The sequence below is a fragment of the Geobacter argillaceus genome (genome assembly GCF_007830735.1).
Taxonomy (GTDB): Bacteria; Desulfobacterota; Desulfuromonadia; order Geobacterales; family DSM-12255; genus Geomobilibacter; species Geomobilibacter argillaceus.
This window is the reverse complement of the sequence record NZ_VLLN01000008.1, coordinates 57,672-166,866: the sequence shown is the minus strand read 5'-3', so window position 1 is coordinate 166,866 and position 109,195 is coordinate 57,672. Positions and strand designations below refer to the sequence as shown.

101 protein-coding genes, 1 tRNA gene and 1 pseudogene (1 of these 103 running past the window's edge) are annotated in these 109,195 nt (G+C 60.3%); 50 read left to right on the top strand and 53 right to left on the bottom strand.

Going from position 1 to position 109,195, the window contains the following annotated elements:
* From JN12_RS08690 to JN12_RS08640, 12 genes and pseudogenes are all read right to left on the bottom strand, one after another.
* Nucleotides 1–190: pseudogene (locus tag JN12_RS08690) on the bottom strand (IS1380 family transposase); the annotation flags it as partial.
* Between the two features lie 112 nt (nt 191–302).
* On the bottom strand, nt 303–437 hold the full coding sequence (locus tag JN12_RS21000) for a hypothetical protein (protein ID WP_281287726.1): 135 nt from the start codon (nt 435–437) through the stop codon (nt 303–305).
* Nucleotides 438–494: 57 nt separating this feature from the next.
* Entirely contained in the window at nt 495–1,751 is a 1,257-nt protein-coding gene (locus JN12_RS08685) for a tyrosine-type recombinase/integrase (protein WP_145021241.1), read from the bottom strand.
* 179 nt (nt 1,752–1,930) lie between these two features.
* Nucleotides 1,931–2,018: transfer RNA gene (locus JN12_RS08680), tRNA-Ser, on the bottom strand.
* A gap of 335 nt (nt 2,019–2,353) precedes the next feature.
* The gene (locus JN12_RS08675) at nt 2,354–2,920 is read right to left on the bottom strand and encodes a flavodoxin family protein (protein ID WP_145021238.1); all 567 of its coding nucleotides are present in this window, start codon (nt 2,918–2,920) and stop codon (nt 2,354–2,356) included.
* A 118-nt stretch (nt 2,921–3,038) separates the two neighbouring features.
* Complete coding sequence (locus tag JN12_RS08670) at nt 3,039–3,884, bottom strand: FAD/NAD(P)-binding protein (RefSeq protein WP_145021235.1); 846 nt, start codon at nt 3,882–3,884, stop codon at nt 3,039–3,041.
* A 130-nt stretch (nt 3,885–4,014) separates the two neighbouring features.
* Nucleotides 4,015–5,019, bottom strand: coding sequence for a 4Fe-4S dicluster domain-containing protein (locus JN12_RS08665; protein WP_145021232.1), 1,005 nt, complete (start codon nt 5,017–5,019; stop codon nt 4,015–4,017).
* Nucleotides 5,020–5,080: 61 nt separating this feature from the next.
* Nucleotides 5,081–6,028, bottom strand: coding sequence for a 4Fe-4S dicluster domain-containing protein (locus JN12_RS08660; protein WP_145021229.1), 948 nt, complete (start codon nt 6,026–6,028; stop codon nt 5,081–5,083).
* Between the two features lie 114 nt (nt 6,029–6,142).
* Complete coding sequence (locus JN12_RS08655; RefSeq protein WP_145021225.1) at nt 6,143–6,628, bottom strand: hydrogenase iron-sulfur subunit; 486 nt, start codon at nt 6,626–6,628, stop codon at nt 6,143–6,145.
* 64 nt (nt 6,629–6,692) lie between these two features.
* Entirely contained in the window at nt 6,693–8,690 is a 1,998-nt protein-coding gene (locus tag JN12_RS08650) for a CoB--CoM heterodisulfide reductase iron-sulfur subunit A family protein (protein ID WP_145021222.1), read from the bottom strand.
* 77 nt (nt 8,691–8,767) lie between these two features.
* Nucleotides 8,768–9,649, bottom strand: a complete 882-nt coding sequence (locus JN12_RS08645; protein WP_145021219.1) for a CoB--CoM heterodisulfide reductase iron-sulfur subunit B family protein — start codon at nt 9,647–9,649, stop codon at nt 8,768–8,770.
* 33 nt (nt 9,650–9,682) lie between these two features.
* Nucleotides 9,683–10,267 carry a 4Fe-4S dicluster domain-containing protein gene (locus JN12_RS08640; RefSeq protein WP_145021217.1) on the bottom strand — a complete coding sequence of 195 codons (585 nt, stop codon included), beginning with the start codon at nt 10,265–10,267 and terminating at the stop codon, nt 9,683–9,685.
* A 515-nt stretch (nt 10,268–10,782) separates the two neighbouring features.
* Between JN12_RS08640 and JN12_RS08635 the strand changes: the two genes are divergently transcribed.
* From JN12_RS08635 to JN12_RS08625, 3 genes are read left to right on the top strand one after another with little or no spacing between them, the layout of a single operon-like run.
* Nucleotides 10,783–12,492, top strand: coding sequence for an ABC transporter ATP-binding protein (locus JN12_RS08635; protein ID WP_145021285.1), 1,710 nt, complete (start codon nt 10,783–10,785; stop codon nt 12,490–12,492).
* Nucleotides 12,493–14,271 carry an ABC transporter ATP-binding protein gene (locus tag JN12_RS08630; RefSeq protein WP_145021214.1) on the top strand — a complete coding sequence of 593 codons (1,779 nt, stop codon included), beginning with the start codon at nt 12,493–12,495 and terminating at the stop codon, nt 14,269–14,271.
* A 37-nt stretch (nt 14,272–14,308) separates the two neighbouring features.
* Complete coding sequence (locus tag JN12_RS08625) at nt 14,309–15,106, top strand: DnaJ domain-containing protein (RefSeq protein WP_145021211.1); 798 nt, start codon at nt 14,309–14,311, stop codon at nt 15,104–15,106.
* 23 nt (nt 15,107–15,129) lie between these two features.
* Here the strand turns inward: JN12_RS08625 and JN12_RS08620 are convergent, their stop codons facing one another.
* From JN12_RS08620 to JN12_RS08605, 4 genes are all read right to left on the bottom strand, one after another.
* Entirely contained in the window at nt 15,130–16,368 is a 1,239-nt protein-coding gene (locus tag JN12_RS08620; RefSeq protein WP_145021208.1) for a BamA/TamA family outer membrane protein, read from the bottom strand.
* A gap of 65 nt (nt 16,369–16,433) precedes the next feature.
* Nucleotides 16,434–18,995, bottom strand: coding sequence for a glycosyltransferase family 1 protein (locus JN12_RS08615; RefSeq protein ID WP_145021205.1), 2,562 nt, complete (start codon nt 18,993–18,995; stop codon nt 16,434–16,436).
* 79 nt (nt 18,996–19,074) lie between these two features.
* The gene (locus tag JN12_RS08610; RefSeq protein WP_145021201.1) at nt 19,075–20,439 is read right to left on the bottom strand and encodes a sigma-54-dependent transcriptional regulator; all 1,365 of its coding nucleotides are present in this window, start codon (nt 20,437–20,439) and stop codon (nt 19,075–19,077) included.
* Entirely contained in the window at nt 20,439–21,881 is a 1,443-nt protein-coding gene (locus tag JN12_RS08605) for a sensor histidine kinase (RefSeq protein ID WP_145021196.1), read from the bottom strand. Before JN12_RS08605 ends, JN12_RS08610 begins: the two co-directional genes overlap by 1 nt.
* 152 nt (nt 21,882–22,033) lie before the next feature.
* Here JN12_RS08605 and hypA point away from each other — a divergent pair, with 152 nt between their 5' ends.
* From hypA to hypD, 5 genes are all read left to right on the top strand, one after another.
* Nucleotides 22,034–22,366 carry a hydrogenase maturation nickel metallochaperone HypA gene (gene hypA, locus JN12_RS08600; protein ID WP_145021193.1) on the top strand — a complete coding sequence of 111 codons (333 nt, stop codon included), beginning with the start codon at nt 22,034–22,036 and terminating at the stop codon, nt 22,364–22,366.
* Nucleotides 22,367–22,368: 2 nt separating this feature from the next.
* A complete protein-coding gene (gene hypB / locus JN12_RS08595; RefSeq protein WP_145021190.1) occupies nt 22,369–23,160 on the top strand; it encodes a hydrogenase nickel incorporation protein HypB in 792 nt (263 codons plus the stop codon).
* Nucleotides 23,161–23,198: 38 nt separating this feature from the next.
* On the top strand, nt 23,199–25,496 hold the full coding sequence (gene hypF, locus JN12_RS08590; RefSeq protein WP_145021186.1) for a carbamoyltransferase HypF: 2,298 nt from the start codon (nt 23,199–23,201) through the stop codon (nt 25,494–25,496).
* A complete protein-coding gene (locus JN12_RS08585; RefSeq protein WP_145021182.1) occupies nt 25,487–25,717 on the top strand; it encodes a HypC/HybG/HupF family hydrogenase formation chaperone in 231 nt (76 codons plus the stop codon). Before hypF ends, JN12_RS08585 begins: the two co-directional genes overlap by 10 nt.
* 67 nt (nt 25,718–25,784) lie before the next feature.
* Entirely contained in the window at nt 25,785–26,876 is a 1,092-nt protein-coding gene (hypD, locus tag JN12_RS08580; RefSeq protein WP_145021179.1) for a hydrogenase formation protein HypD, read from the top strand.
* A gap of 82 nt (nt 26,877–26,958) precedes the next feature.
* Here the strand turns inward: hypD and JN12_RS08575 are convergent, their stop codons facing one another.
* A complete protein-coding gene (locus JN12_RS08575; protein ID WP_145021176.1) occupies nt 26,959–27,243 on the bottom strand; it encodes an HU family DNA-binding protein in 285 nt (94 codons plus the stop codon).
* A 113-nt stretch (nt 27,244–27,356) separates the two neighbouring features.
* Nucleotides 27,357–29,813: a penicillin-binding protein 1A gene (locus JN12_RS08570; protein ID WP_145021173.1), complete on the bottom strand. Its 2,457-nt coding sequence runs from the start codon at nt 29,811–29,813 to the stop codon at nt 27,357–27,359.
* Nucleotides 29,814–30,111: 298 nt separating this feature from the next.
* Here JN12_RS08570 and JN12_RS08565 point away from each other — a divergent pair, with 298 nt between their 5' ends.
* The 8 genes from JN12_RS08565 to JN12_RS08530 all read left to right on the top strand — a co-directional run bounded on the left by JN12_RS08565 (nt 30,112) and on the right by JN12_RS08530 (nt 38,290).
* Nucleotides 30,112–30,984 (top strand): 4-hydroxybenzoate octaprenyltransferase, encoded by an 873-nt coding sequence (locus JN12_RS08565; protein WP_145021170.1) that lies wholly within the window; start codon nt 30,112–30,114, stop codon nt 30,982–30,984.
* Nucleotides 30,981–31,616: a UbiX family flavin prenyltransferase gene (locus tag JN12_RS08560; RefSeq protein WP_145021167.1), complete on the top strand. Its 636-nt coding sequence runs from the start codon at nt 30,981–30,983 to the stop codon at nt 31,614–31,616. The genes JN12_RS08565 and JN12_RS08560 overlap by 4 nt, the downstream gene beginning before the upstream one ends.
* 52 nt (nt 31,617–31,668) lie before the next feature.
* Complete coding sequence (locus tag JN12_RS08555) at nt 31,669–33,201, top strand: AAA family ATPase (protein ID WP_145021162.1); 1,533 nt, start codon at nt 31,669–31,671, stop codon at nt 33,199–33,201.
* On the top strand, nt 33,198–33,839 hold the full coding sequence (locus tag JN12_RS08550) for a DUF4276 family protein (protein ID WP_145021159.1): 642 nt from the start codon (nt 33,198–33,200) through the stop codon (nt 33,837–33,839). The genes JN12_RS08555 and JN12_RS08550 overlap by 4 nt, the downstream gene beginning before the upstream one ends.
* Nucleotides 33,840–34,262: 423 nt before the next feature.
* Nucleotides 34,263–35,342: an aminofutalosine synthase MqnE gene (gene mqnE, locus JN12_RS08545; protein WP_170241873.1), complete on the top strand. Its 1,080-nt coding sequence runs from the start codon at nt 34,263–34,265 to the stop codon at nt 35,340–35,342.
* Nucleotides 35,343–35,354: 12 nt separating this feature from the next.
* Nucleotides 35,355–35,993 carry a LysE family translocator gene (locus JN12_RS08540; RefSeq protein WP_145021153.1) on the top strand — a complete coding sequence of 213 codons (639 nt, stop codon included), beginning with the start codon at nt 35,355–35,357 and terminating at the stop codon, nt 35,991–35,993.
* Nucleotides 35,994–35,998: 5 nt separating this feature from the next.
* Nucleotides 35,999–37,078, top strand: a complete 1,080-nt coding sequence (gene mqnC / locus JN12_RS08535) for a cyclic dehypoxanthinyl futalosine synthase (RefSeq protein WP_145021150.1) — start codon at nt 35,999–36,001, stop codon at nt 37,076–37,078.
* Between the two features lie 78 nt (nt 37,079–37,156).
* Nucleotides 37,157–38,290: a ribonuclease D gene (locus JN12_RS08530; RefSeq protein ID WP_246125804.1), complete on the top strand. Its 1,134-nt coding sequence runs from the start codon at nt 37,157–37,159 to the stop codon at nt 38,288–38,290.
* Nucleotides 38,291–38,368: 78 nt separating this feature from the next.
* Here JN12_RS08530 and JN12_RS08525 read toward each other — a convergent pair whose 3' ends face one another.
* From JN12_RS08525 to prmA, 3 genes are read right to left on the bottom strand one after another with little or no spacing between them, the layout of a single operon-like run.
* On the bottom strand, nt 38,369–38,911 hold the full coding sequence (locus tag JN12_RS08525) for a hypothetical protein (protein ID WP_145021147.1): 543 nt from the start codon (nt 38,909–38,911) through the stop codon (nt 38,369–38,371).
* A 42-nt stretch (nt 38,912–38,953) separates the two neighbouring features.
* The gene (locus JN12_RS08520; protein WP_145021144.1) at nt 38,954–39,697 is read right to left on the bottom strand and encodes a 16S rRNA (uracil(1498)-N(3))-methyltransferase; all 744 of its coding nucleotides are present in this window, start codon (nt 39,695–39,697) and stop codon (nt 38,954–38,956) included.
* Nucleotides 39,694–40,599: a 50S ribosomal protein L11 methyltransferase gene (gene prmA, locus JN12_RS08515; RefSeq protein WP_145021141.1), complete on the bottom strand. Its 906-nt coding sequence runs from the start codon at nt 40,597–40,599 to the stop codon at nt 39,694–39,696. The genes JN12_RS08520 and prmA overlap by 4 nt, the downstream gene beginning before the upstream one ends.
* A gap of 123 nt (nt 40,600–40,722) precedes the next feature.
* Here prmA and JN12_RS08510 point away from each other — a divergent pair, with 123 nt between their 5' ends.
* From JN12_RS08510 to JN12_RS08490, 5 genes are all read left to right on the top strand, one after another.
* A complete protein-coding gene (locus JN12_RS08510; protein WP_246125803.1) occupies nt 40,723–41,895 on the top strand; it encodes a M20 family metallopeptidase in 1,173 nt (390 codons plus the stop codon).
* A gap of 74 nt (nt 41,896–41,969) precedes the next feature.
* Nucleotides 41,970–42,785, top strand: coding sequence for a pyruvate, water dikinase regulatory protein (locus JN12_RS08505; RefSeq protein ID WP_145021138.1), 816 nt, complete (start codon nt 41,970–41,972; stop codon nt 42,783–42,785).
* A gap of 59 nt (nt 42,786–42,844) precedes the next feature.
* Nucleotides 42,845–43,519, top strand: coding sequence for a response regulator transcription factor (locus tag JN12_RS08500; protein WP_145021135.1), 675 nt, complete (start codon nt 42,845–42,847; stop codon nt 43,517–43,519).
* A gap of 132 nt (nt 43,520–43,651) precedes the next feature.
* Complete coding sequence (locus tag JN12_RS08495) at nt 43,652–45,046, top strand: DegQ family serine endoprotease (RefSeq protein ID WP_145021132.1); 1,395 nt, start codon at nt 43,652–43,654, stop codon at nt 45,044–45,046.
* 128 nt (nt 45,047–45,174) lie between these two features.
* Nucleotides 45,175–46,671, top strand: coding sequence for a leucyl aminopeptidase (locus tag JN12_RS08490; RefSeq protein ID WP_145021129.1), 1,497 nt, complete (start codon nt 45,175–45,177; stop codon nt 46,669–46,671).
* Between the two features lie 171 nt (nt 46,672–46,842).
* Here the strand turns inward: JN12_RS08490 and JN12_RS08485 are convergent, their stop codons facing one another.
* Nucleotides 46,843–47,382: a DUF2284 domain-containing protein gene (locus JN12_RS08485; protein WP_145021126.1), complete on the bottom strand. Its 540-nt coding sequence runs from the start codon at nt 47,380–47,382 to the stop codon at nt 46,843–46,845.
* Nucleotides 47,383–47,584: 202 nt separating this feature from the next.
* On the opposite strand from JN12_RS08485, the gene JN12_RS08480 reads away from it, so the two are divergent.
* Nucleotides 47,585–47,851, top strand: coding sequence for a hypothetical protein (locus tag JN12_RS08480; protein WP_145021123.1), 267 nt, complete (start codon nt 47,585–47,587; stop codon nt 47,849–47,851).
* Nucleotides 47,852–48,021: 170 nt separating this feature from the next.
* Entirely contained in the window at nt 48,022–48,378 is a 357-nt protein-coding gene (locus tag JN12_RS08475) for a hypothetical protein (protein WP_145021121.1), read from the top strand.
* A gap of 140 nt (nt 48,379–48,518) precedes the next feature.
* Here JN12_RS08475 and JN12_RS08470 read toward each other — a convergent pair whose 3' ends face one another.
* Nucleotides 48,519–49,016, bottom strand: coding sequence for a TlpA family protein disulfide reductase (locus JN12_RS08470; protein ID WP_145021276.1), 498 nt, complete (start codon nt 49,014–49,016; stop codon nt 48,519–48,521).
* Nucleotides 49,017–49,036: 20 nt separating this feature from the next.
* Nucleotides 49,037–49,366, bottom strand: a complete 330-nt coding sequence (gene trxA, locus JN12_RS08465) for a thioredoxin (protein WP_145021119.1) — start codon at nt 49,364–49,366, stop codon at nt 49,037–49,039.
* Between the two features lie 130 nt (nt 49,367–49,496).
* On the opposite strand from trxA, the gene JN12_RS08460 reads away from it, so the two are divergent.
* From JN12_RS08460 to hemB, 6 genes are all read left to right on the top strand, one after another.
* Nucleotides 49,497–50,171 carry a precorrin-2 dehydrogenase/sirohydrochlorin ferrochelatase family protein gene (locus tag JN12_RS08460; RefSeq protein ID WP_145021116.1) on the top strand — a complete coding sequence of 225 codons (675 nt, stop codon included), beginning with the start codon at nt 49,497–49,499 and terminating at the stop codon, nt 50,169–50,171.
* On the top strand, nt 50,168–50,983 hold the full coding sequence (gene ccsB, locus JN12_RS08455) for a c-type cytochrome biogenesis protein CcsB (protein WP_145021113.1): 816 nt from the start codon (nt 50,168–50,170) through the stop codon (nt 50,981–50,983). Before JN12_RS08460 ends, ccsB begins: the two co-directional genes overlap by 4 nt.
* Nucleotides 50,984–51,001: 18 nt before the next feature.
* Nucleotides 51,002–52,306 carry a glutamyl-tRNA reductase gene (hemA, locus tag JN12_RS08450; RefSeq protein ID WP_145021110.1) on the top strand — a complete coding sequence of 435 codons (1,305 nt, stop codon included), beginning with the start codon at nt 51,002–51,004 and terminating at the stop codon, nt 52,304–52,306.
* Between the two features lie 86 nt (nt 52,307–52,392).
* On the top strand, nt 52,393–53,346 hold the full coding sequence (gene hemC, locus JN12_RS08445) for a hydroxymethylbilane synthase (protein WP_145021107.1): 954 nt from the start codon (nt 52,393–52,395) through the stop codon (nt 53,344–53,346).
* A 173-nt stretch (nt 53,347–53,519) separates the two neighbouring features.
* Nucleotides 53,520–55,046 (top strand): uroporphyrinogen-III C-methyltransferase, encoded by a 1,527-nt coding sequence (gene cobA, locus JN12_RS08440; protein WP_145021104.1) that lies wholly within the window; start codon nt 53,520–53,522, stop codon nt 55,044–55,046.
* A gap of 90 nt (nt 55,047–55,136) precedes the next feature.
* Complete coding sequence (gene hemB, locus JN12_RS08435; RefSeq protein WP_145021101.1) at nt 55,137–56,120, top strand: porphobilinogen synthase; 984 nt, start codon at nt 55,137–55,139, stop codon at nt 56,118–56,120.
* A gap of 98 nt (nt 56,121–56,218) precedes the next feature.
* On the opposite strand, the gene JN12_RS08430 is transcribed toward hemB, so the two are convergent.
* From JN12_RS08430 to JN12_RS08415, 4 genes are read right to left on the bottom strand one after another with little or no spacing between them, the layout of a single operon-like run.
* The gene (locus JN12_RS08430) at nt 56,219–58,228 is read right to left on the bottom strand and encodes a proton-conducting transporter transmembrane domain-containing protein (RefSeq protein ID WP_246125802.1); all 2,010 of its coding nucleotides are present in this window, start codon (nt 58,226–58,228) and stop codon (nt 56,219–56,221) included.
* Nucleotides 58,225–58,908, bottom strand: coding sequence for a PTS sugar transporter subunit IIA (locus JN12_RS08425; RefSeq protein ID WP_145021097.1), 684 nt, complete (start codon nt 58,906–58,908; stop codon nt 58,225–58,227). Before JN12_RS08425 ends, JN12_RS08430 begins: the two co-directional genes overlap by 4 nt.
* Before the next feature lie 5 nt (nt 58,909–58,913).
* A complete protein-coding gene (locus JN12_RS08420; RefSeq protein ID WP_145021094.1) occupies nt 58,914–59,297 on the bottom strand; it encodes a type II toxin-antitoxin system PemK/MazF family toxin in 384 nt (127 codons plus the stop codon).
* Complete coding sequence (locus JN12_RS08415; protein WP_145021090.1) at nt 59,290–59,526, bottom strand: antitoxin; 237 nt, start codon at nt 59,524–59,526, stop codon at nt 59,290–59,292. Before JN12_RS08415 ends, JN12_RS08420 begins: the two co-directional genes overlap by 8 nt.
* A 186-nt stretch (nt 59,527–59,712) precedes the next feature.
* Between JN12_RS08415 and JN12_RS08410 the strand changes: the two genes are divergently transcribed.
* From JN12_RS08410 to JN12_RS08380, 7 genes are read left to right on the top strand one after another with little or no spacing between them, the layout of a single operon-like run.
* On the top strand, nt 59,713–61,698 hold the full coding sequence (locus JN12_RS08410) for a proton-conducting transporter transmembrane domain-containing protein (protein ID WP_246125801.1): 1,986 nt from the start codon (nt 59,713–59,715) through the stop codon (nt 61,696–61,698).
* Between the two features lie 44 nt (nt 61,699–61,742).
* Complete coding sequence (locus JN12_RS08405) at nt 61,743–62,651, top strand: respiratory chain complex I subunit 1 family protein (RefSeq protein ID WP_145021087.1); 909 nt, start codon at nt 61,743–61,745, stop codon at nt 62,649–62,651.
* 4 nt (nt 62,652–62,655) lie between these two features.
* The gene (locus tag JN12_RS08400) at nt 62,656–63,297 is read left to right on the top strand and encodes a hydrogenase (protein WP_145021084.1); all 642 of its coding nucleotides are present in this window, start codon (nt 62,656–62,658) and stop codon (nt 63,295–63,297) included.
* A 4-nt stretch (nt 63,298–63,301) separates the two neighbouring features.
* Nucleotides 63,302–64,738, top strand: coding sequence for a proton-conducting transporter transmembrane domain-containing protein (locus JN12_RS08395; RefSeq protein WP_145021081.1), 1,437 nt, complete (start codon nt 63,302–63,304; stop codon nt 64,736–64,738).
* The gene (locus JN12_RS08390; RefSeq protein WP_145021078.1) at nt 64,735–66,255 is read left to right on the top strand and encodes a hydrogenase large subunit; all 1,521 of its coding nucleotides are present in this window, start codon (nt 64,735–64,737) and stop codon (nt 66,253–66,255) included. The genes JN12_RS08395 and JN12_RS08390 overlap by 4 nt, the downstream gene beginning before the upstream one ends.
* An 18-nt stretch (nt 66,256–66,273) precedes the next feature.
* Nucleotides 66,274–67,131: an IclR family transcriptional regulator gene (locus JN12_RS08385; protein WP_145021075.1), complete on the top strand. Its 858-nt coding sequence runs from the start codon at nt 66,274–66,276 to the stop codon at nt 67,129–67,131.
* 7 nt (nt 67,132–67,138) lie between these two features.
* Nucleotides 67,139–67,885 (top strand): NADH-quinone oxidoreductase subunit B family protein, encoded by a 747-nt coding sequence (locus JN12_RS08380; RefSeq protein WP_145021072.1) that lies wholly within the window; start codon nt 67,139–67,141, stop codon nt 67,883–67,885.
* 124 nt (nt 67,886–68,009) lie between these two features.
* Here JN12_RS08380 and JN12_RS08375 read toward each other — a convergent pair whose 3' ends face one another.
* From JN12_RS08375 to JN12_RS08365, 3 genes are all read right to left on the bottom strand, one after another.
* Complete coding sequence (locus JN12_RS08375) at nt 68,010–68,492, bottom strand: GreA/GreB family elongation factor (RefSeq protein ID WP_145021070.1); 483 nt, start codon at nt 68,490–68,492, stop codon at nt 68,010–68,012.
* A gap of 79 nt (nt 68,493–68,571) precedes the next feature.
* Nucleotides 68,572–68,799 (bottom strand): DUF1653 domain-containing protein, encoded by a 228-nt coding sequence (locus JN12_RS08370; protein ID WP_145021067.1) that lies wholly within the window; start codon nt 68,797–68,799, stop codon nt 68,572–68,574.
* Nucleotide 68,800: 1 nt separating this feature from the next.
* Nucleotides 68,801–70,060, bottom strand: coding sequence for a GGDEF domain-containing protein (locus JN12_RS08365; protein ID WP_145021064.1), 1,260 nt, complete (start codon nt 70,058–70,060; stop codon nt 68,801–68,803).
* Nucleotides 70,061–70,254: 194 nt separating this feature from the next.
* On the opposite strand from JN12_RS08365, the gene JN12_RS08360 reads away from it, so the two are divergent.
* Nucleotides 70,255–70,566: a hypothetical protein gene (locus JN12_RS08360; protein ID WP_145021061.1), complete on the top strand. Its 312-nt coding sequence runs from the start codon at nt 70,255–70,257 to the stop codon at nt 70,564–70,566.
* 40 nt (nt 70,567–70,606) lie between these two features.
* Here JN12_RS08360 and JN12_RS08355 read toward each other — a convergent pair whose 3' ends face one another.
* From JN12_RS08355 to tadA, 13 genes are all read right to left on the bottom strand, one after another.
* Complete coding sequence (locus JN12_RS08355; protein ID WP_145021058.1) at nt 70,607–71,389, bottom strand: 3-hydroxybutyrate dehydrogenase; 783 nt, start codon at nt 71,387–71,389, stop codon at nt 70,607–70,609.
* An 18-nt stretch (nt 71,390–71,407) separates the two neighbouring features.
* Nucleotides 71,408–72,586, bottom strand: a complete 1,179-nt coding sequence (locus tag JN12_RS08350; RefSeq protein ID WP_145021055.1) for an acetyl-CoA C-acetyltransferase — start codon at nt 72,584–72,586, stop codon at nt 71,408–71,410.
* Between the two features lie 9 nt (nt 72,587–72,595).
* On the bottom strand, nt 72,596–73,240 hold the full coding sequence (locus JN12_RS08345; RefSeq protein WP_145021052.1) for a CoA transferase subunit B: 645 nt from the start codon (nt 73,238–73,240) through the stop codon (nt 72,596–72,598).
* Nucleotides 73,241–73,253: 13 nt separating this feature from the next.
* The gene (locus tag JN12_RS08340) at nt 73,254–73,946 is read right to left on the bottom strand and encodes a CoA transferase subunit A (RefSeq protein ID WP_145021049.1); all 693 of its coding nucleotides are present in this window, start codon (nt 73,944–73,946) and stop codon (nt 73,254–73,256) included.
* Nucleotides 73,947–74,078: 132 nt separating this feature from the next.
* Entirely contained in the window at nt 74,079–75,020 is a 942-nt protein-coding gene (locus tag JN12_RS08335) for a branched-chain amino acid ABC transporter permease (RefSeq protein ID WP_145021047.1), read from the bottom strand.
* A gap of 55 nt (nt 75,021–75,075) precedes the next feature.
* Nucleotides 75,076–75,981 carry a branched-chain amino acid ABC transporter permease gene (locus JN12_RS08330; RefSeq protein WP_145021044.1) on the bottom strand — a complete coding sequence of 302 codons (906 nt, stop codon included), beginning with the start codon at nt 75,979–75,981 and terminating at the stop codon, nt 75,076–75,078.
* An 84-nt stretch (nt 75,982–76,065) separates the two neighbouring features.
* Nucleotides 76,066–77,292: an ABC transporter substrate-binding protein gene (locus tag JN12_RS08325; protein ID WP_246125800.1), complete on the bottom strand. Its 1,227-nt coding sequence runs from the start codon at nt 77,290–77,292 to the stop codon at nt 76,066–76,068.
* A 41-nt stretch (nt 77,293–77,333) separates the two neighbouring features.
* A complete protein-coding gene (locus tag JN12_RS08320; protein ID WP_145021041.1) occupies nt 77,334–78,050 on the bottom strand; it encodes an ABC transporter ATP-binding protein in 717 nt (238 codons plus the stop codon).
* The gene (locus JN12_RS08315) at nt 78,043–78,795 is read right to left on the bottom strand and encodes an ABC transporter ATP-binding protein (protein WP_145021038.1); all 753 of its coding nucleotides are present in this window, start codon (nt 78,793–78,795) and stop codon (nt 78,043–78,045) included. The genes JN12_RS08320 and JN12_RS08315 overlap by 8 nt, the downstream gene beginning before the upstream one ends.
* 18 nt (nt 78,796–78,813) lie before the next feature.
* Nucleotides 78,814–79,620, bottom strand: a complete 807-nt coding sequence (locus tag JN12_RS08310) for a universal stress protein (RefSeq protein ID WP_145021035.1) — start codon at nt 79,618–79,620, stop codon at nt 78,814–78,816.
* Nucleotides 79,621–80,030: 410 nt separating this feature from the next.
* A complete protein-coding gene (locus JN12_RS08305) occupies nt 80,031–81,461 on the bottom strand; it encodes a sigma-54 interaction domain-containing protein (protein WP_211360519.1) in 1,431 nt (476 codons plus the stop codon).
* A gap of 92 nt (nt 81,462–81,553) precedes the next feature.
* Nucleotides 81,554–82,555, bottom strand: a complete 1,002-nt coding sequence (locus tag JN12_RS08300; RefSeq protein ID WP_145021032.1) for a methyltransferase — start codon at nt 82,553–82,555, stop codon at nt 81,554–81,556.
* Nucleotides 82,556–82,573: 18 nt separating this feature from the next.
* Entirely contained in the window at nt 82,574–83,080 is a 507-nt protein-coding gene (gene tadA / locus JN12_RS08295) for a tRNA adenosine(34) deaminase TadA (RefSeq protein WP_145021029.1), read from the bottom strand.
* 132 nt (nt 83,081–83,212) lie between these two features.
* Here tadA and JN12_RS20995 point away from each other — a divergent pair, with 132 nt between their 5' ends.
* The gene (locus JN12_RS20995) at nt 83,213–83,464 is read left to right on the top strand and encodes a GSU3128 family (seleno)protein (protein ID WP_281287725.1); all 252 of its coding nucleotides are present in this window, start codon (nt 83,213–83,215) and stop codon (nt 83,462–83,464) included.
* 1 nt (nt 83,465) lies between these two features.
* Nucleotides 83,466–84,833, top strand: a complete 1,368-nt coding sequence (locus JN12_RS08280; RefSeq protein ID WP_145021023.1) for an MATE family efflux transporter — start codon at nt 83,466–83,468, stop codon at nt 84,831–84,833.
* Between the two features lie 81 nt (nt 84,834–84,914).
* On the opposite strand, the gene JN12_RS08275 is transcribed toward JN12_RS08280, so the two are convergent.
* The 9 genes from JN12_RS08275 to rpmH all read right to left on the bottom strand — a co-directional run bounded on the left by JN12_RS08275 (nt 84,915) and on the right by rpmH (nt 92,953).
* A complete protein-coding gene (locus JN12_RS08275) occupies nt 84,915–85,586 on the bottom strand; it encodes a DUF1318 domain-containing protein (protein ID WP_145021020.1) in 672 nt (223 codons plus the stop codon).
* Between the two features lie 33 nt (nt 85,587–85,619).
* Entirely contained in the window at nt 85,620–86,348 is a 729-nt protein-coding gene (locus tag JN12_RS08270) for a glycine zipper family protein (RefSeq protein ID WP_145021017.1), read from the bottom strand.
* Between the two features lie 221 nt (nt 86,349–86,569).
* A complete protein-coding gene (gene rsmG / locus JN12_RS08265) occupies nt 86,570–87,241 on the bottom strand; it encodes a 16S rRNA (guanine(527)-N(7))-methyltransferase RsmG (protein WP_145021014.1) in 672 nt (223 codons plus the stop codon).
* Nucleotides 87,238–89,112 (bottom strand): tRNA uridine-5-carboxymethylaminomethyl(34) synthesis enzyme MnmG, encoded by a 1,875-nt coding sequence (mnmG, locus tag JN12_RS08260; RefSeq protein WP_145021011.1) that lies wholly within the window; start codon nt 89,110–89,112, stop codon nt 87,238–87,240. The genes rsmG and mnmG overlap by 4 nt, the downstream gene beginning before the upstream one ends.
* 115 nt (nt 89,113–89,227) lie before the next feature.
* Nucleotides 89,228–90,598 (bottom strand): tRNA uridine-5-carboxymethylaminomethyl(34) synthesis GTPase MnmE, encoded by a 1,371-nt coding sequence (mnmE, locus tag JN12_RS08255; RefSeq protein ID WP_145021008.1) that lies wholly within the window; start codon nt 90,596–90,598, stop codon nt 89,228–89,230.
* 12 nt (nt 90,599–90,610) lie between these two features.
* The gene (yidC, locus tag JN12_RS08250) at nt 90,611–92,224 is read right to left on the bottom strand and encodes a membrane protein insertase YidC (RefSeq protein WP_145021005.1); all 1,614 of its coding nucleotides are present in this window, start codon (nt 92,222–92,224) and stop codon (nt 90,611–90,613) included.
* Between the two features lie 19 nt (nt 92,225–92,243).
* Complete coding sequence (gene yidD / locus JN12_RS08245) at nt 92,244–92,483, bottom strand: membrane protein insertion efficiency factor YidD (protein ID WP_145021003.1); 240 nt, start codon at nt 92,481–92,483, stop codon at nt 92,244–92,246.
* Nucleotides 92,464–92,817 carry a ribonuclease P protein component gene (rnpA, locus tag JN12_RS08240; protein WP_145021001.1) on the bottom strand — a complete coding sequence of 118 codons (354 nt, stop codon included), beginning with the start codon at nt 92,815–92,817 and terminating at the stop codon, nt 92,464–92,466. The genes yidD and rnpA overlap by 20 nt, the downstream gene beginning before the upstream one ends.
* A complete protein-coding gene (gene rpmH / locus JN12_RS08235; RefSeq protein ID WP_145020998.1) occupies nt 92,804–92,953 on the bottom strand; it encodes a 50S ribosomal protein L34 in 150 nt (49 codons plus the stop codon). The genes rnpA and rpmH overlap by 14 nt, the downstream gene beginning before the upstream one ends.
* Before the next feature lie 369 nt (nt 92,954–93,322).
* Between rpmH and dnaA the strand changes: the two genes are divergently transcribed.
* The 11 genes from dnaA to JN12_RS08180 all read left to right on the top strand — a co-directional run.
* Entirely contained in the window at nt 93,323–94,675 is a 1,353-nt protein-coding gene (gene dnaA, locus JN12_RS08230) for a chromosomal replication initiator protein DnaA (protein ID WP_145020995.1), read from the top strand.
* Nucleotides 94,676–94,892: 217 nt separating this feature from the next.
* Nucleotides 94,893–96,011: a DNA polymerase III subunit beta gene (gene dnaN, locus JN12_RS08225; protein ID WP_145020992.1), complete on the top strand. Its 1,119-nt coding sequence runs from the start codon at nt 94,893–94,895 to the stop codon at nt 96,009–96,011.
* A gap of 68 nt (nt 96,012–96,079) precedes the next feature.
* Complete coding sequence (gene recF, locus JN12_RS08220) at nt 96,080–97,186, top strand: DNA replication/repair protein RecF (protein WP_145020989.1); 1,107 nt, start codon at nt 96,080–96,082, stop codon at nt 97,184–97,186.
* Nucleotides 97,179–99,563 carry a DNA topoisomerase (ATP-hydrolyzing) subunit B gene (gene gyrB, locus JN12_RS08215; protein ID WP_145020986.1) on the top strand — a complete coding sequence of 795 codons (2,385 nt, stop codon included), beginning with the start codon at nt 97,179–97,181 and terminating at the stop codon, nt 99,561–99,563. Before recF ends, gyrB begins: the two co-directional genes overlap by 8 nt.
* Before the next feature lie 60 nt (nt 99,564–99,623).
* Complete coding sequence (locus JN12_RS08210) at nt 99,624–99,857, top strand: type II toxin-antitoxin system VapB family antitoxin (RefSeq protein WP_145020983.1); 234 nt, start codon at nt 99,624–99,626, stop codon at nt 99,855–99,857.
* The gene (vapC, locus tag JN12_RS08205; RefSeq protein ID WP_170241872.1) at nt 99,844–100,236 is read left to right on the top strand and encodes a type II toxin-antitoxin system VapC family toxin; all 393 of its coding nucleotides are present in this window, start codon (nt 99,844–99,846) and stop codon (nt 100,234–100,236) included. Before JN12_RS08210 ends, vapC begins: the two co-directional genes overlap by 14 nt.
* 85 nt (nt 100,237–100,321) lie before the next feature.
* Entirely contained in the window at nt 100,322–102,892 is a 2,571-nt protein-coding gene (gene gyrA / locus JN12_RS08200; RefSeq protein WP_145020976.1) for a DNA gyrase subunit A, read from the top strand.
* Between the two features lie 18 nt (nt 102,893–102,910).
* Complete coding sequence (locus JN12_RS08195; RefSeq protein ID WP_145020973.1) at nt 102,911–104,485, top strand: HEAT repeat domain-containing protein; 1,575 nt, start codon at nt 102,911–102,913, stop codon at nt 104,483–104,485.
* Between the two features lie 215 nt (nt 104,486–104,700).
* The gene (locus JN12_RS08190; RefSeq protein ID WP_145020970.1) at nt 104,701–105,708 is read left to right on the top strand and encodes an NAD(P)H-dependent glycerol-3-phosphate dehydrogenase; all 1,008 of its coding nucleotides are present in this window, start codon (nt 104,701–104,703) and stop codon (nt 105,706–105,708) included.
* Between the two features lie 30 nt (nt 105,709–105,738).
* The gene (locus tag JN12_RS08185; RefSeq protein WP_145020967.1) at nt 105,739–108,018 is read left to right on the top strand and encodes an ATP-binding protein; all 2,280 of its coding nucleotides are present in this window, start codon (nt 105,739–105,741) and stop codon (nt 108,016–108,018) included.
* On the top strand, nt 107,990–109,195 hold the 5' portion of the coding sequence (locus JN12_RS08180; protein WP_145020964.1) for a hybrid sensor histidine kinase/response regulator. It continues 348 nt past the right edge of the window; only the first 1,206 of its 1,554 coding nucleotides appear in the window; its start codon is at nt 107,990–107,992; its stop codon lies beyond the right edge, outside the window. Before JN12_RS08185 ends, JN12_RS08180 begins: the two co-directional genes overlap by 29 nt.

Genomic DNA, 109,195 nt, shown 5'->3' with positions numbered 1-109,195 from the left:
TCCCTTGAGCGAGAAGGGCACAGTAGCTCCTGATGATGTCGATGCCGGCGATCAGATCGCCTGGGGCATCCATGACTGCCAGGGCTGAAGAGAGGGACGTGAAACGGTTCAGGGCCAGCCCGACAAGGGCGATGCCGGAGTGGGAAGTGTAGAATTCTTCGTCGGACTGTTCGATCACAAAACGCTTCATGAATTCACCTGCCGGGTGAGTTTTTGTTGCATAGCAAAATAGCTTAATTATCAAAGAACTTCAAATGGTTACAGCTGGCAAATTTCAAATTGCTGAATTTGCCGTCACGGAGTCAGGTATATTCTTCCGGATCGGAGATATCCTTACCACGTAATTCAATGCTGGCAAGCAGCCACTTGGCTTCTTCTGCATTAATAAAATCAATCCGAGTATAGTGCTTATAGTCGGGTTTGATAATTTCACTCATAACATCCTCACAAGATCAGTATGCAAGTGGTAGCCATCCGATACCAAATATCAAGCGTTATGCAGTATTCACACGGAACGGTACCACCTTTGCCCCTGCCTTCAACCCATCCAGGTAGTCAGCCCACAATTGCATCATCTTCTTACGCTCGGCTAGATGAGCCGTCCTGTTATATGCCCTGCCATTTGCGTCTCTGACAGCATGTGCGAGTTGATGCTCGATCAGGTCAACCCGCTGCTGCAAGACTTCATCAAGAATAGTCCGAGCCATTGCCCGAAATCCGTGAGAAGTCATTTCACCTTTGTATCCCATGCGTGCAAGACCGGCGTTTGTCGCCATATTACTCATTGGTCTAGCATTTGAGCGAGCACAGGGGAAAACGAATTTACTGGTGCCGGTCAACGCTCGCAACCGTGAGAGAATTTCCACGGCCTGTCGCGACAAGGGCACGAGATGCTTTTCCCCTTTGCGATCTTCTTTGATCCGCTTTTTAAGTTTCAGCCGCTCAATGGGGAAATTCCACTCTGCTGCATCCAAGTCAAATTCCGACCATTCTGCGTTACGGAGTTCCCCCGGTCTTAAAAAAACCAACGGTGCAAGCTGCAATGCACTCTTTACCGTGAAGGTACCTGTAAAGTCATCTATTGCTCTTAGCAGCCCTGCGACCTCTTTTGGATCTGTGATTGCAGCATGATGTTTTTGGCTTCGTGGTGGCAATAATCCCTTTAGATCTGCTGTCCAATCACGTTCTGCTCTTCCTGAACCGACGGCATACCGAAATATCTGGCCGATGACAAACTTAACTCTATGAGCTGTTTCCAGGGCAACCGCTTCGATTATCTGCAATACTTTCAGAACGTCAGCGCCCTTAATATCCGCTATTGGCCTGGCTCCTATAACAGGGAACACATACTGTTCAAGCCGTCGTAGTACCCAATATGCGTGAGAGTCAGACCACGTAGGTGAAAATTTCTTGTGCCATTCCCTGGCAACGACCTCAAAACTATTTGTGTCTCCCTCGGTTGTTGCCGCCTTTTGAGCCTTCTTGACGTCGTTCGGATCAACCCCATTAGCGAGCAACTTCTTTGCCTCATCACGCCGTTGCCTTGCATCAGCAAGGGATATGGCAGGATAGGCACCAAATGCCACCGTCTTGCGTTTGTCGCCAAAACGGTAATCAAAGCGCCAAAGCTTTCCATTTGTAGGAGTAATAAGCAGAAACAGGCCGTACCCATCCATAAGCTTGTATTCTTTTTCTTTTGCTTTGGCATTTCTGACTTGGACTTCTGAAAGCGGCATAACCCGTTTAGGCATGGGATTTCCTCCTTTTTGGAGTCATCTTGTTTTGGAGTTTGGAGGTATATCACCAAAAATAACTCCATAACTACCGGATTGCAGTATACCAAACCGGATGTTACCGGACAAGGCAAAAGAAAAAGCCCTTGAATTTTCAAGGGCTTTTATCTTTAACCGGACATTGCCGGACTATTTTGTGGCGGAGAGGTAGGGATTCGAACCCTAGGTACGTTGCCGTACACCTGATTTCGAGTCAGGCACCATCGACCACTCGGACACCTCTCCGTGCTGGTTAAACTCTGCATTTAGCTGTTTTATTCCGATAAGTTAGCTTTCTGTAGATTCGCTGCTATCTGTTGCTACCGCTACTCATTTTTTGCTGTTTTTTGTATTCTAGTGCACCATTTTTCGACCGATTTGAACTGTAACATGTTGCCAAAAACGTAATTAGTAGAAGCTGCCTATATAACCTATTCCATTCGTAAATTCAACAACGGTTTTTATGACTCGGCTCTCTCGATAGCCATTTGCGGCACTTGGCAAATGACAATTTCGTCGTTCCGCGACGAGGTGGGCAACCCAGTTGAAAACCTTTCAAAAAATGCATTGGCAAAAAGAGATCAGCAGGCAATCCTCAGTGCAATCTCAGCCACCCGCTGCCCCAGAAGCGATGCCGTATCCCGGTCGCTTCTCGGCGGCGCGGCATCGCTCCCCAGGTCGATATTGGACTGGGCCATGGCCCCCAGATAGGAGCCGATGCGATTCAGGTCCGCCATGCTTCCGGTTGTGGAGTTGTTGCCGGGCAAAACCCCCAAACTCACCCAGAGCATGCCATGCTGAGCGGCAAAAATCGCCAGTTGCAGCAAAGTATTCAACTTGTCGCCGCTCTGACTTCCCGAATTGGTAAAGCCTGCAGCCAGCTTATCCTTCCACTTCTGCTCAGCCCAGAGCTTGGAGCTTGCCTCCATGAAGCGCTTGAAGTCGGCCGACGCGCTCCCCATGTAGGTTGGACAACCAAATATTATCGCATCCGCTCTGTTCAGATCATCCCAGTGCTTTTCCACCTCTGCGACCGGAAGGAGCAGAGGAGAAACCCCGTCAACCCGTTGCACCCCTTGCAGAACCGCTTTCGCCTGCACCTCAGTATGCCCGTAAGTACTGTGATAGACGATAACGACCGTTGGCATGGCTGGCTCCTTTCGTGCCGCTCATGCCAATAAATGTACCACGTTTACTGTCGCTCGCCACCGTCCACGGGGTGCAACCACCGCAGTTTTACGTGTCACTGCTTTTTCAGCACCAAATTCAGAACTCCTGCGGCATCGCCCTGACCTGCCTGGCGGTAAATACCGGGCCGTCCTTGCAGACATAGACGTTCCCCACGTTGCACCTCCCGCATTTGCCCAGCCCGCACTTCATCCGGTTCTCCAGGGTGGTGTAGATCTGCTCGTCCCCAAAACCGAGCCGCTCCAGCACCGGCAGGGTAAATTTAATCATGACCGGCGGGCCGCACACCAGGGCGATGGTGTTCTCGCTTTTGGGCGCCGACTCTTCCAGGATGGTCGGGACAAAGCCGACCTGTCCGTCCCAGTCGGGGCCGTTGCCGCCGGGGTCAACGGTCTTGACGAGATTCACGTCGCTTTGCTCCTGCCACTCCCTCAGTTCGTGCTTGTAGACCAGGTCGCTTTCCGTCCGGGCGCCGTAGACGATGGTGATGTCGCCAAATTTCTCCCGCTGGTCGAGACAGTTCCAGATGAGCGTCCGAAGCGGCGGCAGGGCGATGCCGCCTGCCACGAATACCAGGTTCCGGCCGTAGTACTCCTCGATGGGGAAGGAGTTGCCGTAGGGGCCTCTGACCCCGACGGTCTCGCCGACTTCCAGCCTTCTCAACGCCTCGGTGACCCGGCCGACGTTCCGAAAGCAGCATTCGATGTGCCCTTTCCTCGTGGGGGCCGAGGCGATGCAGAAGGTGGCTTCCCCATGGCCAAAGGCGGAGTATTCGGCGAACTGCCCGGAGCGAAAGCTGAAGCTCTCCCGCACTTGGTCATCCTGGAACTCCAGCCGCAGGGTCCGGACGTCCGGGGTTTCGTCGACGATGGCGGCGATGGTGGCGAGGTACGGTTTGTAGATGTTTTTGCTGTGATCACACATGGATTAAACCTTTACTTAATTCAACGCGAATGGACGCGGAAACAACCAGGAGAGACACGGACCAAGTCGTTCACATAGCGGTTTAAATCCGCGTCAATCGATTCCTGAATCCGCGTCATTGCGCGTTGAATTATTTCGTTGTTATCTCTTCCAATATGCCTGCGATGTCAATGCCGACCGGGCAGGCGCGGATGCAGCGGCCGCAGCCGGTGCACAGCGTCTGACCGAATTTGTCGTGGTAGTATTTGAATTTGTGCATGATCCGGTTGCGGTAACGCTTTTGCTGGACGTCACGGGGGTTGTGGCCGGAGGCGTGGTTGGTGAATTTCCCGAACCCGCAGGCATCCCAGTGTTTGCGCCGCTCCCCTTTTTGTTCCGTCCCTTCGTCGCTGATGTCGAAGCAGTGGCAGGCGGGGCATACGTACGCGCAGACCCCGCAGCCAACGCACCGTTCGGCGATGGTGGCCCAGAGCGGGTGCTCGAAGTTGTTGTCCAGCCACGCCTTGATCTTGGTCAGGTCGAGTTTGCCCAGCTGCGGTTCGGCCAGGGGGAGCGGTTTGCCCCCTTCTGCTTCCGTGAACAGCTCCCCATGGCGGGCCATGAGCCGGGTCCCCTTGTCGGTGATGGCCTGGCAGCGGTACCCTCCCCCTGCCAGCGGCAGGAGGAAGAGATCGCTCCCTTTGCCGTCGACCGGGGAGAGGCCGACGGCAGTGCAAAAGCAGGCGTCGTCAGCCGTGGTGCAGGCGATGCCGATGATGGTGGTTTTGTTCCGCCGTTCCAGGAAAAATTCGTCGTGATAGTCCCAGGAGAAGACGGCGTCCAGGACCGGAACGGCAGCGGCGTCGCAGGGACGGGCGCCGATGAGGACGGTCTCGGGGAGCTGCGTCAGGTCCACGTCGGTGACGGTTGTTGTCCCCTCCTGTTTGGCATAGGAGAGGATCTTCTCGCAGAGGGGAAAAAAGGTCTCTTTGGCGGAGCGGCGGGGAAGTTCCCCCGGGGCCAGCTCTTTGCCGCTTGTGAGCGGCTCGTAGAGGGTCATGGTGCCGGCTTGTTTCGGGCCGACGACCCGTTTCCCTTCTCTGACGAGGGTGTCGATGAGGCTGGCCAACTGCTGTTCGGTGATCGTTTTTGCCATATCGTTCCCTATAAGGGCGCGGTTGCCACGCCCTGGGCGGGGAAACCCCGCCCCTACGTGATCATTTGATGAAACTCTGGTCGTCGTCTTCCTTGTAAGAGGTAAGCGGTCCCTTTTCCTGCGGGGCCAGCCCGGCCTCGTAGGCGTACAGCTCTTTCAGCTCCTTGGCCATTTTCCGGTTGAGGAGGTTCAAGGGGATGTCCATGGGGCAGACCCGTTCGCATTCGGCACAGGCCGAGCATCTCCCGGCCAGGTGCATGGCCCGCACGATGTGCCAGGCACTGTTGCCGGCCGGCCGCGGGGTCGCTTCCACGGCCTGGGGGCGGTTGCGGTCGCACAGGCACTGCTCGCAGAAGCAGAAGGGGCAGACCTGCCGGCAGGCGAGGCACCTGATGCAGCGGGCAAAGTGGGCCTGCCAGTAGTCCCACCGCTCTTTGGGGGTCATGGCTTCGAGCTTTGCCAGTTCCGCGCTCTCCAGGTGGGGGAGTTCCTTGAGCTTGGGCAGGATGCCGGCAACGGCGTCGGTCCCGCGCGGTTCGTGGACTGTGCATTCCCGGCATTTCCGGGCTATGGTCGCCTCTGAGAGGGGCAGGCCCCGGTCGGCAGCGGCACTGTAGACGCCGGCGCAGGCGATGCCGATCAGGTGCACGTCGTCGCGCTTCAGCTGGTTTTCCCCCAGGAGCCCGGCCACGGCCCGCAGATCGCACCCTTTGGCAACGAGGGCGAGCGTACCCTTCCCTTTGACCTCTTGCTTGGCCCTGGTGAGGTAGAGGGCCAGGTTGTTGACGCAGGCCGGGGTAAAGATCAGTTGGTCCACCTGGTCGATGGCGGTGACGATTGCCGGCAGGGCAGTGTTGTTTCGCCGGCCGGCCCGGTAGCCGACCACGGCAGCCACCGAGCCTTCGCCCAGGAGGCGGATCGCCTCGCTGCGGATCGCTGCGGTGACGGCCTGGTAGTAGACGTCGTCCACCAAGGGGGTTACATCGAGTCTGGTTGTTGTGTTGTCCATAAAAAACCTTTTCAACCGCTGATGCACGCAGATAAACACCGATAAAAACAAACCTAAAGGTTTTATTTGCGTGCATCTGCGTTCATCTGCGGTTGCTTAAGATGTTTGTTGGCTTCAGATGCTCTCGTACGCCTCGTTGAGTTCCGGGGTGTTCAGTTTCCCGGACCAGCACTCCGCCTGTTCCAGTTCCCTGAATTCGGTGAGCGGTCCCATGCCCCTGACCCGCTCGGTGAGGCCGGTGACCATTTCCACCCATTTTCCCCCTTCGGCGGCCGAGACCCAGGAGAACTGCAGCCTCTCCAGGTCCACGCCGACGAATTCCAGCAGTTTCCGGAAGGCGGCGAACCGCCGCCTCGCGTGGTAGTTGCCGGCCATGTAGTGGCAGTCGCCCGGATGGCAGCCGGAGACGAGGACCCCGTCGGCACCTTTCTGGAACGCCCGCAGGATGAAGACCGGGTCGATCCGCCCGGTGCACGGGAATTTGAGCACCCGGACGTTGGGGGGATACTGCAGACGGCTGGTGCCGGCCAGATCCGCCCCGGCGTAGGTGCACCAGGTACAGACAAAGGCGGCTATCTTCGGTTCGAATGCGTGTTTCATAGGAATCCTGTTCGATGTTCGACGTTCGACGTTTTGTTTTTCAACCTCGAACATCGAACTGTTTTTATAACGCTTCTATCATCGCCATGATCTGCTCGTCCGTATAACCATCGAGCTCCACCGATTTCGACGGGCAGGTGGCCTGGCAGGTGCCGCAGCCGCCGCAGACGCCGGGGTTGACATAGGCGACGACTTTGATGAGGTTGCCGCTTCGGTCCCGGATCTCTTTCTCTTCCACGGCGCCGTACGGGCAGACCTTTTTGCAGGCGAGGCAGCCGGCGCAGTACCGATCAACGACCTTGGCGACGATCGGTTCCCGCTCCAGTTCGTCTTTCGCAAAGAGGGTCATGACTTTGGCCGCGGCCGCAGAGGCCTGGCTGACGCTGTCCGGGATGTCTTTCGGTCCCTGGCAGGCCCCGGCGAGATAAACCCCGGCCGTGGCGCACTCCACCGGTCTTAGCTTCGCGTGGGCCTCGGAGTAGAAGTTGTAGCTGTCGTAGGAGATGCCGAGCTTCTGGGCCAGGCTGTCGGCCCCTTGCCGTGCCTGGACGGCGGTGGCCAGGACGACCAGGTCGGCTTCGATCTCGACCTGGACCCCAACGGAGATGTCGCTCCCCATGACGACGATTTTGTCGTCTTTCTGGTAGAGGCGACTGACCATGCCGCGGATGTAGACCGCTTCTTCTTCCTCGACCGCCCGGCGCCAGAATTCGTCGTACCCTTTGCCCGGGGTCCGCGCGTCCATGAAGAAGACGTAGGCCTGGCCGTCGTGGACCTTGTGCTTGTAGAGCATGGTGTGTTTGGCGGTGTACATGCAACAGATCTTGGAGCAGTAGGAGATCCCTTTTTCCCGGGCTCTGGAGCCGACGCACTGGACAAAGACGATTTGCTTTGGTTCTTTGCCGTCGGAGGGACGCTGGATCTTGCCGCCGGTGGGGCCGGAGGCACTTGCCAGCCGCTCGAAGGTCATGCCGTCGATGACGTCCGGGAGGTTGCCGTGGCCGAATTCGCCGTACCCTTTGATGGGGGAGCCTTTGGGCTTTTCGCTGATGCTGTACAGTTCGAACCCGGTGGCGACGACGATGGCGCCGACCGGTTCAAGGATCAGCTCGTCTTCCCGGGTGTAGTCGACCGCGCCCGGGCCGCAGACTTTCTGGCAGACCCCGCATTTGCCGGTTTTGAACCAGGTGCAGTTCTCCCGGTCGATGACCGGGGTGTTCGGGACGGCCTGGGGGAACGGGACGTAGATGGCCGGCCTTGTCCCCAGGTCGCGGTCGAAGCTGTTTTTGATTTTCTTCTGCGGGCATTTGGCCATGCAGACCCCGCAGCCGGTACATTTGCCCATGTCGACGCTTCTGGCCTTTTTCCGGATGGTGATCCGGAAGTTGCCGATGTAGCCGTCGACCTGTTCGATCTCCGAGTAGGTGTGGAGGGTGATGTTCGGGTGGTTGGCGACGTCGACCATTTTCGGGGTCATGATGCACTGGGAGCAGTCCAATGTCGGGAAGGTTTCGGAGAGCTGGGCCATGTGCCCGCCGATGGAGGGCTCCCGTTCGACGAGGACGACCCGGTGCCCGCTGTCGGCGATGTCCAGGGCTGCCTGGATGCCGGCGATGCCGCCGCCGATGACCAGCGCCCGCTTGGTTACCGGGACCGTGATCGGGACCAGTTTCTTGTCCCGTTTTACCCGCTCGACGAGCATCCGGACGATGTCGCCGGCCTTTTTCGTGGCTTCGGCCTTGTCCTCGTGGACCCAGGAGCAGTGCTCGCGGATGTTGGCCATTTCCACCAGGAACGGGTTGACGCCGGCCGCCTGGGCGGCCTTGCGGAAGGTTTTTTCGTGCATCCGCGGGGAGCAGGCGGCGACGACGATCCCTTCCAGGTTATGGTCGGCGACGGCCTTTTTCAGCAGGTTCTGCCCCGGGTCGGAGCACATGTATTTGTAGTCGGTAGCCAGGGCGACGCCGGACAGCTTCCCGGCCTCGGCCGCTACCTTCTCCACATCCACGGTGCGGGAGATGTTCTCTCCGCAGTGACAGACAAAAACGCCAATTCTGGACATGTATGCGTTCCTTGTAGGGGCGGGGTTTCCCCGCCCATTTTCCACATTGTTCCAACCAGGGCGGAGAAACCCCGCCCCTACAGCAGGTGCTTTGCCTTCAACAGCGGCACCGGGTTCGTGATCATGCTGTCAAAGCCGAGTTTCCCCGGCGCTACGCCGGCCGCCAACGCCAGGAGCTGGGTCATGTAGAAGACCGGCATACCGTACCGCTCGCCGCTGGCTGCTTCGATCTCCTGCTGCCGGATGTCCAGGTTGCCGTGGCACAAGGGACAGGCGACCATGAGGCAGTCGGCACCGGCCCGTTTGGCCGAGGCGAGGATCTCGCCGGAGAGTTTCAGGACCACGCCGGGACGCGACAGGGTGAAGTTGGCCCCGCAGCATTCCAGCCGGTGGCTCCAGCTGACGGTCTCGGCACCGGCCGCTGCGATGACCCGCTCCATGATGGTGGGGGCTTCGGTGCAGTCCAGTTGCGGGACTTCCGGCGGCCGGGTCAGGAGGCAGCCGTAGTAGCAGGCGATCTTAAGGCCGCTTAGCGGTTTCTGGACGGCGGCGGCCAGCTGTTCCAGACCGAGGTCGCCCGCCAGGATCTCCAGCAGGTGTTTGACCGGCTTCCCGATGGCCAGCGGGGCGTCCAGGGCATATGCCACCTGCCGCCGTTTCTCCTCGTTCCCCGCCAGGGTGTGCTGGGTGGTCTTCAGCCGCGAGAAGCAGGCCGCGCAGGCCACCGCCAGGTCACCCTCTACGCCGGTGGCCAGCTCCAGGTTCTTGGCGCACAGGGAGAGCGATAGCAGTTCGTCAACGTTGTGCGCCGGCGTGGCCCCGCAGCAGAGCCAGTCCGGTACTTCGACAAGCCCGATCCTGAGCGCCTTGAACAGCCCCCGCGTCGATTCGTCGTATTCTTTCGCCGAGGCGTGCAGGGAGCAGCCGGGATAGTAGGAGTAACTCAGTTTATGTTTCATCGTTATTGTCTTTCCGCCTTTACCAGTCACGAGTCACGAGTCACCGCCTTTAAGACGCAGCTCTTCGATCCGGCTGAAGATCTTTTCGATCTCAGGGAGGTTCCGGTTCTTTTGGTGGAACATCTTCAGCTTCCCCTTGGTGAGCAGTTTCGGACCCAGCATGAAGTCCTTCAGGAACTGGCCGCTCTTCATGTTGAACACCGCGGCCAGCCGCATTTCGTACTGCCGGCCGTAGCTCCGGATGTTCTCGATGAACAGCCGGTTCGCCAGCTGCACGTAGCTCTCCTTGGACGGGCCGTCGGCATCCCAGGAGAGCTTGCGCAGGGCATCCATGATCGCCGCCAGGTCAACCTTGTTCGGGCAGCGGGTCGTGCAGGTCTCGCACGAAGCGCAGTACCAGATGCTCCGTCCCGCCAGTACCCGTTCAAACTGCCCCAGCTGCAACAGCCGCACGATCCGGTTCGGCGGGTGCTCCATGAACGACCGCATCGGGCACCCCGCCGAGCACTTCCCGCACTGGAAACACCGCCGCACAGAACTCCCCGACAGCTTCTCAACTTTCTTCACAAAATCGAGATTCATCGTCGTCTGAGACAAGGTCATCTTGGTGTGCTTCATTGAAACTCCATTTCCTGCTCCGTTGCCGGGAGAAAGGCTTGAGCAGGCACGTGAAACAATCTGAAGGGGGGTATTGGAGGATGATCGAGGCTTCTGTTTATTGTTGCTAAAACATTAAAGACAACTACTTGTGTATAATGGGGGTTGCCGCGTCAACCATTTTACTAAAAGTAAAAAATCGATACCATACGCAAAACCCTTTTGTCAACAACTATAACGATTGGTTTACGCCGAAATAGAACAGCACAAAACAGTGCAACATACTGCTATGACAAGCAATATTTACATATAACCTATCAGCGATGTTATCCGATCCCATCAAAATAGAACACACAATGCAGAAAAAGTGTCTCCTAAGAAACTTTGATGAATTTACAAATCCTCTGAGATCCCCTTCTCCGGACAGAAGGTCGCTTTGACAGCCACGGAAAAACAGGATACAAGAGAGGCGCTGTTGATCATGCCAAACAGTGTACGGAGGGGTTATCAGCGATCTGGTCAGACTATATAGCTACATGCGCGATGACCGGCGCAGCTATCTGACAGGCGCTGTCTGCCTGCTCGGCACCAACGCCTGCGCCCTGCTGATTCCCTGGCTGCTCAAACTGGCCGTGGAAAGCCTGCAAAAGCCGACCACTCCCCACCACTCTCCGGCCTGGTACGGTGGCCTGATCATCGCTGCCGCTGTCCTGCACGGCACGATCCGCATCTTCTCCCGCACCGCGCTCCTCCATGCGGCCCGCCGGATCGAATACCGCATCAGGGACGACCTCTACGCCAGGCTGCTCGCCCTTGATCTCCCCTTTTTCACCAAGGAGCGGACCGGCGATCTCATGTCCAGATTTGCCAACGACCTGACCAACGTCAGAATGCTACTCGGCTTCGGCGTGCTGAACATCATCAACACCGTGGTCATCTATCTGGCCGCGCTTGCCCTGATGATCCGGATCAGTCCGCTGCTCACCCTCTGTGCCATACTCCCCTTCCCTGCCATGATCCTGGTGGTGAAGCGGCTCAGCGCGTCCATGTTCCGCCGCTCCAAGCGGGCACAGGAAGAGCTGGCCAGACTCACCAGCGTCGTGGAGGAAAACGTCTCCGCCGCCGCCGTGATCAAGGCCTACTGTCGGGAAGAGGCAGCTATCGACACGTTCGCCGAGGCGAGCGGCCGCTACATGGCCAGCAATATGCGCATCGCCCAGCTGCGCGGACTGATGATACCGGTCATGGCTGCCACCGGCGCCCTGGGAACCCTGATTGTCCTGCTGTATGGCGGGCAACAGGTGACACAACGGCTCATAACCCTGGGGGACTTCGTCGCCTTCAATGGCTACCTGACCATGCTCATCTGGCCAACCATCGTCTTTGGCTGGATTCTGAACCTGATGCAGCGCGGCGCCGCCTCCATGTCCCGCCTGACCGAGGTACTTGCGGCCGAGGCAACGGTGACGGAAGCGGAGAACCCGACAACAGCGGCAGACATCCGCGGCGAGATCCAGCTAGCCCGGCTGTCGTTCTCCTACAGCGTCGAACCGCTATTGTCCGACCTCACCCTGACGATCCCGGCAGGATCGCGCCTCGGCATTGTCGGCCCCATCGGGGCCGGCAAATCAACACTGGTACGGTTGCTGGCCCGCCTCTACCCGGTGGCCGACGGCATGATCATGATCGACGGCATCGACATCAACCGCCTAGCGCTCAGCCAACTGCGCGATCTGGTCGGTTTTGTACCCCAGGAGTCGTTCCTCTTTTCCCGCAGCCTAAGCGCGAATATCGCCTTTGGCCGGGACGACGCCGACGACGCGGCGGTCGAGGCAGCGGCCCGCCTGGCCAGCCTTGACGGTGATGTTGCCCGTTTTCCGGATGGCTACGCCACACTGGTGGGGGAGCGTGGGATCACCCTTTCCGGCGGCCAGAAACAGCGCGCCGCCATCGCCCGGGCACTGCTCAAGGACCCGGCAGTCCTGATCCTGGACGATCCCTTGTCGGCAGTGGATGCCCGCACCGAAGAAGAGATCCTTCGCAACCTGGCCGGCTACTACGGCCAGAGGACCGTCATCATCGTCTCCCATCGCCTCTCGGCCCTGAGGGAGTGCGACCGGATCATCGTGCTGGAGGAGGGGAAGATCGTTGAGCAGGGGAATCACGAGCGACTACTGGCCCTGGACGGCCGCTATGCGGCGATCCACCGGGAGCAGCAGCTGCGGCAGGAAATAGAGGGCTACTAAGTGCACTTTGGAGGTATCTACGAAGACGAAATAGTCGGCAAGGCCTACGACCGGGCGCTCATGTTCCGGTTCGCCCGCTACCTGCGTCCCTACCGCTGGCAGGTTATCGGGACCCTCTGTCTCCTCCCGCTGACAACCGCCGCCAAACTGGCGCAGCCGTGGCTGATCAAGCTCGCCATCGACAACCATATCGTCACCGGCAACCTGGCCGGCCTGCCGGCAATGGCGGCCTGGTTCCTGCTGCTGATCCTGGCCGACTCGCTCGTCTCGTTTCTGCAGGTCTGGCTCCTCCAGTATCTGGGGCAGCGGGTGATGCAGGACATCCGCCTGGAACTGTTCACCCATGTCCAGCGCCTCTCCACCTCCTTCTTCGACCGGACTCCCACCGGCAGCCTGGTGACCCGCCTTACCAGCGACGTGGAGGTGCTGGGGGAGATGTTTGCCGCCGGCATCATTACCGTGGTTGGGGATGTCATGCTGCTGGCCGGGATTGTCGGGGTGATGGTCTGGATGAACCTGCGCCTCTCCCTGGTCACCTTCACGGTCCTGCCGTTTCTCATCTGGGTTGCATTCACCTTCCGCCGCCGGATGCGTACCGCCTTTCGCCAGGTCCGGGCACGGCTGTCAAACCTCAACACCTTCCTGGCCGAGAGCATCGGCGGCATGGCCGTGGTGCAGCTCTTCAACCGGCAGGCAGCCGAACAGACCGAGTTCCGCCGGCTCAATGCCGAATACCGGGACGCCAACCTGCCGGTCATCACCTGGGACGCCGCACTCTATGCGGCTGTGGAAGCCCTCTCCTCCATTGCGGTCGGCCTCCTGGTCTGGTACGGCGGGGGGGAAATAGTCAGGGGAGCCCTCACCTTCGGCGCCCTGGTGGCCTTCATCCAGTACATTGAAAAGTTTTTTGCCCCGATCCGGGACCTGTCGGCCAAATATTCGGTCATGCAGGGGGCCATGGCAGCCCTGGAGCGGCTCTTCAACCTGCTGGACACCAGCGAGCTGCTTCCGGAGGCTCCGCCGGAGACGATGACGATCCCGGCGCGACCGGCATCGGTCATCGAATTCAACGGGGTCTGGTTTGCCTACAAGGAAGAAGAGTATGTCCTGAAGGGGGTCGATCTCACCCTGCGGAGAGGCGAAACCGTGGCCCTGGTGGGGGAGACCGGCGGCGGCAAGACCACGGTGACCCGGCTACTGTCACGCCTCTACGACGTGAGCAGGGGAAGCATAAGCCTGGACGGCGTTGACCTGCGCCGGATACCTCTTTGGGAGTTGCGCCGGCGGATCGGCGTGGTGCTCCAGGAGCCCTACCTCTTTACCGGCACCATTGCCGACAACATCTGCCTGGGCGACGACACGGTCCGGCCGAGGGTCCGCGAGGCAGCCGCCCTGGTCGGTGCCGACCGGTTCATTGACCGACTCGGAAGCGGCTACGGTGAAGCAGTCCGGGAGCGGGGAAACAACTTCTCGGCCGGGGAACGGCAGTTGATCTCCTTTGCCCGGGCCGTGGCCTTCGACCCGGAGATCCTGGTCCTGGACGAGGCGACCGCCAGCGTGGACACGACCAGCGAACGGCTGATCCAGGAAGGGCTGAAAGGGCTGATGGCCGGCCGGACTACGCTGGTGGTGGCGCATCGGCTCTCGACCATCCGCGACGCCGACCGGATCGCGGTCATCCACCGGGGGGAAAAGGTGGAAGAAGGGCGCCATGAGGAGTTGATCGCCCGGCAGGGGCTTTACTACCGTCTTTACCAGTTGCAGTTCAAGGATAATTGAGGCATTCTGTCACACATCTTCAAGCCGGTAGGGAGACATGGACAGTATCGGCACCTATTCCCCATCACAGCTGTACGATGCCTGCAGGGTCCTGTTCCCGGAAGCACCCATCCAGCAGGTGTTTCTCGAACAGTTGCATCAGCAGAACCTGAAAAGCGCCTTTCGTGCACTCGCCAAAGAATACCATCCGGATTCGCGCATCGGCGCGTACGACAGCACCCGCCACACCGACACCTTCCGCAGGGTGACCGCCGCCTACGAAATGCTCTCCGGCTTCATCCGGAAACGCGACAAGGTTTACGCCCTGCCGTTCCCGTTACAGGCTGGCCCCCACGTGGTGACCTCGCACCATCGGCAACACGGGCCGGCCGGCGGCAGGGAATTCCGGGCACGTACCCACTTCAACAAGGCAGCGCGCAACCCGAACGAACATTACTACAGCGGCCCCCTGCCGACCATTCCCCTGCAAATCGGGCTGTACCTCTACTACCGTTCGGCGGTGTCCTACCAGGCAGTGGTCTGGGCGATCATGTGGCAGCGCGACATGCGACCGCCATTCGGAGAACTGGCCTCTGCCTGGGGCTGGCTCGATCCCTACTACATATCCGTCATCCGCTCAGCCACCGATATCCCCGGCACATTCGGCGAAAGGGCGATCAAGCTGGGGCTCCTGACCGACAAGCAGGTAAAGTTCATCCTGACCCACCAGAAGACCATGCAGGCCCCTCTGGGAAGATATTTTGTAACTCATGGATTGCTCAGTAGATATGAGTTGGAGAAGTATCTTCGGGAGCACTCGTTGCACAACAGGGAGGTGACACGGGGCGGAAAATAGCAAGCCCTGCCGAACAGTCATCGTCAGAACGGATACCCGAGGCCGACGAAGACCGACGGACCATCCTTGCCAAACCCCACATCCACCCGCCCCAGGATGTTGGGCCGCACCACCGCCCGAACCCCAAGGCCGGGGTTGAACTCGAAGCTGCTCGTTTTCGCTTGATCCAGAGACTTCATGACCGCTCCCAGATCGATGAAGGGGGCTACTTCCCAGTCGGCGTTGACTCCGAAGATCTCCCAACGAAAGACCCTGATCCGCTCCTCCAGGTTGAGCAACAGGTAGCTGCTGTCGATGAACCGGTTGCGGCCATAGCCCCGCAACGTGTTTTCCCCCCCCAGGATGCTCCGCTCCAGGAACGGTACACCGCCGCCCAAGGTCTGGTTATAGGCCAGGCGGAAGGCACTGATGTACCGCCGCTCTTTGTCGGCCGGCACAAACCCCTTTATCTCCACGTCGTAATGGCGGTAATCGGCGCTACTGCCGAGATCGCGGCTGCTGCTCTCCACCCCCAGCCGCATGTAGCCGCCATAGGTGGGAAGGGTGGGAGAATCCAGGGTGCTGTAAATGAGGGAAAGCTTCTGGGCATGGGCGGAAAACCCGTCGACACCGGGAACGCTTCTGGGGAAGACGTTGCGGATGAACGGCACGGATGTTATGGCACCCCGGCCTATGTCGACCTTCTTGTACCGCTCGCCGAAGACCAACTGAAAGTGACTGCCGATCTGGTAGCCGGCGGACAGATTGAAACCGGTCTCCTCATCGGCGTAGTTGGTTTCCCTCGTCCTGCGGGTTCTCGACTGGAAGCCGAAGAAGCGGGACGAGCCGTCGCTGAAGGAGAAGACAAAGGCATTCAGTTCCAGTTTGCGGTCCAGAAAGGTATTGTCCCTGATCCGGAATTCGTAATCCTCATTCACCCTGGTGGATCGGGAGAGGTTGAACTCCATACTCCGGTCAGGAGCGGGATAGAGGGAGCCGTACAGGGTGAAGGTGGTACCGAAGTTCGGGTTCTGGTTCACCTGCGGGGCGAGCAGGGTGGTGATCTCATCCCGCTTGTTGTGGACCAGAAAGGCCGCCAGTGCCCCGGCGGTGATCCCCTCGTTGGGGCTGGAGGCGATAACCGGCAGGGGGATGGTGATGACCTTGGCTTCCGCGCCGCTATCCTCAGTGGTGAGCGGGTAGGGAAGGTACTCCCGCTTTACCATGGTGGTGCAGCCGCAGAGGGCCAGGACAAGGCTGAACAGGATCAGGTATCGATTCATGAGTTCTACGTTCTACGTTCTACGTTCTACGTTGTCAACATCGAACGTCGAACATCGAACCGTTTTCAACCCCAGAGCAGCATGCCGGCTTCGTAGATCGGCCCCAGATCATCGTGCCGGGGGAGCACCCGCACCATAAAACCCTGCCTGCCGCAGAGACGGCACTCGATACTGCCGCTGAACCGGTGGACCCCCGGGCTTACCTCTTCGATCTGGGCCAGGGGGGCGGTTTCCCCGCCGACGATGACGCCGCGGGAGTCGAGCACCCCATAGTAGACATCAACGGCCAGGTCGTGTGCTGGAATATCGCCGGTGACAACGACGGCACTGACCGGGATTAACGCGCCGACCCCGACATCATCCAACTTACTGGCCTGCACTTCCTGGATGCGGACCTGGTGCCAGTGGCGATGGAGCCGTTCCTTCCAGGCCGCCAGGTCACGGGCCAGGGCCATATCGTCCCTGGTCAGCAGCTGCCATTGACTGAACGATGGGGAGTAGAAGAGGTTCGAGTATTCCTGCACCATCCGGTCGGTACTGAAGACCGGGCAGAGCGACTGCAACGATGACTTCATGGCACCGATCCATCCCCGGGGAATGCCGTCCGTGCCCCGGTCGTAGAAGAGCGGAATCACCTCTTTTTCCAAGAGGTCGTAAATGGCCCGGCTCTCCACCTCGTTCTGGTATTCGATGTCGTCGTAGACCTCGCCGTTGCCGATGGCCCAGCCGTTGTTCCCCTTGTACCCCTCACACCACCAGCCGTCCAGAACGCTCAGGTTGAGACCGCCGTTGAAGGCCACCTTCATGCCGCTGGTCCCACTGGCTTCCATGGGACGGCGCGGCGTATTGAGCCAGACATCCACCCCCTGTACCAAATGGCGGGCCACGGAGATGTCGTAGTCCTCCAGGAAGACAATCCGGTGACGGAACTGCTCCAGGTGCGAGAACTGGACGATCTCCCGGATCAGTTCCTTCCCCTGGTGGTCGGCCGGGTGGGCCTTGCCGGCAAAAATGATCTGGACCGGCCGCTCCGTGTTATTGAGGATGCGGGAGAGCCGTTCAACGTCCCGGAGGAGCAGCGTGCCCCGTTTGTAGGTGGCGAAGCGACGGGCAAAGCCGATGGTCAGGGTGTCGGGGTCGAGCACCTCGTCGGCGGTGGCGATCTCCTTGGCACTCGCTCCCAGCTTGCAGAGTTGCTCCTTGAGACGCTTGCGGGCGTAATCCACCAGATGTTCCCGGCCATGACGGTGGATACGCCACAGCTCAGTGTCGGGGATGCGGGAGATGCGCCGCCAGAGGGCCGAGTCGGTGGCGTCGTCCATCCAGCGCGTCCCCAGGTAGCGGATCAGAAGCCCGGCCATTTCATGGGAAATCCAGCTCTTGGCATGTATCCCGTTGGTAATGGAGGTGAGCGGGATCTGCTCATGCGGCAGCTCGGGCCAGAGGTCACGCCACATCTTGCGGGAAATCTCGCCATGGAGCTGGCTGACGCCGTTGGCGTGGCCGGCCAGCTTGAGGGCCAGCACCGCCATGCAAAACGGTTCGTGGTGGGCGCGGGGGTTATGCCGGCCCAGCCCCAGGAACTCTTCACGGGAAAGCCCCAGCGCCCGGTAATACCGTCCGAGATACTTTTCGATCAGGTCGGTGGGAAAATGATCGATGCCCGCCTCTACCGGCGTATGGGTGGTGAAGATGTTGCCGGCCCGCACCACCTCCCGTGCTTCGCCAAAGGAGATCCGGCGCTCTTCCATCAGCAGGCGGATCCGTTCCAGGGCCAGGAAGGCGGCGTGCCCCTCGTTCATGTGGCACACGTTCGGCTTGATCCCCAGGTGGCGCAGTGCGCGAATGCCGCCGATGCCGAGGAGGATTTCCTGACGTATCCGCATGTCCTGATCGCCGCCATAGAGACGGGTGGTGATCTCCCGGTCTTCGGGGGCGTTTTCTTCGAGATTGGTATCCAGGAGATACAGGGGTACCCTGCCCACCTGCACCCGCCAGATCTGCCCGATTACCCGGCGTCCCACCAGGTCCACCTCGAAGCGAAGGGGTGCACCCTCTTCGTCACGCTCCAGATGGAAGGGAAGGTTATAGAAATCGTTTTCGGGATAGATTTCCTGCTGCCACCCCTCGATGTTCAGGTACTGGCGGAAGTACCCTTCCCGATAGAGGAGCCCGATCCCCACCAGCGGGATACCCAGGTCGCTGGCGGACTTCAGGTGGTCGCCGGACAGGACGCCCAGACCGCCCGAGTAGACGGGAAGAGATTCGTGAATGCCGAATTCCATGGAGAAATATGCAATCCGCATCTCGCCGTCGTTGCCGGTCTTCTCGTACCAGGTCCGGCTGGCGAAATATTCCTGGATCTTTTCGTCCACCATGGCCAAGTGGGACATGAACCCTTCGTCAGTGATGAGCAGGTCCAGGGTTGCCTGCTGTAGCTGGCCGAGCATGGCCACCGGATTATGACGGGTCTCTTTCCAGAGTTCGCCGTCGATTCGCTGGAACAGCTTGATCGCCTCCGGCTCCCAGGTCCAGGAAAGATTGTAGGCGATGCGTTGCAATGCCTCAAGTTCCTTCGGGAGAGAGGGAACGACCGTGAAGCGGTGCACTATTTTGCTGAAATCCATGTGGGCTCCTGTCGGGGTTCAAGGTTCAAGGTTAACTGTGCTCTGGGGGTAGAACATTCGCCCCGAGTCCCGGGCGGGTTTACGGCTTCTCGATGCCGAATTTTTCCAATCGATACTGCAGGGTCTTGTAGCTCATCCGCAGCAGTGGCGCCGCCTTGGCAATGACCCATTCGGCCCGCTCCATCGCCTTGATGATCAGTTCCTTCTCCAACTCCTCGAAGGAGATCCCGGATGGCGGGAAATCGAAGGGTAGCACGTCGTGCCGCTCGAACTCGTGGTGCATCTCCGCCGGCAGATCCTCGGGCTGGATCAGGGACCCTTCGGCCATCAGGACCCCGCGCTCGATGACCGATTCCAGCTGACGAACGTTGCCGGGCCAGCTGTAGTTGAGGAGAATCTTGAGGGCCGCCTTGGAGATCCCCTGAACCGGCATGCCGGTGGCAACTGCGTACTTGCGGACAAAGTGATCGGCCAGGGTGGCGAGGTCGCTCCCCCGTTCCCGCAGGGGGGGAAGATTGAGACGGATGACGTTGAGCCGGTAGAACAGGTCTTCCCGGAACGTCCCCTTGCGGATTTCCGTTTCCAGGTCCTTGTTGGTGGCGGCAACGATCCTGACGTCCACCGGGATGTTGATCTTGCCGCCGACCCGGCGGATCTCCTTTTCCTGGATGGCCCTGAGCAGCTTGGCCTGAAGGGCCACGTTCATTTCGCCGATCTCGTCCAGGAAGACCGTCCCGCTGCTGGCAGCCTCGAAGATCCCGATCTCCCGGGTGTTGGCGCCGGTAAACGAGCCCTTTTCGTGGCCGAACAGTTCGCTTTCGATGAGGGCGTCCGGGATTGCGGCGCAGTTGATGGCGAAAAACGGCTTGTCCTTGCGTGGGCTCAGGTCGTGGATCGCCCGGGCCACCAGTTCCTTGCCGGTCCCGGATTCGCCGTTGATCAGGACGGTCGAGCCGGTGGGGGCAATCTTGGTGACTATCCGGAAGACCTCCCGAATCTTGGGATGGTCGCCGATGATGTTGGGGACCTGGGCCGTTTCTGCCAGCTTGCGGTGGAGCGCCCGGTTCTCCCGGAGCAGGGCGATGTGTTCAAAGGCCCGCTGCAGAGTAAGCAGGAGGTTGTCGCGCTCCAGCGGCTTTTCCAAGTAATCGAAGGCCCCCTTGCGCATCGCCTCGACGGCCGAATCGATGGTGCCATGGGCGGTCATGATCACCACCGACTGCTGCGGGTCGTCGGCCAGAACCGCCTCCAGAAGCTCCAGGCCGGACATACCCGGCATCTTCAGGTCGGTGAGGATCAGGTCGAACTCCTCTTCGGCCAGCTTGGCCAATCCCTCTTTGGCACTCGGGGCCTCGACGATCCGGTATCCCTCCTTCTTCAGGATGGTCTGCAGGATCTCCCGCTGCCCCTTTTCGTCGTCTACGATCAGAATACTGCCGGACATCACGTCTCCTTCTTGATACTTCTATCCGCAATCTCAGCCGGCAGGGCCACCGTGAAGGTGGTCCCGGCCCCCACGCTGCTGACGATACCGATCTCCCCGCCGTGCTCCCGGATTATCCGCTCGGTAATGGCGAGCCCCAGGCCGATACCGGCTTCCTTGCTCGTGAAATAGGGCTGGAAGATTTTGTCCAGGTCTTCCGGGGGGATGCCAACCCCCTGATCACTGAAGGTGAGCCGGATCAGCCGTTCGTCAGGGGCATAGGTGGCGCCGAGAGCGATCGTCCCCCCCTCCGGCATTGCCTGGCCCGCGTTGGTGATGAAGTTGGTGATGCAGTTGCGCATCAGTTCAGGGTCTACCCACAACGGCGGCAGGTCGTCCGGAATCTGCAACACGACCCGGATCTCCTGCTCGGCCAGCTTTCCCTCCAGGAGCACCAGGGCCTTGGTCACGATCTCCCGGTACGGGACGACCATCCGGCGGAGTTTGAGGGGACGGCCGTAGTTCATGAAGTTGAGCACCATGTAATTGGCCTTGCGAACCTCTTCCTTGATGTTGTCGGCAATGGCCGCCAGCTCACGGCTCCGCTCCGGGCAGTCAGTACGGAACTCCTCCTTCAGATGATCGATGGCCAGGCTGATGTAGTTGAGGGGATTTCTGATCTCGTGGGCGATCCCCGACGCCAGCTGCCCCACCTTGGAGAGGTGTTCGGCCTCGTTCAGCCGTTGCTCCAGGGTTTGCCGCTCCCTGAGCTGCTCCACCATCTCGTTGCAACTGCGGGCCAGTTCGCCGATCTCATCGGTTCCCTGCACCGGAAAGGTGACGGTCAGGTCGCCGGCCGCCACCTTCTTGACCCCGTCCACCAGCCGGTTGATCGGGCTGGTGTAGCGTCTGGCCAGGAACAGGCTCAGGGTGATCCCCAGGAGGAACACCATGATGGTGCCTACCAGGCGGCGCAGGAAGTTCGCGTGCTGGATGTCGCGGATGTTGTCCAGGAGCAGGTTGATCTGGATGAACCCCAGCTGCTCGTCGCCGACAATGACCGGCACGGTCAGGTTGTACGGTTTGAGGGAACTGCCGGCCGCCGGCCGGTGCCCCTGAGTGGCCTTGAGCCCCCGCTCCATCTTGTGCACGTCGCGCTTTTTACCGACCTTGGCCGGGTCGGAGGAATCGATGATCTCCCCTTCGGTGTTGATGATGTTGATCTCGTTGATCCCTTTGGCCCTCGCCTGCTTCATGTATTCGGTCAGGCGGGAGGTCTGGGAGTCGTCCGCGGAGGTCAGGTCCTCCACGCTCATCTGGATCGCCTTGGAGACCTCGGTGGAGCTTTCCTGGATCTCCTGGACCAGGTCGTTCTGGCTGAGCTGGTTCAGGGTGAAGAGGATGAAAACGGCGATGATCAGCAGCGTGAGCATGATGATCACCAGTTTGGCGGTCAGTTTCATTGGATCAGTCCTTGGGGCTGCGCCGCAGACAATGGCGCATGGCGGCGAAAGTATACACCACCCCCGGCGGGCAGACAAGCGGGATACGCGGCGAAAACTTCATATATACAGCTCATTTTATGCTAGTATTTCTCCCATCGGAAAGGGACGCCATGCACGAGATGTCCATCACCCAGAGTATCGTGGAGATCTGCAGTGAGCATGCTGCCGGCCGGCGGGTCCGCTCGGTCACGCTGGAGATCGGCGAGCTTTCCGGTGTGGTGCCGGATGCGGTGGCCTTCTGCTTTGAAGCCTGCACCAGGGATACCTTGCTGGAAGGGGCGCTGCTCTCCATCGAACGGATACCGGGCCGGGCGCTCTGCGCTGACTGCCGGGCCGAGGTTCCGATACATGCCTACTACGACCCGTGCCCGGCCTGCGGCAGCTACGGTCTTTCCCTGCTGGGCGGCGAAGAACTACGGGTTAAAGAACTGGAGGTTGACTAGCCATGTGTACCACCTGCGGCTGCACGTCACACGATCATGGGCACCACCATCACGGTGATGGGCACGACAAAAGGGATCATCACCATGGTGAGCCAGCTACCCAAGGCCGGGAAACAATCGCCGTCGAGACCGATATCCTGGCCGGGAACAACCGGCTGGCAGCCGGAAACCGGCACCTTTTCCGCGAAAAGGGGCTGTTCGTGCTGAACCTGGTCAGCTCGCCCGGCTCCGGCAAAACCACTCTCCTGGAACGGACCCTGACCGACCTGGCGGGCACGAGCCGGTGCGCGGTTATCGAAGGGGATCAACAGACCGACAACGACGCCCGCCGCATCGCGGCCACCGGCGTGCCGGTGAAGCAGATCAACACCGGCGCCGGCTGTCACCTGGATGCCCATATGGTGGCCCATGCGGTCGAGGAGTTACCGCTGAACGAACTGGAAATTCTGTTCATCGAGAACGTGGGGAACCTGGTTTGTCCGGCCGCCTTTGATCTGGGCGAACACCACAAGGTGGTGGTCCTTTCGGTCACCGAAGGGGAGGACAAGCCACTCAAATACCCCCAGATGTTTCATGCCGCCGACGTGATGCTGCTCAACAAGGTCGATCTGCTCCCCCACCTGGATTTCGACGTGGAGCGCTGCTGTGAGTTCGCCCGGCGGGTGAGCCCCGGCATCAGGATCTTCCAGCTCTCCAGCCGGACCGGCGCCGGCATGGACGCGTGGTACGGATGGCTCGGGGAGAGACGGGCCGAAGTAATAGAAAAGGTAACGGGAGCGGTAACGAACCGCTGATTTCGTTCTCATATTTCTCCCTTTACCCTGGGTTACAGATGATCAAGCGACTGCGCATCGAGATCGAAGGGATCGTCCAGGGGGTCGGTTTTCGCCCCTATGTGTACCGTCTTGCCACAACCCGGCAGTTGGCCGGCTGGGTGCGGAATACGCCCCAGGGGGTCCTGATCGAAGTCGAGGGACCGCAGGAATCCCTTCGGGATTTTCGTGCCGTTCTGGAACGGGAGGCCCCTCCCCTGGCGGTCATAACCGCCCAGCACTCCAGGGAGCTCCCCCCTTGCGGGGAGCGGCAGTTCGCCATCGTCGAAAGCGGCGCGGGTTTGGCGGCTGCTCAAGTTGCCCCGGATGCCGACGTCTGTTCCGACTGCCTGCGGGAGCTCTTCGACCCGACCGACCGGCGTTACCGTTACCCGTTCATCAACTGCACCAACTGCGGCCCACGCTACTCCATCATCACCGCTGTCCCGTACGACCGACCCTCCACCACCATGGCCCCGTTTGTCATGTGCACGGCATGCCAGCGGGAATATGAGGACCCAGCCGACCGCAGGTTCCACGCCCAGCCCAACGCCTGTCCGGCCTGTGGCCCGCGTCTGCGGCTATTGGACCGGCAAGGCAGGGAGATTGCCGGCGATCCGCTCTCACAAGCAGTCGGTCTCCTTCGGGAGGGGCAGATACTGGCAATAAAGGGGACCGGCGGTTACCACCTGGCCGTGGATGCCGGCAATGCCGCTGCCGTGGCCGAACTCCGCCGGCGCAAGCTGCGGGATGAAAAGCCCTTTGCGGTAATGGCAGCTGACCTTGAGCGAATCAACGGGTTTGCGGAGCCGACCGCACTGGAGAAACGGCTTCTGACCGGCCCTGAACGACCGATAGTGTTGTTGAAGAAGCGGGCTTGGTGCTCGGGGGCCGGGGCCGGGAAAGATCCCATTGCCCCGCTGGTGGCGCCGGCCAATGGTTATTACGGGGTTATGCTGCCGGCAACGCCGCTTCACCACTTGTTGCTCAAGGACACCTTTGCTGCCTTGGTTATGACCAGCGGTAACGTTTCCGACGAGCCGATTCAATACCGGGACGAAGAGGCTCTGGCGGCCCTGGGGGGGATTGTTGACGGGTTTCTGACCCATGACCGGGCCATTCATACCCGGGAGGACGATGCGGTCATCCGGGTCTTCCGCGGCGCCCCACTATTCCTGCGACGCTCGCGGGGCTATGTCCCGCGCGGGGTGCAGCTGCCGTCGGCCCAGCGCTCCGTGCTCGCCGTGGGTGGGGAGTTGAAGAGCGCCGCCTGCCTGACCCGCAATGACCGGGCCTTCCTGACCCAGCACGCGGGGGATCTGAAGAACGCGACCACCTTTGCGGCCCAGGCGGAAATCATCACCCACCTGCAACGGCTGCTGGCGATCGAGCCGGCAGTAGTGGCCCACGATCTTCATCCCGACTACCACTCCACCCTCCATGCCGCCGGCATCGCCGGCCTGCCCAAGGTGGTGGTCCAGCACCATCACGCCCACCTGGCATCTTGTATGGCCGAGCACCGACTGGAAGGTGAGGTGCTGGGGGTGATCTTCGATGGCATGGGGTACGGGCTGGATGGGACTGCCTGGGGTGGGGAGTTCCTCCTGGGGGACTATCGGACGTTCAGGCGGGTCGGACATTTCAGGCCGGTAGCGATGCCGGGCGGGGACGCTGCTGCCAGGGAGCCGTTCCGGATGGCCATTGCCTGGCTCTGGGAAGGATATGGGACACGGCTTTTCGATCTCCCCCTGGGCTGTTTCCGGCACCTGGGCGGCCAGGAACGGAAGCTGTTCCTGCAGATGCTGGAGCGGCAGGTAAATTCACCGCTCACCAGCAGCTGCGGCCGCCTTTTCGATGCTGTTGCCGCACTTCTGGGGCTGGCCAGCCATGCCAGCTACGAAGGCCAGGCAGCCATCGAACTGGAAGGAGTGGCCGAACGGGGAAACGTGCAGGAGCCCTACCCCTTTGCCATCATACCTGGCACTGCGGGACTCCAACTGGATCTGCGGCCACTGATCTCCGCCATTGTGGCTGAACTGCTGGCCGAGGTGCCGCGGCCGGACATTGCCGCAACCTTTCACCATTCCCTGGCGCTCGGCGTGGCGGCCATCTGCCGGGCGATCCGCAAGGAGCACGGCTGCGGGCGGATCGCTCTCTCGGGTGGGGTTTTCCAGAATCGTCTCCTCACCGAATGGGTGGCAACAATGCTGGAACAGGACGGATTCACGGTTTTCACCCACCGGCTGGTTCCCCCCAATGACGGGGGGCTGGCCTTGGGACAGGCGGTCATCGCCGGAAGGAGTCATCTATGTGCGTAGGTGTGCCGATGCAGGTGGTCAGCATCGACGGAAGTGACGCAGTGGCAGAAATCGACGGCGTCAGGCGCCAGGCGAGCCTCATGCTCATGGCCGACGAGGTGCAGGTGGGAGATTTCATCATCGTGCACGCCGGCTTTGCCATTGCCAGGCTGGACGAGGACGAGGCCCGGCAAACGCTGGCCATGATGCGGGAGGTTTTCTCGGAAGAGGATATGCAGTGAAAACGGTGACTGGTGACTCGTTACTCGTGACTGGTAAGCGTATAACCAATTTTCTCAAAGGTATGTCATGAACTATCAGGATGCGTTTCGGAGCAGGGAGCTGGTGCTGGGGTTGGCAGGGGAAATACGACGACTGGCGGCAGGGAGCAGCCGGACTCTCACCTTCATGGAGGTCTGCGGCACCCATACCATGGCCATCTACCAATACGGGCTCCGCAGCCTTCTCCCCCCATCGGTGCGGCTCATTTCCGGCCCAGGCTGCCCGGTCTGCGTCACCCCCAACGGCTACCTGGATCAGGCCGTGGCCTACTGCCGTCAGCCGGACACCATCGTTGCCACCTTCGGCGACATGATCAGGGTGCCCGGCTCCAGTTCCTCGCTCATGGAGGAGCGGGCACAAGGCGCAGAGGTCCGGATCGTGTATTCCCCCCTCGATGCGGTGGCCCTGGCCGCAGCGCATCCGGGGAACCGGGTGATCTTCCTGGGAGTCGGCTTCGAGACCACGGCACCGGCCATTGCCGGCAGCATCCTTGCTGCCGCCGCCAGGGGAGTTGCCAACTATTTCGTCCTGGCGTCCCACAAGACCATCCCCATTCCGATGCAACTGCTTTCCGCCGATCCCGAGCTCAGCATCGACGGATATCTCTGTCCGGCCCACGTGAGTGCCATTATCGGCGCTCATGCCTACCGCCACCTTGCCGAGGCACAGCGGATACCCTGTGTGGTGACCGGTTTCGAACCGGCGGATGTCATGCAGGGGGTTGAGATGCTGGTCCGTCAGTGTCTGGCCCTTGAGAGCCGGGTGGAGATCCAGTACAGCCGGGTGGTGACCTGGGAGGGAAACCGGCGGGCGCGCGAACTGCTCGACAGGGTCTTTGTTCCGACAGATGCCGAATGGCGCGGGCTTGGGATTATTCCGGGGAGCGGCCTGGCCATCCGGGACGATTACGCCTCCTTTGACGCGGCACGGGCTATCCCCGTTCCGGTGGAACCGCTGCGGGAGCACGCCGGGTGCCGTTGCGGCGATATCCTGAAGGGAAAGATCCCGCCGTTCGACTGCCCGCTCTTTGCCGGGGCCTGCACTCCGGAAACGCCGATGGGGGCCTGCATGGTATCGTCCGAGGGGACCTGTGCGGCGGCGTACAAATACGGCAGATAAAAAAACCCCCGCTTGTGGCGGGGGTTTTTCATATGAATGAACAGATATCCGTGACTGCCGGCAGAATATCGCAGCGCAGGGCTTACTTCTTCTTGGAGGTAACCGAGTCCTTGAGGGCCTTGCCCGGACGGAACTTGGGCACCTTGGCAGCAGCAATCTTGATCTCTTTGCCGGTCTGCGGGTTGCGGCCGGTGCGGGCCTTGCGGGTGGAGACCTCGAAGCTGCCGAAGCCAACGAGGGTGACCCTGTCACCTTTTTTCAGCGCATCGCTCACAGCGGAGATGAAGCCGTTTACGGCCTTCTCTGCAGCGGCTTTGGTAAGGCTGGCGGATTTGGCGACCGAATCGATGAGTTCTGCTTTAGTCATACGATACCTCCCTGATTTGTGAAAGTTTTTCAAACTATAGACATAATTTTCGGCATTGCAAGGAATTATTTTAAGAAAAAAATATTTTTTTAAGCTGTGAAGCCGCGTCAGATCTACTCTCCGTCATATGACGTCGGCTCAGTCCCCGATACAAAGCATTCCATGACGCTCCCCTCGCTTCCTTCCCGAGCCAGCTTGCCTGTACGAGGATTAATCCTGGCTAAGGTGATGTTCCGGGGAGGGGTGAAGTCCATATAGGGGAGTCCGGCCACGGCCCGCTGCATGAACTCGGTCCAGATAGGGGCGGCAGCATGGCCGCCGGAGCCGCCGGAGCCCAGTGACCGTTCCTGGTCGTAGCCGACCCAGACGCCGGCCACCAACTGGGGAATGTACCCGACGAACCAGGCATCCTTCATGTCGTTGGTGGTGCCGGTCTTGCCGGCTACCGGCCGTCCCAGTGCCCGGGCGCGCTGACCCGTACCGCTGGTGACTACGCTTTCCATCAGGTTGGTCATGATATAGGCCACCTCCGGCGACGTGGCCGGCACCGGCGCGAGGGGGGAGGCAACGGGTGCCGGCTGGATTTGTTGGGTCGGTTGACCCGACTGGTTCAGGGTAATCGGCGCGTCCTCCCCCATGGCCGAACTGGGCTGGGTGAAGACCGGGATTGTCGGGGTGGGGATCTCCTCAAGCACTCTCCCGTCCCGGTCGGTCACCTTGGTGACGAAGTACGGGGTGAGGCGATAGCCGCCCGAGGCATAGACGGCATAGGCGTTGGTCAGTTCCAGGGGGGTGAGGCTGGAGGAGCCGAGCGCCAGGGTCAGGTTGGCTTCCAGGGGGGAGGTGATCCCCAGCTTCTTGGCAAACTCGATGGCCGATGCTACCCCGATCTGTTCCAGGATCTTGACGCTCACCACGTTGATGGAGTTGGTCAACGCCTCCCGCATGGTGACGCTGCCGCGGTAGATATTGTCGTAATTCTTGGGCTTCCAGGCCTTCTCCCTACCGCTTTCGTACTCCACCGGGGCATCGTCGATGATGGCGGCAGCGGTCATCCCTTTTTCCAGGGCTGCCCCGTAGATGATCGGCTTGAAGGCGGAGCCGGGGTTGCGACGGGCCTGAACGGCCCGGTTGAACTGACTCTTTTTGAAGTCGTACCCGCCGACCAGCGCCCTGACCCCGCCGGTGCGGGGATCTATGGCCACCAGAGCCGCCTGGGCCTCTGGTTCCTGATCCAGGGCGAAGAGAGCACCGGTCTTGTTGACGTCCGACGTAACCACCGACACGTTGATGACGCTCCCCAGCGGCAGCGCCTTCCCTTTACCGTCCGGCTTGCCGTAGGTGGCGATAAGTTCGACCTTTCCGGCCCAGGCCATCTGCCTGCGGGTGAGCGAGCCGGTCCGGTCACCGACGCGGACGGTCACGTCCCCGTTTGCCGGATTGACCGCTGTAACTACCCCCTGAAAGATGGCCCCCTGCTTCAGGGCAACGGTGTCTATGCCGTCCTCGACCTTCCTGCAGAACGGTTCCACCTCACCTTCGTTCAGGTAGCGGAGCGGGCCGCGGAACCCCTGGCGCTTGTCCAGGGCCTTGAGGCCGTTCACCACCGCGTCGTAGGCTCCCTTCTGCATCTCGGCGTTCATGGTGGTGTAGATACGCAGGCCGTCCTTGTAAAGCCGCTCCTCGCCATAATGCTCCACCAGTTGGATCCTGATCTGCTCCAGGAAGTAGGCGGACTGGTCGTTGTTCACCTTCTTCATCGACTGGATCACGATGGGGGTATTCTTGGCATAGTCGGCCTCGGCCTGGGTGATGTACCCTTCCTTCACCATCCGCTCCAGCACATAGGCCTGCCGCTCTTTGGCCCGGTCCATGTGTTTAATGGGGGAGTAGCTGTTGGGCGCCTTGGGAAGGCCTGCCAGCATGGCCATCTCGGCCAGGGTCAGCTGCTCCACGTTCTTGCCGAAATAGGTTTCCGCAGCAAGCTGAACTCCGTAGGCCCCGCCTCCCAGGTAGATCTGGTTCAGGTAGATGTAGAGGATTTCGTCCTTGGAAAGCTTCTTCTCCATCCGGGTGGCGAGGATCGCCTCCTTGATCTTGCGGGAGAACTTCTTCTCCGGCGTCAGGAGCATGGACTTGGCCACCTGCTGGGTGATGGTGGAGGCTCCCTCCTTCTTGCGGAGGGAGATGACGTTCTTGAACGCTGCCCGAGCAATTCCCAGGTAGTCGATCCCACTGTGCTTGTAAAAGTTGGCATCCTCGGCGGAGACAAAGGCCTGGATCAGGCGGCGGGGAATCTTGTTCACCTCCACCACCTTGCGTCGCTCGAGGTAGAATTCGCCCACCAGGCTGCCGTCGTCACCGAAGACCTGGGAAACGATGGGCGGCCGGTAGTCGGCCAACCGGTCGACTTTCGGGAGGGTGGCGAAGATGTAGGCCGTATAGCCGAAGCCGGCCATCAGGGCGATGAGGATGGCGACAATGACGATGATGGTGATGGTGCGAAAGCCGCTCCGCCGCTGTCGGCGGTTGTGCGGCTGTTGGGGGTGCTGTCCTTGATAAACCGGCATGGTGTCTGGTGCTCCTGCTGCTGGGGTTCTGTGGCGAAGCGGTTTATTATGGCAGATTGCCCCATGAATTCAAGCACAATAAACGCTGCCGAAGGCCCGCAAGGGTTGCGAAAAGCTGCGGAAATAGGGTAGGGTATGCACCGCTACCAGAAGATGTGTGCTTAAGCTCCACTCCACCTATGAGGAATAGGCGCATGCATGCCGCCGGCTGTCAAAAGGATTGCTGCCATGGCCTTGAAATGTTAAAAATAACGGTTTGCCGGAAGAAGCGCCGATGAACTGTCACGAAGGTACAGCTATGACCATAGTATCCCGCATTGAGGTCTTCCTGGAGATGATCAAGTTCTCCCACACCATCTTCGCCCTCCCCTTCGCCTTGACCGGGGCGCTCTTAGCAGCGCAGGGACTCCCGTCGTGGCAGCAGATATTCTGGATCGTCATGGCCATGGTAGGGGCGCGCACCGCGGCCATGGGGCTCAACCGGGTGATCGATGCGGAGATCGACGGCGAGAATCCGCGGACAAAGAGCCGGGCCATTCCGGCCGGACTCCTGGGCAAAGGGACGGTCGTGCTGTTCATCGTCCTCGCGATCCTGCTCATGCTGTACGCCGCTGCCCGCCTGAATCCGCTCTGTCTGAAACTCGCACCGGTTGCGCTCTTCTTCCTGGTCCTCTACTCCTACTGCAAGCGGTTCACCGCCCTCGCCCACCTGGTGCTGGGTCTCTGCCTGGGCGCGGCGCCGGTGGGCGCCTGGATCGCCATCCGCGGGACTGTCGATCTCCCGGCCGTGCTGCTCGGACTGGCGGTCCTCTTCTGGGTGGCAGGTTTCGACATCCTCTACGCCCTGCAGGATCTGGAGTTCGACCGGGCACGGGGGCTGCACTCGATCCCGGTACGGCTCGGGGTGAACGGTTCCCTCTGGACGGCCCGCCTCTTTTCACTGGTCATGGTGGTTCTGCTGGCAACACTCTGCAGTCTGCTGCCGGTGGGGGGCTTTTTCCTGGCCGGGATCGTGGCGGCCACGGGGCTCCTCTGCTACGAGCACTGGCTGCTTCGCGACGGCGACCTGGCGAGGCTGGATATGGCGTTCTTCACCATGAACGGCTATATCAGCATCATCATCTTTGTGGCCACCCTGGTTGATGTCCTGACCGGGAAGGGGGTGGCATGACGGCACGGCACATCGTTCTCGCCATCACCGGCGCCTCCGGCGCACTCTACGGCCTCAGGCTCACCGAAGAACTGCTCCGCTCCGGCATCCGGGTAACGCTGTTGATCAGCCGCTGCGGCTTCACGGTGTTACGCGAAGAGTGCGGCCTTGACTGGGAAGGGGCGCCGGAAGCGGTGACGGAGAAGGCATGGGATTACTTTGCCGCTGCGATCTCAATGGGCAGGGATGAAACCGTTTTCGAGCCCGTCATCTCTTACTATGCCGAGGACGACTTCATTGCCCCGGTCGCCAGCGGTTCCAGCGCCCCGGATGCCATGGTCGTTGCCCCCTGCTCCATGGGGAGCCTGGCCCGGATAGCCGCCGGCCTCTCCGGCACCCTCCTGGAGCGGACTGCCGACTGCATGCACAAGGAGGGACGTCCGCTTCTGCTGGTCCCGCGGGAGACCCCCCTGTCCGCCATCCATCTGGAAAACATGCTGAAGCTCGCCCGCCTCGGGGTAAGGATCGTGCCGGCCATGCCCGGCTTTTACGGCAAACCGGAAACGATGGACGATCTGGTCGACTTCATGGTCGGAAAGGTGCTGGATCAGCTGGGGGTGGAACACCTGCTGTTTCAGCGATGGGGAGTATAAGCATGTCGCTGACCAGTTCTGGACAACCAGATAAGCACAGGAGACATCAATCATGCTGACCAGATTGAAGGTGACCGGCTTTAAGAATCTTGTCGATGTGGATGTACGGTTCGGACCTTTTACGTGTATTGCCGGGGTAAATGGTGTTGGCAAGTCAAATCTCTTCGATGCCATCATGTTCCTGAGCGCCCTGGCGGACAAACCACTGCTGGACGCGGCAAAATCGGTGCGTGATGAGGAGGGGCGAACGTCCGACATCCGGGCGCTATTTCATCGCGTGGGGAATGAGTTTGACCGGCAGATGTCTTTCGAGGTGGAAATGATCGTCCCTCTGAAAGGCACTGATGATCTGGGGCAGGAAGCGCATGCAACTATAACCTCACTACGTTATGCAATAACAATTGGTTACCGGTCGGATAATGGCCACAGGCTAGGTGGTCTGGAACTGTTGCGGGAGGAATTGACCCATATCAATAAGGGGGACGCATCGAAGCACTTTCTTTTCCCGCATTCGGTCAGCAACTGGAGAAACAGTGCCGTGATTGGGCGTAGAAGCGGCGGGGATTTCATCTCCACGGAAGGGGATGGGAAAGAGCGGGTCATCAAGCTCCATCAGGATGGTGGCGGAGGTGGCAAGCCGCGCTCGTTCCTTGCCACAACCCTGCCACGCACCGTATTGTCAAACACGAATGCCGCCGAGAGCCCGACCGCGCTCATGGCCAAGCGTGAAATGCAATCGTGGCGCTTGCTGCAACTGGAACCGGCGGCACTGCGCAAGTCGGATGAAATATCCGCCCCGACAAAACTCGGAGCAGATGGTTCCCACCTTGCCGCGACTCTTTACCATCTGCCTAAATCACAAGTCCACTCCGAGCAGAAATACAACGAAGCCGATAGTGCCGCAACAGCTCTGTTCGCCCAGGTTGCCAACAGACTGGCCGACCTCATCGACGACGTAAAGGAAATATCGGTAGACTACGACGAGAAGAGAGAACTTCTGACCGCCATAGTTACGGGACGTGATGGAACACCGCACTCCGCACGCTCTCTCTCGGATGGAACGCTGCGCTTTCTGGCGCTCGCAGTTCTGGAGCTTGATGTTGAAACTTCCGGCCTGATCTGTCTTGAGGAGCCTGAAAACGGCATTCATCCTGAACGAATACCCGCCATGTTGAACCTGCTGCAGGATATCGCCATGGATACCGATGAATCAATCGGGTCTGACAACCCGCTCCGCCAGGTCATCATCAACACACATTCTCCGGCGGTTGTTGCCCAGATACCAGAAGACAGCCTGCTGGTGGCTGAGTCCGTTGAAATAAATTTATCCGGCAAGCGATGTAAAGCAGTTCGCTTCAGTCCACTTCCGGATACCTGGCGCCACAAGAAGGCGGTTGGGGAGATTGCTGTTATTTCCAAAGGCAAGCTGTTGTCCTATCTGAACCCCGTCGCGCCCGAGGAGCCGGATCATGAGTATGGAGCGTCCAGTAGGAAAAACAAGGTGATTCCTTTGAAGCGCCGGGTTATTGATCGTCCGGATCTGCAGCCATATCTGCCGAATGTTTTTGTGGCGGAACCGAAATGAGCACAATCCGCTACACATTGTTATCCGACGGAAGTTCGGACAGAATGTTGATGCCGATTCTTGACTGGTTATTCCATCAGCATTGTCCAGAATCTTCCGTGGATTCGGCTTGGGCAGATCTTGGCAGGCTCCCTCGACCACCAAAAACATTGCCGGAAAAGATTACAACGACGCTAGATCTCTATCCGTGCGATATTCTCTTCATCCACCGGGATGCCGAGAAGGAGTCTTTTGGTGTACGCTTTCGGCAAATCACCGAGGCAGTTCATGGCCTCAATTGTCCACCGGTTATCTGCGTTATTCCGGTCAGAATGCAAGAGGCATGGCTGCTCTTCGACAAGGAGGCAATTCGCAGGGCTGCTGGAAACCCGAATGGATTGACGGCTCTGAATCTTCCCCGTCTAAACAAAGTTGAGAGCCTTCCAGATCCTAAGGAGCGATTGTTTGAACTCATACGAAAATCAAGCGATCTCAAAGGAACACGTCTGAAAAAGCTGAATCTCCACAAGTGTGCTTTCCTGGTATCGCAATCAATTGCCGACTTTTCACCACTTCGTTCGGTACGTGCCTTTTGCGCCATGGAAGAAACTATGCTGGCAACTCTTGCTGACAGTGGCTATCTCGTATCAGGTGCTTAGGACCGAAATCGCTCTGTTCGAGAATTCCACCTTTGAAAAAATACTTTTAGACAAACTTCCGGATGTTCCCGACAAATCCCAGAAGAGAAGAAAGGCCTGATGCCTTTTGTAACTAGCTAAATTAATGGAGTTGTCTATTCTGAGGGCACGGCCTTGAAAATGTCTAAACAGGAATAGTTGGACATCAATTTAGACATTTTTAGACATTTAGGAACCCACGCGTATGAGCGACGTCCGCACGGAAAATACCTTTGAACCCGTCATGGTCGTGAGCCTGGTTGAACAGGGGCTCTCCCAGGGAAAGCACGGATAAGGGACAATAGCGCTCTTTAACGTTGAAACACCACTTATTGACCATACAGTAACATCTGTGCTTTATTCCAAGTTTTAGTACTCATACTCCACTAAATGAAAAGGTCTTCCATGACCATTGAACAAATTACAGAAAAAGTACATAACAACATCCGTCTCAGCGACGACGAAGCCCTCTTCCTGTTCGAATCCGCCGACCTGCTGGCAGTGGGAGAACTGGCAGCCCTAGTCAACGAGCGGAAGAACGGCCGGCGGGTCTTTTTCAACGTCAACCGGCACATCAACCACACCAACATCTGTGTGAACCGCTGCAAGTTCTGCGCGTTTTCCCGGACCGCTGACGAACCGGGGGCCTACTGCTACGACCTGGACGAAATCCGGCGCCGGGCCGAAGAGGCGCTGGCCCAGGGGGCGACCGAGATCCACATCGTCGGCGGACTGCATCCCGACCTCCCGTTCGACTTTTACCTCGACATGCTCCGCACGGTACGCGAGGTGTCGCCGCTCCTGCATATCAAGGCGTTCACGGCCGTTGAGATCGACTTCCTGGCCGGGCTGGCCAGGCTCTCCGTGCCGGACACCCTGACGGCACTGAAATCGGCCGGACTCGGTTCGCTCCCCGGCGGCGGGGCGGAGATCCTGGCACAGCCGGTGCGGGACCAGCTTTGTCCCGAGAAGATCAGCGGCGAACGCTGGCTGGCGGTCATGGCCGAGGTCCACCGGGCCGGCCTGAAGTCCAACGCCACCATGCTCTACGGCCATGTGGAGAGCCATGCCGACCGGGTCGACCACATGCGGCGGCTGCGGGAACTGCAGGACGAGACCGGCGGATTCCAGGTTTTCATCCCCCTGGCCTTCCAGTCCGAAAACAACCCGCTGGGGCACTTGAAAAACCCTGCCAGCGGCGGTGTGGACGACCTGAAGACCCTGGCCGTGGCCCGGCTCTACCTGGATAACTTCGCCAATATCAAGGCCTACTGGGTGATGCTGGGGGAGAAGATCGCCCAGGTGTCGCTGGCCTTCGGGGTCAACGATCTGGACGGCACCGTGGTGGAGGAGAAGATCGGCCACGACGCCGGTGCAGACTCCCCCAAAGCCATGAGCCGGGACGGCATCATCGCCATGATCCGCAAGGCCGGGCGGGTGCCGGTGGAGCGGGACACGCTGTACAACGAACTGCGGGTATTTTAAGGAACGATCGCTATGACCATAACCACCATAACCACCATCCTTCTCTTTCTCGGTGCCTCCATGGCCCTGACCGTGGCGCCCGGACCGGACAACATCTTTGTCGTGACCCAGGGGCTCAGCCGGGGCCGCCGGGCCGCCATCATCACTGCCTGGGGGATGTGCAGCGGCGTCACGGTCCATACCCTGGCCGCCGCGGCCGGGATCTCGGCGCTCTTCTACTCCTCGGCCCTCGCCTTTCAGCTCGTGAAGTACGCCGGCGCCGCCTACCTGCTCTATCTGGCCTGGCAGGCAGTGCGCGAGGGGGGGCTGCTGGCACTGCCGGCTAGCGGTGCGGTTGATGGCCCTTCGGTTGCGGCGCTCTTTCGGCGCGGCTTTGTCATGAATGTCCTTAACCCCAAGGTGGCGCTCTTCTTTCTTGCCTTCCTCCCCCAGTTCGCGAACCGTGACGCCGGCAGCATCCCGCTGCAGATGGTGCTGCTCGGGCTCCTCTTCATGGCCCAGGCACTGGTCATATTCTCCCTGATCGGCTTTTTCTCCGGCAGCGTCGGCGGCTGGATCTCAAAGCGGCCACGGGCCGGCCAGCAGTTCGGCTGGCTCGCCGCCGGCATCTTTGCCCTGCTCGGCGTCCGGCTGGCCCTGGCGGAGCGGTGACGATCATGAATGCCGTCGCAACCATTATCCGCAACGTCGAACAGGGCGCGGCCATCACCCGGTCCGATGCCCTCCGCCTCCTGACCGATGCCGACCTGATCCAGGTTGGAAAGCTGGCGAACGGCATCCGTTGCCGGCTCCACCCGGACAACCTGGTCACCTTTGTGAAGGACCGGAACGTCAACTACACCAACATCTGCGAGTCCAAGTGCCGATTCTGCGCGTTCTATCGGGACGAGGGGGCCACGGACGCCTATCTTCTGGCCGAAGAGGAGATCTTCGCCAAGATCCGGGAGCTGGTTGCCCAAGGGGGGACCCAGCTCCTGATGCAGGGGGGACTCCACCCCGGGCTGGGGATCGACTGGTTCGAGCGGTTGTTCCGCGAGATCAAGGCCCGTTTTCCGGCCGTGCAGAACCATTCCCTGTCGCCGGCCGAGATCACCCAGATCGCCCGGGTGTCGAAGCTCTCCCTGCCGGAAACCGTCAGCCGCCTCAAGGCAGCCGGGCTGGACTCCGTGCCGGGGGGCGGAGCAGAGATCCTGGTGGACCGGGTAAGGGCTGAGATCTCCCCCAGGAAGATCGGCTGGGAAGGATGGGCCGCGGTAATGCGGGAGGCGGCCCGCCAGGGGCTGCCGACCACGGCGACCATGATGTTCGGCAGCACGGAGACGCCTGAAGAGGTCGTGGAGCATATCTTCCGGGTACGGGAACTCCAGGCGGACGGCGGCAGCTTCACCGCCTTCATCCCCTGGACCTTTCAGCCGGGCAACACGGAGTTGGGGGGGCAGACCGCCACCGGCGTGGAGTATCTGAAGGTGCTGGCCCTGTCCCGTATCGTACTGGACAATATACCCAACATCCAGGCGAGCTGGGTGACCCAGGGGGCAAAGATGGCCCAGGTGGCCCTGTTCTTCGGCGCCAACGATCTCGGGGGGACCATGCTGGAAGAGAACGTGGTGGCCGCCGCCGGCTGCCGCTTCCGGATGAGCGGGGACGAGATGGTGAACCTCATCCACGGTGCCGGCTTCCGGGCCGCGCAACGAACGACCCTCTACCGGATCGTAACAACATTTGACCAGGGGTGAACCGCTGGATGCCTCGCAAGCAGACAGTATGCGCAACCGTGCGTTTCACATCCTGAACGTATACCGAAGGGAACGATTTTGACACCAATTACTATGATCACCACCACCGCCGCCCTGGAGCAGGCTGCCGCGCGCATGTCCGGCGAACCGCTGCTGGCCTGGGACCTGGAAGCGGACTCCATGCACCACTATCGGGAAAAGGTTTGCCTGCTGCAGGTCTCCACCCCAACCGAGACACTGGTGATCGACCCTCTGGCCGGCCTTGATCTCTCGGCGCTGGCCCCGCTCCTGGCAGATCCCGCCATCCGCAAGGTGTTCCACGGAGCCGATTATGACGTACGGATGCTGCACCGTGATTTCGGTATGACGGTCAGCAACCTGTTCGACACCATGATTGCCTGCCAGTTCCTCGGCGAGCCCGAGGTGGGGCTGGCAGCCATGCTACGCAAGCGGTTCGGCGTGGAGCTGGACAAGCGCTATCAGCAGGCAGACTGGACCCGACGCCCGTTACCGCCCGAAATGATCGATTACGCGGCAAAGGATACCACCCTGTTGCCGGAGCTGTGTCGGCAGCTGGAGGCGGAACTGACGGCCAAGGGACGGTTGGCATGGGTGCTGGAAGAGTGCGAGCTGCTGACCGGAGTGCGGATGACCGAACGGGGCGATGAGCCGCTGTTCCTGCGATTCAAGGGGGCGGCCCGCATGACCCCGCCAACGATGGCGGTGCTGGAGGAACTGCTGCGCTTTCGCGAACAGGAGGCCGAGCGGCGGGATGTACCGCCGTTCAAGATACTGGGAACCGAGACGATTCGGGAACTGGCTGAACGCAAGCCTGCTGCCGCTGCCGAGCTGGCCGGAATCAGCGGCCTGTCGCCACGACTCGCCGAGCGTTACGGCAAACAGCTGTTAGCGGTCATTGCCAAAGGAGTCAACGTGCCGGCGGCACGACAACCGCGCTATCCGAGAGAGCGGCGCCCGGAGCGGAGTCGGGCGCAGGAGCAGCGTCTCAAGGCCCTGAAGTGCTGGCGCGAGCAGACGGCACAGGGACTGGGCGTGGCAGGAGGCGTGCTGGTGAACAACAAGACATTGGAGGGACTTGCCGACCTGGGGCCGTCTTCCCTGGAGGAGCTGGCAGCCGGCGCAGGGCTCAAGGGTTGGCAGGCGGCGGCGTTCGGCGGGGAGTTGCTGAAGGTTTGTCAGATTGCCGGGTAGGTGAACGTCAGGAGCAAAGTCATCTGCTTCGCCCTATTCTGAACACAGGGCGAAGCAGATCAGGCCCGTGCTTCGCCCCTACTTTTTGTCTTCTGTGTCGTCTTTGAAGAGGTCGGCCAGTTCCGGTGAATTGAAGAAGTCATCGGGGTCTGTTTTTTTCTCGGCCGCCTTTGCCCCATCCTTACCGAACATATCGGCCAGCGCGTCATCTTTCGGGGCTCCCACCGGCTCAGTGCTGAATCCTTCGAATTCCTGACCCGAGAAGCCGTCTGCCTGGTCACTGCCGCTCCACCCGGAGGTCGTGGCATCGCTGGCAGTATCGTCGAAGGAGATTTCGCCAAAGGCGGCATCTTCAGCCGTCATGGCCGGTGCTTCAGCCGGGGCAACCGATGTCGTTCCGAACTCGAACTCGTCGGCAGCAGAAGCAGGTATGGCTGACGTTTCAGGGATAAAGGAGTCTTCCGTCCCCTCTGAAGTGGCCTCTTGTCCCGAGAAAACTCCCGGTGGCATGACAACCGGCTGGATGCCGAGAGACATTTTGAAGGCAGCCAGATCGTTGCCGCACTTTTTGCAGCTGTCCAGATACTCGAAGCTGTTGAAACCGCACTTGGGACACTTCATAGACATTGCTCCTTTCGCACCGATCGGGTTGGTGCGTTATTCCTACCCCAAATCGCCCCATACATGCTGGAGAATGGCCAGTATCGCCAGGCCGGCCGTTTCGGTCCGGAGTATCCGCTTCCCCATGGTGACGGAACAATAACCCGCCTCCCGGGCAGCGGTCACTTCTTCACCGGTGAGTCCCCCCTCCGGCCCGATGATGACAGCCACGCTGTCGGGCCGTGGCGTATCAGCCAGCAACTGGCGGAGGCCCACCGCCTTCTCCCCTTCCCAGAGGAGAAGCTTAACAGAATGTTCCCCCATGCGCAACACATCGGCCAGATTCCTGGCCAACCCCAGCTGTGGCCTGTCCGGACGACCGCACTGCCGGGCAGCTTCCCGGGCGATCCTCTCCCAGCGCTCCAGTCGACCCTCGATCCGCTCATCGCGCAGACGCGGGACAGAGCGGGCTGCGTAAAACGGGACGATCGATCCGACCCCCAGCTCGGTCCCTTTCTGCAGGATCAGTTCCAGCTTCTCCCCTTTGGGCATCCCCTGATAGATGGTGATGGCCGGTCCATCCGGTTGCAGAGCGGGCAGCTCGTCACCGATGGCGATCTCCACCCCGTCGCTGTCGAGCCGGTTGATACTGCCGATGAATTCCCGACCCGCACCATCGGCAAGGATGAGCTCCGTTCCGGTCTTCAGCCGCAGGACCGTTGCCAGATAATGGCGCTCGCTGCCAATGAGCGTGGCAACGGTGCCGGGGGCGAGCCGGGCGGTGACAAGGATACGTCGTCTGCTCATGGGGTGGCGCGGTACACCAGGCAACACCAGTCACCGTCCCTGGTGACCGTTGCCGGCGCCGGAAAGAGCCGGTCGAAGGCGGAGGTGACCACGTACTCCTTCTCGTTCAGAATGCCGGAGAGGACCAGCCAGCCGCCTGCCGCCACCTTGGCGGCGAGCTCTCCGGCCATGCGGGCCAGATCCTCGGCCAGGATATTGGCAACGACGATATCAAAGCGGCCGGAGACCAACTGCAGCGGGGTGATGGAGGCGGCGATCCGTTCCTCGACACCGTTCAGCCGGGCATTCTCCGTCGTTACCTCCGCGGCGACCGGGTCGATATCGATGGCAATAACCGGGCCGCTGCCGAGCAGGGCCGCGCTAATGGCCAGGATGCCGGAGCCGCACCCCACGTCAAGGGTGTTGGCTGCCGGGCAGGATGCCAGGATCTGTTCCAGTGCCTGGAGACAGAGGCGGGTGGTGGCGTGGGTGCCGGTGCCGAATGCCATCCCCGGGTCCAGGCGGATGACGAGGTCGCCCGGTTCCGCAGCATAAGGCTCCCAGGTGGGGGCAACGATCAGCCGCTCTCCGACCCTGGTGGGCTTGAAATGCTCTTTCCAGCTGTTGGCCCAGTCTTCCTGGTGGACCGGGGTAACGACCGCTACGGTGTGCGCACCCGGTACGAGGTCGTCCAGAAGCTTCTGGATGGCAGCTACCGTCTCACGGGCGCTGGTCTCGTCCGGCAGATATGCCTTGATCGTCACGACCGGCGGTTCTGCCACGGTATCCAGGGAAAAGGTGTCGAGGGTCTGGTTGTCGACGCAGACGCCACTGCCGGTCAGGGCAACGAGCTCGTCGGCGACCTGGTCGACAAGGGAGGCGGGCACGCGGCAGGCGATTTCCAGCCAGGTGGAGGAGGTCATGAGGTTCCTTTCATCACGTACGGGCAGTTGCGGCGCTAACCTACCAGAATGGCGCACTATTGACAATAAAAACCCTTGACAACCGCTTGACTGACAAGTAATTTCATTAAAATTACTTCAAAGGTGATCCGTCTGGAAGATATACGCACTGCCATCATTGCGGCGGTACAGGAACAGCGGGAAGAGCTCTGGTCCATTGCCGGGGAACTGCACCGCCATCCGGAAACCGGTCTGAACGAGGTCCGGGCCGCCGAGCTTCTGACCACTGTTCTGGAACGGAATGGATTCAGGGTCGAGAAAGGTGCCGCGGGGATGCCGACCGCTTTCCGGGCCGCCTGGGGCGAGGGACGGCCGACCATTGCCATCCTGGCGGAAATGGATGCCCTCCCCGACCTGGGACACGCCTGCGGCCACAACATCATTGCCGCGGCCGCCGTCGGCGCTGCCTGTGCCCTGTGCCGCGCACTGGCCACCACGGATGCCCGGATCGTGGTCCTTGGCACACCGGCTGAGGAGATGGGGGTCGGCAAGGTGGCCATGATCGAAGCGGGCTGTTTCAGCGATATCGATTTTGCCATGATGGTGCATCCCTCTTCCCGGCGGCGAGTCTTCAAACACTGGCTGGGTCTCGCCAAGATCCGCTATATTTTTCACGGCAAGCCGTCCCATGCGGCAGCCTATCCCGAAGAGGGTATCAATGCCCTCGATGCCGTGATCCAGACATTCAATAGCGTCAACGCCCTGCGCCAGCAACTAAGGCAGGATGTCCGGGTGCACGGCATCATCACCGACGGGGGCAAAGCTCCCAACATCATTCCCGAACGGGCCGCCTGCTTCTTCTACGTCCGGGCCGATGACCTGGAGGAGCTGCTGGCCGTCCGGGAACGGGTGACCGACTGTGCCAGGGGGGCGGCCCTGGCGACCGGCTGCCGACTTGAAGTGTTGGCAGAACCCGGGGTGCTGGCACCGCTCATGATCCTCGACTCCTATTCCGGGGTGTATGCGGAGCAGCTGGCATACCTCGGGCTTGAGATTTCCACGGCGCCGCCATATATACACAAAGGCTCGTCGGACATCGGCAATGTTTCGCGGGTGGTCCCCACCATCCACCCCCATGTGCCGATCGGTGTCGGGCTGCATATCCATACGGCCGAATTCGCCCGTGCCACCGTGACGGAAGGTGGACGCCAGGCGGTTCTGGAGGGGGCTACGGCCATGGCCATGACCGCGGCCCGGATAGTCTCCAGGCCGGAACTTCAGGGAGAGATTCGACAGGAATTTTTAATCGGCAGTTGAAATTTTGTTGCTCTTTAATGATAGTATGCTATTGTGCTTAATTAAGAGCAGCTAAACCAGATATGCGGTGACATTTGGCTAAAGAACTTTACCTGCTCTCCGATGCTACCGGAGAGACCGTTGATCGGGTTGTGAGAGCGGTCCTCTCGCAGTTCAAGGATGTGGAGATCCACGTCAACCGTTTCACCCGGATCAGGGAGGAAGCGGAAATCGTCGATATCATCGACGTGATTGTGGCCAATCCCGGCATCATCATCTATACCCTGGTAAACGGAGAGCTTGCCCAGTTTCTGCAGGAAAAGGTCGAAGAGCGGGGACTGGATGCCGTTGACCTGCTGAGCCCGCTCCTGTACAAGCTGTCGGAATTTTTCAACCTGCCCCCGCAACAGGAGCCCGGGCTCCTGTATGAAATGAACGCAGAATACTATAGGCGGGTGGACGCGGTAAATTTCACGGTAAAGCAGGACGACGGTCAGGAGCTGAGGCATCTCTACCGGGCGGACATCGTTCTGGTGGGAGCTTCGCGGACATCCAAGACTCCGCTCTCCATGTACCTAGCCCACAAGGGGTACCGGGTTGCGAATGTGCCGCTGGTAAAGGGGATCGATCCGCCCAAGGAGCTGTTCGAGATCGACCAGAACCGGGTGGTCGGTCTGTTGGTGGAGGCGCGTCGTCTGGCCGAACTCAGGGCGGCCCGCCTGCTTCAGTTGCACCAGAATCCGCGGGGCAAATACGCCAACTATGACGAGGTCGTGGACGAGGTGATCTGCTGTAAACAGCTCTACCGCCGCAATTCCCAGTGGCTGGTGATTGACATCACCCACAAGTCGGTGGAAGAGGCAGCCAGCGAGATACTGAAAAAAATGACCGGACTCGGTCTGACTACATAAGCAGTACACACATTGCGCTTCGAGCGGGTGAATACCAGTGCATGAGGAGGTCGGAACAAATGCGAATTCTCGTGGTTGAAGATGAAAAAAAGGTTTCCAGCTTTATCAAACGGGGACTGGAAGAAGAGAAGTTTGAAGTCGATGTGGCCGCGGATGGCGAGGAGGGGCTGAAGCTGGCACTGGAAAAGGCATATGACCTCCTGGTGCTGGACTGGATGCTGCCGAAGCGGGACGGCCTCTCGCTGCTCAAGGAGCTGCGGGACCGCCGCGTCTCGACCCCGGTCCTGATGCTGACTGCCAAGGATACGGTGGAAGATATCGTGGCCGGTCTGGAGTCGGGCTCCGACGACTACCTGACCAAGCCGTTCGCGTTTGCCGAACTGCTCGCCAGGGTAAAGGCGCTTATCCGGCGAAGCGAGATGGACCGCGGCGCCGAGCTCCGTTTCGGCGACCTGAAGCTCGACCCGGTCACCCACAAGGTGTGGCGCGGCGACAAGGAGATCGATCTGACCGCCAAGGAGTATGCGCTCCTGGAATACTTCATGCGGAATCCGAACCAGGTGCTGACGCGGACCATGATCGCCGATCATGTCTGGGACTACACCTTCGACAGCTTCACCAACATCATCGACGTGTATGTCAACTACCTGCGGAAGAAGATCGACCGCGATGCGGACAAGAAGCTGATCCATACGGTTCGCGGTGTCGGCTACATCCTCAAGGAACAGGATTAGCAGGAAACAGTGCCATCTGATCGTTATCAAGCCCCGGCAGTTCGCTGCCGGGGCTTTTGCGTCCATTGTGCAGGTTGACATTGCCCGAGAGAATTATTACATTTTGCGCATTCAACCCCAAGGAGGTTTAGCATGTCTCAGTTCGTGGTCCGTCTTCTGTCCCTGTCTCTCGCGCTCCTCCTGGGATGCCTGGTCGTGGGCGAAGAGAGTTTCGCCAAGGCCGGCCCTCCCGATTTCGTAGAGCTGGCCAAAAAATTGAAACCGACCGTGGTCAATATCGGCACTGCCAAAACCATCAAACCGCAGCGACGGTTTCAACCTCCGCTGAACCAGTTCGGCAACGACCCGTTCCAGGACTTCTTCGAACGGTTCTTCGAGGGCCAGCAGCCCCAGGCCTACAAGCAGCGCAGCCTCGGCTCGGGGTTCCTGATCGAGGGGGGCTACATCATCACCAACAGCCATGTGGTGAACGGGGCCGACGAAATCAAGGTCAAGCTGGACGACAACCGCGAGTTCAAGGCCGAGATTAAGGGACTGGACGAGAAGCTCGACCTGGCCCTGCTGAAAATCGACGCCAAGGGCGACCTGCCTGCGGCCAGGCTCGGCGACAGCGATGCCATCCAAGTGGGTGAATGGGTCATGGCCATCGGCAACCCGTTCGGCCTGGCCGAAACGGTGACCGCCGGGATCGTCAGCGCCAAGGGACGGGTCATCGGGAGCGGTCCCTATGACGACTTCATCCAGACCGACGCCTCCATCAACCCCGGCAACTCGGGTGGCCCCCTGTTTAACGCCATGGGCGAGGTGATCGGCATCAACACCGCCATCGTTGCCGGGGGCCAGGGGATCGGCTTTGCCATTCCGGTGAACATGGCCAAGTCAATCATCCCCCAACTGCGTGACAAGGGGAAGGTGACACGGGGGTGGCTCGGCGTCTCCATCCAGCCGGTAACAGCGGATCTGGCGCAGTCGTTCGGGCTTTCCGCCGAAAAAGGGGCGCTGGTGGCCGATGTGCTGCCGGAGAGCCCGGCGGAAAAGGCCGGCATCAGGGCCGGGGATATCATCACCGAATTTGACGGCAGGCAGATCAACGAGATGAACGAACTCCCCCGCCTGGTTGCGGCCACGACAGTCGGCAAAAAGGCGACGGTCAAGATTTTGCGGGACGGCAAGGCTGAGGAAATCGCCATTACGATCGACAAGCTGAAGGACGGCGAGGAAGGGGAAAAGGTCGGTGCAGCCACGGACAAGTTGGGGATCACGGTGCAGGCGCTGACCAAGGAGCTGGCCGCCCGGTTCCGCAGCAAGGAGACCAGCGGGGTGGTGGTGACCGACCTCAGCGCCGACAGCGTCGCACAGGAGGCGGGGATCGCCCGTGGCGACGTGGTAAAAGAGGTTAATGGCAAAAAGATCGCCACGGTCGACGATTATGAAAAGGCCGTTGCAGCCCGGAAGAAGGGGGCGGCCGTCCGCTTCCTGGTGAAGCGGGGCAATTCGTCGCTCTACATCGCCTTCAAGGTCGATTAGCGCCTATCCGGCGCATTCTGCACAAAAGGCCTCCCCCGGCACCGGTGGAGGCCTTTTTCGTTGCCGATCCTTGCACCGCCGGGGAATCCGGCTACAATAATTCGCGAACTGCGAACAGGAGGGATTCCATGAAATTTTCAGCTGTTGTTGCCGACCCGACCACCCACCCCTGCCCGGCCCTGATTATCGGCTGTTTTGAGGAGCTGTCCGCGGCGCCCCTGCTCGCAGAGCTTGACAGAGCGCTTCACGGTGCCATTACGGCACTCTATGCCCAGAAAGAGTTTACGGGCGGCCTCAACAAGACCAAGATTGTCCATACCTGCGGTCGACTGCCGGCAGAGCGGCTGCTTCTGGTTGGTCTGGGCAAGGCCGAGGAGCTGACTGCCGAGAGGCTGCGCCAGGGTGCCGGCTCAGCGGCCCAGGCGCTGCGGGGAGCGCGACTCACGACGGCCAGCTCTGTGTTGCACCTGGCCGGTCTGGTCCCGGATGAGGCCGCTACCGCCACGACCACCGGCACGATGCTCGGCGGTTATGCCTTTACCCGCTACAAGACCGGCAAGGATGAGCCAAAGCCGCTGGCCGGGGTGACGCTCCTGCTCCGGGACAAACGGGAGGTTCAGACAGTAAAGAAAGCCATGGCCGACGCCGAGGCCCTCTGCCGCGGCGTGCTGCTGGCCCGTGACCTGGTCTCGCTCCCCGGCAACGAAGCAACCCCTGCCTATATCGCCGGCAGGGCACTGGAACTGGCAGGCCTCGACCGCGTCAACTGCGTCGTGCTGGAGCGGACCGAGCTGGAGGAGCTGGGCATGGGGGGGCTTTTGGCGGTTGGCAAGGGGTCGCAGCACGCGCCCCGGTTCGTGGTGCTGGAATATCAGGGCGGCAGCCCGGGCCAGCGGCCGGTCGTCCTGGTGGGCAAAGGGGTAACCTTTGACTCGGGCGGCATCTCCCTCAAGCCCCGGGAGGGGATGGAGCGGATGAAGGACGACATGGCCGGCGCCGCCGCAGTCCTCGGCACAATCAGGGCGGCAGCAGAATTGGGTCTGCCGGTCAACGTGACCGGCCTCGTGCCGCTGGCCGAAAACATGCCGGACGGTGGCGCCTACAAGCCGGGGGACATCGTCACCACCCTGGCAGGCAAGACTGTCGAAATCAACAATACCGATGCGGAAGGAAGGATGATCCTCTGTGATGCCCTCCACTACGCCCAGCGGTACAAGCCAGCAGCGCTCATTGACCTGGCAACCCTGACCGGGGCCTGTCTGGTGGCCCTGGGTGACCAGGCAACCGGGATGCTGGGCACGGATGAAGGGTTGACGCGGGCAATCGCCAGGGCCGGCGAGGCAACCGGCGAACGGGTCTGGGAGCTGCCGCTGTGGGAGGAGTACGGCGAGGCGATGAAGAGTGACGTCGCCGACCTGAAGAACGCCGGAGGTCCCCATGCCGGCACCATCACGGCCGCCTGGTTCCTGAAGCAGTTCAGCGGGAAAGCGAAATGGGTCCATCTGGACATCGCCGGCACCGCCTGGGAGGAAAAGGGCCGCCACTACCTGCCGAAAGGGGCCACCGGCGTCGGCGTGCGGCTCTTGATCGAGTATCTGCGCGGGGTGACGATGAAACGGCACTGACTCCGCGAGACATGGAGGGTCGGTGGAGCGAAACGACCGTGATTCCCGCGGCCGGTGGGTAACAAGTCTCATCTGTCGTGTGAGGTCAGCCACAGGCCTTGGAAGCTCATCAAAAGCCAAATCGCGGGCGTTTGCGCGGAAACGGCCCTTCATGGCTCACGGAGTCATCGACTATTCAATCAGCAGGAAGGCGTAGCGGTTCATCTCTTCTTCGTAGCCGGCCAGCACCTCGATGGGGTAGCCGAATTTGGCTACCGTGGCAAAGACATCCACCCCCATCCCTTCCGGGGTGGGGCGCGCCAGGTTGCGGTTGTGGCAGGCCGTTCGGGTTCGGGCGCACTCCCGGCAGAGCTGGCAGTTGTCCATGAAGAGCAGGAACGCCTTCTGATAGCCGGCAAGAAAGACTTCCCGTTCCAGTTCCACAAGCTTCATGTTGACCCCGCGTGACCAGGCATGGCGCTCTTCGGGATCGTCGAACCGTTTACTGAACCGGAAAATGACCCCCAGTCGGTATTCCAGGAAGAAATCCCGACATTCGGCCACCGAAGGGGTGTTCGGCGGGCAGGACGCATTGCGGCCATAGTCGCTGCAGCCGTACATGCATTTCATCCGTACCCATTGGCCGACCACAATCTCGGCCGGATCTATCCAGCGGAAATCCCTCCCCCCCTTTACCTGAAACAGTCTCTGCAGCAGCGTCTGATCCGCCATACACTCTCCCCTGCCATGCCTTTACCACCCTTCCGAACCGAAAGGCCTCGGCGCTGTAAACAATCTGTTCGGTCGGGGCAAACCTACACGCCGACAACTGTGCTGTCAAGGTGCCCATCCGCTCGTTGTCTGCGCCACAAACAACTGTGACGTATTATGTCTCAAGCATGTGTTCTCATGGTAAAAAACCAGGAGGTGCGCCATGATCTATCTGACCAACGATGAATACGACCAGGCAGTATATTGCGAGTTGCATCGCCAGAAGTCCCGTCGGCGGCAAGGCGGCATGGAACAACGCTTTACCGGGCTGCTGGGGAACGGTATCAGTGAAGTGCCGGTAACGGTACGTAGCTGGCGAGACTATGTGGAGGTGGTCTTCGGTACTGGCAGTCTGCTGTTTAACTGTGTGGACGAACGAACCATCCGTCGTCTGCTCGGCGAAGTGGTGCGGGAACTGGCAACCGCCTGAACGGCAGCATTACTGTTCAACCATTGCACACAAATCTCCCGATCACGGCCGTAACTTGATGCGGACACTCCAATAAGTGTCTGAAATAACGAACAAAATAATTGGTCTTGTTCTGGCACTGATTTAGAAAGAAGTGGGAAGGAACTGCTCAACTGGTCGGGAGGTGTACCATGAATCAATACACTGCCGTCATACTCACATTGACCGCAACCATGGCCTGCTTCATGGCGCTGCGTATGCACGGCGACTGGCTGCGGATCGAAGCGGCTGGTCATGATGGGGCTTTGTCCGATCTGGACAGGATTAGGGCAGCCCTGAACCGTTGGCAGATGCGCCATCTGACCGGCGCAGTGATCTCGGTTGCCCTGTGTACCGGCATCGGCTTTTTGTCTGTGCTTGCGCCGTGTGCACGTTTCGCCAGCGCTGTGGCAGCCTATGCCGTCGTCTCCTGCTGCCTGGCAACCACCGAAGCGATTCTAATGCAACGGCTGACTGTTGTGCGGGTCAGGGTCCACAACAGACGCTGATCATTCCTTTCAATACAGAAGTGCCAAAGGGCAAGCCGTTCAACAAAGGTCTTGAAATACTCCACCTTGCAGCGCCTCCCCTTTTTTGTGCATACAAACAGCAAGCCCGCCGGCTCGTCGTTTCGTCTCTCGCTGTGCGGCTATTCTGCCAGCGACTTCCTGATCAGCTCATCCACCTGCCGCAAAGTCTGATCGGATATCCCCTGAAACCGGCCGACAACGACCCCCTTTTTGTTGATGACAAAAAGTGTCGGCAGGGAACGGATACCGTATTCGGTCTCCAGATCTTCATTGGACTGGGCGACCGGATAATTGATCCGCTTTGCGCTAATGAATTCCCGTAACGCCTTCGGCGTATCGTCGACCGCCAACCCCAGGATCTGGGCACCCTTCCTACCGTATTTCTCCTTGAGAGACACAAGGTGCGGGATCACTTCCTTGCAGGGGCCGCACCAAGTGGCGAAAAAATCCACAATGAGCACCTGGCCACGGTAGGCGGCCAGTGACAACCGCTCTCCGGACATGGTAGTTCCTTCCAGCGGAGGTGCAGACTGTCCCTTCTGGAGGATGGCTGCTGCCGGCATGGCACTTCCCAAAAGAAGCGCCGCTGCCAGCAAGGTCGACATCGTTGTGCGCATTGTTCGCTTTGCCATCGGAATCAGAGGGCCTTCTTGAGCAGCGCTTCCAGTTGGGACTTGGGAACGTTGCCGACGATCTGGTCGACTACCTTGCCCCCCTTGAAGAGGATCACCGTGGGAATCCCGCGAACGCCATATGTGCCAGGAGTTCCCGGGTTTTCATCGACGTTTACCTTTCCGACCTTCACCTGGCCGTCGAACTCATCGGCAATGGCATCGATGGTCGGGGCGAGCATCTTGCACGGGGCACACCAAGTGGCCCAGAAATCGACCAGTACCGGGGTGTCGGCCTTAAGAACGTCGGAGTCGAACGTATTGTCGGTAAAGGTGTGAACCTTTTCACTTGCCATGTTGTGTCTCCTTTTCATTCTGCAGTTGATCTTGCAACTATAGCCAAGCAGGTGAAAAAATCAAGGCGCAAAACGCGCTCAAGGTGCCTACCCTTGACAGCCGCCACGGATAGCGGCATAACGTACCACAATGCGCTATCTGCCGATCAATCTGGACGTGCGGGGGAAGACGGTTGTCATCGTGGGTGGTGGGCCGGTTGCCTCCCGCAAGTGCCAACTTCTCAGAGCCAGCGGTGCCAGCGTGACGATCATCGCGCCTGAAGTGGCGCTGGTGTTGCAGGAGCTCGCTAATACCGGTGAGGTTCGTCACCTGGCGCGGCCCTATGCGCAGGGGGACCTGGCCGGAGCGTTCCTTGCCTACGCTGCAACAGACCAGCCGGCAGTGAACCGAGCCGTCGCCGACGAAGCCCACCGTGGCGGTATTCTGGTGGAAGTCTGTACGGGGCCGGATCGCGGTGATTTCATCACGCCGGCAGTGGTTACCCGGGGCGATCTCACCATTGCCATCGGCACCGGCGGGACAGCACCGGCCCTGGCCGGCAGGATTCGCCGGGAGTTGGAGGACCGTTTCGACCACGCCTATGCTGAGACGGTCCTGCTCCTCGGCGCAGTGCGTGAAAAGCTGTTGACGGCCAATAAGGCCGGCGCGTACAATAAGCGGATTTTAAAGGAGTTGGCGGACGCCGATCTGCCGCATCTGTTCCGCATTCGGGCCTATGCCGAGATCGATCAACTCCTGGCGATGCTCTGCGGGCCAGGTTTCACCCTAGCCACCCTGGGAGTACCCGAAAAGGATAACCCATGAATGCCCTGATGTTCTACGTCACGCTTCTGCTCTATTTCGCCGCGACCGTCTGTTACCTGGTCTACCTCGTCAAACCGCAACCGGCCACTGGTACCGCCTCCCGCTGGCTGATCACCGCCGGTTTCGTCCTGCATGCCACCTTTACCCTCGTCCGTTATATCCAGGACGGCCATACCCCCATCACCAACCTGCATGAATCCCTGTCGTTCTTCAGTCTGTCGGTGGTCGGGGTGTTCATTTTCTTCGAGCGCAAGTTCAAGATCTTCATCCTCGGCTCATTCATCACCCCCCTGGCGCTGATACTGCTGCTGGTCTCAACCCTCTTCCCCATGGGGATAACCCCGCTCAATCCGGCACTGAAGAGTAAGTGGCTGGTAGTCCACACGGTTGTGGCTTTTGTCGGCTACGCCAGCTTTGCCGTGGCCTTTGGCGCTGCGGTCATGTACCTGATCCAGGAGCGGTTCCTGAAGCGAAAAAAACTGGGCGGGCTCTTCCAGCGCCTGCCATCACTCAACACCCTTGACGACATCAACTATCGTTGCCTGACCTTGGGCTTTCCGCTCCTGACCATCGCGATCATATCCGGCGCGATCTGGGCGGAAACCGCCTGGGGCACCTACTGGAGCTGGGATCCAAAGGAAACCTGGTCACTGATCACCTGGTTCGTCTATGCCGCCCTGCTGCACGGCCGACTTACCACCGGCTGGCGGGGGCGCAAAGCGGCGATCCTGTCCATCATAGGATTTTTTGTCATGCTATTCACATTCCTCGGTGTCAACTTGCTCATGCCGGGGCTGCACAGTTACAAATAGAGAAGAGGCCGCGCAGAGATGAACATCATCGTGGTGGGGCTTTCCCACAAGACAGCCCCGGTTCAGATACGCGAGAAAGTCGCCTTCGCCCCGACCCAGATGGACAAGCCGCTCCACCAGTTGGTGGCGATCCCGGACATTACCGAGGCGATCATTGTCTCCACCTGCAACCGGGTCGAGATCTACGCCTGCACCAGGGACATTGCCGGTGGTATGGCCCGGATCAAACGGTTCCTGGCCGATTATCACAATTTTCCCCTGGAGGCCCTGGAGCAGCATCTCTACACCCACCACGGCGAGGAGGCGATCCGCCACGTCTTCCGGGTAGCTGCCAGTCTCGATTCCATGGTGGTCGGTGAGCCGCAGATCCTCGGCCAGATCAAAACCGCTTACGGCTATGCCGCCGAATTCAAGACCTCCGGAATCATCCTCAACCGGTTCCTCCACAAGGCGTTTTCGGTTGCGAAGCGGGTACGGACCGAGACGAAAATCGCCTCCTCTGCCGTTTCCGTTGCCTTTGCCGCTGTGGAACTGGCCAGAAAGATCTTCAACGACCTGACCGACAAGACGGTCATGCTGATCGGTGCCGGCGAGATGTGCGAGCTGGCTGCCAAGCACTTCCTGAACAACGGCGTGCGCGGGGTCATGGTCACCAACCGGACCTTTGAGCGGGCCGTGAAGCTGGCCGAAGAGTTCGATGGCAAGGCCGTCCCGTTCGAAGACCTGTTCGACCAACTTCACAAGGCGGACATCATCCTCTCCTCCACCGGCGCTCCCCACTGCATCATCGGCCCCAGGGACCTGGACGAGGTGATGCGGCGTCGCAAGCTCAAGCCGATGTTCTTCATCGACATTGCCGTGCCACGGGACATCGATCCCGGCGTCAACGACGTGGAGAACGTCTACCTCTATACCGTGGACGACCTGCAGGAGGTGGTGGCCGCCAATCTCCAGCAGCGTGCCGAAGAGGCCGGAAAGGCCGAGGAGATCGTCAACCAGGAGATCGGGCAGTACTTCAAGTGGCTCTCCTCCCTGGAAGTGACTCCCACGATTGTGGCCTTGCGGGCCAGGTTCGACGAGGTTCGCCGGACCGAGCTGGAGAAAACCGTTGCCGGCTGGAAGGACCTTACGCCGGAAGGGCAGAAGCGGCTGGAGGCCCTGACCAACGCCATCATGAACAAGCTGCTCCACCCGCCGACCAGCCTCCTGAAACAGGGCGGTCAGGGGGGACGCACCGACCTCTACGTGGATGCCCTCCGTGCCCTGTTCGACCTGAACCTGGGGGACCAGGGGGGAGAGGAACTCGGCGAGCTGGAAGAGTAAGAAAATCAGGGACCGGGGACTGGGGACTGGGATTATTTCCTGGATGCTTCATGACGTAGACCTCGTGTCTTAACAAAGGAGTCCATATGTCACTGAAGCAACTTAGAATCGGCACTCGGGCCAGTCAACTGGCCCTCTGGCAGGCCAACTGGGTCAAGTCCGAGCTGGAGAAGCGCTACCCTGAAATGGAGGTGACCCTGGTCAAGATCAAGACCATCGGTGACAAGATCCTCGATGTACCCCTGGCCCAGGTCGGCGGGAAAGGGCTCTTCGTCAAGGAGATTGAGGAAGCGATGCTGCGCGGTGAGATCGACATCGCCGTGCACAGTATGAAAGACGTCCCGACCGAGTTTCCGGAAGGGCTGGGCCTCCATTGCATCACCGAACGCGAAGACCCGCGGGATGCGGTCATCTCCAAAGGAGTAAAGTTTGCCGATCTGCCCAAAGGGGCGAAGATCGGCACCTCGGCACTCCGCCGCCAGGCCCAGCTACTTAAGGTGCGGCCCGACTTGCAGATGGTGGTGATCCGTGGCAACGTTGAAACTCGGATGAAGAAGCTGGACACCGAAGGGCTCGACGCGGTGATTCTGGCGGCCGCCGGGCTCAATCGCCTCGGCTTCACTGAAAACGTTACGGAACTGCTTCCCACCGACCTCTCCCTACCGGCCATCGGCCAGGGTGCTCTGGGGATCGAGTGCTCCTTACGTAACGAAGCGGTCAAGGAGACCATTGACTTCTTCAATCACCCGGAGACCAGTTACGCGGTGCGGGCCGAACGGGCATTGCTGAAGCGTTGCGAGGGAGGGTGCCAGGTCCCTATTGCCGCCTTTGGCGAAGTGACCGGCGACCAACTGAAGCTGACCGGGTTCATCGCCTCGGTGGACGGAACGCGGACGCTGAAGGAGAGCATTATCGGCCCGGTGGATGCCTGCGAGCACCTGGGATCTGAACTGGCCGAGCGGCTGTTGCGCAACGGTGGCAAGGAAATTCTTGAAGAAGTCTACCAGCGGGAAATCGGCCGGGTGGACGAGAACGTGTAAGATCCTATTGTCACCACATGCGCGGGGCACCATCCAACGGGTTGTGCCCCGTTACTGTTTGTACCGGCATCAATAACGGGCTGATGACATCACCGGGAAAGAACCGCTCTACAGCACACCAGATGTCTCTCCCCGAAATGGCCGGAAAAAACATAGGGACCTCAGTGAAAACAATGCCAGTTGGAACATCGGGATTTGTCTATCTCATCGGCGCCGGCCCCGGCGATCCGGGCCTGATCACGGTCAAGGGGCGCGACTGCATCGCCAGGGCCGACGTGGTGATGTACGACTATCTGGCCAACCACCGGCTTCTCGGTCATGCCCGGCCGGATGCGGAGCTGATTTATTCCGGCAAGGTAGGGGGCGCCCACAACCGGGAGCAACGGCAGATCAACGGGCTTCTCGTGCAGAAGGCGTTGGAGGGGAAGGTGGTTGCCCGCCTGAAGGGGGGGGATCCGTTTGTGTTCGGCCGGGGGGGGGAGGAGTGCGAGGCCCTGGTGGAGGCCGGCATCCCGTTCGAGATCGTGCCCGGCGTCACGGCCGGCATCGGCGCGGCAGCCTACGCCGGCATCCCCCTGACCCATCGTCATGTGACCACGTCGGTTGCCTTTGTCACCGGGCACGAACACCCGGCCAAAGAGACCTCCGAGATTGACTGGGAGCGGCTTTCCCTTGGCAGCGGCACCGTGGTCTTCTACATGGGGGTGAAGAACCTCCCCCAGATCACTGCCAACCTGATTGCCCACGGCCGTTCGCCGGACACCCCGGTGGCCTTGGTCCGCTGGGGGACCCATCCGGAGCAGGAGGTGCTGGAGGGGACCCTGGCCGGTATCGCCGAGCAGGCCAGACAGGTCGGGTTCAAGGCGCCTGCCATCACCGTGGTCGGGGAGGTGGTTCGCCTGCGGGAACGACTTCGCTGGTTCGATAACCGTCCCCTCTTCGGCCGGGGGATGCTGGTCACCCGGGCTGCCGATCAGGCGGGGGAATTCGGGGATCTGCTCCAGGCACTGGGTGCCAGGGTCTTTGAGTGTCCCACCATCGCCATCGTTCCCCCTGAGTCGTGGGACGAGATGGATGCCGCCATTGCCAACCTCTCCGCCTGTGGCTGGATCATCTTCACGTCGGTCAATGCGGTAAAACATTTCTTCGCCCGCCTCGCGGAACTGGGTAAGGACAGTCGCGCCCTTGGGAACTGTCGGGTTGCCGCAGTTGGCCCCAAGACTGCCGCCTCGCTCCTTCCCCACGGCATCCGTCCCGATCTGGTGCCGGCCGACTACAAGGCCGAAGGGGTGGTGGCCGAATTCGCAAAGATGGAGATGTCCGGTGTCCGTGTCCTCTTTCCCCGGGCCGACCGGGCAAGGGAGGTCATCCCATCGGCGCTGGCGCAGATGAGGGCCGAGGTCCTGGCACCGGTCGCCTACCGCAACGTACTGCCGGACAAACTCCCGGCAGACGCCATCCAGGCGCTTGAGGAGCGACGGATCGACTGCATCACCTTCACCTCCTCTTCCACCGTAGACAACCTGGCCAAGGTCCTTGGGGTCAACCGGCTCCTCGGTCTTCTGGAAGGGGTGGCCGTGGCGGCCATCGGACCGATTACGGCCACTACCTGTCGGGAGCTGGGTCTGAAGGTCGCCATCGAACCGAAGGAATATACCCTTGCGGCAATGACGGCCGAGATAGTACAGTATTATTCATAACCAAGACTGAGTTGCCGCCCTGCCAAACCTGTTTGCAACTTTCCCAAAAAGCTCTGCACACCCGGCGGTGAAAGAAAAGGAGAAACAACTATGTTCTTCCCCCAATTCCGTGCCCGCCGGATCCGCGGCAAAGAGGTGTTCCGCAGGATGGTCCGGGAGACCACCCTTTCGGCTAACGACCTGATCTACCCGATGTTCTCCGCCTTCGGCAAGGGGATCAGGAAGGAGATCTCCTCCATGCCGGGGATCTATCAACAATCCATCGAGCATATCGTTGCCGAGGCCCAGGAGGTTCATGAACTGGGTGTGCCGGCCGTGATCCTCTTCGGCATCCCGGAGAAAAAGGATGACGTGGGAAGCGACGCCTATGCCGAGCATGGCATCATTCAGGAGACGATACGGGCCTTAAAGAAGGAGGTGCCCGGTCTTGCAGTCATCACCGACGTCTGCATGTGCGAATACACCGACCATGGTCATTGCGGCATCATCAAGGACGGCGACGTGGACAACGACGCTACCCTGGAACTCCTGGCCAGGGAGGCGCTCTCCCACGCCCGGGCCGGGGCCGACATGGTCGCCCCGTCCGACATGATGGACGGCCGGGTGGCGGCCATCAGAGAGATCCTGGACGAGAACTGCTTCGAGCATATCCCGGTCATGAGCTACGCGGTCAAGTACGCCTCCGGCTACTACGGCCCGTTCCGGGAAGCGGCCGAATCCACCCCCCAGTTCGGCGACCGCCGCTCCTACCAGATGGACCCGGGGAACCGCCTCGAAGCGCTCCGCGAGGCCCAGATGGACGTGGAGGAGGGAGCCGACATCCTCATGGTCAAGCCGGGCCTCCCGTACCTGGACATCATCCGCGACGTGCGCAACGAGTTCAACCTGCCGGTGGCCGCCTACAACGTCTCCGGCGAATACAGCATGATCAAGGCCGCGGCCCGGAACGGCTGGATCGACGAGGAGCGGGTCATCATGGAAACCATGCTCTCCTTCAAGCGGGCAGGTGCCGACCTGATCCTGACGTATCATGCCAAGGAAGTGGCGAAGTTGTTGAAGAGCGGTAATTATTAAGCAGAAGTAGAAAGACGGGAATGAAAAGGCCCACGGGAAACCGTGGGCCTTTTTGCGTCGGTGGATACCTAAGAAGATGGCGGCAGGTTCGTGGACGATCAGGGCAGACTGACGACGATAAGCACGACCAGGGTGATGAAGGTGTAGAGGATGTAGAGATGCAGGTGCCCATGCTGTAACCTCCTGATGGGCAGGAACTTCTCATAGATGCGGGCGAGGAGGGGTAGATATATCCGTTCGAGGACGGTTTCCGGCACATGACTCTCAAAATGGGGGTCGGCAGGGAAAGACCCGGTGATGTGCGGCGCGTGGCGCTCGGGACGCAGAATGCCGGCAAAGAGGCTCACCAGCATGTCGGCAAAGGACGACGCGCTGTACTGCATTCTGCTGCTCGGGTCGAGATAGCCGCATCCCCAGGTGCCGGCGCTGGCCACGGTAGCTTTCTTCACCAGGCCGCGGTACCAGAGCACCAGACAGAATGTGATGATAATCAGAGCAACGGCAAGGACTGAAATCCAGTTCAGAGGGGCAACTGACGCCAGGGAAACGGATCGGGGTGAGCTTGGCAGCCAAGCGGTTACGGCTGATTCCAGCAGTGGGGCCACCGCGACCGGCGCCACGCCGATGGTGAGGCAGACAATGGCCAATACCGCCATCGGGAGCCGCATGGTCCAGGTTGCCTCATGGACGGACCCCGGAAGCGGCGCGCGGGGGGTGCCGAGAAAGACGATACCGACCACCTTGACGAAACAGGCCACTGCCAGCCCGCCGATCAGTGCCAGGGCCGGAGTGGCGAGAGCGGTACCGATGGCCCCTGCACCGCTGCCTGCAACCGTCCCGTTGAAGAAGCCGAGATAGATCAGGAATTCACTGACAAAACCGTTGAGGGGCGGCAGGCCGCAGATGGCCACAGCGCCGATGATAAACGATGCGGCGGTCCAGGGCATGATCCGCAGCAGTCCGCCCATCCGATCGATTTCACGGGTTGCGACTGCATGGATCACGGAGCCGGCGCCGAGGAAAAGCAGCGCCTTGAAGGTGGCATGGTTCAACACGTGCAGGAGCGCGCCGGCCATTCCCAGCAGCATGAGGGTCGGTGAACCGGTAGCCGTACCGATCAGCGCCGTGCCGATCCCCATGGTGATGATGCCGATATTCTCGATGCTGTGATAGGCCAGCAGCCGTTTCAGGTCGTGTTGTCCCAAGGCGAAGAGTACCCCGACGACCCCCGACACCATGCCGAGGACGATGACGACCAGGCCCCACCAGAGCGGGATACCCGTAAAGAACGACAGTGTGCGCACCAGCCCGTAGATCCCGATTTTGAGGATGATGCCGGACATGATGGCGGATACGTGACTGGGTGCATTGGCATGGGCCGAGGGGAGCCAGATGTGCAGCGGCATGAGCCCGGCCTTGAAGCCGAACCCGAACAGGGCGAGCAGAAACAGAGCGGTGGCCAGCGGCGCTGTGGCGGTCAGTGACGCAGCCACCGGGAAGGTGAAGCTGCCGGAAATGCTGTTCAGCAGGGCGAACAGGGCGAACAGAGCCAGGGTTCCCGTATGGGTGCAGATCAGGTACAGCGTGCCGGCGTCGCGCACCTCAGGTGTGTGGTCATCGGTGGTGAGGACGAAGTAGGCGGCAAGCGCCATGATCTCCCAGGCCAGCAGGAACAGGCCGGCCGACCGCGCCATAGTGACGAAGAGCATGGCCGACACCAGCAGGCCGAAAAAGAAGGTCAGCTTGCGGACCGTGCGGGGGTTGGTCCCGGCAGGCCAGTAATCGAGGGCGTAGATGCTGCAGCAGGCGGCAACGATGAGGATCGGCAGGGCAAAAAAGGCGGTGAGCGGGTCGATGCCGCACTCGGCGGGGCCGAAGGGAAACGGCCAGGCCAGTTTATAGGTAACCTGTTGACGCTGGAGCAGCGTCAGTACGGCACCGGCAATACCTCCTGCGGCCGCCACGGTCATTGCGATAGCAGCGAGTCGTTGGCCAACGGTCGGCGTGACAACGCGCACCAGGAGCGGTGTGCCTGAAAACGCGGCCAGGAGCGCCGCTCCCATGAAGAGCACTGCCGGAAGGTGTGCCGTCGGGTCGCCGGTCATCATGCCCCTTTGCCGATATCCTGTTCGATTTCAAGAATGGTGTTCATGATCGCCTCGGCGTTGCATTGTTTACCGAGAATATCGCGCAAGCGCTGATCGCGCAAGCAGTAGGCCAGTTTTGAGAGCAGATGCAGGTGCATTCTGATGGTCGGCGAGATGATGGTGAACAGTATCTGGACCGGCTTGCCGTCCAGCGCCCCGAAATCCACCGGCTCCGAGAGGAAGCAGAGGGCGATCTTCGGGACCGGCAACTGCACCAGGATCGGGTTGCGCACGTGGGGAATGGCGATGCCGTCGCCCACCGCCGTTGTGCCCATGGCCTCGCGTGCCAGCAGCACCTGCAGGATGAAGTCGGGATCGATCTCCGGCGGCAGGTCCAGGACGTCAACGGCATTACGCAGCACCGTTTCCTTGTCGCCACCGGGAAAGCCGCAATGGATGCCTCCTGCCTGCAGCGCCTGGCTCAAGGTCGGCAACGGCCGCTCATCCGCATCATGCATCTTGTACAGGGCCGGGTTGACCTTTATGCCGCGCTCCGTTGCCCATTCCAGCAGGTCCACCGGGTTGATCCGGTAGTCTCCATGGAGGGACTCCGCGGGCAGGTTGTCTTTCCTGATCCAGCGTACAACGGTTTTTTCATCTACATTCAGGGCCTGTGCGGCCTCGGAAGGTTCAAGCAGCATGGTGGTTATCCTTTATCCTGTTTGACAGGGCTGGGGTACGCCGGCGTCTCCTCGATGCCGAGTTGCAGGCAGAGTGCCTTATCCACCTGACTCATGAGCGTTTTGTTGATAAAGCCGAGCCGGTTACCGATCACGTTGGTCTTGTCGATGGTAATCAGGATATGGGAACTGATCTTGGCATCCTTTCCCAACCCGTTGCCCGAAGCCGGCAGGAATGTCTCGAAATCGTAGATCTTTCCCAGCCGGGTAAAACTCAGGGGAATAATGGTCACGACCGGCGAATACTCGTTGCTGATATTATTGCTCACCACCAGGCAGGGGCACACTTCCGGCTCCTGCACATCGGCATGGGGCAGTTTGACCGCATAAATTCCGCCGCGCTTAAACATCGCGCTTCTCCGTCACCGCTGCTTCGAATTTCTTCAGCACTTCCTTCGTATCTTCGGCAGTGGACTGATATCCTTCAATCAGCCCCTTGTACGCCTTCTTCTTCACCTCGTCGAGCTTTTCCCTGGCAGCCTCCTCCAGAAACTGGCTCAATCCCCGCTGCCCATACAGGGCCTTGATATCGTCCACGATCGTGGTTGGCAGCGTGATATTCAATCGGGTGTTCGGCATGACGGTACTCTCCTTGCTTATATGTCGTGCATTGTTCTGTATGTCTCATAATTTCATTGACGTATGCATATTTATACCATATATTTTTTGCATGTGTCATAAAATTTTACAACACATAACTATTTTGTGTCACCCTGGAGACGTGTCGTACCTCGATATGCGTGAGGGGGTAGGGGTGAGGTATCAGTGATAGTTTCCAGTGAGCCGGTGGTGTGCATTCTGACCGCGGCAACGCTGATGGCGCTCTCGGGGGTGCCGGGAGTGCTGTTGAATCGTCCGGTCTGGGGGCAGCGAATTGCCGCTGTCCTGGTTGTGCTGGCCGCGTTTCTCGGGGAGTTCGCCGTCATGGCGCTCATCAGCGGCTCTCCGGCAGCTGCCTACCAGATCGACTGGCCGTTGCCGTTCGGGCCGGCTCTTCTGTCCGTCGATCATCTCTCCACGCTGTTCCTCCTCCCCCTGTTTCTCGTTGCCGGGTGCGTCTCGATCTATTCACTCGCCTACTGGCCGGCCAGGGAAAAGGCCAGCGCCGGAAGGCTGACGCTGTTTCTCGGACTGTTCGCCGCAGCGATGGTCATGGTGGTCATGGCCCGCCACGGCGTGCTGTTTCTCATTGCGTGGGAGGTCATGGCCCTGTCGGCCTATTTCCTGCTGACCACCGAACAGCAGAGTTCCGAGGTGCAGCGGGTTGGCACCGTCTACCTCATTGCCACCCACACCGGCACCATGGCGCTGTTCGTCATGTTCTCACTGTTGCGCGCTACGACCGGCAGTTATACGTTTCCGGCAGCACATGCCCTGACCCAGTCGTGGCCCTATGCAACGGTCATTATTATTGCCGCCCTGATCGGCTTCGGCGGCAAGGCCGGCCTGATGCCGCTCCATTTCTGGCTTCCCGGGGCCCACGCCAATGCCCCCAGCCATGTGTCGGCCATGATGTCCGGCTTGATGCTGAAGATGGGGGTCTATGGCATCCTGCGGACACTGTCGTTCTTCGACCTGCTGCCGGTCTGGCTCGGCTGGCTGGTCCTCGTGCTCGGCGCCTGGTCCGCCGTCAACGGCATTGCCCTGGCTGCGGGCCAACGCGACCTGAAACACCTCCTGGCCTGCAGCAGCATCGAGAATGTCGGCATCATCTTCATCGGCATCGGGCTGGCGCTGGTCGGACTCCAACTGCACGCCCCGTATCTGGTGGTGTGCGGTCTGTCCGGCGCCTTCATCCATATCGTCAATCACGGTCTGTTCAAATCGCTCCTCTTTCTGGGGAGCGGGGTGCTGATCCATGGTACCGGCACCCGCGAAATAGACCGGATGGGGGGGCTTGGCCGGCGCATGCCGCTGACGACGCCGCTCTTCCTGATCGGCTCCCTTGCCATCTGCGGGCTGCCACCGCTCAACGGCTTTGTCGGGGAACTGTTCCTCTATGTCGGTGCCATCACCAACGGCATCGACGACCCTCTGCCGCTGACGGCCCTGGTGGCCCCGGTACTGGCACTGGTCGGTGGCTTGGCGGTCATTACCTTTGTCAAGCTCTACGGCATCATCTTTCTCGGCGCTCCCCGGTCGGCCGGCGCCGCCCAGAGCCATGAAGCACCGGCAACGATGACCGGTCCGATGGCCCTGCTGGCGCTGGGCTGCCTTGCCGCCGGTTTGGCGCCCGTGCTGCTGCTGCGGCTGGTTACCCCGGCAGTCGGACTGTATGGTGGCTTGACCGCACCGGCCATTGCCCGGGTAACCGGTCAGGTGCCCCTGGTGCCGCTCACAATGACCAATCTCCTGCTCCTCGTCCTCGTCCTGGTGGTTGGTACTGCATACCTGCTGCGGTTGCGCAGGCTGCCGCGCTCCCAAGGGGCCACCTGGGGCTGCGGCTATCTCGAACCGACGGCCAGAATGCAGTATACCGGTACCTCGTTCAGCGAAATGGTGGTATCGTTACTGGGAGGGATCGTCGCACCCCAGCGCCGGCGGCCCACCCTGGCCGCTCCGATGCCTTCTGCCGACGCAAGGTTTCAGTACGAGGTTACCGAAACAGTGCTCGACCGGATTCTGACTCCGGTCTTTCACCTGGCCGGCCTGGGCTTTTCCTATCTCAGGAGGGTGCAGCATGGCCAGCTTCATATCTACGTGCTGTATATCTTTGCCACGCTCTTTGTCCTGATGATCTGGACGCATTGACGTATGGGCGGCGGCGTTTCCGTCTTCAGTGAGGATGGCACCTTATGACCGATATCATCATCCATTGCGCAGTGGCGCTCTTCTTCCCACCTCTTCTGCTCGGGGTCATCGGCAAGACCAAGGCGGCATTTGCCGGCCGGGTCGGGGCCCCCTATTTACAGCCCTATTACGACCTGATCAAGCTGCTGCGCAAGGGGTCGGTCTTCAGCGACACCACCACCTGGGTCTTCCGTGCCGGCCCCGTGGTCACGCTGTCGGCTACTCTCATCGCCGCCCTATTGATACCGCTGGGTCGCCATGGCGCGCCGCTCTCCTTCAGCGGCGATCTCATTCTGTTTGCCTACCTGTTCGGGCTGGCGCGGTTCTTCACGACCATTGCCGCCCTTGATACCGGCTCGAGCTTCGAGGGGATGGGGGCGGCCCGCGAGGTGACCTTTTCCTGCCTTGCCGAGCCGACGCTCTTTTTTGCCCTGATTACCCTGGCCCGTATGAGCAAGTCGCTCTCCCTGTCGACCATCCTGACCCATCTCACCCCGGAGGTCTGGCTTGCCGCCGGGGCCAGCATGCTACTCCTGGCGGGGGCGCTGTTCATCACCCTGCTGGCGGAAAACTGCCGTATTCCCTTCGATGATCCCAACACCCACCTGGAGCTGACCATGATCCACGAAGTCATGGTGCTGGACCACAGCGGGCCGGCATTCGGGATCATCCTCTATGGCGCGGCACTGAAACTGTTCGTTCTCGGGGCGGTCTTCGTCAATGTCGCCCTCCCCGTTGCCACCGGCAACGCCCTGCTGGACTGGGCCATCTTCATTGTCGCCATGCTTGTCCTGGCAGTTGCCATCGGCGTTGTCGAATCGGTCATGGCCCGTTTGAGACTGGTGCGCGTGCCGCAACTGCTGGTCGGGGCCACCATCCTGTCCGCCTTTGCCATGCTGCTGGTCCTGAGGTGATCCTATGACTACGTTAGCCGATCAACTACTGGTGCTGGTGATGCTGATCAACCTGCTCATGCTCGGAACCAGCCGGCTGATCTTTTCCATCCGCGCCGTTGCTGCCCAGGGGGTGATTCTCGGCATTCTGCCGGGGCTGATCCACCCCTTTTCCGGTCACCTGGCCGGCATCACTGCCAGCATCATCCTGGCCAAGGGGATCGTCATCCCGTACCTGATCGGCGATGCGGTGCATAAGGCCCAGATCAGGCGCGAAGTGGAGCCGTTCATCGGCTATGTGTCGACCCTGCTCCTGGGCGCCGTCTTTACCGCCCTGTCCTTCGCCTTTGCCGAGAAGTTGCCCCTGGCGCCCGAACACAAGGATCTGCTGTTTGTGCCAGCCTCCATCGCAACCCTGCTGACCGGCTTCCTGCTCCTGACCACCCGGCGCAAGGCCATTTCCCAGGTTATTGGCTATCTGGTACTGGAAAACGGCATCTTCGTGTTCGGCCTGCTCTTGACCGAGGCGATGCCGGTCATGGTGGAGGCTGGCGCGCTCCTCGACCTGCTGGTGGGGATATTTGTCATGGGAATTGTCATCAACCATATCAGCCGGGAGTTTTCGTCCATCGACACCTCCCGCCTGCGGACCCTCAAGGAGGAGTAGCCGGATGTTGTCTGCCCTTGTTCTGCTCCCCCTGCTGGGGGCGTTGATTGCCTGGGTCGTACCGGACAACCGGTTGCGGCCCCTGGTCCTGCCACTGGTTGCCACGATCCACCTGGTCCTGACAACCATTTTGATGGGGAATGCGCCGCCGCCATCCGCCGGAGGATGGATCTGGCTCGACCCGCTGGGTAAGGTGGTGCTCCTGTGCATCTCTCTCCTCTTTGCCGTGTGCGCCTACTATGCGGTCGGCTATCTCTCCTACCGCCAGGAGCGTTCCAACCGGGTGCTCTGCATGGGGCTCCTGGTCTGCCTGTCGGCCATGGGGACGGTGACCATGAGCCAGCATCTGGGGCTCCTCTGGGTTGCCGTGGAGACCACCACGGTCTCCATGGCCCCTCTCATCTACTTCAACCGGAACGCCCGTTCCATCGAAGCGACCTGGAAGTATCTCATGCTCTGCTCCGTGGGGATCGGCCTGGCCCTGCTCGGGCTGATGTTTCTTGCCTATTCCACCTACGTAGCCCATCGCGATGCCACCCTGTTGCTCGGGCCGCTCATGTTCTCGGCCCGCGAGCTGAATCCGGGGTGGCTGCACGCCGCGGCGATTTTCCTCCTGGTGGGGTATGGTTCCAAGATGGGGCTGGCGCCGCTGCATGCCTGGAAACCCGATGCCTACGGCGAGGCACCGGGGCTGGTGGGAGCCCTGCTCGCCGGGGGGTTGGTCAACTGCGCCTTTCTGTCGATCCTGCGGGTGTACCAGATCTGCCTGGCCTCGGGCACCGAAATCCGGTTTTTCCAGCAGGCCCTGGTCGGCATGGGACTGGTGTCCATGGCCTTTGCCGCCGTCTTCATGGCCCGCCAGGCCGACTTCAAGAGAATGCTCGCCTATTCGAGCGTCGAGCATGTGGGGATTCTCGCCATCGGCCTCGGGCTCGGCAAGGGAGCACTGTACGGTGCGCTCTTTCACCTGCTGAATAACGGATTGACCAAGGGGGTACTGTTCCTGTCATCCGGCAACATCCACCGCTCCTATTCGAACAAGACAACCGACGCGGTCAAGGGGGTGCTGACGCGCCTCCCCTGGTCGGGAGGGCTGTTCCTGGCCGGGTTCATTGCCATCACCGGCTCCCCTCCGTTCTCGCCGTTCATCAGCGAGTTCACCATTGTCAGCAACGCCTTTATCGAAGGGCGCCATCTGGTGGGCGGCCTGTTTCTGCTCTTTCTGGTCATCGTGTTCATCGGCATGGCGTTGACCGTGCTGCCGATGGTCATGGGCGCACCTCCGGCGGATGTGGAATCGAGCGAGTATGAGGACCGCCTGCTGACGGTGGGGCCGCCGCTAGTCATGATAATCATCATCCTGGGGCTGGGGATCTGGCCGCCGGAGTTCCTGGTCGCGTTACTCAAGGACGGCGCCATCATGCTGGGGGTGCAATCGTGACCGGCTCGCTCCGCAGCATATACAACGGCTCTGCCATTTTGGTGGCCGACATCCCCGTAACCGGCTCCGGCCAGTTTCTCCAGAGCATCCTCGATTCAACCGACCATGGCTGGCGCGTGATCTCCTACTTCGGGATTCCTGCCGACGCCGAAATCGCGCTGTTCTGCGTACTCGCCAACAAGGCCGAAGGGAGGCTGGCCGTGACCCGCACGGCTGCCGATGGCACCACGTTCCCCTCCATTGCGTCCCTCTGCCCCCAACTGCAGCTCTTTGAACGGGAGATCGCGGAACAGTGCGGGCTGACCTTCAGCGATCACCCCTGGTTCAAGCCGGTACGCTTTCACCGGCCGTTCCGTGCCGGTCTCGACGCCTGGAACCGTCCGGAGGACGAGCCGCTCCGCGTGGGGGTCATGAACTATTTCCGGGTGGCCGGGGACGAGGTCCATGAAGTCGCCGTCGGACCGGTTCATGCCGGGATCATCGAGCCGGGGCATTTCCGCTTCCAGTGCCACGGCGAGGAGGTCTTCCACCTGGAGATATCGCTCGGCTATCAGCACCGGGGGATCGAGGCGGGTCTCCTGGGTGGGCCGTATCCGCGTACCCTCCAGCAGATGGAGACGGCCGCCGGTGACACCACCATTGGCCACGGACTGGCCTTTTGCATGGTCATGGAATCCCTGACCGGCGTCAGGGTCCCGCCGCGGGCCGAGGTGCTGCGGGGCATCGCCCTCGAACTGGAACGGCTGGCCAACCATACCGGCGACCTGGGGGCAATCGCCGGCGATGTCGGCTATCTTCCCACCGCCTCCTTCTGCGGCCGGATCAGGGGAGATTTCCTAAACATGACGGCTGTGCTGTGCGGCAGCCGATTTGGCCGGGGGCTTCTCACCCCCGGCGGCACGATCTTCGATCTTACGCCCGAGCACCGGGACGACCTGCTCAAACGGCTGGCCGATGCCAGGCGCGACCTTACCAATGCCGTGGAACTGCTCTGGAGCTCACCGTCGGTCATGGGGCGTCTTGAAGGGACCGGGACGGTGTCTCAGGAGACAGCCCTGGAACTGGGGCTGGTGGGGCCGGCGGCCCGGGCCTGCGGGGTCAAGCGGGACGTTCGCCATGACTATCCCTTCGGCATCTACCGGATGACCCATTTGCCGGTCGCTACGGCCTTTCACGGTGATGTCTGTTCCCGGACCATGATCCGCTGGCAGGAAGCCCAGAAATCCATGGATTTCATCGAAGAACAGTTGCGGCAGCTCCCCGGCGGAGGGCATCGGACGAAGGCGGCACCGTGCGCCGGTCTGAGCCTGGCCGTGGCCCTTACCGAGGGGTGGCGCGGCGAGATCTGCCATGTGGCGATCACCGACGACAAGGGGAGCTTTGTCCGGTACAAGGTTGTCGACCCCTCGTTTCACAACTGGCAAGGCGTTGCCATGGCGTTGCGGGGGGAGCAGATATCCGATTTTCCGCTCTGCAACAAGAGCTTCAATCTTTCGTATTGCGGATTCGACCTATAGGTGACAGGAGAGACAATTATGGCGCGCAGGCAAGGCAGCAGGAGTGCCGCAGAACCCTCTCAACACAAATCGTGGTCGCGGCATGATGACAAGTCGATGTACCAGATACAGTCGGTCATAAACGCGTTGAGCATACTGGAGCAGGTTGCAGGTTATGCAGAGGGAATGACCGTTGACCGGTTGCGAAAAGAGCTGGGGTTGACCAATGATGCGGTCTTACGCCTGATTGCAACCCTGGAGCGGCGCGGCTACCTGGAATTGGATCGTCTGACCAACCATTACCGCCTCTCGCTCCAGACGCTTAACCTGAGCCAGACATTCATCCGGCAGTCGACCCTGTTTCATCACGCGCGACCGATCATCGAGGAGTTGAGCCGGGAGTGCGGAGAAACGGTGTACATTGCGGTCTTCAGGGACAGGCAGTCCGTGTATCTGCAGCAGGCGGAAACCCGGCATTCCGTACGGGTGGTATCGCGGTTCGGCTCGCAACTTCCGGCCTACGGCTCGGCCGGAGGCAAGGTGCTGCTCGCCGGGATGGCTGCCGAGGCATTGGAAGCCTATCTGAAGGATACGGAACTGGTTGCCTACACACCGGCAACAATTACCGACCGTCAGGCGCTCGAGAGCCACCTGCGCCAAGTGGCCTCACAAGGGTTTGCAGTAAACGAAGAGGACCTGGAAAGCGGGGTGTGCGGGGTTGCCGCGCCGATACGCAACCATACGCGCCAAGTTGTTGCGGCGGCAGTCATTTCCGCCCCCACGATCAGGGTTTCGCCGCAGCGGCTCCATGACGAACTGGTCCCTCTGGTGCGGGCGGCGGCCGATCAGATTTCAAGCAGACTTGGTTACAACCCGGTTTCCCGGGAGGAAGGATAGCCCCGCCATGTTCCGTGCCATCATCTCCCGCATCAGGCAAGGACATCGCACCATGCCCTATCCCAAGGCGCCTCTGCAGATGCCCGACCGGTTCCGCGGCTATCCTGTCGTTTCAACGATGACGTCGTCTGCGGAACAGCATGAAGGGTCGGCTGTGTGCCCCTATGGCGCGTTTACCGTCGGCGATGGCGGGTGTCTGGACATGGGGAAATGTCTCTTCTGCGCCGAGTGTCCGGCAGGGGATATCCAATTCACCACGGACTACCAGCTTGCCGTCACCGACCGGGATCACCTGTTGGTGCGGCCCGGCTCGGAACACCACCACGCCCGGCCACTTACCCCCGATCTGCGCCGGATGTTCGGCCGGTCGCTCAAATTCCGGGAGGTCAGCGCCGGCGGGTGTAACGCCTGCGAGGCGGATACCAACGTGCTGTCGACCATCGGCTGGGATCTGGGGCGTTTCGGTATCCAGTTCGTCGCTTCGCCGCGCCACGCCGATGGACTCTGGGTGACCGGACCGGTGACCGAAAACATGGCACAGGCCCTGCTCACCACCTATGAGGCGATACCCGCCCCCAAAATCGTTGTCGCCTGTGGTGCCTGCGCCATCAACGGCGGACCGTACATCGATTCACCCCGGGTCCGGAACGGAGCGGCCAGCCTCGTTCCGGTCGATCTCTACATCCCCGGTTGCCCACCCCATCCTGCGACCATTCTTGATGGTCTTCTCCGTATTCTGGACAAACTGCGGTAGCCCGTCACCTGGCCCTTGGCGCCGGCACGATCTGGAGCGGGCCATGACGGGTCTATCCTGGCACATGCGGAACTGAAGGGGATCTGCCGCCGACGCTGAGCCGGCAATTCCCGAGGCAAGCCATTCAACAGACTTCAACGACGGTGAAGGTCTTGAGCGTTGCCCCTGTGCCGGTCTGCAGCTGATCTCCGGTCTGCTTGCCGATCAGGGCACGGCCAAGGGGGGATTGCGGGGTGATGACGAAGATCTCCGCCGCACCGTCGGCAATCTTCAGGCCGCCGGCCGCCGGGCCGAGGAAAACCTGTTTCCGGCCACCCTCGTCATCTTCCAGAACTACCAGGGCGGTCAGCCGGATCGGCGTGTCGTCGTCGAAATGGCGCAACTGCAGTGCCCGGTAGCTCTCCAATGCCCCCCTTATTTCCTGGGCGCGGTTGGCCTGTCCCTGGGCGATATAGGAGGCCTCCAGCGCCGTGGTGTCGTACTTGTTGTCGGGTGCGCACTCCTCATGGGTCGCCGCTTCATGGGCCGTACGGGCAGCAGTGGAGAAGACGGCGAAGTCGGCGGTGAGGAGTGTCCGAATCTGTTGCAGCAACTGCTCTTTGGTCATGTGGAGGTCGGTATCTTTCGGGGAGATGGCTGGGATGTATCTGTCGGGAGGGGCAATCTAGCAGAAACACCGGGAGCGGTCAATCGCCGCACCGGGCAAAACGGGGAACCCGTTGGCCGTCGACGTCGACCTCTTCCAAGAACATGGCAAGGGGCCTGACCCAGAGGGAGTGGTCGCCGTAGAGGCAGCGATAGACCACCAGCTCTTCTTCGGTTTCGCTGTGGCGGGCGATGCCGATCACCTGATAGTCGTTCCCCTTGTAGTGCCGGTAGCGCCCCGGCCTGACGGTCCGATCAATCTGTTTCATCTCACCTTCGCTTTCTTGGCAAAGCCAGGCAAACCTGGTTTCTTCCCTGATTCTTTGCCCGGTACAGCTCCTTGTCCGCAGCCTGTATCACCTCTTCCGGTGTCTGATGCTCGCGGCAGCTTTCGGCAACTCCGATGCTAACCGTGACCGTGGTCGTGACACCGTCTTTGGCCCCGGTCCGCCGTTTTTTCCCCTGACTGCTTTCCTTCGGGCGGTCCTCGCCCCTGATAACCAGCCGGTATTCTGCTATCTCCTTGCGGAGTGTCTCGAGATACTGCTCCGTTTCCCCTGCCCGCAACCGTTCGAACAGGATGGTGAACTCCTCTCCACCGTACCGGTAGGTTTTACCGCCACCGCCGACGCGGGCCAGCTTCGCGGCCACAAGTTTCAGGACCTGGTCGCCGACATCATGACCGTAAGTATCGTTGAATTTCTTGAAGTGGTCGATATCCACCATCGCTATGGAGAAGTCGCGTCCCACACCGTACAGTGACTCGTTCAGCGCCCGGCGGGAGGGGATGCCGGTCAGGTCGTCACGAAAGGCCAGGTTGTAGGAGTCCTGGAGAATACCGGTGGTGGCAATGACGCCGGACGCCAGGCAGAAGACCGTGGCCGCATGGGGGGACGCCAGCCAGTTGCAGGCAATGAAGAGCGCAGCGAGCACACCCAGGGAGCAGCTTGCCATGGGGGTGTTCTTCAGCACGTACAGGGCGAGTATGCCGAGGAACGATACCAGAAAGAGTAACAGCGCAGGTTGGGAGATGGTGAAAAGGTCTATTCTCTGGAGGTTGAGAAGATTTCCCTCGAAAAGCGGCTGGAGTTCCGTGAAGTGGTAGTGAAAGATGAAGTAGGCGACAAAGGCCTGTGCTCCAAGGCCCGTGAGCCGGACTCTGCCGGCTTCGGTAAAGATTCCCCGTTCGGGGATGAGGTTGAATATGAACAGATTGATCGGTATCACGGTGCAGAGGGCGTGAAACAGTGCCCGCTGCTGGAGTAGTTCAAGACCGTCGACAAGGAAGGACCGGTAACACCAGTAGAAGACGGTCAGTGTCAGGAGGATGAAGAATGGGCGACCCCGGTGAAAATGGACGGCCAGAAGCATGCCGGCCATGGTGGCGAGATAGGGGGAGATGGTGAGCAGCTGCGCCCAGGAGGTATCCAGTGCCGGAGCCAGGTACAGACCGAGCCCGGCTAGCATCAGGGTGACTGCCGGAATGGCGAGGATCCGTAGTGCTGCCGGGTTGATTTTCAGGTGGGCCAAGGTTTCTCCGGATCGGAAAGGTGCTGCCTGCTATGTTCGTTCACAATTTCTATCGGATGCACCCTGGATTTCTGAAGGCTGCCGTGTCGCCGCAAGACAGGTTTAGTTAAAGGGTTTCCTTGCCCGACCGAAGAGAATGAAATGTTTCTGAAATTGCATTAATCAAGCTCCGTTGCAGCCAGAGGAGGTAACAGATGCGTCTATTGCTCGGTACCGTCATTGCCGTATGGTTTTTGATCGCGCTGTCATCAGCGGTCCAGGCTGGATCAGTCTATCTGAAAGATGGAGGGATTGTCGAATGCGAGTCGTTCCGGCGCAAGGGCGACCAGATTATCGTCAAGGTGAACCGTGACGTGGTGGTCGAGTTCGGCAGCGAAGAGATCGACCTGAAGAAAACGCTGCAGGCGAAAAAGCTGAAGAGCGGCCGGCATATTCAGCAAAGGTCCGGTCTACGCTGTCGGCCTCTTTCTTCTTCCGTTCATCTTTTTCCCGCTGCTCGCCTTTGACGGTTCAGAGTACAGCGGGTAGCTTCGTCTGCTGCCTTGCTTACTGTGCGGTCCAGCCGCCATCGACAGGAATCGCCGTACCGGTGATCTGGGCGGCGGCATCGGAGCAGAGGAACAGTACCAGCTGACCCAGCTGTTCCACGGTGACGAACTGGCGGGAGGGCTGTTTTTCCGCCAGGAGCTGTCTCCCCCCTTCCTCCACGTCCACCCCCAGGGCCTCGGCCTTGGCCGCGATCTGCGGCTCGATCAGCTCGGTGCGGGTCCAGCCGGGACAGATGGCGTTGCAGGTCACGCCCGAGCCGGCCGTCTCCAGTGCCACCTCTTTCGTAAGCCCCACCAGGCCGTGTTTGGCCGAGATGTATCCCGCCTTGTTCGCCGACGCGACCAGACCGTGCACCGATGCGGTGTTGACGATGCGGCCCCATCCCTTTTGCCGCATGCCGGGAAGCGCACGGTGGATGGTGTGGAACGCCGAGGAGAGGTTGATGGCGATGATTGCATCCCACATTTCGGGAGGGAATTCCTCGATCGGCGCCGTGTGTTGGATGCCGGCGTTGTTGACCAGGATGTCGACCCCGCCGAGTCGGCCTTCCGCTTCTGCCACCATGGCCGCGATCTCCTCGGGCCGCCGCATGTCGGCCCCATGGTAGAGGACGGTGATGCCGTGTTCCTCGGCCAGGGAGGAGCGGAGACGCTCGATCTCGGTCGGTGCGGCAAATCCGTTCAGCATGATGTTGCATCCCCTGGCGGCCAGTGCCCGGGCGATGCCGAGACCGATGCCGCTGGTCGATCCGGTGATGAGTGCGCACTTTCCCTTTTCCATGGAACTGTCCTTTCCGTGTTATCTTTCAATCACCATGGCGATTCCCTGGCCGCCGCCGATGCAGAGGGATGCGAGGCCGAGCTTGGCGCCGCATTTCGCCATCTCATGCAGGAGGGTCACCAGTATCCGCGCCCCGCTGGCGCCTACCGGATGACCCAGGGCGATGGCGCCGCCATTCACGTTCACCCGCCTGCTGTCCAGCTGCAGCTCCCGGATCACTGCCAGCGACTGGACCGCAAACGCCTCGTTCAGCTCGACCAGGTCGATATCGTCCGCGGTCAGGCCTCCCTTTGCCAGGGCCTTGCGAACCGCCTCCACCGGCCCCATCCCCATGATCCGCGGATCGAGCGCTGCCGAGGCCCAGCTCCGGATGCGGGCCAGCGGCTTCACCCCGGCCGCCTCGGCCCGGCCCCGCTCCATGAGCAGGAGCGTTGCGGCTCCGTCGTTGAGCCCGGAGGCATTGCCGGCAGTGACCACGCCGTCGCTGCGAAAGGCCGGCTTGAGGCGTCCCAGGTTCTCCATGGTGGTGTCGCTGCGGGGGTATTCGTCGATCGCAACCAGGGCAGTTTTGCCGCCTTTGCCGGCCACCGGCACCGGTATCAGTTCCTCATGGAACCGCTTTTCCCTGATGGCCTTGCCGGCCTTTTGCTGGGACTGGAGGGCAAAGGCGTCTGCCTCTTCGCGGGAGATCCGCCATTGGTCGGCGATGTTTTCAGCCGTGACCCCCATATGGATGTCGTGGAAGGCGTCGGTGAGCCCATCCCTGAGGAGCGTATCCTCCAGGATGCCATTACCCAGCCGGTAGCCGGTCCGGGCGTTGGCGAGGAGGTACGGTGCCCGGCTCATGCTCTCCATGCCGCCGGCCACTATCACGTCCGCTTCGCCGGCGGCAATGGCCAGCGCCCCCAGTGCCACGCTCTTCAGCCCGGAGCCGCACAGCTTGTTCACCGTGTAGGCGGGAACCGTTTCGGGAATGCCGGCCCTGACCGCTGCCTGCCGGGCCGGATTCTGGCCGCACCCGGCCTGGAGGATCTGGCCCATGATCACTTCCTCTACCGCCTCTCCGGGAATGCCCGAGCGTTGCAGCACCGCCTCGATGGTCAGCTGCCCGAGGCGGGCTGCCGGCACGGTGGCCAGGGCGCCGTTCAGGGCGCCTATGGGAGTGCGGGCAGCAGCCGCAATGACAACCTCTCTCATGATCGACTCCTATGTCAGGCCGGCCGACACGGTAACCGGCGGCTCGGTACAAGCCAGGATCTCATCCACGGTGTGGCCCGGCGCCAGCTCCACCAGGCAGAGCCCCGCGGGGGTCACGTCGAGAACGGCCCGGTCGGTGATGATCCGGTTCACCACCCGCTCTCCGGTGAGCGGCAGGGTGCAGCGGTTCAGGATCTTCGGCTCGCCGTGCTTGTTCACATGCTCCATCAGCACCACGACCTTCCTGGCGCCGTGCACCAGGTCCATGGCGCCCCCCATCCCCTTGACCATCTTGCCGGGAATCACCCAGTTGGCCAGGTCGCCGCTGGCCGAGACCTCCATCCCGCCCAGGATGGCCAGGTCGATGTGGCCGCCCCTGATCATGGCGAACGAGTCGGCGCTGCTGAAGGTGCAAGCGCCGGGGATCATGGTGATGGTCTCCTTGCCCGCGTTGATCAGTTCAGGGTCCAGTTCTTCCTCGGTAGGGTAGGGGCCGATCCCCAGGAGGCCGTTTTCCGACTGCAGGACAACCTGCATCCCCAAGGGGATGTAGTTGGCCACCAGCGTCGGCATGCCGATTCCCAGGTTGACGTAAAAGCCGTCCCGTATTTCCCGGGCGGCCCGCCTGGCCATCTCTTCGCGTGTCAGAGGCATAATGGTCTCCTTTCTATCCCCGAACGGTGCGTCGCTCGATCCGTTTTTCGTAGCCGGTGCAGGCAATGATCCGCCGGACATAGATGCTCGGGGTGTGGATCTGGTCCGGATCGAGTTCCCCGACTTCCACCAGCTCCTCCACCTCGGCAACGGTGATCCGGCCGGCAGTGGCCATCATCGGATTAAAGTTCCGGGACGTTTTACGGTAGACCAGGTTGCCGAGCCGGTCCCCCTTCCATGCCTTCACCAGGGCGAAATCGGCTGTCAGGGCTATTTCCAGCAAGTAGTTCCTGCCATCGAAGCTGCGGATCTCCCGCCCCTCGGCCAGGGGGGTGCCGACTCCTGCCGGGGTGTAGAAAGCCGGGATGCCGGCGCCGCCGGCCCTGATCCGCTCGGCCAGGGTCCCCTGGGGAACCAGTTCCACCTCCAGTTCGCCGGCCAGGTACTGGCGCTCGAACTCCCTGTTCTCACCCACATAGGAGGCGACCATCTTCCTGATCTGGCGATTCCGGAGGAGGATGCCGAGTCCCCAGTCGTCAACGCCGCAGTTGTTGGAGATGACCGTCAGGCCGGTCACCCCGGTGGCGGCTACCCCCTGGATCAGTTTTTCGGGAATCCCCACCAGGCCGAAGCCGCCGGCCATGACCGATGAACCGCTCGTGAGCCCGGCCAGGGCCTCTTCGATGGTTGTGCAGACCTTTGTCATTGTTGATCCTCCGCAAGAATCCCGGATTCAGGATTGTAGGTTGGGTTAGCGCCAGCGTAACCCGACAAATACCGCTGATTCGTTGGGTTACGGCGATACAACCGCCTAACCCAACCTACGTTTGTTCAAGAGCTACAGCGACCGCTTCAAAAGCCGCCCCAGTTCACCCACGAACCCCCGCCGGAAGGCGAGTACGCAGATGACGAAGATGGCGCCGATGACCACCGTTACCCAGGAACCGATGGCGCTCAGCTTGGAGTGGAGCGTGACCACCGTGAAGGCGCCGGCCAGCGGCCCGAGGACCGTGCCGAGCCCTCCCAGCAGGGTCATGAGCACCACCTCGCCCGACGTGTGCCAGTTGACGTCCGTGAGCGACGCCAGCTGGAAGACCAGGGCCTTGGCAGCTCCGGCCATGCCGGCCAGGGAGGCGGAGATGACAAAGGCAATCAACTTGAACCGCTCCACCTTGTACCCGAGGGATACGGCCCGCGGCTCGTTCTCCCTGATCGCCTTCAGGACCTGGCCGAAGGGGGAATGAATGGTCCGGTGGACCAGCCAGAACCCGATACAGAAGAGGGCGAAGACGAAGTAGTAGAGGTTCAGCTCCAGGGTCTTGCCCCACAGGTGGTAGACGTGGTCCAGGTCGAGCATCCCCAGGAGCCTTCCCCGAGGGATGTCCTGCAGGCCGTCCTCGCCGCCGGTGAACGGCGCCTTGATGGCGACGAAATAGATGATCTGGGCCAGGGCCAGGGTGATCATGGCGAAGTAGATCCCCTGGCGGCGGATGGCCAGGCTGCCGAAGACGAACCCCAGCGCACCGGCGAAGAGGGTGCCGGCCAGTACCCCCAGTTCCGGGGTCAGGCCGGCATTCTTCACCAGGTAGCCGGTCACGTAGGCCGCGCCACCGAAGAAGGCGGCATGGCCGAAGGAGAGGAGTCCCGAGTAACCGAGCAGGAGATTGAAGGCGCAGGCAAAAAGTGCGAAGCAGAGGAGCTCCATCACGAATACCGGGTAGATGACAAAGGGGGCTGCCAGACCCGCTACCAGGAGCACCAGCCAGAGCGTGCGATTCATACCGTCTCCCTTTAGAGTCTGCCGGGAAATAACAGTTACATTTCCTGGCAGACTCTTACTGTTCCTTGCCGAAGAGCCCGGCCGGCTTCACCAGCAGGACCAGCACCATCATGAAGAAGATGACCGTGCTGGATGCCGGCGGGTAGATCACCTTGGTCAGCCCCTCCACCATGCCGAGGGCCAGCCCGGTGACGATTGCCCCCATGATGGAGCCCATGCCGCCGATCACCACCACCGCGAAGACGGTGATGATCATCTCCGCCCCCATGACCGGGCTGACGGAGTAGATCGGTGCGGCCACCACCCCGGCAAAGGCGGCCAGCCCCACTCCGTAGCCATAGGTCAGGGTGACCATCAGGGGTATGTTGATGCCGAATGCCTGCACCAGGTGCGGGTTTTCGGTGCCGGCCCGCAGATAGGAGCCGAGCCGGGTCCGTTCGATCATGAACCAGGTGCCGAAGCAGATTGTCAGCGACACCACGATCGACCAGAGCCGGTAGGTGGGAAACATCATGAATCCCAGGTTCACCACGCCGTTCAGGAGCTCGGGCTTGCCGTCGTACGGGGTGCCGGAGACGTTGAAGTAGTTGGTGAAAATCCCCTGGAAGATCAGCGCCACGCCGAAGGTGAGGAGGAGGCCGTAGAGGTGGTCGACCCGGTAGAGCCGGCGCAGCATGGTCCGCTCCAAAATGATGCCGATCCCTCCTACCACCAGTGGCGCGACGATCAGGGCGGCCCAGTAGTTGAGGCGGAATTCGGGCATCCCCAGGAGCGGCCCCAGTTCCGTGTAGCCGAGCAGGGCCACGAAGGCCCCCAGCATGTAGAGGGCGCCATGGGCGAAGTTGATGATGTTCAGGAGGCCGAAGATCACCGCCAGCCCCAGGCTCAGGACGGCGTAGAAGGCGCCGTTGTTGAGCCCGAGCATCAGTTGCGACATGACGGTCTGGAATGTGACGTCCATGGTGCCCTCTCCGTTGTTCTGCGTGGGGGCGGGGTCACCCCGCCCCTGTTTTATGCCCATAAATCGGGCGGCGCAACGCCGCCCCTACTTCTTTACCTGTGAACAGACGCTCTCGGAGAGCGGCATGAAGGCCTGGTCGCCGGGCACGGTCTTGACGATCTTCAGGATGTCCCACTCCCCCTTGGATTCGGACGGTTTCTTCACCTCCATGAGGTACATGTCGTGCACCATCCGGCCGTCGGCTCTGATCTTCCCGTTTACCGCAAAAAAGTCGCTGATGTTCATGGAGCGGAGCTTGGCCATGACGGCATCCGGGTCGTCGGTGCCGGCGGCCTTGATTGCCTTCAGGTAGTTCATGGTGGCGGAGTAGGCGCCGGCCTGATCCATGGTAGGCATCGCCTTGTGTTTGGCGTAGAACCGCTTGGACCAGTCGCGGGTCGCCTTGTCACGGTCCCAGTAGAAGCCGCTGGCAAACTGCATACCCTGGGCGGTGTTCAGCCCCAGGCTCTTCACGTCGGTGTCGAAGACCAGCATGCCGGCAATGATCTGCCCTTTCTGGACGATGCCGAATTCACGGGCCTGTTTCACCGCGTTGGTGAAGTCACCGCCGGCGTTGGCCAGGCCGATCACCTTGGCGCCGGAAGACTGGGCCTGCAGGAGGTAGGAGGAGAAGTCGGCAGTGGAGAGGGGATGCCGCACCGAGCCGACCACCTTGCCCCCCAGCTTCTGGACGAAATTGCTGGTGTTCTTCTCCAGGGAGTGGCCAAAGGCGTAGTCGGCGGTGATGAAGTACCAGCTCTTGCCGCCGTGGCTGACGATGGCGCTGCCGGCCACGTTGGCCAGGGCGTAGTTGTCGTAGGCATAGTGGATGCCGTAAGGGGTGCAGTCCTTGTTGGTCAGGTCGGTGGAGCCGGCACCGGTGTTCATGGTGATCCGCTTCTTGTCGGCGCCGATCTTCTGCACAGCAAGGGCGCAGGCCGAGTTGAGCAGACCGGTCACCATGTCCACCTTGCCGGTGTCGAACCACTCCCTCGCCTTGGTGGAGGCGATGTCGGCCTTGTTCTGATGGTCGGCGGAGATGACCTGGATCGGCTTGCCGAGCACCTTGCCGCCGAAGTCTGCCACGGCCATCTCAACCGCGGTCAGGGTCCCTTTGCCGCCAATGGCCGAATAGACACCGGACATGTCGGTAAGGACGCCGATCTTCACCACGTTGTCGGAAATCCCCTTGGCGGGTGCGGCCAGTGCCGGGGCTGAGGCCAGCACCCCGATCAACATCCCTGCCAGTGCCTTGCGAAGCATCACGTTCATTGTCATTCTCCTTTCGTCTGCTCGACTGCTTGGACTTGTTCCTAAACCCCCAGGTGGCGGTTGAAGACGGCAGCACTCGTTTCCACGTCTTTCCGGTCGATCATTTCCACGACCCGGCCGTTTTCGATGATGTAATGACGGTCGGCGACTTCGGCTGCAAAGCGGAAGTTCTGTTCCACCAGGATGATGGTGAACCCCTTCTCCTTGAGCTGCCCGGTCAGCCGCCCCAGGGCCTGGACAATCACCGGCGCCAGCCCTTCGGTGATCTCGTCCAGCAGGAGGAGCGTGGCGCCGGTCCGGAGTATTCTGGCCATGGCCAGCATCTGCTGCTCGCCGCCGGAGAGCCGGGTGCCGGTGCTGCTGCGCCGCTCCAAAAGGTTCGGGAACATGTCGTAGATCTCGGCCAGGGTCATCCCGCCCTCCTTGACCATGGGGGGGAGGAGCAGGTTCTCCTCCACGCTCAGGCTCGAAAAGATCCCCCGCTCCTCCGGACAGTAACCGATACCCAGGCGGGCGATCCGGTGGGTCGGCAGATGGCAGGTTTCCCGGCCGTCCACGGTAATGGAGCCGCTACGCCGCCCCACCAGCCCCATGATCGACTTGAGGATGGTGGTCTTGCCGGCGCCGTTGCGGCCGAGCAGGGTGACCAGTTCGCCTTCCCGCACCGACAGGTTTATGTCGTGGAGAATATGGGACTCGCCGTAGAACGCGTTGACACCGCTGAGGGAGAGCAGGACGCCGGCACCGGTATCATGCATGGCCACACCCCATGTATGCCTCAAGGACCTGGGGATTGGCCGACACCTCGTCGTACGACCCCTCCGCCAGGATGGAGCCCCGCTGCAGGACCGTGATCCGGTCTGCCAGGGTTGCCACCACGTTCAGATTGTGTTCCACCATCAGGATGGTCCGGCTGGCAGCCACCGTCCTGACCAGGTCGGTGATCCGCCCCACGTCCTCGGCCCCCATCCCCTGGGTCGGCTCGTCAAGCAGCATCAGCTCAGGGTCCAGGGCCAGGGTGGTGGCGATCTCCAGCGCCCTTTTACGGCCGTAGGAAAGCTCCATTGTCGGCTCGTGGGCCAGCTCCAGGAGCCCCACGGACTCCAGAAGTTGCCGGGCACGGTCGTCCAGGGTGGAAAGGGAGGCGGAAGAGCGCCAGAAGTGGTAGGAGGTGCCGAGCCGGCGCTGCAGGGCCACCCTGACGTTCTCCATGGGTGTCAGGTTGGGGAAGACCGCCGAGATCTGGAACGACCGCACAATGCCGCGCAGTGCGACATCGGCCGGTTTCTCACGGGTGATGTCATTCCCGTTGAAGGTAATGGTGCCGGCGGTCGGGGTGATGAACTTGGTCAGGAGATTGAACACGGTAGTCTTGCCCGCCCCGTTCGGGCCGATCAGGGCATGGATCTGGCCGCGCCTGACCTGCAGGTTGACGTCGCTCACCGCCGTGAACCCCTTGAACTCCTTGGAAAGGTTCCGCGTTTCCAGAATGTAGTCGCTCATTGCTCGTCCTTTACAGATCTAGTGAGCCATCAGCACCGGTACGGTCATCTCCCGGAGAATCTGGGCCGCAACCGTGCCCAGCACCACCCCTCCCTGGGATGAATGGGCAAAGGCCCCCATGACCAGCAGGTCAAACTCCTCGTCGCAAACCCGGTTCAGGAGCAGGTCGCCGAGTGGTGTGGCCGTGGTCGGCACCAGTTCGGTTTCGACGTGTACCCCGTGTCGCCCCAGGTATTCCCGGATACCCTCCCATGGATCGGGCTGGCCGGCGGGATCGGCGGGTGCCACGGTCAGGAGCCGGACCGTTGTTGCCCCGGTCAGGAGCGGCATGGCTTCGCTCAAGGCCCTGGTTGCTTCGCGCCCTTCTTTCCAGGCAACCAGGATACGATTCCCGGTGGCGTGAAACCGCCCGGCATGGGGGACTACCAGTACCGGCCTACCGCTGCCGAGCAGCAGGCGCTGGGGGAGGTCGGCCGGAACCCCGAGGCGCTGGGCCGGCCCGCCGCTCTGCCCGACGATCACCAGGTCGGTGGCGTAGCTCTGGCGGATCAGGACCTCTGCCATTCCCACCCCAACCACCCCCCACTCCACGTTGCGCCACTGGACCGGAACCCCGGCTGAAATTCCCCTTTGCCGGAAACGTTCGGCCCGTTCGGCTGTTTGCTGCTCCATTACCTGCCGCCGAGGTTCGTGAGGTGCATGGGTGATGATCGAAAGCCCGGTGACGGATGCTCCGTGCTGTTTCGCAATGGCCAGGGCCAGATCGATGCGGCCCTCGCAGGCGGGTGATGCGTCGATATGCAGGAGAATATTTCGCAGGACCATATGCCCCTCTTGAAGAACAGTATTTTATCTATGTACCACTGTTGTCCGACGAAGCAACGTTTATAAATATTGCATAATTGCTATTTTGTATGGCAAGGATGGTGCCAAGCTAACGAAGAGGTTGAACTAATTTTATAAAACTATGTTTATAAATGATAATTCCCTGCATGGCCAAAGATTGGCCAACAGAATTCACGGACTCGGATCTTCGCGGGGAGAGGGTGGATTCCAGAATTTTGGAATATTAAATGGTTTGTTTTAATGGGTATACGGGGTGTACGGGAGGGCAGCTGTTCTAAAGCCCCTATAAACGGGTGTTAGCAAGGAGTTGTCGGTAATGGTAGTTGATTCCAGATTTCTGGACAAAGATTCCAGTTGTCTGGAATGCATGGGCGTTAGCAGCGGACCGCTCAGTCACCGATCTCATACTGGCCAATTTTCGCATAGAGAGAGGATTTGCTGATACCGAGGCGGGCTGCTGCTGCCAGCTTGCTCCCCTTTTCTTCCTGGATTGTCCGGCGGATTGCCTCTTCCTCCACCTGCTGCAGGATGTACTTCAGGGTCTGGCGATGGTCGAAGGGGCTGTCGAGGGGGCCAGTCCGGGCCAGTGCTCGGGGAAGGTCCTGCTTCGTGACAATAGTGCCGCTTTTTACATACAGGGTCTGTTCCAGCACGTTGCGGAGTTCCCGGACGTTGCCGGGCCAGTCATAGGCGGTGAAGATCTCCTCAACGTCGTGGTCCACCCCCTCCACCGGGATGCCGGTCTCCTTTTCCAACTGGCGCAGGTGGAAGCGGATCAGCTGCGGGATGTCGTCGCGACGTGCTCGGAGGGGCGGGATCTCCAGCATGACGACATTGAGCCGGTAGTAGAGGTCATGGCGGAAGAGCCCCTGTTTGACCAGGGTCTCCAGGTCACGGTTCGAGGCGGCGATGATTCTTACGTCCACCGTTTCGGGCCGCTCGGCGCCCACCGGTTCTATTTCACGCTCCTGGAGAACCCGGAGCAGCTTCACCTGCATGGTCAAAGGGAGCTCGCTGATTTCGTCCAGAAAGATGGTTCCCTGGTGGGCCATGCTGAAGCGGCCGCGTTTTCCCTTGGTCCGGGCGCCGGTAAAGGCCCCTTCCTTGTAGCCGAACAGCTCAGCTTCGAACAGGTTTTCCGGAATGGCGGCGCAGTTCACCTTGATGAACGGACCCAACGCCCGCTGGCTTTCTATATGGATGGCATGGGCAAAAAGCTCCTTGCCGGTACCGCTCTCGCCTTTCAACAAGACCGTGGTGTTGCTTTTTGCGACCCGTTTCCCCAGTTCCTTCACCCACTCCAGTTCCTTGCTGTTGCCGACAATGTGATTGAACGAATACTTGGCGCTCAACTGCCTGCTCAGAGCGCTCTTGTAATACTCCAGCTCGCTATTGAGCGACTTGAATTTGTCCGTCATGGCAAAAAGGTCGGCCAGGTCCTGGAACATCACCTTGCCGACCACTGCCACCACCTTGCCGTTCTCAAAGATGGGTATCCGGCTGCAGATCATCTGGTGGCCTTTGATCTTCTGCACCTGTGCAATTTCCGGGACGCCGCTCTTTGCAACGATATGCATTCGGGTATTTTCCACCACGTTCGTCACGGGCTGGCCGACCACCTCATCCTCCCGTTTCCCGAGAAATTTGGCATAGGATTGGTTGATCTTCAGGATGACACCATCGGCATCGGTGATGATGAGCCCTTCGTAGGCATGCTCCAGGAGCTGCTCCAGCATGTCCCGCTCTTTTCGGGCCTGGTGGGCTGTTGCCGACATGTTCCTGATGAGTCGGTGGACCCATCCCTGGTAATGGATTTTCATCGGTCTCTCCCAACGGGTACTGGGAACGGATTGGTGGGCAGGTTGCGAAGGTCCGAGGGGCGGGCTATTTGCCGACTTTTCCCGTCCAACGGTTACGGCACCCTGCCCATAATGATCCCGGCACCGTTGGGGAGTTCGATGGGAAGCCGCCGCACGTCACTGGCACCGGCCGTGCACAGCATCTGCATCAGCTCCCCCTGGGAGTAAGACTGGCCGGCCGGTGTCCCCAGCAGCATGTTCAGGGAGAAGAGGGCCGGGAACAGCGGGCCGACTTTGGCGTCGTCAAGGATGAACTCCTGGATCAGAATCAGCCCGCCCGGCTCCAGGGCGGCCACGGCCTTCTCCAGGATGATCGCGCACCCGGCCCCGTCTTCGCTGTGAAGGATGTGCGACAGCCATGCCACGTCGTAGCGCCCCTCGATCCCTTGAGCAATGAAGTCACCGTCCGAAAAGACAATCCGGTCGGCCAGGCCGAAACTGGCGATAGTCTTTTCGGCAAAGGGGCGGGTAGAGGGGAGGTCGTAGACAACGGCGGTCAGGTCGGGGTTGTGCTGGCAGAAATGGATGGCATAGGTGCCGGGACCGCCGCCCAGATCGAGCAGGCGCCGCCGACCGGAGAGGTCGATCTGCGGGACGATGCGGGGGGCGAGCTGCATGGCCAGGTTGAACATCCCCATCTCGAAGCTCTCCCTGGCCTCCGCATCGTTGCCGTGGGAAATCCGCTCACCTATCGGCCCACCTCTTCGCACTGACTCGTCAAGCCTCGCCCAGCCTGCCATCAGATGGTGGTGGTGGCGGATGATGTACCCCAGATAACCGGGCGAGGTGCGGGACAGGTAATCGGCGCTAAACGCGGTTGCGGCAAAGGCTTCCCCCTGCTTTTCCAGCAATCCGAGGGCCGCCAGTGCGCCGAGCAGCATGGCCAATCCACGGTCCGCACACGACAGCCGCGCAGCAAGTTCTGGCACGGTGTGGGGCCGCTCGGCCAAGGGGGTGAAAAGATCCAGTTCCACCCCGGTATGCAGGGCGCAGGCGCTCCAGTAAGCGCCGGACATCTGCAGCAGGTCTGCGGGTGTCCAGATTGTCTTTTCCATGGTTGCCTCCTCTTTCATTCAGTTGGCCGCTTCCCGCTCCGCTTTCTTCTGCTGGCGGAGCTCTTTGAAAAAACTGCTCAGGATGCCGGAGCATTCCTCTTCCCGAACACGCGGGGTAACGGTAACGGTGTGGTTGAAGCGCCGGTCGTTGGTCAGGTCGTACAGGGAGCCTGCTGCCCCGGCCTTGGGGTCGAAGCAGCCGAAGACCAGCCGTTCGATCCGCGCCAGCAGAATCGCCCCCATGCACATCGGGCACGGCTCCAAGGTCACGTAGAGGGTCGTACCGGTAAGGCGCCAGCTCTTCAGCTTCCTGGCCGCTTGGCGGATCGCCAGCAGCTCGGCGTGGGCGCACGGGTCGTTCTTCGCCTCCCGCTGGTTGAAGCCACGGGCGATGACAGCGCCATCCTTCACCAGGACCGCCCCGATCGGCACCTCGCGCCGCTCCCCTGCCCTGGCAGCCTGGGCAAGCGCCTTGTCCATCCAGTAGAGATCATCCTTTATGACCTGCAGTTTTTCCCGAGCCATTATCTGTGCCTTATAGCACACCCTCCCGCCCCGGACAAGGGATGAAACCGGCACGCTTCCGGTGTCATTTTGCCGATAAATGTGATAGGTACTATGTGATCAGAAGGCTAGCCCAATGTACAGGAGGCCCCGATGAAGATCCGCAAGCAGATCCTCGACTTCGCGTATAGCGAGGTGCTCGACACCAAAACCCGCGAACTGATCCGGGTCGGCTGCGCCGTGGCGGTCGGCTGTCCCACCTGACTGAAGAAGCACTTCGCGGTCGCGAAGAGTGCCGGCGCAACGGAAGAGGAGCTGAAGGAGGCTATGGCCTACGGGATAATCGCGCCGTCAGGCCGGGCCAAGAATTTTGTACTGAACATGAAGGAGGAGTTGGACTGGTAGCATGACCGCAGCGGCACTCAAAAGAATCCGGAACCGGCTAGTGGGCAATCCGGGCAAACCCGTTTCCATCAGGCGAAACGTGGTAAACCTCTCCCTGCCGGTCCTCCTCTCGTCCCTCCTGCAACGACTGGTCTCCATAATCGACATCTTTCTGGTCGGCGGCGTCGGGGCGGCCGCAATTGCCGCTGTAGGGCTGGGACAGCTGCTGGTCTTTGTCGTCATGACTGTGTTCTGGGGGCTTTCCACCGGCACCACTGTGGTCATCGCCCAGCTGTGGGGTGCCGGGCGCCAGCGGGCTGCCCGGCGCGCCGCTTTTGCCGCACTGCTTATCTGCGGCATCATGGCGTTTGCGGCCACAGTGATCGGCGGCCGCTACGGTGCCGAGCTGGCGCGTCTGATGGGAGCCAGTGACGATGTGATGGCGCATGCCGGCGCTTATATCCGGCTGGTCTTCCTCTGGTTCGCCTTTACTGCCGGGCTCAATATACTGTCCGGGATCATGCACGGCATCGGTGACACCCGCACCCCCATGACCGGCGTGTTGCTCTTGAACATCCTCCACGTGGCAATTGCCTGGCCGCTCATCTACGGGCTGTTCGGCATCCCCCCGCTCGGGGTTATCGGCGCCGCCTATGCCATCAACATCTCGGAATGCCTGGCCTTTCTCTACCTGCTCTGGCAGGCGCTACGCCGACATTACCTGGCAATCGGCCGACCAGACCTCCTTCTGGCCCGCCGGATCTGGCAGGTCGGCTACCCGGTGGCCCTGGAGCGGGTCGCCCAGCAATCCGGCCAGCTCCTCTACTCCAAGTTCATCATCGGTTACGGTACCGCAGCCTATGCGGCCCACCAGGTTGGTCTCTCCATCGAGTCGCTCTCGTTCATGCCCGGCGCCGGCATGGGGATCGCCGCCGCAACCCTGATGGGACAGGCCCTGGGGGCGCGCAAACTGCGCCGGGCGAGGATCAGCCACCGGGAGGCGCTCCGTCTGGCGGTACTGGTCATGGGGGTCATGGCGCTTTTGTTCCTCGCCTTCCCCCACCTGCTCATGGCCCTGTTCACCTCCGACCAAGCAGTTATCGAAAAGGGGTGCGTGTTCCTCCGGATGGTCGCTTTTGCCCAGATACCGCTCGCTCTCTCCTTTGTCTATGCCGGGAGCCTGCGAGGAACCGGCGACACCTTCTATGTCTTCATCGTCACCCTGCTCAGCATGTGGGGGGTAAGGGTGCTGCTGGCCTGGGTGGTCAGTTCCCTCCTCCATCTCTCCCTCTATGCGGTCTGGGGGGTCTTCGTGATCGACTGGTTCGTTCGCGCCGCTGCCTTTGCCTGGCGCTACCAACGTCGCGACCTGCACGCGATACCCCTTTAAACGCAACAAAGGCGGGGAGGTTCCCGCCTTCGTCACAGTGCCAACGATTTTTCCTCGTTCCTTTTTTCCTGTTCCTCGCCCCTACTTCTGCACCCAGTGCCCGTTGGGGAGCTGTGTCCACCACCCTGCCTTCGCCCCCTCCTGCTTGGTTGCCGCATAGGTGGCAGCTGCCTTTCCCAGTACCTGCTTCACCCTGGCATCGGTGACCGGCTGCCTGTTCACCTTGAGGATCGCCTTGGCCATACCGGTAATAACTGCTTTACGGTTTTCGTTCTCGGCCTTGACCAGTTCGTCCTTGCCCGCCGCTTTTGCCTTGTCGCGGATGGAGACCAGCCCCTGGTTGGTTTCGCCCACCGCCCCGCTGTCCCGCAACCTGTTCAGCTCGGGAAGCCGCTTGTTCATATCATCATAGGCCTTGAGCACCTCGGGCATGCTGGAAAGTTCAACGGCCAGCTCGTCCGCAACGTTTGCCTCGGCGGCATATGCCGCTGCCACCAGGGAGAAGCCCGGAATCAACAGGCGGCTCTGGGGCTTGGGTGTCTCCGGGGTCTCACCGGCTGGCGGCGCGGGTGCCTGATCCGTGGCGCCCTTGCCGTTGCCCTGCTTGAGGAGCATGTCGTCAAGCGACTTGTAGGCCTGCTTGACATCCTTTTCCGGGAAGTAGACGTTCACCGTGATGATGGCGCATGCTGCCAGCAGTCCACAGGCGGCGGCGATCGACAGTTTCAGCCAGTTTCGGTGTGCTGCGCGCATTGCTCGCTCCTTTTCGCATGTTACACGATTGGCCTATAGTTTCAGATTCACCGAGTGTAGCTGACCGGTTTCCCGCTCTTTCAGCTGGATGCGCAGCTCCTTGGCGCTCTTGGCCTCGCCGGGGAAGAAGATGAAACCGTTGGCCAGATTTTCGTTGGGAATCGCCTTGCCTTCCAGCCCCTTGGCGCGGATGTCGTCCGTGATCCGATATTCCCGCTCGCTGGAGGTACCTTCCTTGACCCCGCCGATGACCGCTCCGCCAGCGGCACCGATGGCCGCCCCCTTGCCGAGCGCCTCGCCGACATTTTTGCCGGAAACAATGCCGAGTGCCGCCCCGAGGATCGCCCCGCCGGCGGCCCCGAGCAACGCCCCTTTGCCGGCCCCCTTGCCGAAAAATGATGACAACTGGGTCGAGCTCTCCAGCCGGTCGATCGCCGTGTTGTTGGGCACCACCTGCCAGTACCGGCCATCGGCATCCACCAGGAAGGTCTGGCCGCTGACGATCTCCAGCGTCTTGCCGCCCTGGTTGTTCATCACCAACTGGACCGGCAGCAGCCCGGCACCGCGGATGTCGAACCCGAAGGCATCCTCGGCAGCAGCAGCGTCGGCATACGCCTCGCCGCCAATGGCGATACCGCCGACCAGCTGCTTGTTGGCATAGGCTTCCGGAGGACGGAAGGAAACGAACTGGCTCTTGTAGGTGGTACATCCGGCCAGAAGAAATACCGGCAGCATGATGCCCGCAATGATTTTTTTCACCATGAACAGACCTCCCTGAAATTTACTAGTAACAGCTTACCACTCAGCAACAGCCATGCAACAACCCAAACGCATTTGTGCTTACTTTTTAGGCAAAACCCGACGAGCAATTTTGCCCTTATTTGCCGCTTTTTAGCGATGGCCCTTACACAAGCCCTCGCTAACACCAAAACGCAATCAATGATGCTTTTTGATCGTTTTGGGCTATGAGCATCAGATCAGACTCAGGAGGGGCGCCCCTTGCCGTCCTTCCGAATAAGGACCAGGGTCCGTGTGGCGTTGTCGCCCGGAAGGTGGAGGGTATTCACCCTGTCAACCCGGAGTCCCATTTCGGCCAGTTCGGATTCAGCGGCTGCCGCCTCCTGCTCCCCGTCCCTCCCCTTCATGGCTACGATGGTGCCGTCCTGCTTCAGGACCGGCAGAGCCAGGCGGGCGAACAACGGTATGCTGGAAAACGCGCGGGAGACGATCCAGTCGAACCCGCCCGGATCGCTATCGGCAAGGGTTTCGGCCCTGGCATGGATGGCGGTGAGGTTGGTGAGAGACAGGAGCCGGCCGATATGTCTTTGAAAGGTTATCTTCTTGCCCACCGCATCAACCGAGGTGATGGAAAGGCCGGGAAGGACTATGGCAAGGGGAATGGCGGGAAAGCCCCCGCCCGAACCGATGTCCAGCAACCGTCCCGTTGAAGGAAGAATGGATGTCAGGGTGAGGGAGTCGAGGAGGTGCTTGACGACAATCTCCCGGTCTGAGGTGATGGCCGTGAGGTTGATGCGTTTGTTCCACCGCTTCAGTTCGTCAACGAACAGGGCGAAGCAGCTGATCTGGTCCGCATCGAGTGGACGCCCCATGCCGGACATCCCGGCAGCCAGGATCTCCTGCCAGCTGCCGGTCATGACCCGCTCCTCGCCTTCAGGGCAATGGACAGCACCGCGACGGCCGCCGGGGTGATGCCGGAGATGCGGGATGCCTGCCCCAGGGTATCGGGCCGGAACCGCTGCAGTTTCTCCCGCACCTCGGCCGTGATGCCCGGCAATGCGCTGTAATCGAAGTCGACCGGAATCCGTGCCCCTTCCATCCTCTCCTGCCGGCGCACCTGATCCAGCTGGCGGTCGATATACCCCTGGTACTTCACCTGGATCTCGACCTGCTCCCGTACCTGCGGCGCTACCGCTGCCGAGTCGGCATCCAGCCGCGCAAGCTCCTGATAACCGATGTCCGGCCGCCGCAGGAGCTGGGTAAAGGTGAGCGCGTTCTGGAGCCCGACCAGTTCGAACTCGGCAAGAAAGGCCGTATCTGCCCCGGAAGGAAGCAGCTTCCGCTGCTGGAGCCGCTCCAGCTCAACAGCGATCTGCTCCCGCTTCGTCAGGAAACGGCTGTACTCTTCTTCCGGCACCAGACCAACGGCATGGCCATGCTCCCGCAGCCGCAGATCGGCGTTGTCCTCACGCAGCAGCAACCGGTACTCGGCCCGGGAGGTGAACATCCGGTACGGCTCCCGGGTGCCGAGGGTTACCAGGTCGTCGATCATAACCCCGATATAGGCCTCGCTCCGGGAGAGGACCAGCGATTCCCTCCCCTGTGCCCGCAGGGCCGCGTTGATCCCGGCCATCAGTCCCTGGGCCGCGGCCTCTTCGTAGCCGGAGGTGCCGTTGATCTGGCCGGCGTGATAGAGGCTGGCGATCGGTTTCGTTTCCAGGGAGGCGTGAAGCTGCACCGGATCGACGTAGTCGTACTCGATGGCGTAGGCGGGGCGCATGATCTCCACCCGCTCCAACCCTTCGATGGAGCGGTAGAAGGCCCACTGCACGTCAATCGGCAGCGAGGTGGAAAGGCCGCTCGGATAGCACTCCACCGTATCCAGTCCTTCCGGCTCGATGAAGGTCTGGTGCCGTTCCTTTTCCGGGAAGCGCACCACCTTGTCCTCAATGGAGGGACAGTAGCGGGGACCAATCCCCTCGATCACCCCGGCATACAGGGGGGAACGGTCCAGGCCGCCACGGATGATCTCGTGGCTGCGCGGATTGGTATAGGCGATGTGGCAGGGAACCTGGGGACGGTCGATCCGCTCGGTGGAAAAAGAAAACGGGATCGGCGGGTCATCGCCGTATTGGGGTTCAAGGCGGCTGAAATCGATGGTCCTGCCGTCCAGGCGGGCAGGTGTCCCGGTCTTGAGACGCCCCACCGCGAAACCGAGTTCCTTCAGCTGATCGGACAGACCGATTGACGGAAGATCGCCGGCCCGGCCGCCGGGATAATTGGTGAGGCCGATATGGATCAGACCGCGCATGAACGTGCCGGTGGTGAGCACCACCGTCGTTCCCTGATAGCGGACCCTGGCCCTGGTATCCACTCCCTGCACCCGGCCGTCGGCCACCACCAGGCCGGTCACCTCAGCCTGCTTCACAGCGAGGTTCGCCTGATGCTCCAGGACACGCTTCATCCGCAGCCGGTACAACTGCTTGTCGGCCTGGGCACGGGACGCCCGGACCGCCGGCCCCTTCCTCGTGTTCAGGATGCGAAACTGGATACCGGTGGCGTCGATGTTCCGCCCCATCTCCCCGCCAAGGGCATCGATCTCCTTCACCAGGTGCCCTTTGGCCAGGCCGCCTATGGCCGGGTTGCACGACATAAGGGCAATGGCATCCAGATTGATGGTGAGGAGCAGGGTGCGGCATCCCATCCGGCTGGCAGCCAGGGCCGCTTCACAGCCGGCGTGTCCGGCTCCCACAACAATCACATCGTATGTCCGATCGTAGAGTATCATCGTCTCACCTGCGGCAAAGTCATCGTTTCACAACGGCTACTATAAATACACTGTATACCAGTGGTAATGCCTTGCCTCTCAACGGGTTGCAGCGATTGTTTCACGTGGAACATGATCATTTTCCGATGCAGAACTGACCGAATATCAGGTCGAGAACTTCGTCCGGGGTTGTTTCACCGGTGACCTCGCCAACAGCAGCCAGGGCATCGCGCAGGTCTATGGCCAGAATTTCGGGAGGAAGGTTGGCTGACTGGTTGGCACTGAATTTTACCAGGGCAGCAGCGGACTTGACAAGGGCGTCTCTGTGCCGAGCCCTGGAAAGGGCCACATACTCCCTGCCGTCCACCGCATGCCCATGAAGAAAAGAGTTGGTAACAGCCTCCTTGAGTGTGTCGATCCCCTCGCCGGTCCGGGTCGAGATCGAGACCGTACCGCAGGCAGCCAGTTCGTCGGGGAGCTGGATGACTGGGGCCAGATCTGTCTTATTGCATACCGTCAGGAACCGTTTGTCGGCCAAGGCTGCCAGAATCTGCCGGTCGTCATCATCAAAGGGACGTGAGGCATCGAGCAGGAAGATGACCAGATCGGCACGGGGTATCGCCTCCAGGGTCAGCCGCACCCCCTCCTGCTCCACCAGGTCGCCGCTCTCCCTTACGCCGGCCGTATCGATGAGGGTAACCGGCAGGCCACCGATATTCACCACCTCCTGGATCAGATCGCGGGTGGTTCCCGGAATGGCAGTGACAATGGCGCGCTTCTCCTTGAGCAGGGTATTGAGAAGACTGGACTTGCCGACGTTCGGCTTGCCGGCGATGAGAACCGATACACCGTCGCGAAGTACCCTCCCCTCTTCGTAGGTCGCCAGGAGCTGCGCGATGATGGTATGGGAATCGGTCACACGGGTAGAGATCTGATTCAGGTCAAAGGTATCGATCTCATCCTCGGGAAAATCCACATACGCTTCAAGGAGAGCCAGCGCCTGTACCAGATGCTGCCGACAGTCGTGAATGACCCGCGATAGGTGACCCTCGCGCTGGTGCTGCGCCAGGGCAAGGGCTGCGTCGGTCTTGCCACGGATGACGTCAATCACCGACTCGGCCTGCAACAGGTCGATCCGCCCGTTCAGAAACGCCCGGCGGGTAAATTCGCCCGGCTCCGCCAGCCGGGCACCTTCGCGCTGTACGCAGGCAAGAACCTTCTGCACGAGCAGATAGCCGCCATGACAGTGCAACTCCACCACATCCTCCCGGGTAAAGGAGTGTGGTGACCGCATATAGACGCAGAACCCCTCGTCGAGTATCTCGCCATTATCGGGATGCCTGATCACCCCATAATAAAAACGGTGGCTCTGAAAGCCACCGCTGGTTCTGCGCGAAAAAAGCCGTTCCGCTATTGGAAGGGAGTCGGGACCGGATATCCGGACGATCCCGATTCCTCCCTCCCCTACCGGCGTACTGATGGCGGCTATGGTATCCGCAATGTACATCTGATCTCCTGCCTACGCTTCCTTCAGGGACTTGTTGATATACGTCTGCTGGGCGATGGTGAGCACGTTGTTCACCAGCCAGTACAGCACGAGTCCCGACGGGAAGTTGAGAAACATGAAGGTGAAGACCACTGGCAGGGCCAGCATCATCTTCGCCTGAACCGGGTCCATCTGGGACGGGGTCATCTTCTGCTGGATGAACATGGTGACACCCATGATGATCGGGGTCACATAATAGGGGTCCTTGCCGGCCAGGTCGTGAATCCAGAAGTAAAAGGGCGCATGGCGCAGTTCGATGGAAAACATGAGCGCCTTGTACAGGGCGAAGAAGACCGGGATCTGGACGACCATCGGCAGACAGCCGCCGAGCGGATTCACCTTGTGGGTCTGGTACAGCTCCATCACCGCCTTGTTCATGGCGTCCCGGTCGTCCTTGTGTTTCTCCTTCAGTTCCTGCATCTTCGGCTGGAGCTTCTGCATCTCCTTCATCGACTTGTAGCTCTTGTGGGTGAGCGGGAAGAAGAGGATCTTCAGGATCACGGTGATGACAATGATCGCCAGGCCGTAGTTGCCCAGATAACGGTGGAAGAACTTGAGCGTGAACAGAAGTGGCTTGGCAATGGCCGAGAACCAGCCCAGATCGATCGCCTCCTCCAGCCTGCTCCCCTGGGACTTGAGAATGTCCAGATCCTTGGGACCGAAATAGAGTCGTACCGGGACAGTCAAGCTCTCGCCGGGTCTGGCGGTCAGCTGGGCCGAGCCAATGACGTTCTCGATATAGCCGCCGACAGTTTTGAGCCGGACAGACTGAATGCTGTTGTTCACAGCCAGGGCGGCGCCGAGAAAGTACTTGTCGGCGAAGCCGGTCCAGAGAACCCCCTTCTGATACGCCTTCTCCCCCTTGTCCAGCTCCTTGATCTTATCGAACGAGACCCCCTCTGCTGTCAGGGTTGCCGGACCGAAAACCTCGAAACGTCCGCCGCCATCCTTGGGAGGGGCTGCATGATTGGTCAGAAGGAGCTGGACGGTTCCAGACTGCGGGGCGGACCCGGTATTGGTGACTTTTTGCACCAGATCGATGGCATAGCTGTCGCCGCTGAAGGTGTAACTCTTCAGGAACACGACACCGGTTGGAGACGTGAGAGTAAAATCGAGAACCTTTTTTTCGCCCTTTGCCACCGAAAGCGAGCTGGCAGTAACGCTGAAAACAGTTCCGGCATCAACAGGGAACCCTTCCAGATTGCTCCTCAGCGGGTATACAGCAGCGTTGTCCTCGGCCACCATGGCAACGTCCTTACCCTGCGGGCCGGCCGTTTCCTTGTACCGTTTCAGCACGAGCCGCTTCAACGCCCCGCCTTTGGTGGAGAAAACCGCCCGGTAGAGGTCGGTTTCCACGGTAACATCCTGGGCCGCTTGCGTCGCAGCACCAGCTGGCACAAGCTGTGGCGACGGTGCGGGCATTTCCTTCTGAGTGCCAACCGGCACTGGCGCCGGGGCGGCCGTAGCTGGCTGCAACTGTGCCGCCTGCTGGCCGGAAACCGGTTTGGGAGGCTGTGGGACCAGGTACGAGTAAGCGTACATGACCGCAATGGAGAGGACGACAGCAATGAGAACACGTTTTTCCATGGATTATCCCCGTGGTTGGTTACTTGACCGGATCATACCCCCCCCGGTGGAAGGGGTGACAGCGGGCCAGCCTGGCAATGGTCATTCCGACACCCTTGAGCAGGCCGTATCGCTGCAGGGCCTGACGGGCATACTCGGAACAGGATGGATAAAAACGGCAGGTTGCCCCTTTCAAGGGGGAGAGGTACAGCTGATAGGTACGCAGACCCCTGTCAAGCAGTCTGATAACGGAAGAGTGTTTAGCGGCGGCCAAGCACATGGGCCAATTCCCTGCAGAGTGCGGAAAAATCAAGCTCACCTGCCCCGGGTCGAGCCACGACATTATAGTCGGCGCCGGCAAAGAGCCCTTTGTTGAGCCTGAAAAATTCCCGGAGTAGACGCTTGATGCGGTTACGGACCACAGCATTGCCGACCTTACGGCTGGCTGTTATGCCGAGGCGCGGTCCCCCACCGTGTACTGGCCCGCGTATGACCAGAAAATGGGGAGACCGGGCCTTGGTGCCGACAGCCGACAGTCGCGCATATTCAGCTGACTTTCTCAGCCGCTCGTGTCGACCGAAGCAGGTGGTGCAGGAAAGACTACTTGGTGGCAATGCCAACTGCGAGACGCTTGCGCCCTTTAGCGCGACGACGCTTGATCACCAGGCGGCCGTTCTTGGTTGCCATACGAACCAGGAAGCCGTGGGTCCGCTTACGGGAAGTATTGCTCGGTTGAAATGTTCTTTTCATGATCATGCTCCTTGAAGCGATTAAATAAGTCGGAAAAGGAGTTTATTATTCATACGGGCTCTATTTTGTCAACAGTTATTTCATCTACCAGGACACGAAATTCCTTGCAAATTGCCAAGTCGTCTGTTAGGCTCACTTCGCTTCGGCACATGGGATTTATGCCCGCAAGCCGCCATCAACAGCCGTTCCACACTTATCAACAGCTGTTGATAAGCCTGTGAATAACTCCACAGTTCTCCAACACGTTCATATCGTTACTTTTTTCTCATTTACCCATTCCGTGTACCTTCCGTGGCTTTCTGCCGGGCAACTGCGACAGACACCACGGCGGAAAGGGTTTCTCCAATCAGTTTCAGTGAAGGTCCCGCCATGGAAAACATCTGGCAAGCCGCCCAAGACAATATTGAAAAGGTGCTCACGCCCCAAACCTTCACTACCTGGATCAAGCCGATCCGGTTTTCCCACATCAACAACAACCAGTTTATCCTGCAGGTTCCCAATAAATTCATTAAGGACTGGGTACGGGAGAAATACTTCTCCATGATCCAGGAAGCTGTGAATTCCCTGGCCGAACGACAGTACCAGCTGGAAATACTGATCAGTGATCATGATTCCAATGAAGCTACACCGGTCGAACCGAAACCGGCACGCAAGGCAAAGGAACCGGTGCCTGCTGCGGAAGCGGAAATCGCTTCCAATCTCAACGGCAACCTGAACCCCAAATATACCTTTGACACCTTTGTCTGCGGTTCAAGCAACCAGTTTGCCTATGCGGCATCCCAGGCGGTGGCGGCCAAGCCGGCTACCAACTATAACCCCTTATTCATCTACGGCGGTGTCGGCCTGGGCAAAACCCACCTGCTGATCGCCATTGGCAACGAAATTCTCAAGAACAAACCAAAGGCCCGCATCTGCTACTACACATCGGAAAAGTTCATGAACGAGATGATCAACTCCCTCCGCTACAAGAAGATGGAGGAGTTCAGGAACAAGTTCAGAAAAGCGGACCTGCTACTCATTGACGATATCCAGTTCATGCAGGGGAAAGAGGCCACCCAAGAGGAGTTTTTTCACACCTTCAACTCCCTGTACGAGTCACACAAGCAGATCATCCTCACCTCGGACAAATTCCCCCGGGAAATACCGGGACTGGAGGAGCGGCTACGCTCCCGCTTCGAATGGGGACTGATCGCCGATATACAACCCCCTGACGTAGAAACCAAGATCGCCATTCTGAAAAAAAAGGCCGAACTGAACGGCATCGAGCTCCCGGACGACGTGGCGCTGTTCATCGGCTCCAGTGCCTCGAGCAACATCCGGGAACTGGAGGGAATGCTGGTACGCCTCGGCGCCTATGCCAGCCTGACCCGGAACAAGATCTCCCTGAACATGGCCCGGGATATTCTCAAGGATATCATTGTGGACAAGTCAAAGGAAATCACCATCGAAATGATCCAGAAACATGTTGCCGACCACTACAAGCTGAAAATAAGCGACCTTAAATCGGAAAAACGGCTGAAAGCCCTGGTGGTACCGCGACAGATAGCAATATATCTCTGTCGGGACATGACCAAGGCCTCATACCCGGAAATCGGTGAAAAATTCGGCGGTAAGGACCACTCGACCATCATTCATTCGGTCAAAAAGATCGATGGCCTGCTGGCTGCTGACCCGGCATTGACAGAAACCCTCCGCATGCTTAAACATGACCTGTTGAACTGAGCGGAATAACCTGTCGATAACCTGCCGCGGCTGTTGATAACAACGAGCAGCTGTTGATAGAAAAGAACTTATCAAGACAGTTCGCCACATGAACAACAAAGAAAAAAAGCAGCATGTTTCGGTAATTGCAAGTTCTGTCAACATATCAACAGGACCTACTACTATTACTAAATAAAAGCTTTTTTATTTTTTATACTAACAGTAAGGAGGGTATGCCATGGAATTCACTATCGACAAGGATACCTTTGTCAAGGCGCTCCAAAAAATTCAGGGGATCGTAGAAAAACGGAATACCATGCCGATTCTTTCCAACGTCCTGATCGATGCAACAGATGACGCCATCCAGGTAACGGCGACCGATCTTGAAGTGGGAATGCGGAGCAATTACGCAGCAAAAGTCACCACCAAGGGAAGCATCACCGTCTCGGCCAAGAAACTGTACGAGATCATCCGGGAGCTACCGGATGAAAATATCCGTTTCTCCACCCGCGAAAACGATTGGGTCGATATAAAGTGCGGCAAGGCAAGTTTCAATCTGGTCGGCCTTTCACCGGATGAATTTCCCCGTTTTCCAAAGGTCATCGAAGAGTCCTTCGTCAGGCTCGGTGCACCGCTTCTCCGGGAGATGATAGAACAGACCTCCTACGCAATCTGCCAGGACGAGACCAAATATAATCTCAATGGCATCTTTGTGAAGGCTGCCAGCGAAGACGGACGGAACGTAATCCGAATGGTCGCCACCGATGGTCACCGGTTGTCCATTGCCGAACGTGAAGTGGAAGGGGCAGTACCTCCTGAACTGGCCAATGGCGCCATCTTTCCCAAGAAAGGGGTGCTGGAGCTGAAGAAGCTGGCGGACGAAGGCGACGACGAACTACTGATCGGCTTCATGGATAATAACGCCGCTATCCGAAAAGAACAGACGGTCGTTGTCATGAGATTGGTTGACGGTGAATTTCCGGACTACACACGCGTTGTTCCAGCCCAAAATGACAAAGAGGTCACTGTCAATCGCGACCGACTGCACCATTCCCTGCGACGGATGGCAATCCTATCCAGCGAACGCTTCAAAGGAATCAAGTTCGACATCAACGGTTCGGTCATGGAGATCTCCTCCAGCAACCCGGAACTGGGAGAGGCCCGGGAAGAGCTTGAAGTATCCTACGATGGGCCGGCTCTCATTTCCCGATTCAATGCCCGTTACCTGATCGATGTCCTGAACGTCCTGACAGACGACAACGTGGTCCTCAAGCTACGGGACGAGATGTCACCTGCCTTGATAACAACCGAAAACGGCAACAGTTTCCAGGCGGTGATCATGCCGATGCGACTTTAGACCTGTTTGCCGGATTTCACTTTGGATGAGGCCTCACTGGAACGGCGGGGCCTTTTCTGTGTCCACCCATGCGTATCGAGAAAATAGCCATACATGCTTTCCGAAACCTGACCGAGGTGCGGCTCGACTGTGCCGGGCGCTGGAACGTCCTGGTCGGGGCCAATGCGCAGGGCAAGACCAATATCCTTGAAGCGATCTTTCTCCTGGGTACCCTTAAGTCGTTCAGGATGGCAAAAAACTCGGAACTCATCACCTGGAAACGCCCACATGCCCTACTGAAAGGAATGGTGGAAAGCCGGCAGTTAAAGCGCGAACTGGCACTCGTCATAGAGCCCCACGGGAAACGGGTGCAGGTGGACCGGAAGGGAACAACGACTCTAAAGGACTTTCTCGGCGTCCTGAACGTAATTGCCTTTTCTCCGGAAGAGCTGTTCATGGTCCGGGGTAATCCGGAAATACGGCGCCGCTACCTGGACCGGGCTGTCTTCAGTGTCGATCCGACCTATCTGGCCTGTCACCGCGAATATTTCCGGATACTCAAGAACCGGAACACGCTCCTGCGTCAGCGCTCTTTCGCGACGCTCGATGCGTGGAGCGAACAGCTGATCAGTGCCGGAGCACAGCTGGTCAGGAAGCGAGCAGCTTTCGTCCGGGAGCTCGCTGAATTTTTCACGAGACTTTACCAACAGATAACCGGTAGTGACGAAGAGGCTTACCTGTGCTATTATGCCGACTCTTGTCAGAACCCTGACACGGTTGAGGGGTGCGAGACGGCACTCCGTGCCGCGCTGACCGCAAGAAGCGAAGAAGAACGGCAGCGGGGAACAACCCTGGCCGGCCCGCACCGGGACGACCTCAGGTTCTTTCTGAACGGCATCCTGCTCAAGCAGCATGGATCACAGGGACAGCAGAGGAGCTTCATCCTGGCCATGAAGATGGCGGAAATAGAGAACGCCTGCTGCCACACCGGCTTCCCGCCGGTACTGCTCCTGGACGACCTGACATCGGAACTGGACAAAAACCGGCTGGGACATCTTCTGGAATTTCTGACACAGCGGCAGATCCAGGTATTTATGACAACCACTGACCTTGCCACCCTGCCGGCCATTGCCGGCGATAGCGCCGTCTATCGGGTAAACGGGGGCGAGGTCAGTCAGCGAGGAATGAATGACTGACGAAAAGCATAGCGAGTACGGTGCAGAACAGATCAAGGTACTGGAAGGGCTGACCGCGGTCCGCAAGCGGCCCGCCATGTATATCGGTTCGACCGCCAGCCCGGGGCTCCATCACCTGGTCTACGAGATTGTCGACAACTCCATCGACGAAGCGTTGGCCGGCTACTGCAACGAGGTGAACGTCACCATCCACCTGGACGGCTCGGTCACGGTCGTCGACAACGGCCGCGGCATCCCCACCGACATGCACCCGACCGAGGGGCGTTCGGCCGCCGAAGTCGTGCTTACCGTGCTCCATGCCGGCGGCAAGTTCGACAACGACTCCTACAAGGTATCCGGCGGTCTGCACGGCGTCGGGGTCTCGGTAGTCAACGCCCTTTCCAAGAAGCTGGAGTTGGAGATACGGCGTGACGGCAAACTGTTTCGCCAGTCGTATGCCTGCGGCGACCCGCTCACCCCGCTGCAGGAGGTGGGGGAGACCAAAAAGCGCGGTACCAAGATCACCTTCCTCCCCGACGATACCATCTTCGAGACCACCGACTTCTCCTTTGATGTCCTGTCGCAACGGTTGCGGGAACTGGCCTTCCTGAACGCCGGGGTCAGGATCACCATTGCCGACGAGCGGGAAGAGGGGAAACACCACGACTTCCACTACGAGGGGGGGATCGTCTCCTTCGTGGAATACCTGAACCGGAACAAGAACGGCCTGCATCCCAAACCGATCTTCTTCCGGGGCGAAAAGAACGGCGTCGACATCGAGGTTGCCCTCCAGTACAACGACTCCTACGACGAAAAGCTGTTCTCCTTTGCCAATAACATCAACACCCATGAGGGTGGCACCCACCTGATCGGCTTCAGGGCGGCGCTCACCCGGACCATGAACACCTATGCCACTGCCAACGAGCTCTTGAAGAAGGAAAAAGTGGCAATTTCCGGCGAGGACCTGCGGGAAGGGCTGACGGCAGTCGTTTCGGTCAAGATTCCCCAGCCCCAGTTCGAGGGGCAGACCAAGACCAAACTGGGCAACTCCGAGGTGAAGGGGTACGTTGAGTCGCTGATGAACGAAAAACTGGCGGTCTTCCTGGAGGAGAATCCGAAGGTTGCCAGGGACATCATCGGCAAGTCGATCGATGCGGCCCGGGCACGGGAAGCGGCCCGCAAGGCCCGTGAACTGACCCGCCGCAAGGGGGCCCTCGACATATCCAACCTTCCCGGCAAGCTCGCCGACTGTCAGGAGAAAGATCCGGCACTCTGCGAACTCTACCTGGTCGAGGGCGATTCGGCCGGCGGCTCGGCCAAACAGGGCCGGGACCGGAAATTCCAGGCGATCCTGCCGCTCAAGGGGAAGATCCTCAACGTGGAGAAGGCGCGCTTCGACAAGATGCTCTCCTCCCAGGAGATCGGCACCCTGATCACCGCCCTTGGCACCGGCATCGGCAAAGAGGACTTCGATGTCGCCAAGCTCCGCTACCACCGGATCATCGTCATGACCGATGCCGACGTGGACGGTTCCCACATCCTCACCCTGCTCCTCACCTTCTTCTTCCGCCAGATGCCGCAGATCGTCGAACGGGGGCACCTCTACATCGCCCAGCCGCCGCTCTACAAGGTCAAGCGCGGCCGCAAGGAGCTCTACCTGCGGAACGAAGCAGCCATGCAGAACTACCTGCTGGAAGAGGGGACCGAAGAGACCACCCTGCTCCTGGAAGAGAGCGGCAAGAGCTATACCGGCAAGCAGATCATCCCGCTCTTGAAACAGATGGTGGAGTATCGCACCTTGCTGGACAAGGTGACGCGCAAGGGGATCAACGAGGAGGTGGTGCGCCTCTGCCTCCGTCTCGGCATCAAGGATATCGAAGATCTGGAGGGAATCCACCCGTATCTGGTGGGTCTGGCCAAGGCCTATAAGGGGGCGGAGTACAGCATCCTCGACGACCACCGGATTATCCTGCGCCTGGGGAACCTCCGCTACGCTCTTGACCATCATGCCCTGAACATCATCACCTCCTACGAATACGGGCTCTTAAGGGAGAGCCACCGCAAGGTCAGGGAGATTTTCGGCAACGGCCGCGCCGTGGTGTCCGGTGAGGGGAAAGAGCTGTTCAGTACCACCATAGGTCTCGATCTGCTCGGCTTCTATATGGACACGGCCAAGAAAGGGCTCTCCATTCAGCGTTACAAAGGTCTGGGAGAGATGAACCCGGAGCAGCTCTGGGAGACCACCATGGAGCCTACCAACCGGACCCTGCTTCAGGTGAAGATAGAGGACGCCGTGGAGGCGGACAACGTCTTTACCGTCCTCATGGGCGACCAAGTGGAGCCGCGCCGTGAGTTCATCGAGCAGAACGCACTGAATGTCTCCAACCTGGATATTTAGGCCGGTTGACTTGTTACATGTTGAAGCATACAATCGATGCATATTCAGGAGGTGTATTGTATGCGTGCGACACTGAACATACCAGATGAGTTGATATCGGAGGTGCAGAGGCTTTCCGGGCAGAAGTCCAAGACCGGCGCCATTGTGACCGTGATGGAAGAGTATGTGCGTCGGCGTCGGATGGAGGATTTGCTGGCGTTACGCGGCAAGGTGCAGATCGATTACGACTGGCAGCGCGAGGAAGAACTGGAAATTGCGGCGGCTGAAGAGCGTGAGCGCTATGGCAACCCCTAGCGTTCTCCCCGACACATGCGCCTGGATCGATTTTTTCCGTGGCAGACAGACTCCGCTCGCTACGGCCGTGGAACAGGCGCTGCTGAACGGTTCGGTGGTGACCTGTGGCGTGGTGCTGTATGAATTACTGCAGGGGATTAAAGGCGCCAAAGAGGAAAATACCATTCTCGATGCCTTTCAGTCAGTTCCCGTCCTGGAACTGACTGCAGGGCTATGGATTGAAGCCGGCCGCCTTGCCGCCAGGCTGCGCAGCAAGGGTACCAACCTGCCCCTGTCAGATATTCTCATAGCGACGTTGGCCGGTAAGCATCACGTCACGGTGCTGACCGTCGACCAGCACTTTTCAGCTGTTCCGGCGCTGAGTGTTACCGCGGGGTAACAAACTTAATTTAATAAAACTGCGCCATTAAAACTGTACAAATAGTCAAAATTGTTAGTGAAACGACTCAAAATAGAGGAAATAGATGCTCGACCACAACATGAACAAAACCGCTGTTAACATCGAAGACGAGATGAAGCGGTCCTATATGGACTATGCCATGTCGGTCATCATCGGCCGGGCCCTGCCCGATGTCCGGGATGGCCTGAAGCCGGTGCACCGGCGCTGCCTCTATGCCATGTACGACATGGGTAACGACTACAACAAACCGTACAAGAAATCGGCCCGCGTGGTCGGTGACGTCATCGGTAAGTACCACCCCCACGGCGATACGGCTGCCTACGACACCATTGTCCGGATGGCCCAGGACTTTTCGCTCCGCTACCCGCTGGTGGACGGCCAGGGGAACTTCGGCTCGGTGGACGGCGACTCGCCGGCAGCCATGCGCTATACCGAGATCAGGATGGACCAGTTGGCCCATGAGCTGTTGAACGATCTTGAAAAAGAGACCGTGGACATGGGGCCGAACTACGACGGCTCGCTGCAGGAGCCGCTGGTTCTTCCCTCCAAGTTTCCGAACCTTTTGGTCAACGGCTCGGCCGGCATCGCCGTCGGCATGGCGACCAACATCCCGCCGCACAACCTGACCGAAGTGATCAACGGCTGCATCGCCGTCATCCATAACCCGCAGGTTACCTTCGAGGAGATGCTCTCCATTATCCCCGGGCCGGATTTTCCCACCGCCGGCTTCATCTACGGCCGCGAAGGGATCATCCAGGCCTACCGGACCGGCCGCGGCATCGTGCAGATGCGCGCCCGTGCCACCATCGAGACCCAGAAGAAGTCCGAGCGGCAGTCGATCATCGTCACCGAGATCCCCTACCAGGTGAACAAGGCGCGGTTGATCGAGAAGATCGCCGAACTGGTCAAGGAGAAGAAGATCGAGGGAATCTCCGACCTGCGGGACGAATCGGACCGGGACGGGATGCGGATCGTCATCGAACTGAAAAAGGACGAAGAGCCGCAGATCATACTCAATCACCTCTATAAACAGACCCAGATGCAGACATCCTTCGGGATCATCATGCTGGCCATCGCCAACGGCCGGCCCAAGGTTCTGACCATCAGGGAGATGATCGACCACTTCATCGATCACCGCCGCGAGATCGTGACCCGGCGGACCATCTTCGACCTGAAGAAGGCCGAGGCCCGTGCCCATATTTTGGAAGGCCTCAAGATCGCCCTGGACTGGCTCGACGCGGTCATCGAGCTGATCCGGGCGGCCAAGAACCCGGATGAGGCCAAGCAGGGGCTGATGGCCGGTAACTTCTCCGACCCGGACTATCTGCGGAAATTGGGGCTTCCGGATGCCGTCTTCAGTAACAGCGTCCACCTCTCCGAGGAGCAGGCCAAGGCGATCCTGGAGATGCGTCTGCAGCGTCTCACCGGCCTGGAGCGCGAAAAGATCATTCAGGAGTACACCGATATCCTGAAGTACATCGCCCGGTTGAAGGAGATCCTCGCCTCCGAGACGGAGATCCTGAATATCATTGTCGGCGAACTGACCGAGCTCAGGGAGAAGTTCGGCGACGAACGGCGCACCGAGATCGTCGACAAGACCGGCGAGATCACCCTGGAGGACACCATCGTCGAGGAGGACATGGTGGTCACCATCTCCCACACCGGCTACATCAAGCGGAGCGCCGTCTCCCTCTACCGTGCCCAGCGCCGGGGGGGCAAAGGCAAGTCCGGGATGAAGACCAAAGAGGAGGATTTCGTCGAGCACCTGTTCATCGCCTCCAGCAAGGACTTCATGATGTTCTTCACCGATGCCGGGCGGGTCTATCTCCTCAAGGTCTACGAGATTCCCGAGGGGGGCCGGGCCACCCGCGGCAAGGCGATCGTGAACCTCTTGAACCTGAACCAGGGGGAGAAGATCTCCGCCATTCTTTCCATCAAGGAGTTCAGCCCCGACCGTTACCTGATGATGGCCACCCGTCACGGGGTGGTGAAAAAGAGCCCGCTCAAGGAGTACGCCAACATCCGCTCCGGCGGCATCATTGCCGTAAACCTGGACGAGGGGGACAAGCTGATCACCGTGGCGCTGACCGACGGCAAGCAGGAAGTGCTTCTGGCCTCCAGCCACGGCAAATCGATCCGTTTCAAGGAAGAGGATGCCCGTTCCATCGGCCGGGTCGGGCGTGGCGTTCGGGGGATGAGCCTGGAAGACGGCGACGTGGTGATCGGCATGGAGATCATCAACGAGGCGTTCACCGGTTCCACCATCTTCACCGTCACCGAGAACGGTTTCGGCAAGCGGACCGAGCTCAGCGAATACCGGACCCAGAGCCGGGGCGGCAAGGGGGTCATTACCATCAAGACCACCGAGCGGAACGGCTGCGTGGTTGACATCAAACAGGTGACCGACGAAAACGACCTGATGCTGATCAGCGATCAGGGAAAGATTCTCCGGGTACCGGTGGCCGGGTTCTCGGTCATTGGCCGCAACACCCAAGGGGTACGGCTGATGGTGACCGAGTCCGAAGAGCGGGTCGTGGCCGTGGCACGGCTTGCGGAAAAGGATGATCACGAGGATGCCGTCGATGACGACGAGGATATATCTGCCGCCGATCCGAGCGATGGTGATGAGGAATAACGCGGTATAATTGATTCTATGGAAAACCATCACCGCAACATAGACGAGAGCCTGCTGGAACGGCACCGGATACTCCGGCTTCTGGAACGGCTCAAGCAGGATAACATCACGGTTGCCGAGATCGACGAGATCGGCGGTACCCTGCAGAAAGCCGGTCGCCACGCCCTGCCGCCTCTGGTCCGCAGCCTGTGGCGCGAGAAGAGCGGCGAGCTTATCTCCAAGTACACCTATCTGCTGGATTTTTTTGCCGACGAGGAATGGCTTGATCAACTGATCCAGATTGCGCTGCGCCGTCGCGACCTGGAAGACGAAGGAAAGGTGGCGCTCCTCTCCACCCTGCAGAACTGCGGCATCGACGTTACCCTTCCCCCGTTTGCCGGTCTGCTCGCCAGTTACAGCGGCCCGCTCAAGGAGTCCCTTGTTAAGTTCCTGGACCGGGGGGAGCGCGGGCTCCTCTGGTTACTGGAGGACTTCGTTTATGCCGCCGAGGAGCGGCAGGTGATGATGATCAGGGAGCTGGCTCAGGTTGACGATCCGCGTGTCGTAGAGGTCTGTGCGCTGCTCCTCGCCTTCGACGACCCACTGGTGGTGCAGGAGGTGCTGACCACCCTCGGCAAAATCCGCCTCCCCGCTGCTGCGGCACTGACGCTGGAGTGGTCCTGTCATGCCGATACATCCTACCGTGACCTGGCGACAAAAAGCCTTCGCCGGCTGGCCTTCCTGGGTGTCGAGCCCATGCCGGCACCGGTAGCCGAAGTTCCGCAGCCGTTTCATGCCGTCTATGCCAGCCCGGTTGATGGCGGTGGCTATCGAACCCTCTGGATTGCCCGCCACCTTGACGGGGAACGGGTGGCGACACTCTACCTGCAGCTGCACGACGAAGGGGGGGTGAAAGGTGCCTGGGGGGTACCGGAGACGACGGTTGCCGAATTCACGGAGGAAGTCACCGCTGCCCGGGGAGACGAGCGACTCCATGCCGTCGATATCGACTACGGTCTCCTGCTGCTCAAGGATGCCCTGTACGCCACGCGCCAGCAGAATGCCCTGCCGCCGCCGGAGTTTTACCTGCGGAGCGGGATGTTTACCCGGGAGGAGTTGACAGCGGCCTGCTACATTCCTCCCGTCGCTCCTACCAGCGAGGATATGGCGGTCAACCCACGCCTCCTGGCAGCGTCGGCGCGCCTTCTGGACGACGACTTCTTCAGCGGCTGGTATATGGCCAGCGGTCGGGTTTATGACTACGCGGAACAGTGGTTGGCCCTTGAGCAAGACGAGTCGCGGGGGGCAGCGGCCCGGGTGGAAACCCTTCTGGAGGAGTTCTGTGGCGAGCTGATTCTGCCCCAGGTCAACCGGATCGCCCGGCGGCTCCTGCTCAATGCCGACCTGATGCAGCGCTGCGGACGGGGAACCGCCATCGTGGAAGTGACCCTGGCAGCCGCCTTCAGCCTGCTGGACTCTCCCCTGCCCCTGCATGTCCACCCGTTCCTGCGGCGCTTTGCCATGGAAAGCCTGCTGGTGGCCAGGGAGGCGCTGGGGGAGGGGTATGATTTACGGGACCATCCGGACGACGAAGACGAGGACTGGTGGGATTGAGAATGCCACTTTTGACTCGGGCCGCTGACCTTGGAGGCAAATGTGGCGAGAAACAAGAATACAAAATTCGAAAGGCAATTAAACGCGGATCAAATCTGATTATATTCGGATTAACGCGGATATAACCCAATGCAGAAACTTGTTTCTAATCCGCGTGAATCCGTTTCAATCCGCGTTCTATTGCTTTTCGGGTTTAGGAATCAAGGAAGAGACCAATGACACGAAAAATCGGGGTGATCGGGGCGGGGAGCTGGGGGACGACCCTGGCGGACCTGCTGGCGAAGCGGGGACACGAGGTTACCCTCTGGGCCTACGAGCCGGAGCTGGTGGCGGAAATGCGGGCGACCCGGGTCAATTCGCTCTTCCTCGCCGACATTACCCTCTCCCCTGCCCTTTCCTTCACCAACGATCTGGTCGAGGCGGTCAGCGCTAAAGAGCTCATTCTCTGCGTGGTGCCGACCCAGGTGCTGAGAGGGGTGATCAGGCAGGCCCTGCCGGCCATCCCCGCGGATACCGTTATGGTCAGCGCTTCCAAGGGGATTGAGTTGGAAACCTTGCAGGCGGTTTCACAGATTTATGAGGAACTGCTCCCCCCCAACCTCTACCAACGTTTTGCCGTACTGTCCGGGCCGAGCTTTGCCCGGGAGGTAGCGTTGGAGATGCCAACGGCCGTGGTGGCTGCCGCCGCGGACGAGGCGATTGCCAGGACGGTGCAGGAAACCTTTACCACCCGCTGGTTCCGGGTCTACACCAATAATGACGTGATCGGCGTGGAGCTCGGCGGGGCGCTCAAGAACGTCATCGCCATCGCTGCCGGCATTGCCGATGGCCTCGGGTTTGGCCACAATACACGTGCCGCTCTCATCACCAGGGGGCTGGCCGAAATTTCCCGGCTCGGCCTGGCCATGGGAGCCAGGCCGGAAACCTTTGCCGGTCTGGCCGGCATGGGGGACCTGGTGCTGACCTGCACCGGCGACCTTTCCCGCAACCGGACCGTCGGGGTGCAACTCGGACAGGGACTGACGCTCACGACCATCCTCGGCCGGATGCGGATGGTTGCGGAAGGGGTAAAGACGGCTGAATCGACCTATCTCCTGGCCGGGAAACTCGGCGTGGATATGCCGATCACCGAGCAGGTCTACCGCGTGCTGTACGAGGACAAGCCGGCCCGCGCCGCGGTCATTGAACTGATGGCCCGCGACTTGAAACCGGAAGGGATGTAACCGGCGCACACTGCCGGCCGAAAGGAACGCATGCGACGCCAGTTCAGCATCCGCAGCAAGCTGTTCGCGGCCATTCTTCTGACCCTGGTCGTCTCGCATCTGTTCCTGTTCTATGTTACCATCACCAGCAGCACCTCCTCCCTGAACAAGGAAATCGACAAGGACCTGGAGTCAAATCTCAGGTTTGCCAAAAGCCAGTATCTTGGCCAGGCCGATCTGATCAGGAACTCCCTCGCCCTTCCCATCTCGGCCCAACCGGTTCGCGACCGTATCCTGGCCCGCGACCGGCTCTGGCTGGAGGATGCCCTGCGTCGTTGGCACCATGCCCTTCCCTTTACCGATCTGCTCAGTATCGTCGATAGCAGTGGCCGGGTGATTGTCCGGCTGAACGGCCGGTCCGGTGATGATCAATTCAGGCCGGCGGCTCTGCTTCAACTGGCCCACAGCCGGCGGGCGCCGCTGGTAACGACGGAACTGATCAGCCGCGACGATTTCTGCCGGGAGGGTGATGCGGCGGTTTGCGCATCAATACCACCTGATGGCGATCTAATGATGATCACCGTGGTGATGCCGGTCATTGCCGCTGATGACTCTTTTCTGGGGTGGGTGGTGGTTGGCAATGCTCTTAACAAGGACACTCGTCTGCCGTACCAGATTCAGAAGGTGTTCGGCAAGGAGGTGGCAGTCGCCATCACTCAACGTGGCGCATTGATCGCCAGCAGTTCCGAAGCACTGGGCACCAAGACGGGACGGCTCTCCACCAAGATCCTTAATCGGCTGCAGAGCGGCTACACCTATCACGGATCGACCACCTTCGGTAACCGTTCCTTCGAGATGGTCGCTGAGCCCCTTACCAACAGCAACGGCACATTCATCGGCAGCCTGGCCGTGGCCCTCACCCGGGAAAACTACCTCAACATCCGCCAGGACAGTATCAGAACTACGCTCATCTCCGGCGTATTCGGCATCTTCCTTTCCTTTGCCATTGCCTATTACGCATCCAGACGTTTCACCACACCGCTCCTGGAGTTGAACCGGAAAGCGGAAGAGATCCAGGCCGGTGACTTCACCCAGCGGGTGATGGTGGCTTCCAACGACGAACTGGGCCAACTGGCGGACTCATTCAACAGAATGGCCAAGGCTGTTGCTGAACGCGATGCCACCATCCGGAAGAAAAACGAGGCGCTGGAGGACCTCAACGAGGTGTTGGAAAAGCGGGTAGCCGAGCGAACGGCCCAACTCAGAATGGAAATGGAGATGATGGAGGCCATCCTTACCAGCATGGTCGACGGGGTGGTGGTAACCAACCGGAAGAACCACATCGCCCATATCAACCCGGCTGCCCAGAAAATTTTCGGAGTCGCTGCCGAGGATATTCTGGGGCTCCCCATTGATCAGGCCTGCCGCCGTGGAGATTTTTGTGCCCTGGTCGAACAGATCCGGGAGTTTTCTGCGGAATCGGTGCGTGTCCTGGAGCTGCCGATCGGCGGTAAGGATCTGAAGATCTCCATTGCTCCGCTTCTGGATGAAGGTGGGTTCTACAGCGGTCTGGTGATGTCGATCCGGGACGTGACCCTGGAAGGGGACGTGAACCGGATGAAGAGTGCGTTCATTTCCACCATGTCCCATGAACTGAAGACTCCGCTCACCTCCATGAAGGGCTCACTCCAGGTGATCCTGAACAAAGGGAAGTGGCTGACCGGCACGGAACGGGAGCTGCTGGTGGTCTGCCTGAGGAACACCGACCGGCTGATCAGGATGATCAATAGCATCCTGGAAATATCGAAGATTGAGTCAGGCAACGTGGAGTTCTCCATGAAGCCGATTCCGGTCAACGAGCTCCTGATCTATGCCATTGAAGAACAAAAAGGTTTTGCCCTTTCCCGCAACATATCCCTGGTCAACACTGCGGCGAGTGATCTACCGATGGTGCTCGGGATGCGGGACCGGTTGATTCAGGTCCTGGCCAACCTGATCTCCAATGCGGTCAAATTCTCGCCGGCCGGCACGGTGGTCATGATCTCCGCCCAACGTGACGGGGAGTTTATAGCCATCTCCGTTGCCGATCACGGCCGGTCCATCAGCCCGGACGACCGGAGCAAGCTTTTCACCAAGTTTCAGCAATTTTCCACGACCGAAGAGAGTGGTATCGGCGGTACCGGGCTCGGTCTGGCCATCTGCAAAGAGATCGTCGAAAAGCACGGTGGCCGGATTTCCTATCAACCAGGTCTGGCGGGCGGCAACGTTTTCACTTTCACAGTGCCGATATTCGAGGAGAGCCATGGTCAAGAACAAGATTCTCATCGCTGACGACGAAGCGGATATCGCTCTGATCCTGCGGCTGCAGCTGGAGGATGCCGGTTTTACCACGGTGCGTGCCAGTGACGGGGCCGAGGCCCTGGAGATGCTGGAACGGGAAGATTGCGAGCTCATGCTGCTGGATATCAGGATGCCCAGGGTTGACGGCATGCAGGTCCTGGACCGGGTGCGAACGGAGCGTCCCGAACTGGCGGTGGTGATGATGACGGCCCACGGCAGCGAGGAGATCGCCGTGGAGGCGATGAAGCGGGGGGCACTGGATTACATTACCAAGCCGTTTTCCACTGATGACATGCTGAAACGGGTAGAACGGGCAATCAGGTACAGCCGCACCCGCTCTGAGAACCTGGTCCTCCAGCAGGAACTGGCAGCCGAAAAGAAGAAGATCGAGGCGATTCTGGAAGGGATGGCCGATCTGCTGGTTGCAGTCGACACCCAGGGGCGGGTCATGACCGTCAATCACAAGGCGGAACTGGTGTTGGGGAGTGGCCGCGAGGAACTGCTCGGGCGAAACGTGAGCGAGCTTCTGCGTGTCGATATCCCTGCCGAGCGTCTCCCCTGCCGGGTGGTGCTCGCGACCGGTGCGCCCTGTCTGGCTGTGGCCTATACCCTGCACTGCAGTTCCGGGGACCTGCCGGTGCTGGCCAGCGCCACCCCTTTGTACGGCAGTTCCGGAGAAGTTGTGGGTAGTGTGGAGATCATCCGTGATATTTCAGTCCTGAAGGCGCTGGAACAAGAGCGGGAGGATTTTGTCAGCATGCTGTCCCACGACCTGAAAACGCCGATAACCGCTATTGTCGGCTCGCTCGACCTGGTGCGGGAAGGGCGGCTCGGACCGATTAACCGGGACCAGCGTGAATTCATCGAATCTGCCGAGGAGAGTTGCGACGAGATGGTGGAAATGATCAATGCGCTCCTGGATATCCACAAATTCGAGGCCGGCATGATGGTACTGCACACCAAGCGGGAAGAGCCGGTGCCGGTGTTGGAAAAAACGCTGGCCAAGTTTTCGCCGGTGGCGAAAAAGGCCGATCTGGAACTTGTCACCTCATTTGCCGAACACCTTCCTCAACTGATTATGGATCGGAATCTGGTGACCCGCCTGCTGGGCAACCTGCTGTCCAACGCCGTGAAATTCACCCCGGCGGGCGGCCGGATCGAGGTGACG

Bases quoted from the DNA above. Each gene is read 5' to 3' on its own strand.
- JN12_RS08195 (WP_145020973.1), top strand. From the start codon at position 102,911: ATGGAAAACCATCACCGCAACATAGACGAGAGCCTGCTGGAACGGCAC.
- JN12_RS08560 (WP_145021167.1), top strand. From the start codon at position 30,981: ATGACGGCACGGCACATCGTTCTCGCCATCACCGGCGCCTCCGGCGCA.
- JN12_RS08345 (WP_145021052.1), bottom strand. From the start codon at position 73,240: ATGCCTCTGACACGCGAAGAGATGGCCAGGCGGGCCGCCCGGGAAATA.
- JN12_RS08625 (WP_145021211.1), top strand. From the start codon at position 14,309: ATGGACAGTATCGGCACCTATTCCCCATCACAGCTGTACGATGCCTGC.
- JN12_RS08660 (WP_145021229.1), bottom strand. From the start codon at position 6,028: ATGGACAACACAACAACCAGACTCGATGTAACCCCCTTGGTGGACGAC.
- JN12_RS08685 (WP_145021241.1), bottom strand. From the start codon at position 1,751: ATGCCTAAACGGGTTATGCCGCTTTCAGAAGTCCAAGTCAGAAATGCC.
- hemC (WP_145021107.1), top strand. From the start codon at position 52,393: ATGTCACTGAAGCAACTTAGAATCGGCACTCGGGCCAGTCAACTGGCC.
- hypB (WP_145021190.1), top strand. From the start codon at position 22,369: ATGTGTACCACCTGCGGCTGCACGTCACACGATCATGGGCACCACCAT.
- JN12_RS08675 (WP_145021238.1), bottom strand. From the start codon at position 2,920: ATGCCAACGGTCGTTATCGTCTATCACAGTACTTACGGGCATACTGAG.
- mqnE (WP_170241873.1), top strand. From the start codon at position 34,263: ATGACCATTGAACAAATTACAGAAAAAGTACATAACAACATCCGTCTC.
- JN12_RS08305 (WP_211360519.1), bottom strand. From the start codon at position 81,461: ATGAAAATCCATTACCAGGGATGGGTCCACCGACTCATCAGGAACATG.
- JN12_RS08615 (WP_145021205.1), bottom strand. From the start codon at position 18,995: ATGGATTTCAGCAAAATAGTGCACCGCTTCACGGTCGTTCCCTCTCTC.
- hypD (WP_145021179.1), top strand. From the start codon at position 25,785: ATGAACTATCAGGATGCGTTTCGGAGCAGGGAGCTGGTGCTGGGGTTG.
- yidC (WP_145021005.1), bottom strand. From the start codon at position 92,224: ATGGAAAAACGTGTTCTCATTGCTGTCGTCCTCTCCATTGCGGTCATG.
- JN12_RS08385 (WP_145021075.1), top strand. From the start codon at position 66,274: ATGGCGCGCAGGCAAGGCAGCAGGAGTGCCGCAGAACCCTCTCAACAC.
- JN12_RS08495 (WP_145021132.1), top strand. From the start codon at position 43,652: ATGTCTCAGTTCGTGGTCCGTCTTCTGTCCCTGTCTCTCGCGCTCCTC.
- JN12_RS08425 (WP_145021097.1), bottom strand. From the start codon at position 58,908: ATGCTGCTTGAACCTTCCGAGGCCGCACAGGCCCTGAATGTAGATGAA.
- JN12_RS08300 (WP_145021032.1), bottom strand. From the start codon at position 82,555: ATGGAAAAGACAATCTGGACACCCGCAGACCTGCTGCAGATGTCCGGC.
- JN12_RS08415 (WP_145021090.1), bottom strand. From the start codon at position 59,526: ATGCCGAACACCCGATTGAATATCACGCTGCCAACCACGATCGTGGAC.
- JN12_RS08620 (WP_145021208.1), bottom strand. From the start codon at position 16,368: ATGAATCGATACCTGATCCTGTTCAGCCTTGTCCTGGCCCTCTGCGGC.
- JN12_RS08400 (WP_145021084.1), top strand. From the start codon at position 62,656: ATGACTACGTTAGCCGATCAACTACTGGTGCTGGTGATGCTGATCAAC.
- dnaN (WP_145020992.1), top strand. From the start codon at position 94,893: ATGGAATTCACTATCGACAAGGATACCTTTGTCAAGGCGCTCCAAAAA.
- JN12_RS08430 (WP_246125802.1), bottom strand. From the start codon at position 58,228: ATGATGACCGGCGACCCGACGGCACACCTTCCGGCAGTGCTCTTCATG.
- JN12_RS08190 (WP_145020970.1), top strand. From the start codon at position 104,701: ATGACACGAAAAATCGGGGTGATCGGGGCGGGGAGCTGGGGGACGACC.
- JN12_RS08665 (WP_145021232.1), bottom strand. From the start codon at position 5,019: ATGGCAAAAACGATCACCGAACAGCAGTTGGCCAGCCTCATCGACACC.
- rpmH (WP_145020998.1), bottom strand. From the start codon at position 92,953: ATGAAAAGAACATTTCAACCGAGCAATACTTCCCGTAAGCGGACCCAC.
- tadA (WP_145021029.1), bottom strand. From the start codon at position 83,080: ATGGCTCGGGAAAAACTGCAGGTCATAAAGGATGATCTCTACTGGATG.
- JN12_RS08645 (WP_145021219.1), bottom strand. From the start codon at position 9,649: ATGAAACATAAACTGAGTTACTCCTACTATCCCGGCTGCTCCCTGCAC.
- JN12_RS08565 (WP_145021170.1), top strand. From the start codon at position 30,112: ATGACCATAGTATCCCGCATTGAGGTCTTCCTGGAGATGATCAAGTTC.
- JN12_RS08280 (WP_145021023.1), top strand. From the start codon at position 83,466: ATGACCGCAGCGGCACTCAAAAGAATCCGGAACCGGCTAGTGGGCAAT.
- JN12_RS08640 (WP_145021217.1), bottom strand. From the start codon at position 10,267: ATGAAGCACACCAAGATGACCTTGTCTCAGACGACGATGAATCTCGAT.
- JN12_RS08540 (WP_145021153.1), top strand. From the start codon at position 35,355: ATGACCATAACCACCATAACCACCATCCTTCTCTTTCTCGGTGCCTCC.
- JN12_RS08360 (WP_145021061.1), top strand. From the start codon at position 70,255: ATGCGTCTATTGCTCGGTACCGTCATTGCCGTATGGTTTTTGATCGCG.
- hemA (WP_145021110.1), top strand. From the start codon at position 51,002: ATGAACATCATCGTGGTGGGGCTTTCCCACAAGACAGCCCCGGTTCAG.
- JN12_RS08610 (WP_145021201.1), bottom strand. From the start codon at position 20,439: ATGTCCGGCAGTATTCTGATCGTAGACGACGAAAAGGGGCAGCGGGAG.
- JN12_RS08405 (WP_145021087.1), top strand. From the start codon at position 61,743: ATGACCGATATCATCATCCATTGCGCAGTGGCGCTCTTCTTCCCACCT.
- JN12_RS08185 (WP_145020967.1), top strand. From the start codon at position 105,739: ATGCGACGCCAGTTCAGCATCCGCAGCAAGCTGTTCGCGGCCATTCTT.
- JN12_RS08210 (WP_145020983.1), top strand. From the start codon at position 99,624: ATGCGTGCGACACTGAACATACCAGATGAGTTGATATCGGAGGTGCAG.
- gyrA (WP_145020976.1), top strand. From the start codon at position 100,322: ATGCTCGACCACAACATGAACAAAACCGCTGTTAACATCGAAGACGAG.
- prmA (WP_145021141.1), bottom strand. From the start codon at position 40,599: ATGACCTCCTCCACCTGGCTGGAAATCGCCTGCCGCGTGCCCGCCTCC.
- JN12_RS08380 (WP_145021072.1), top strand. From the start codon at position 67,139: ATGTTCCGTGCCATCATCTCCCGCATCAGGCAAGGACATCGCACCATG.
- mnmG (WP_145021011.1), bottom strand. From the start codon at position 89,112: ATGATACTCTACGATCGGACATACGATGTGATTGTTGTGGGAGCCGGA.
- JN12_RS08585 (WP_145021182.1), top strand. From the start codon at position 25,487: ATGTGCGTAGGTGTGCCGATGCAGGTGGTCAGCATCGACGGAAGTGAC.
- hypF (WP_145021186.1), top strand. From the start codon at position 23,199: ATGATCAAGCGACTGCGCATCGAGATCGAAGGGATCGTCCAGGGGGTC.
- JN12_RS08635 (WP_145021285.1), top strand. From the start codon at position 10,783: ATGCGCGATGACCGGCGCAGCTATCTGACAGGCGCTGTCTGCCTGCTC.
- trxA (WP_145021119.1), bottom strand. From the start codon at position 49,366: ATGGCAAGTGAAAAGGTTCACACCTTTACCGACAATACGTTCGACTCC.
- JN12_RS08475 (WP_145021121.1), top strand. From the start codon at position 48,022: ATGAATCAATACACTGCCGTCATACTCACATTGACCGCAACCATGGCC.
- JN12_RS08480 (WP_145021123.1), top strand. From the start codon at position 47,585: ATGATCTATCTGACCAACGATGAATACGACCAGGCAGTATATTGCGAG.
- hypA (WP_145021193.1), top strand. From the start codon at position 22,034: ATGCACGAGATGTCCATCACCCAGAGTATCGTGGAGATCTGCAGTGAG.
- JN12_RS08375 (WP_145021070.1), bottom strand. From the start codon at position 68,492: ATGACCAAAGAGCAGTTGCTGCAACAGATTCGGACACTCCTCACCGCC.
- JN12_RS08355 (WP_145021058.1), bottom strand. From the start codon at position 71,389: ATGGAAAAGGGAAAGTGCGCACTCATCACCGGATCGACCAGCGGCATC.
- JN12_RS08670 (WP_145021235.1), bottom strand. From the start codon at position 3,884: ATGTGTGATCACAGCAAAAACATCTACAAACCGTACCTCGCCACCATC.
- yidD (WP_145021003.1), bottom strand. From the start codon at position 92,483: ATGTGCTTGGCCGCCGCTAAACACTCTTCCGTTATCAGACTGCTTGAC.
- cobA (WP_145021104.1), top strand. From the start codon at position 53,520: ATGCCAGTTGGAACATCGGGATTTGTCTATCTCATCGGCGCCGGCCCC.
- dnaA (WP_145020995.1), top strand. From the start codon at position 93,323: ATGGAAAACATCTGGCAAGCCGCCCAAGACAATATTGAAAAGGTGCTC.
- rsmG (WP_145021014.1), bottom strand. From the start codon at position 87,241: ATGACCGGCAGCTGGCAGGAGATCCTGGCTGCCGGGATGTCCGGCATG.
- JN12_RS08325 (WP_246125800.1), bottom strand. From the start codon at position 77,292: ATGAACGTGATGCTTCGCAAGGCACTGGCAGGGATGTTGATCGGGGTG.
- JN12_RS08500 (WP_145021135.1), top strand. From the start codon at position 42,845: ATGCGAATTCTCGTGGTTGAAGATGAAAAAAAGGTTTCCAGCTTTATC.
- JN12_RS08320 (WP_145021041.1), bottom strand. From the start codon at position 78,050: ATGCATGATACCGGTGCCGGCGTCCTGCTCTCCCTCAGCGGTGTCAAC.
- gyrB (WP_145020986.1), top strand. From the start codon at position 97,179: ATGACTGACGAAAAGCATAGCGAGTACGGTGCAGAACAGATCAAGGTA.
- JN12_RS08470 (WP_145021276.1), bottom strand. From the start codon at position 49,016: ATGCGCACAACGATGTCGACCTTGCTGGCAGCGGCGCTTCTTTTGGGA.
- hemB (WP_145021101.1), top strand. From the start codon at position 55,137: ATGTTCTTCCCCCAATTCCGTGCCCGCCGGATCCGCGGCAAAGAGGTG.
- JN12_RS08370 (WP_145021067.1), bottom strand. From the start codon at position 68,799: ATGAAACAGATTGATCGGACCGTCAGGCCGGGGCGCTACCGGCACTAC.
- recF (WP_145020989.1), top strand. From the start codon at position 96,080: ATGCGTATCGAGAAAATAGCCATACATGCTTTCCGAAACCTGACCGAG.
- JN12_RS08460 (WP_145021116.1), top strand. From the start codon at position 49,497: ATGCGCTATCTGCCGATCAATCTGGACGTGCGGGGGAAGACGGTTGTC.
- ccsB (WP_145021113.1), top strand. From the start codon at position 50,168: ATGAATGCCCTGATGTTCTACGTCACGCTTCTGCTCTATTTCGCCGCG.
- JN12_RS08570 (WP_145021173.1), bottom strand. From the start codon at position 29,813: ATGCCGGTTTATCAAGGACAGCACCCCCAACAGCCGCACAACCGCCGA.
- JN12_RS08525 (WP_145021147.1), bottom strand. From the start codon at position 38,911: ATGAAGTGTCCCAAGTGCGGTTTCAACAGCTTCGAGTATCTGGACAGC.
- JN12_RS08490 (WP_145021129.1), top strand. From the start codon at position 45,175: ATGAAATTTTCAGCTGTTGTTGCCGACCCGACCACCCACCCCTGCCCG.
- mqnC (WP_145021150.1), top strand. From the start codon at position 35,999: ATGAATGCCGTCGCAACCATTATCCGCAACGTCGAACAGGGCGCGGCC.
- vapC (WP_170241872.1), top strand. From the start codon at position 99,844: ATGGCAACCCCTAGCGTTCTCCCCGACACATGCGCCTGGATCGATTTT.
- JN12_RS08350 (WP_145021055.1), bottom strand. From the start codon at position 72,586: ATGAGAGAGGTTGTCATTGCGGCTGCTGCCCGCACTCCCATAGGCGCC.
- JN12_RS08420 (WP_145021094.1), bottom strand. From the start codon at position 59,297: ATGTTTAAGCGCGGCGGAATTTATGCGGTCAAACTGCCCCATGCCGAT.
- JN12_RS08550 (WP_145021159.1), top strand. From the start codon at position 33,198: ATGAGCACAATCCGCTACACATTGTTATCCGACGGAAGTTCGGACAGA.
- JN12_RS08340 (WP_145021049.1), bottom strand. From the start codon at position 73,946: ATGACAAAGGTCTGCACAACCATCGAAGAGGCCCTGGCCGGGCTCACG.
- JN12_RS08275 (WP_145021020.1), bottom strand. From the start codon at position 85,586: ATGCGCGCAGCACACCGAAACTGGCTGAAACTGTCGATCGCCGCCGCC.
- JN12_RS08315 (WP_145021038.1), bottom strand. From the start codon at position 78,795: ATGAGCGACTACATTCTGGAAACGCGGAACCTTTCCAAGGAGTTCAAG.
- JN12_RS08655 (WP_145021225.1), bottom strand. From the start codon at position 6,628: ATGAAACACGCATTCGAACCGAAGATAGCCGCCTTTGTCTGTACCTGG.
- JN12_RS08270 (WP_145021017.1), bottom strand. From the start codon at position 86,348: ATGGTGAAAAAAATCATTGCGGGCATCATGCTGCCGGTATTTCTTCTG.
- JN12_RS08395 (WP_145021081.1), top strand. From the start codon at position 63,302: ATGTTGTCTGCCCTTGTTCTGCTCCCCCTGCTGGGGGCGTTGATTGCC.
- JN12_RS08555 (WP_145021162.1), top strand. From the start codon at position 31,669: ATGCTGACCAGATTGAAGGTGACCGGCTTTAAGAATCTTGTCGATGTG.
- JN12_RS08310 (WP_145021035.1), bottom strand. From the start codon at position 79,620: ATGGTCCTGCGAAATATTCTCCTGCATATCGACGCATCACCCGCCTGC.
- JN12_RS08335 (WP_145021047.1), bottom strand. From the start codon at position 75,020: ATGAATCGCACGCTCTGGCTGGTGCTCCTGGTAGCGGGTCTGGCAGCC.
- JN12_RS08605 (WP_145021196.1), bottom strand. From the start codon at position 21,881: ATGAAACTGACCGCCAAACTGGTGATCATCATGCTCACGCTGCTGATC.
- JN12_RS08650 (WP_145021222.1), bottom strand. From the start codon at position 8,690: ATGTCCAGAATTGGCGTTTTTGTCTGTCACTGCGGAGAGAACATCTCC.
- JN12_RS21000 (WP_281287726.1), bottom strand. From the start codon at position 437: ATGAGTGAAATTATCAAACCCGACTATAAGCACTATACTCGGATTGAT.
- JN12_RS08485 (WP_145021126.1), bottom strand. From the start codon at position 47,382: ATGGCGGATCAGACGCTGCTGCAGAGACTGTTTCAGGTAAAGGGGGGG.
- JN12_RS08575 (WP_145021176.1), bottom strand. From the start codon at position 27,243: ATGACTAAAGCAGAACTCATCGATTCGGTCGCCAAATCCGCCAGCCTT.
- JN12_RS08520 (WP_145021144.1), bottom strand. From the start codon at position 39,697: ATGAGCAGACGACGTATCCTTGTCACCGCCCGGCTCGCCCCCGGCACC.
- JN12_RS08330 (WP_145021044.1), bottom strand. From the start codon at position 75,981: ATGGACGTCACATTCCAGACCGTCATGTCGCAACTGATGCTCGGGCTC.
- mnmE (WP_145021008.1), bottom strand. From the start codon at position 90,598: ATGTACATTGCGGATACCATAGCCGCCATCAGTACGCCGGTAGGGGAG.